General features: G+C 72.2%; 111 protein-coding genes, 2 tRNA genes, 1 pseudogene and 1 riboswitch (2 of these 115 cut by a window edge). Of the genes and pseudogenes, 32 read left to right on the top strand and 82 right to left on the bottom strand.

Annotation, left to right across the window (positions count from 1 at the left end; all coding sequences use genetic code 11):
- Positions 1-345, bottom strand: the 5' portion of a protein-coding gene (locus tag ACUY4T_RS01640; RefSeq protein ID WP_446017148.1) for a DUF8185 domain-containing protein. The gene continues 342 nt to the left of window position 1, outside the view; the window shows 345 of its 687 coding nt (coding positions 1-345); the start codon lies at positions 343-345; its stop codon lies beyond the left edge, outside the window.
- A gap of 89 nt (positions 346-434) precedes the next feature.
- Here ACUY4T_RS01640 and ACUY4T_RS01635 point away from each other — a divergent pair, with 89 nt between their 5' ends.
- From ACUY4T_RS01635 to ACUY4T_RS01625, 3 genes are all read left to right on the top strand, one after another.
- Positions 435-1,316: an acyl-CoA thioesterase gene (locus tag ACUY4T_RS01635; protein WP_446017147.1), complete on the top strand. Its 882-nt coding sequence runs from the start codon at positions 435-437 to the stop codon at positions 1,314-1,316.
- Positions 1,317-1,431: 115 nt separating this feature from the next.
- Positions 1,432-1,902 carry a QcrA and Rieske domain-containing protein gene (locus ACUY4T_RS01630; RefSeq protein WP_446017146.1) on the top strand — a complete coding sequence of 157 codons (471 nt, stop codon included), beginning with the start codon at positions 1,432-1,434 and terminating at the stop codon, positions 1,900-1,902.
- A gap of 3 nt (positions 1,903-1,905) precedes the next feature.
- Positions 1,906-2,454: a hypothetical protein gene (locus ACUY4T_RS01625; RefSeq protein WP_446017145.1), complete on the top strand. Its 549-nt coding sequence runs from the start codon at positions 1,906-1,908 to the stop codon at positions 2,452-2,454.
- On the opposite strand, the gene ACUY4T_RS01620 is transcribed toward ACUY4T_RS01625, so the two are convergent.
- From ACUY4T_RS01620 to msrA, 5 genes are all read right to left on the bottom strand, one after another.
- On the bottom strand, positions 2,455-2,931 hold the full coding sequence (locus ACUY4T_RS01620; protein ID WP_446017144.1) for an acyl-CoA thioesterase: 477 nt from the start codon (positions 2,929-2,931) through the stop codon (positions 2,455-2,457).
- Between the two features lies 1 nt (position 2,932).
- Complete coding sequence (gene ettA / locus ACUY4T_RS01615) at positions 2,933-4,615, bottom strand: energy-dependent translational throttle protein EttA (RefSeq protein ID WP_446017143.1); 1,683 nt, start codon at positions 4,613-4,615, stop codon at positions 2,933-2,935.
- Between the two features lie 5 nt (positions 4,616-4,620).
- The gene (locus ACUY4T_RS01610; RefSeq protein WP_446017142.1) at positions 4,621-5,103 is read right to left on the bottom strand and encodes a DUF6993 domain-containing protein; all 483 of its coding nucleotides are present in this window, start codon (positions 5,101-5,103) and stop codon (positions 4,621-4,623) included.
- Between the two features lie 99 nt (positions 5,104-5,202).
- On the bottom strand, positions 5,203-5,799 hold the full coding sequence (ssb, locus tag ACUY4T_RS01605; protein ID WP_446017141.1) for a single-stranded DNA-binding protein: 597 nt from the start codon (positions 5,797-5,799) through the stop codon (positions 5,203-5,205).
- A 178-nt stretch (positions 5,800-5,977) separates the two neighbouring features.
- A complete protein-coding gene (gene msrA / locus ACUY4T_RS01600) occupies positions 5,978-6,502 on the bottom strand; it encodes a peptide-methionine (S)-S-oxide reductase MsrA (protein WP_446017140.1) in 525 nt (174 codons plus the stop codon).
- Between the two features lie 18 nt (positions 6,503-6,520).
- Between msrA and ACUY4T_RS01595 the strand changes: the two genes are divergently transcribed.
- The 3 genes from ACUY4T_RS01595 to ACUY4T_RS01585 all read left to right on the top strand — a co-directional run bounded on the left by ACUY4T_RS01595 (position 6,521) and on the right by ACUY4T_RS01585 (position 9,801).
- Complete coding sequence (locus ACUY4T_RS01595; protein WP_446017139.1) at positions 6,521-7,528, top strand: aldo/keto reductase; 1,008 nt, start codon at positions 6,521-6,523, stop codon at positions 7,526-7,528.
- A gap of 122 nt (positions 7,529-7,650) precedes the next feature.
- Positions 7,651-9,045: an MFS transporter gene (locus tag ACUY4T_RS01590; RefSeq protein WP_446017138.1), complete on the top strand. Its 1,395-nt coding sequence runs from the start codon at positions 7,651-7,653 to the stop codon at positions 9,043-9,045.
- Between the two features lie 72 nt (positions 9,046-9,117).
- Positions 9,118-9,801, top strand: coding sequence for a hypothetical protein (locus ACUY4T_RS01585; RefSeq protein WP_446017137.1), 684 nt, complete (start codon positions 9,118-9,120; stop codon positions 9,799-9,801).
- Positions 9,802-9,843: 42 nt separating this feature from the next.
- Here ACUY4T_RS01585 and nadE read toward each other — a convergent pair whose 3' ends face one another.
- Positions 9,844-10,671, bottom strand: a complete 828-nt coding sequence (gene nadE / locus ACUY4T_RS01580) for an NAD(+) synthase (protein WP_446017136.1) — start codon at positions 10,669-10,671, stop codon at positions 9,844-9,846.
- Positions 10,672-10,780: 109 nt separating this feature from the next.
- Between nadE and ACUY4T_RS01575 the strand changes: the two genes are divergently transcribed.
- Positions 10,781-11,986, top strand: a complete 1,206-nt coding sequence (locus tag ACUY4T_RS01575) for a cation:proton antiporter (RefSeq protein WP_446017409.1) — start codon at positions 10,781-10,783, stop codon at positions 11,984-11,986.
- Here ACUY4T_RS01575 and ACUY4T_RS01570 read toward each other — a convergent pair.
- Positions 11,948-12,020: transfer RNA gene (locus ACUY4T_RS01570), tRNA-Arg, on the bottom strand. The two genes, ACUY4T_RS01575 and ACUY4T_RS01570, sit on opposite strands and share 39 nt — an antisense overlap.
- A gap of 69 nt (positions 12,021-12,089) precedes the next feature.
- On the opposite strand from ACUY4T_RS01570, the gene orn reads away from it, so the two are divergent.
- The 4 genes from orn to ACUY4T_RS01550 all read left to right on the top strand — a co-directional run bounded on the left by orn (position 12,090) and on the right by ACUY4T_RS01550 (position 14,510).
- Complete coding sequence (gene orn, locus ACUY4T_RS01565; RefSeq protein ID WP_446017135.1) at positions 12,090-12,764, top strand: oligoribonuclease; 675 nt, start codon at positions 12,090-12,092, stop codon at positions 12,762-12,764.
- A 38-nt stretch (positions 12,765-12,802) separates the two neighbouring features.
- Positions 12,803-12,878 (top strand) — tRNA-His (locus tag ACUY4T_RS01560).
- Between the two features lie 92 nt (positions 12,879-12,970).
- Entirely contained in the window at positions 12,971-13,252 is a 282-nt protein-coding gene (locus ACUY4T_RS01555) for a metallopeptidase family protein (protein ID WP_446017408.1), read from the top strand.
- 25 nt (positions 13,253-13,277) lie between these two features.
- A complete protein-coding gene (locus tag ACUY4T_RS01550; RefSeq protein ID WP_446017134.1) occupies positions 13,278-14,510 on the top strand; it encodes a D-alanyl-D-alanine carboxypeptidase family protein in 1,233 nt (410 codons plus the stop codon).
- A 15-nt stretch (positions 14,511-14,525) separates the two neighbouring features.
- Here the strand turns inward: ACUY4T_RS01550 and ACUY4T_RS01545 are convergent, their stop codons facing one another.
- From ACUY4T_RS01545 to ACUY4T_RS01465, 17 genes are all read right to left on the bottom strand, one after another.
- Positions 14,526-14,780, bottom strand: a complete 255-nt coding sequence (locus ACUY4T_RS01545) for a hypothetical protein (protein WP_446017133.1) — start codon at positions 14,778-14,780, stop codon at positions 14,526-14,528.
- Between the two features lie 50 nt (positions 14,781-14,830).
- Positions 14,831-15,391 carry a nucleoside/nucleotide kinase family protein gene (locus tag ACUY4T_RS01540; RefSeq protein ID WP_446017132.1) on the bottom strand — a complete coding sequence of 187 codons (561 nt, stop codon included), beginning with the start codon at positions 15,389-15,391 and terminating at the stop codon, positions 14,831-14,833.
- Positions 15,388-16,182: an energy-coupling factor transporter transmembrane component T family protein gene (locus ACUY4T_RS01535; protein ID WP_446017131.1), complete on the bottom strand. Its 795-nt coding sequence runs from the start codon at positions 16,180-16,182 to the stop codon at positions 15,388-15,390. The genes ACUY4T_RS01540 and ACUY4T_RS01535 overlap by 4 nt, the downstream gene beginning before the upstream one ends.
- Positions 16,179-17,669 carry an ABC transporter ATP-binding protein gene (locus ACUY4T_RS01530; RefSeq protein ID WP_446017130.1) on the bottom strand — a complete coding sequence of 497 codons (1,491 nt, stop codon included), beginning with the start codon at positions 17,667-17,669 and terminating at the stop codon, positions 16,179-16,181. The genes ACUY4T_RS01535 and ACUY4T_RS01530 overlap by 4 nt, the downstream gene beginning before the upstream one ends.
- Before the next feature lie 3 nt (positions 17,670-17,672).
- The gene (locus ACUY4T_RS01525) at positions 17,673-18,287 is read right to left on the bottom strand and encodes an ECF transporter S component (RefSeq protein ID WP_446017407.1); all 615 of its coding nucleotides are present in this window, start codon (positions 18,285-18,287) and stop codon (positions 17,673-17,675) included.
- Positions 18,288-18,384: 97 nt separating this feature from the next.
- Positions 18,385-18,494: riboswitch (TPP riboswitch) on the bottom strand.
- 49 nt (positions 18,495-18,543) lie between these two features.
- Positions 18,544-18,876 carry a hypothetical protein gene (locus ACUY4T_RS01520; RefSeq protein WP_446017129.1) on the bottom strand — a complete coding sequence of 111 codons (333 nt, stop codon included), beginning with the start codon at positions 18,874-18,876 and terminating at the stop codon, positions 18,544-18,546.
- 64 nt (positions 18,877-18,940) lie between these two features.
- A complete protein-coding gene (locus tag ACUY4T_RS01515; RefSeq protein ID WP_446017128.1) occupies positions 18,941-20,239 on the bottom strand; it encodes a DNA polymerase IV in 1,299 nt (432 codons plus the stop codon).
- 34 nt (positions 20,240-20,273) lie between these two features.
- A complete protein-coding gene (locus ACUY4T_RS01510) occupies positions 20,274-20,918 on the bottom strand; it encodes a hypothetical protein (protein ID WP_446017127.1) in 645 nt (214 codons plus the stop codon).
- Positions 20,919-21,039: 121 nt separating this feature from the next.
- Positions 21,040-22,560: an Asp-tRNA(Asn)/Glu-tRNA(Gln) amidotransferase subunit GatB gene (gene gatB, locus ACUY4T_RS01505; RefSeq protein WP_446017126.1), complete on the bottom strand. Its 1,521-nt coding sequence runs from the start codon at positions 22,558-22,560 to the stop codon at positions 21,040-21,042.
- Complete coding sequence (gatA, locus tag ACUY4T_RS01500) at positions 22,560-24,092, bottom strand: Asp-tRNA(Asn)/Glu-tRNA(Gln) amidotransferase subunit GatA (RefSeq protein ID WP_446017125.1); 1,533 nt, start codon at positions 24,090-24,092, stop codon at positions 22,560-22,562. The genes gatB and gatA overlap by 1 nt, the downstream gene beginning before the upstream one ends.
- The gene (gene gatC / locus ACUY4T_RS01495; protein ID WP_446017124.1) at positions 24,089-24,388 is read right to left on the bottom strand and encodes an Asp-tRNA(Asn)/Glu-tRNA(Gln) amidotransferase subunit GatC; all 300 of its coding nucleotides are present in this window, start codon (positions 24,386-24,388) and stop codon (positions 24,089-24,091) included. The genes gatA and gatC overlap by 4 nt, the downstream gene beginning before the upstream one ends.
- A gap of 36 nt (positions 24,389-24,424) precedes the next feature.
- Positions 24,425-26,188, bottom strand: a complete 1,764-nt coding sequence (locus ACUY4T_RS01490) for an alkaline phosphatase family protein (RefSeq protein WP_446017123.1) — start codon at positions 26,186-26,188, stop codon at positions 24,425-24,427.
- 9 nt (positions 26,189-26,197) lie between these two features.
- A complete protein-coding gene (gene ligA / locus ACUY4T_RS01485; protein WP_446017122.1) occupies positions 26,198-28,441 on the bottom strand; it encodes an NAD-dependent DNA ligase LigA in 2,244 nt (747 codons plus the stop codon).
- Between the two features lie 92 nt (positions 28,442-28,533).
- Positions 28,534-29,361 carry a hypothetical protein gene (locus ACUY4T_RS01480; protein WP_446017121.1) on the bottom strand — a complete coding sequence of 276 codons (828 nt, stop codon included), beginning with the start codon at positions 29,359-29,361 and terminating at the stop codon, positions 28,534-28,536.
- A gap of 153 nt (positions 29,362-29,514) precedes the next feature.
- A complete protein-coding gene (locus ACUY4T_RS01475; RefSeq protein WP_446017120.1) occupies positions 29,515-30,228 on the bottom strand; it encodes a hypothetical protein in 714 nt (237 codons plus the stop codon).
- Positions 30,229-30,379: 151 nt separating this feature from the next.
- Positions 30,380-31,501 carry a tRNA 2-thiouridine(34) synthase MnmA gene (gene mnmA / locus ACUY4T_RS01470; protein WP_446017119.1) on the bottom strand — a complete coding sequence of 374 codons (1,122 nt, stop codon included), beginning with the start codon at positions 31,499-31,501 and terminating at the stop codon, positions 30,380-30,382.
- Between the two features lie 162 nt (positions 31,502-31,663).
- Entirely contained in the window at positions 31,664-32,899 is a 1,236-nt protein-coding gene (locus ACUY4T_RS01465; RefSeq protein WP_446017118.1) for a cysteine desulfurase family protein, read from the bottom strand.
- Between the two features lie 50 nt (positions 32,900-32,949).
- Between ACUY4T_RS01465 and glgX the strand changes: the two genes are divergently transcribed.
- From glgX to ACUY4T_RS01450, 3 genes are read left to right on the top strand one after another with little or no spacing between them, the layout of a single operon-like run.
- Positions 32,950-35,097, top strand: coding sequence for a glycogen debranching protein GlgX (gene glgX, locus ACUY4T_RS01460; RefSeq protein ID WP_446017117.1), 2,148 nt, complete (start codon positions 32,950-32,952; stop codon positions 35,095-35,097).
- Positions 35,097-35,594 (top strand): Cys-tRNA(Pro) deacylase, encoded by a 498-nt coding sequence (ybaK, locus tag ACUY4T_RS01455; protein WP_446017116.1) that lies wholly within the window; start codon positions 35,097-35,099, stop codon positions 35,592-35,594. The genes glgX and ybaK overlap by 1 nt, the downstream gene beginning before the upstream one ends.
- Positions 35,595-35,789, top strand: a complete 195-nt coding sequence (locus ACUY4T_RS01450; protein WP_446017115.1) for a hypothetical protein — start codon at positions 35,595-35,597, stop codon at positions 35,787-35,789.
- Between the two features lie 46 nt (positions 35,790-35,835).
- Here the strand turns inward: ACUY4T_RS01450 and glgP are convergent, their stop codons facing one another.
- Positions 35,836-38,400: an alpha-glucan family phosphorylase gene (glgP, locus tag ACUY4T_RS01445; protein WP_446017114.1), complete on the bottom strand. Its 2,565-nt coding sequence runs from the start codon at positions 38,398-38,400 to the stop codon at positions 35,836-35,838.
- A gap of 187 nt (positions 38,401-38,587) precedes the next feature.
- Here glgP and ACUY4T_RS01440 point away from each other — a divergent pair, with 187 nt between their 5' ends.
- Together ACUY4T_RS01440 and glgB are read left to right on the top strand one after the other, a co-directional pair.
- Positions 38,588-40,546, top strand: a complete 1,959-nt coding sequence (locus ACUY4T_RS01440) for an alpha-1,4-glucan--maltose-1-phosphate maltosyltransferase (protein WP_446017406.1) — start codon at positions 38,588-38,590, stop codon at positions 40,544-40,546.
- Positions 40,539-42,743: a 1,4-alpha-glucan branching protein GlgB gene (gene glgB / locus ACUY4T_RS01435; RefSeq protein ID WP_446017113.1), complete on the top strand. Its 2,205-nt coding sequence runs from the start codon at positions 40,539-40,541 to the stop codon at positions 42,741-42,743. The genes ACUY4T_RS01440 and glgB overlap by 8 nt, the downstream gene beginning before the upstream one ends.
- 49 nt (positions 42,744-42,792) lie before the next feature.
- Here glgB and ACUY4T_RS01430 read toward each other — a convergent pair whose 3' ends face one another.
- Positions 42,793-43,752: a tetratricopeptide repeat protein gene (locus ACUY4T_RS01430; RefSeq protein ID WP_446017112.1), complete on the bottom strand. Its 960-nt coding sequence runs from the start codon at positions 43,750-43,752 to the stop codon at positions 42,793-42,795.
- On the bottom strand, positions 43,749-45,629 hold the full coding sequence (locus tag ACUY4T_RS01425; RefSeq protein WP_446017111.1) for a DUF8094 domain-containing protein: 1,881 nt from the start codon (positions 45,627-45,629) through the stop codon (positions 43,749-43,751). Before ACUY4T_RS01425 ends, ACUY4T_RS01430 begins: the two co-directional genes overlap by 4 nt.
- 203 nt (positions 45,630-45,832) lie before the next feature.
- Between ACUY4T_RS01425 and ACUY4T_RS01420 the strand changes: the two genes are divergently transcribed.
- Both ACUY4T_RS01420 and ACUY4T_RS01415 read left to right on the top strand, forming a co-directional pair.
- On the top strand, positions 45,833-47,443 hold the full coding sequence (locus tag ACUY4T_RS01420; protein WP_446017110.1) for a DivIVA domain-containing protein: 1,611 nt from the start codon (positions 45,833-45,835) through the stop codon (positions 47,441-47,443).
- Positions 47,444-47,470: 27 nt separating this feature from the next.
- The gene (locus ACUY4T_RS01415; RefSeq protein ID WP_446017109.1) at positions 47,471-48,535 is read left to right on the top strand and encodes an AI-2E family transporter; all 1,065 of its coding nucleotides are present in this window, start codon (positions 47,471-47,473) and stop codon (positions 48,533-48,535) included.
- Here the strand turns inward: ACUY4T_RS01415 and ACUY4T_RS01410 are convergent.
- The 9 genes from ACUY4T_RS01410 to rpsB all read right to left on the bottom strand — a co-directional run bounded on the left by ACUY4T_RS01410 (position 48,520) and on the right by rpsB (position 55,236).
- A complete protein-coding gene (locus tag ACUY4T_RS01410; protein WP_446017405.1) occupies positions 48,520-49,284 on the bottom strand; it encodes an alpha/beta hydrolase in 765 nt (254 codons plus the stop codon). The genes ACUY4T_RS01415 and ACUY4T_RS01410 overlap by 16 nt on opposite strands.
- An 11-nt stretch (positions 49,285-49,295) precedes the next feature.
- Positions 49,296-49,604 carry an Rv1322 family protein gene (locus ACUY4T_RS01405; protein ID WP_446017108.1) on the bottom strand — a complete coding sequence of 103 codons (309 nt, stop codon included), beginning with the start codon at positions 49,602-49,604 and terminating at the stop codon, positions 49,296-49,298.
- A 35-nt stretch (positions 49,605-49,639) separates the two neighbouring features.
- Positions 49,640-50,371 carry an aggregation-promoting factor C-terminal-like domain-containing protein gene (locus ACUY4T_RS01400; RefSeq protein WP_446017107.1) on the bottom strand — a complete coding sequence of 244 codons (732 nt, stop codon included), beginning with the start codon at positions 50,369-50,371 and terminating at the stop codon, positions 49,640-49,642.
- A 50-nt stretch (positions 50,372-50,421) separates the two neighbouring features.
- A complete protein-coding gene (locus tag ACUY4T_RS01395; RefSeq protein WP_446017106.1) occupies positions 50,422-50,976 on the bottom strand; it encodes a DivIVA domain-containing protein in 555 nt (184 codons plus the stop codon).
- Positions 50,977-50,996: 20 nt separating this feature from the next.
- The gene (locus tag ACUY4T_RS01390; RefSeq protein WP_446017105.1) at positions 50,997-51,980 is read right to left on the bottom strand and encodes a phosphatidate cytidylyltransferase; all 984 of its coding nucleotides are present in this window, start codon (positions 51,978-51,980) and stop codon (positions 50,997-50,999) included.
- A 9-nt stretch (positions 51,981-51,989) separates the two neighbouring features.
- Positions 51,990-52,544: a ribosome recycling factor gene (gene frr / locus ACUY4T_RS01385; RefSeq protein ID WP_446017104.1), complete on the bottom strand. Its 555-nt coding sequence runs from the start codon at positions 52,542-52,544 to the stop codon at positions 51,990-51,992.
- A 30-nt stretch (positions 52,545-52,574) separates the two neighbouring features.
- A complete protein-coding gene (gene pyrH, locus ACUY4T_RS01380) occupies positions 52,575-53,306 on the bottom strand; it encodes a UMP kinase (protein WP_446017103.1) in 732 nt (243 codons plus the stop codon).
- Positions 53,307-53,463: 157 nt separating this feature from the next.
- Positions 53,464-54,294 (bottom strand): translation elongation factor Ts, encoded by an 831-nt coding sequence (gene tsf / locus ACUY4T_RS01375; RefSeq protein ID WP_446017102.1) that lies wholly within the window; start codon positions 54,292-54,294, stop codon positions 53,464-53,466.
- Positions 54,295-54,321: 27 nt separating this feature from the next.
- Positions 54,322-55,236 carry a 30S ribosomal protein S2 gene (rpsB, locus tag ACUY4T_RS01370; protein ID WP_446017101.1) on the bottom strand — a complete coding sequence of 305 codons (915 nt, stop codon included), beginning with the start codon at positions 55,234-55,236 and terminating at the stop codon, positions 54,322-54,324.
- A 268-nt stretch (positions 55,237-55,504) separates the two neighbouring features.
- On the opposite strand from rpsB, the gene ACUY4T_RS01365 reads away from it, so the two are divergent.
- Positions 55,505-56,065, top strand: a complete 561-nt coding sequence (locus ACUY4T_RS01365) for a murein hydrolase activator EnvC family protein (protein WP_446017100.1) — start codon at positions 55,505-55,507, stop codon at positions 56,063-56,065.
- 1 nt (position 56,066) lies between these two features.
- On the opposite strand, the gene ACUY4T_RS01360 is transcribed toward ACUY4T_RS01365, so the two are convergent.
- Genes ACUY4T_RS01360 through ACUY4T_RS01345 form a run of 4 tightly spaced genes read right to left on the bottom strand, consistent with a single transcriptional unit; the run spans position 56,067 to position 60,520 of the window.
- The gene (locus ACUY4T_RS01360; RefSeq protein WP_446017099.1) at positions 56,067-57,008 is read right to left on the bottom strand and encodes a tyrosine recombinase XerC; all 942 of its coding nucleotides are present in this window, start codon (positions 57,006-57,008) and stop codon (positions 56,067-56,069) included.
- Positions 57,001-57,921 (bottom strand): phosphodiesterase, encoded by a 921-nt coding sequence (locus ACUY4T_RS01355; protein WP_446017098.1) that lies wholly within the window; start codon positions 57,919-57,921, stop codon positions 57,001-57,003. The genes ACUY4T_RS01360 and ACUY4T_RS01355 overlap by 8 nt, the downstream gene beginning before the upstream one ends.
- Positions 57,922-57,971: 50 nt before the next feature.
- Positions 57,972-59,207 (bottom strand): DNA-processing protein DprA, encoded by a 1,236-nt coding sequence (gene dprA, locus ACUY4T_RS01350; protein ID WP_446017097.1) that lies wholly within the window; start codon positions 59,205-59,207, stop codon positions 57,972-57,974.
- On the bottom strand, positions 59,204-60,520 hold the full coding sequence (locus ACUY4T_RS01345) for a YifB family Mg chelatase-like AAA ATPase (protein WP_446017404.1): 1,317 nt from the start codon (positions 60,518-60,520) through the stop codon (positions 59,204-59,206). Before ACUY4T_RS01345 ends, dprA begins: the two co-directional genes overlap by 4 nt.
- A 28-nt stretch (positions 60,521-60,548) precedes the next feature.
- On the opposite strand from ACUY4T_RS01345, the gene ACUY4T_RS01340 reads away from it, so the two are divergent.
- Together ACUY4T_RS01340 and ACUY4T_RS01335 are read left to right on the top strand one after the other, a co-directional pair.
- Positions 60,549-60,926, top strand: a complete 378-nt coding sequence (locus tag ACUY4T_RS01340) for a hypothetical protein (protein WP_446017096.1) — start codon at positions 60,549-60,551, stop codon at positions 60,924-60,926.
- Positions 60,923-62,353: a recombinase family protein gene (locus tag ACUY4T_RS01335; protein WP_446017095.1), complete on the top strand. Its 1,431-nt coding sequence runs from the start codon at positions 60,923-60,925 to the stop codon at positions 62,351-62,353. The genes ACUY4T_RS01340 and ACUY4T_RS01335 overlap by 4 nt, the downstream gene beginning before the upstream one ends.
- Position 62,354: 1 nt before the next feature.
- Here the strand turns inward: ACUY4T_RS01335 and ACUY4T_RS01330 are convergent, their stop codons facing one another.
- The 3 genes from ACUY4T_RS01330 to ACUY4T_RS01320 all read right to left on the bottom strand — a co-directional run bounded on the left by ACUY4T_RS01330 (position 62,355) and on the right by ACUY4T_RS01320 (position 64,445).
- Positions 62,355-63,116: a hypothetical protein gene (locus tag ACUY4T_RS01330; protein WP_446017094.1), complete on the bottom strand. Its 762-nt coding sequence runs from the start codon at positions 63,114-63,116 to the stop codon at positions 62,355-62,357.
- 88 nt (positions 63,117-63,204) lie between these two features.
- Positions 63,205-64,272, bottom strand: a complete 1,068-nt coding sequence (locus ACUY4T_RS01325; protein WP_446017093.1) for an LPO_1073/Vpar_1526 family protein — start codon at positions 64,270-64,272, stop codon at positions 63,205-63,207.
- Positions 64,272-64,445: a hypothetical protein gene (locus tag ACUY4T_RS01320; protein WP_446017092.1), complete on the bottom strand. Its 174-nt coding sequence runs from the start codon at positions 64,443-64,445 to the stop codon at positions 64,272-64,274. The genes ACUY4T_RS01325 and ACUY4T_RS01320 overlap by 1 nt, the downstream gene beginning before the upstream one ends.
- A gap of 559 nt (positions 64,446-65,004) precedes the next feature.
- On the opposite strand from ACUY4T_RS01320, the gene ACUY4T_RS01315 reads away from it, so the two are divergent.
- The 3 genes from ACUY4T_RS01315 to ACUY4T_RS01305 all read left to right on the top strand — a co-directional run bounded on the left by ACUY4T_RS01315 (position 65,005) and on the right by ACUY4T_RS01305 (position 66,804).
- Positions 65,005-65,256, top strand: coding sequence for a hypothetical protein (locus tag ACUY4T_RS01315; protein ID WP_446017091.1), 252 nt, complete (start codon positions 65,005-65,007; stop codon positions 65,254-65,256).
- Between the two features lie 109 nt (positions 65,257-65,365).
- On the top strand, positions 65,366-65,626 hold the full coding sequence (locus ACUY4T_RS01310; RefSeq protein ID WP_446017090.1) for a hypothetical protein: 261 nt from the start codon (positions 65,366-65,368) through the stop codon (positions 65,624-65,626).
- A complete protein-coding gene (locus ACUY4T_RS01305) occupies positions 65,623-66,804 on the top strand; it encodes an AAA family ATPase (RefSeq protein ID WP_446017089.1) in 1,182 nt (393 codons plus the stop codon). Before ACUY4T_RS01310 ends, ACUY4T_RS01305 begins: the two co-directional genes overlap by 4 nt.
- Positions 66,805-66,922: 118 nt before the next feature.
- On the opposite strand, the gene ACUY4T_RS01300 is transcribed toward ACUY4T_RS01305, so the two are convergent.
- A complete protein-coding gene (locus tag ACUY4T_RS01300; RefSeq protein ID WP_446017088.1) occupies positions 66,923-67,117 on the bottom strand; it encodes a hypothetical protein in 195 nt (64 codons plus the stop codon).
- Positions 67,118-67,222: 105 nt separating this feature from the next.
- Here ACUY4T_RS01300 and ACUY4T_RS01295 point away from each other — a divergent pair, with 105 nt between their 5' ends.
- The gene (locus tag ACUY4T_RS01295) at positions 67,223-67,675 is read left to right on the top strand and encodes a hypothetical protein (RefSeq protein ID WP_446017087.1); all 453 of its coding nucleotides are present in this window, start codon (positions 67,223-67,225) and stop codon (positions 67,673-67,675) included.
- 333 nt (positions 67,676-68,008) lie between these two features.
- Complete coding sequence (locus ACUY4T_RS01290) at positions 68,009-68,935, top strand: hypothetical protein (protein ID WP_446017086.1); 927 nt, start codon at positions 68,009-68,011, stop codon at positions 68,933-68,935.
- Between the two features lie 17 nt (positions 68,936-68,952).
- Here ACUY4T_RS01290 and ACUY4T_RS01285 read toward each other — a convergent pair whose 3' ends face one another.
- The 8 genes and pseudogenes from ACUY4T_RS01285 to ACUY4T_RS01250 all read right to left on the bottom strand — a co-directional run bounded on the left by ACUY4T_RS01285 (position 68,953) and on the right by ACUY4T_RS01250 (position 72,949).
- Positions 68,953-69,240, bottom strand: a complete 288-nt coding sequence (locus ACUY4T_RS01285) for a hypothetical protein (protein ID WP_446017085.1) — start codon at positions 69,238-69,240, stop codon at positions 68,953-68,955.
- Positions 69,241-69,311: 71 nt separating this feature from the next.
- Positions 69,312-69,563: pseudogene (locus ACUY4T_RS01280) on the bottom strand (magnesium chelatase domain-containing protein); the annotation flags it as partial.
- Positions 69,563-69,919, bottom strand: a complete 357-nt coding sequence (locus ACUY4T_RS01275) for a YraN family protein (protein WP_446017084.1) — start codon at positions 69,917-69,919, stop codon at positions 69,563-69,565. The pseudogene ACUY4T_RS01280 and the gene ACUY4T_RS01275, both read right to left, overlap by 1 nt.
- Before the next feature lie 112 nt (positions 69,920-70,031).
- Positions 70,032-70,355 (bottom strand): DUF2469 family protein, encoded by a 324-nt coding sequence (locus ACUY4T_RS01270; protein ID WP_336571016.1) that lies wholly within the window; start codon positions 70,353-70,355, stop codon positions 70,032-70,034.
- Between the two features lie 6 nt (positions 70,356-70,361).
- Positions 70,362-71,048, bottom strand: a complete 687-nt coding sequence (gene rnhB / locus ACUY4T_RS01265; protein ID WP_446017083.1) for a ribonuclease HII — start codon at positions 71,046-71,048, stop codon at positions 70,362-70,364.
- Between the two features lies 1 nt (position 71,049).
- Positions 71,050-71,799 carry a signal peptidase I gene (lepB, locus tag ACUY4T_RS01260; protein WP_446017082.1) on the bottom strand — a complete coding sequence of 250 codons (750 nt, stop codon included), beginning with the start codon at positions 71,797-71,799 and terminating at the stop codon, positions 71,050-71,052.
- 78 nt (positions 71,800-71,877) lie between these two features.
- Positions 71,878-72,225, bottom strand: coding sequence for a 50S ribosomal protein L19 (rplS, locus tag ACUY4T_RS01255; protein WP_446017081.1), 348 nt, complete (start codon positions 72,223-72,225; stop codon positions 71,878-71,880).
- A 208-nt stretch (positions 72,226-72,433) separates the two neighbouring features.
- The gene (locus tag ACUY4T_RS01250) at positions 72,434-72,949 is read right to left on the bottom strand and encodes a hypothetical protein (RefSeq protein ID WP_446017080.1); all 516 of its coding nucleotides are present in this window, start codon (positions 72,947-72,949) and stop codon (positions 72,434-72,436) included.
- Between the two features lie 74 nt (positions 72,950-73,023).
- Here ACUY4T_RS01250 and map point away from each other — a divergent pair, with 74 nt between their 5' ends.
- Complete coding sequence (map, locus tag ACUY4T_RS01245) at positions 73,024-73,791, top strand: type I methionyl aminopeptidase (protein WP_446017079.1); 768 nt, start codon at positions 73,024-73,026, stop codon at positions 73,789-73,791.
- Positions 73,792-73,842: 51 nt separating this feature from the next.
- Here the strand turns inward: map and ACUY4T_RS01240 are convergent, their stop codons facing one another.
- The 5 genes from ACUY4T_RS01240 to rpsP form a co-directional block, all read right to left on the bottom strand.
- The gene (locus ACUY4T_RS01240; RefSeq protein WP_446017078.1) at positions 73,843-74,601 is read right to left on the bottom strand and encodes a sirohydrochlorin chelatase; all 759 of its coding nucleotides are present in this window, start codon (positions 74,599-74,601) and stop codon (positions 73,843-73,845) included.
- Positions 74,602-74,712: 111 nt separating this feature from the next.
- The gene (trmD, locus tag ACUY4T_RS01235; protein WP_446017077.1) at positions 74,713-75,423 is read right to left on the bottom strand and encodes a tRNA (guanosine(37)-N1)-methyltransferase TrmD; all 711 of its coding nucleotides are present in this window, start codon (positions 75,421-75,423) and stop codon (positions 74,713-74,715) included.
- Positions 75,424-75,432: 9 nt separating this feature from the next.
- Positions 75,433-76,104 carry a ribosome maturation factor RimM gene (gene rimM, locus ACUY4T_RS01230; RefSeq protein ID WP_446017076.1) on the bottom strand — a complete coding sequence of 224 codons (672 nt, stop codon included), beginning with the start codon at positions 76,102-76,104 and terminating at the stop codon, positions 75,433-75,435.
- 1 nt (position 76,105) lies between these two features.
- Positions 76,106-76,342, bottom strand: a complete 237-nt coding sequence (locus tag ACUY4T_RS01225) for an RNA-binding protein (protein WP_446017075.1) — start codon at positions 76,340-76,342, stop codon at positions 76,106-76,108.
- Between the two features lie 3 nt (positions 76,343-76,345).
- Complete coding sequence (gene rpsP / locus ACUY4T_RS01220) at positions 76,346-76,759, bottom strand: 30S ribosomal protein S16 (RefSeq protein WP_446017074.1); 414 nt, start codon at positions 76,757-76,759, stop codon at positions 76,346-76,348.
- Positions 76,760-76,980: 221 nt separating this feature from the next.
- Between rpsP and ACUY4T_RS01215 the strand changes: the two genes are divergently transcribed.
- Positions 76,981-78,126 (top strand): glutamate--cysteine ligase, encoded by a 1,146-nt coding sequence (locus ACUY4T_RS01215; RefSeq protein WP_446017073.1) that lies wholly within the window; start codon positions 76,981-76,983, stop codon positions 78,124-78,126.
- On the opposite strand, the gene ACUY4T_RS01210 is transcribed toward ACUY4T_RS01215, so the two are convergent.
- The 4 genes from ACUY4T_RS01210 to ftsY form a co-directional block, all read right to left on the bottom strand.
- The gene (locus ACUY4T_RS01210) at positions 78,127-79,560 is read right to left on the bottom strand and encodes a GH1 family beta-glucosidase (protein WP_446017072.1); all 1,434 of its coding nucleotides are present in this window, start codon (positions 79,558-79,560) and stop codon (positions 78,127-78,129) included.
- Positions 79,561-79,650: 90 nt separating this feature from the next.
- Positions 79,651-81,228, bottom strand: coding sequence for a signal recognition particle protein (gene ffh / locus ACUY4T_RS01205; RefSeq protein ID WP_446017071.1), 1,578 nt, complete (start codon positions 81,226-81,228; stop codon positions 79,651-79,653).
- Between the two features lie 63 nt (positions 81,229-81,291).
- Positions 81,292-81,780, bottom strand: coding sequence for a hypothetical protein (locus ACUY4T_RS01200; RefSeq protein ID WP_446017070.1), 489 nt, complete (start codon positions 81,778-81,780; stop codon positions 81,292-81,294).
- 11 nt (positions 81,781-81,791) lie between these two features.
- Positions 81,792-82,667, bottom strand: a complete 876-nt coding sequence (gene ftsY, locus ACUY4T_RS01195; protein ID WP_446017069.1) for a signal recognition particle-docking protein FtsY — start codon at positions 82,665-82,667, stop codon at positions 81,792-81,794.
- A gap of 158 nt (positions 82,668-82,825) precedes the next feature.
- On the opposite strand from ftsY, the gene ACUY4T_RS01190 reads away from it, so the two are divergent.
- On the top strand, positions 82,826-83,812 hold the full coding sequence (locus ACUY4T_RS01190) for a TIGR03885 family FMN-dependent LLM class oxidoreductase (RefSeq protein WP_446017068.1): 987 nt from the start codon (positions 82,826-82,828) through the stop codon (positions 83,810-83,812).
- A 2-nt stretch (positions 83,813-83,814) separates the two neighbouring features.
- On the top strand, positions 83,815-85,479 hold the full coding sequence (locus ACUY4T_RS01185; RefSeq protein WP_446017067.1) for an alpha-amylase family protein: 1,665 nt from the start codon (positions 83,815-83,817) through the stop codon (positions 85,477-85,479).
- Positions 85,480-85,525: 46 nt separating this feature from the next.
- On the opposite strand, the gene smc is transcribed toward ACUY4T_RS01185, so the two are convergent.
- From smc to ACUY4T_RS01130, 11 genes are all read right to left on the bottom strand, one after another.
- On the bottom strand, positions 85,526-89,047 hold the full coding sequence (smc, locus tag ACUY4T_RS01180) for a chromosome segregation protein SMC (RefSeq protein WP_446017066.1): 3,522 nt from the start codon (positions 89,045-89,047) through the stop codon (positions 85,526-85,528).
- A gap of 129 nt (positions 89,048-89,176) precedes the next feature.
- Positions 89,177-90,112: a bifunctional DNA-formamidopyrimidine glycosylase/DNA-(apurinic or apyrimidinic site) lyase gene (gene mutM / locus ACUY4T_RS01175; RefSeq protein ID WP_446017065.1), complete on the bottom strand. Its 936-nt coding sequence runs from the start codon at positions 90,110-90,112 to the stop codon at positions 89,177-89,179.
- Position 90,113: 1 nt separating this feature from the next.
- Entirely contained in the window at positions 90,114-90,767 is a 654-nt protein-coding gene (gene rnc / locus ACUY4T_RS01170; RefSeq protein WP_446017403.1) for a ribonuclease III, read from the bottom strand.
- Positions 90,768-90,851: 84 nt separating this feature from the next.
- Positions 90,852-91,055: a 50S ribosomal protein L32 gene (gene rpmF / locus ACUY4T_RS01165; RefSeq protein WP_446017064.1), complete on the bottom strand. Its 204-nt coding sequence runs from the start codon at positions 91,053-91,055 to the stop codon at positions 90,852-90,854.
- 9 nt (positions 91,056-91,064) lie between these two features.
- Complete coding sequence (locus ACUY4T_RS01160) at positions 91,065-91,631, bottom strand: YceD family protein (RefSeq protein WP_446017063.1); 567 nt, start codon at positions 91,629-91,631, stop codon at positions 91,065-91,067.
- A gap of 11 nt (positions 91,632-91,642) precedes the next feature.
- A complete protein-coding gene (locus tag ACUY4T_RS01155; RefSeq protein ID WP_446017062.1) occupies positions 91,643-94,000 on the bottom strand; it encodes a transglutaminase TgpA family protein in 2,358 nt (785 codons plus the stop codon).
- Positions 93,990-95,363 carry a DUF58 domain-containing protein gene (locus tag ACUY4T_RS01150; RefSeq protein WP_446017061.1) on the bottom strand — a complete coding sequence of 458 codons (1,374 nt, stop codon included), beginning with the start codon at positions 95,361-95,363 and terminating at the stop codon, positions 93,990-93,992. The genes ACUY4T_RS01155 and ACUY4T_RS01150 overlap by 11 nt, the downstream gene beginning before the upstream one ends.
- Positions 95,364-95,367: 4 nt before the next feature.
- Positions 95,368-96,387, bottom strand: coding sequence for an AAA family ATPase (locus ACUY4T_RS01145; protein ID WP_446017060.1), 1,020 nt, complete (start codon positions 96,385-96,387; stop codon positions 95,368-95,370).
- The gene (coaD, locus tag ACUY4T_RS01140) at positions 96,384-96,875 is read right to left on the bottom strand and encodes a pantetheine-phosphate adenylyltransferase (RefSeq protein ID WP_446017059.1); all 492 of its coding nucleotides are present in this window, start codon (positions 96,873-96,875) and stop codon (positions 96,384-96,386) included. Before coaD ends, ACUY4T_RS01145 begins: the two co-directional genes overlap by 4 nt.
- A gap of 51 nt (positions 96,876-96,926) precedes the next feature.
- A complete protein-coding gene (locus tag ACUY4T_RS01135; protein ID WP_446017058.1) occupies positions 96,927-99,113 on the bottom strand; it encodes an ATP-dependent DNA helicase RecG in 2,187 nt (728 codons plus the stop codon).
- Positions 99,110-99,928 carry a tetratricopeptide repeat protein gene (locus ACUY4T_RS01130; protein ID WP_446017057.1) on the bottom strand — a complete coding sequence of 273 codons (819 nt, stop codon included), beginning with the start codon at positions 99,926-99,928 and terminating at the stop codon, positions 99,110-99,112. The genes ACUY4T_RS01135 and ACUY4T_RS01130 overlap by 4 nt, the downstream gene beginning before the upstream one ends.
- A 48-nt stretch (positions 99,929-99,976) precedes the next feature.
- Here ACUY4T_RS01130 and ACUY4T_RS01125 point away from each other — a divergent pair, with 48 nt between their 5' ends.
- Complete coding sequence (locus ACUY4T_RS01125; protein WP_446017056.1) at positions 99,977-100,594, top strand: RsmD family RNA methyltransferase; 618 nt, start codon at positions 99,977-99,979, stop codon at positions 100,592-100,594.
- Here the strand turns inward: ACUY4T_RS01125 and thiL are convergent.
- Complete coding sequence (gene thiL / locus ACUY4T_RS01120; protein ID WP_446017055.1) at positions 100,564-101,562, bottom strand: thiamine-phosphate kinase; 999 nt, start codon at positions 101,560-101,562, stop codon at positions 100,564-100,566. The genes ACUY4T_RS01125 and thiL overlap by 31 nt on opposite strands.
- Positions 101,563-101,586: 24 nt before the next feature.
- On the opposite strand from thiL, the gene ACUY4T_RS01115 reads away from it, so the two are divergent.
- Positions 101,587-102,096 carry a DUF3515 family protein gene (locus ACUY4T_RS01115; RefSeq protein ID WP_446017054.1) on the top strand — a complete coding sequence of 170 codons (510 nt, stop codon included), beginning with the start codon at positions 101,587-101,589 and terminating at the stop codon, positions 102,094-102,096.
- Positions 102,097-102,150: 54 nt separating this feature from the next.
- Here ACUY4T_RS01115 and ACUY4T_RS01110 read toward each other — a convergent pair whose 3' ends face one another.
- The 8 genes from ACUY4T_RS01110 to ACUY4T_RS01075 form a co-directional block, all read right to left on the bottom strand.
- Entirely contained in the window at positions 102,151-103,245 is a 1,095-nt protein-coding gene (locus ACUY4T_RS01110; protein WP_446017053.1) for a D-alanine--D-alanine ligase family protein, read from the bottom strand.
- Positions 103,145-104,281 carry an NAD(P)H-dependent glycerol-3-phosphate dehydrogenase gene (locus tag ACUY4T_RS01105; protein ID WP_446017052.1) on the bottom strand — a complete coding sequence of 379 codons (1,137 nt, stop codon included), beginning with the start codon at positions 104,279-104,281 and terminating at the stop codon, positions 103,145-103,147. The genes ACUY4T_RS01110 and ACUY4T_RS01105 overlap by 101 nt, the downstream gene beginning before the upstream one ends.
- Positions 104,271-105,047, bottom strand: coding sequence for a lysophospholipid acyltransferase family protein (locus ACUY4T_RS01100; protein WP_446017051.1), 777 nt, complete (start codon positions 105,045-105,047; stop codon positions 104,271-104,273). The genes ACUY4T_RS01105 and ACUY4T_RS01100 overlap by 11 nt, the downstream gene beginning before the upstream one ends.
- 7 nt (positions 105,048-105,054) lie before the next feature.
- On the bottom strand, positions 105,055-106,425 hold the full coding sequence (murA, locus tag ACUY4T_RS01095) for a UDP-N-acetylglucosamine 1-carboxyvinyltransferase (RefSeq protein ID WP_446017050.1): 1,371 nt from the start codon (positions 106,423-106,425) through the stop codon (positions 105,055-105,057).
- Entirely contained in the window at positions 106,426-107,043 is a 618-nt protein-coding gene (leuD, locus tag ACUY4T_RS01090; protein ID WP_446017049.1) for a 3-isopropylmalate dehydratase small subunit, read from the bottom strand.
- Positions 107,044-107,045: 2 nt separating this feature from the next.
- Positions 107,046-108,524: a 3-isopropylmalate dehydratase large subunit gene (gene leuC, locus ACUY4T_RS01085; RefSeq protein ID WP_446017048.1), complete on the bottom strand. Its 1,479-nt coding sequence runs from the start codon at positions 108,522-108,524 to the stop codon at positions 107,046-107,048.
- A gap of 125 nt (positions 108,525-108,649) precedes the next feature.
- On the bottom strand, positions 108,650-109,174 hold the full coding sequence (locus tag ACUY4T_RS01080; protein ID WP_446017047.1) for an FHA domain-containing protein: 525 nt from the start codon (positions 109,172-109,174) through the stop codon (positions 108,650-108,652).
- 19 nt (positions 109,175-109,193) lie between these two features.
- Positions 109,194-111,104, bottom strand: the 3' portion of a protein-coding gene (locus ACUY4T_RS01075) for a transglutaminase-like domain-containing protein (protein WP_446017046.1). The gene runs 381 nt beyond the window's last position; 1,911 of the gene's 2,292 nt are visible here — the last part of the coding sequence; its start codon lies beyond the right edge, outside the window — the gene reads right to left on this strand; it ends in the stop codon at positions 109,194-109,196.

The raw sequence follows: 111,104 nt of genomic DNA, 5'->3' as shown, positions 1-111,104 counted from the left end.
GACGGTGTTCACCTCGGGCGGTCGGGTCATCGTGACCGGCCGGGGATCGGCCGTCTCGTCGTCGCCGAGCGCGCTGCGGGCCCGGACGATGCGCTCGACGACCGAGCGCATCGGCACGACCACGTCGAAGTCGTCGGTCTCGAAGAGCTGGAAGGTGCGCAGGCCCAGCACCGTGGGACTCTCGTCGAGGATGCCGCGCGGATACAGGATCGCGGTGTAGACCGCGAGGATGTCGTTCCCCGCGATCAGTCGCACGGCTCCGTCCTCGACCCGGGACGCACGCTGCAGGTACGTGTGGAGGTCGCCGAGCGACAGGCTGTCGGCGAGGGTGAATTGCTGGACCATGGCCTGTCTAGACTACCGAGAGAGCGCCGCGGCCCCAGCCGTCGAGCGCCGCCGGCGGGCGGATCGGCGACCGACCAGACGGAGGAACGATGAACGGTCCCATCGACGGCCTGCTGAGCACCCTGCGGCTCACCGACACCGGTGCGCGGACGCACGAGGACATCTTCACAGGGCCCTCGCAGTGGATGCCGCTCGGGCGCGTCTTCGGCGGACAGGTGCTCGCGCAGTCCATCACTGCGGCCACCCACACGGTGCCCGACGATCGTTCGATCCATTCCATGCACGGCTACTTCCTCCGGCCGGGCGACGTGCAGCACCCCATCACCTTCTCGGTCGACCGCATCCACGACGGGCGCTCGTTCTCGACCCGTCGCACGCAGGCGTTCCAGCACGGCGAGCCGATCCTCTCGCTCATCGCCTCGTTCCAGACCCACGACGAGGGCCTCGAGCACCAGATGGAGATGCCCGCCGACCTGCCGGACCCCGATGGGCTGCCGTCGACGGCCGACGTCCTCGGGCACCTCGAGCACGACGTGGCGCGCTACTGGTCGAGCGAACGGGCGTTCGACGTCCGACACATCCCCTCGCCGGTGTACCTCCAGGTCGACGGCGACCGCACGCCGCGCCAGGCGGTGTGGATGCGGGCGTTCGGCCGGCTTCCGGACGACCCTCGCCAGCACCGGGCGGCGCTCGCCTACGCGAGCGACTACTCGATCCTCGAGCCGGTGCTCCGGGCGCACGGCGTCGCGTGGGCGACGCCCGGGCTGAAGGTCGCGAGCCTCGACCACGCGATGTGGTGGCACCGGGATGCCCGCGTCGACGAATGGCTCCTGTACACCATGGAGTCGCCGTCGGCGAGCGGCGGCCGTGGCCTCTCGCTCGGGCGCATCTACACGCGCGACGGGGTCCTCGTGGCGAGCGTGGCCCAGGAGGGAATGGTGCGGGCGCCGCAGTCCGCGCCGCGCGACTGAGGCCGGGCGGGCCGGCGTTTGCTGGGCGAACGCCGCGTGCTTCCCCACGACCTGCCGGGTCTGTCGCAGAATGGCAGCACCGCCGCGCCGGCGGCCGACTCCGGGAGGCTTCGACATGGACGACGCTCGTGAACTCTCACGCCGAACCGCGCTCGCGATCGGCGGCTCCGGCGCCCTCGGCGGGGCGCTGATCCTCGCCGGGTGCGCGCCGGCGGCCGAGGACGACGCTCCCGATGACGGGGCCGCAGGCGACACCTCGACGTCGACGCCGAGCGAGGCCGCCGGCGGCGCGGCCGGCGAGGAGGTCGCGGCGCTCTCCGACATCCCCGTCGGGGGCAGCATCGACGCGGAGATCGCCGGCGAACCGGTCCTCCTCGCGCGGCCGACGGAGGACGAGGTCGTGGCGTTCAGCGCGATCTGCACGCACCAGGGCTGCGTGGTCGGCGCGGAGGGATCGAAGTTCGCGTGCCCGTGCCACGGTTCCATCTTCGACGCGGCGACCGGCGACGTGGAGGTGGGACCCGCGCTGGAGCCCCTGGCGAAGGTCGCGGTCACGGTCGACGGCGACCGTATCGTCGCAGGCTGACCCGTGGACCTCCAGGTCGCGGGCCTGCCCCTCCACGTGCTGCTGGTGCATTTCGTCGTGGTCGGGGTGCCGTTGCTGGCCCTCGCACTCGTCGTGCTCGCCGCGTGGCCGGCGGCCCGTCGTCTGCTCTGGATCCCCGTGCTCGTCGCCGCGGTCGGGCTGCTCGGCGTCACCTGGCTGACGGTCGAGGCCGGCGAATGGCTTCAACAGCGCGTCCCGGAGACGCCGCTCATCGAGGCGCATACGGGCCAGGGCGACGACGTGCTCCCCTGGGTGATCGCGCTGGCCGCGGTGGCGGTGCTCGTCTCGGCCCTCGCGATCGTCGAGTCCCGCGCCCGACGTGCCGCCACCGACCCGGAGGTGGCGGCGAACCGCGGCATCGCCACCTCGCCCGAGCGACGGAGCGCCGGCGGCGTCGTCGTGGCCGTCGTGTTGATCGTCGCGGCGGTCGGGGTGGGCGCCGGAGCCGTCTGGACGCTCATCCAGGTCGGCGAGTCGGGCACGCGCGCGGTCTGGGAGGGGTCGTTCAGCGACGATCCGATCGAACGCTGATCAGCGACGACGGAAGCTGATCGGGTCGCCGACGTACGGCTCCCACGCGGCCCGCTCGCCGTCGGTGATCCGACGCGGTCGCTCGGTGGCGGCGTCGACGAGGACGATCGTCGTGACGGCGCGCGTGTAGAGCGTCCGCGGCTCGACGCCCGCGGGCGAGTTGACCTCGTAGCAGACGTCGAGGCTCGCCCCGCCCATGTGGCCGATCCACAGCTCGATGTCGAGCGGCTGGCGCTGGTACGGGATGGGCGCGAGGTACTCGACCTCCTGCCGCGCGATCAGCGTGACGGTGCCGGCGCCGGGCGTGGCGTCGAGGACGGCCGTGGAGGCGCCGACGGCGTGCTCCGCCGTGTCTTCGGACACCCAGAACGCCTGGATGCGAGCCTCCTCGAGGAGGCTCAGCATCCGGGCGTTGTTCACGTGGCCGTACGCGTCGAGATCGCTCCATCGCAGCGGCGTGGGCACGTGCAGGCGCACGTCAGTCCCTCGTCAGCTTCCGGTACGTGGAGCGGTGCGGCTTGGCCGCCTCGGGGCCGAGGCGGTCGACCTTGTTGGCCTCGTACGCCTCGAAGTTGCCCTCGAACCAGTACCAGTTGGCCGGGTCCTCGTCGGTGCCCTCGTAGGCGAGGATGTGGGTCGCGATCCGGTCGAGGAACCAACGGTCGTGCGTGATGACGACGGCGCAGCCGGGGTACTCGAGGAGCGCGTTCTCGAGGCTCGACAGCGTCTCGACGTCGAGGTCGTTCGTGGGCTCGTCGAGCAGGAGCAGGTTGCCGCCCTGCTTCAACGTGAGCGCGAGGTTCAGTCGGTTGCGCTCACCGCCGGACAGGACCCCGGCGCGCTTCTGCTGGTCGGGGCCCTTGAAGCCGAACGTCGACACGTAGGCCCGGCTCGGCACCTCGGTCTTGCCCACCTGGATGTAGTCGAGTCCGTCGGAGACGACCTCCCACAGGGTCTTGTTGGGGTCGATGCCGCCGCGCGACTGGTCGACGTACGAGATCTGGACCGTCTCGCCGATCTTCAGGTCGCCGCCGTCGAGCGGCTCGAGGCCCACGATCGTCTTGAAGAGCGTGGTCTTGCCGACGCCGTTCGGGCCGATGATGCCCACGATGCCGTTCCGCGGCAGCGAGAAGCTGAGTCCGTCGATCAGCTTGCGGTCGCCGAAGCCCTTCTCGAGCTTCTTGGCCTCGAGCACCACGTCGCCCAGGCGCGGGCCCGGCGGGATCTGGATCTCCTCGAAGTCGAGCTTCCGAGTGCGCTCGGCCTCGGCCGCCATCTCCTCGTAGCGCGCGAGACGCGCCTTCGACTTCGCCTGGCGCCCCTTCGCGTTCGAGCGCACCCACTCCAGCTCCTCCTTGAGGCGCTTCTGGAGCTTCTGGTCCTTCTTGCCCTGCACCTGCAGGCGCTCGGCCTTCTTCTCGAGGTAGGTCGAGTAGTTGCCCTCGTACGGGTACAGCCGGCCGCGGTCGACCTCGCAGATCCACTCCGCGACGTGGTCGAGGAAGTACCGGTCGTGCGTGACGGCGAGGACCGCGCCGGGGTACTTCGCCAGGTGCTGCTCGAGCCAGAGCACGCTCTCGGCGTCGAGGTGGTTCGTCGGCTCGTCGAGCAGCAGCAGGTCGGGCTTGTGCAGCAGCAGCTTGCAGAGCGCGACGCGGCGCTTCTCACCGCCGGACAGCACCGAGACCGGCGTGTCGCTCGGCGGGCAGCGCAGTGCGTCCATCGCCTGGTCGAGCTGGGAGTCGAGGTCCCAGGCGTCGGCCGCGTCGATGTCCTCCTGCAGGGTGCCCATCTCGGCGAGCAGGGTGTCGAAGTCGGCATCGGGGTTCGCCATCTCGGCCGAGATCTCGTTGAACCGGTCGATCTTCGCCTTGATCGGGCCCACGCCCTCCTGGACGTTCTCGAGCACGGTCTTCGACTCGTCGAGTTCGGGTTCCTGCATGAGGATGCCCACGGAGAACCCGGGCGTCAGACGCGCCTCGCCGTTGGAGGGCTGGTCGATCCCCGCCATGATCTTGAGGATCGTGGACTTGCCTGCGCCGTTCGGTCCGACGACGCCGATCTTCGCGCCGGGAAGGAACGCCATCGTGACGTCGTCGAGAATGAGCTTGTCGCCGACCGCCTTGCGGGCGCGCACCATCGAGTAAATGTAATCCGCCATGTCGCCTACCAGTCTATGGGGCGCGTGTCGCCGAGGAGGCAGCCGCCTGTGCCGAGCGCCGGGCGCACCGCACTCTGGTACCCGTCGGACTTCGGGCCGTACTGGCCGACCAGGCAGTCCGGGCCGAACCCGACCGCGAACTGGATCGAGTCGGCGGGGTCCCCGAGCGTGGTCGTGTCCGAGGTGACCTGCATGCCCGACCGGTCGAATCCGGCGGCGATCAGCGCGTCGACGAATGCACGACCGCCGGCCTCGGGGTCGGCCGCGATGACCGCCAGGTTCACGGAGTCGAAGAACGCCAGGTTCTCGGCTGCCGAGAGCTCCGGTCGGAGCACCAGGTCGACATTCTCCGGAGGCGCGACCGTGCTCGGCACGGGTCGCGGCGCCGGAGACGAGACCGAGGTCGAGGCGGGCGCCTCCGAGGACGCGGCGGGCGTGCAGCCGGTGAGGCCGGGAACGGCGACGCATGCGAGTGCCACGAGGATCACCCCCGCATGCCCCGCTCGCATCGCCCCCACCCCTCATCGGCCCCACGGCCGACGACCCGAGTCTATGTCGGCTCGGCGCGCCGGCGCTGGAGCGTCGCCTCAGGCGGCGGCTGACGACCCTGCGGGCGGCGCCGGCACCGCCTCCGTCGACGGATCGGCGGTGACCGCGCGCCCGGATGACGAGGCGTCGGCGGGCCCCTCGGCACCTCCGGGCCAGCCGGGCGTCGCCCCGGGCCGGGCCCAGTCGTCGGCCGGGTCCCCAGCACCGTCGGTTCCGCCGACGGAGTCGCCGGCGGGCTCCGCCGGCGGGGCGTCCGACTGCTCCGCGGTGCGCGCCGACGAGGCCGTGCGCGTCGCCTGGGTGCGCGCCCACGAGAGGTCGTGGCCGATCGCGTCGGCATCGATCTCGACGGCCGTGCCCGACTTCTCCCCCGTCTCCCACGAGCGGACCCGGAGGCGACCGTGGACGACCACCCGGTCACCCCGCGACACGGAGGCCGCGGCGTTGACGGCGAGCTGTCGGAACGCGGCGACCGAGTACCAGTTCGTCTCCCCATCGGCCCATTCGCCCTTCGCGCGGTCGAAGAACCGGCGCGTCGTCGCGAGGCGGAAGTTGGTGATCGCCAGCCCGCTGTCGGTGACGCTGTGCCGCGGGTCGTTGCCCACGAATCCGGTGACGGTGACGAGATCGGTCATGTCGTGCTCCCTGCAGTCGACGCCACCGCGTGCCGGCGGCTCGCGGCATCCGGGGTCCTCGTGCCGGAACGACCCCGGATGCCGCTGACGCCAGATTGCCGGTCACGACGTGGCATCCGTCGACCGCGTGCGCAGCCGGTGGAGGCGGACCGACCAGCCGCGAGTTGGGGAGGAGGAGTCAGGCGACGATGTAGTCCGCGTACGAGCGCCGGATCTTGTTCACCTTCGGCAGGGCCACGGCGAGGCAGTAGCCCTGGCCCGGGTTCTTCGCGAAGAAGTCCTGGTGGTACTCCTCGGCTCGGAAGAACTCGCCGAGCGGCTCGATCGTCGTGACGACCTCCCCGGGCCACCACTCCGCTGCGCGAGCCCGTGCCTGCTCGAACCTCGCACGCTGGGCCTCGCCGTCGAAGAACATCGCCGACCGGTACTGCGTCCCGATGTCGGCGCCCTGCCGGTTCAGCTGGGTGGGATCGTGCAGGGTGAAGAAGACGTCCAGGATCACCTCGGACGGGATGACGTCGGAGTCGAACGAGACGCGCACCGCCTCGGCGTGCCCGGTCGCGCCCGTGCACACGAGCTCGTACGACGGGTTCGGCAGCGACCCCCCGGTGTAGCCGGACACGACGTCGTCCACACCGCGAAGCGTGCGGTAGACGGCATCGAGGCACCAGAAGCAGCCGCCCGCCAGAACGAAGTTCTCCATCGCCATAGGCTATCCGGCATGACCTTCGCCGCCGCGCACGACCGCTACGACCGCATGCCCTATCCGCGTATCGGCCGCAGCGGCCTCAGGCTCCCGGCGCTCTCGCTGGGCCTCTGGCACAACTTCGGCCACGACCGGCCGCTCGACACCCAGCGCGCGATCGTCCGGCGCGCCTTCGACCTCGGCATCACCCACTTCGACCTCGCGAACAACTACGGTCCCCCCGCGGGCAGCGCCGAGGAGAACTTCGGCCGCCTGCTCGCCGCCGACCTGGCGGCGTACCGCGACGAGATCATCGTCTCGTCGAAGGCGGGCTACCACATGTGGGATGGACCGTACGGCGAGTGGGGATCGCGGAAGTACCTGCTCTCCTCCCTCGACCGGAGCCTCGGCCGCCTCGGCCTCGACTACGTGGACGTCTTCTACTCGCACCGGCCCGATCCCGAGACGCCGATCGAGGAGACGATGGGGGCCCTCGCCCACGCCGTCCGGCAGGGCAAGGCGCTGTACGTCGGCATCTCGAACTACTCGCCGGAGCAGACGCGCGCCGCCGCCGCCGCGCTCGCGGCGGAGGGCGTGCCCCTCACCATCCACCAGCCCCGCTACTCGATGTTCGACCGGACGATCGAGGACGGCCTCTTCCCCGTGCTCGACGAGGTCGGAGCCTCGGCCATCGTGTTCTCGCCGCTCGCGCAGGGTCTGCTGACCGACCGGTACCTCTCCGGCGACGTGCCGGAGGGCTCCCGAGCGGCCACCAGCCACTTCCTCCCGGCGGAGCGCATCAGCGAGGACTACCTCGCCCGGGCGCGCGCGCTCCACTCGATCGCGGCGGCGCGCGGGCAGACCCTCGCGCAGCTCGCGCTGTCGTGGGTGCTCCGCGTCCCGCAGGTCGCGAGCGCGCTGATCGGCGCGTCGAGCGTCGCGCAGCTCGAGCAGAACGTGGCCGCGCTGGACGCGTCGGCGCTGAGCGACGACGAGATCGCCGCGATCGAGCCGCACGCGGCTGACGGAACCGTCCTCGGCTGAGCGGATGGCGCCGCGCCGGGATCCCGCCGGTGCGGCGCTCGGCAGCACGGGTTAGGGTGTCGTCCACCGGCGTCGCGGAGGGCTCCGGTCGGCATCGGCGCGGACCGGGGGGGGGCGACGCGATGGACAGCGGCACGGGCACGCGCACGGTCGTGCGGACGTCGCTGCGCTACCTCCCGATCGGCCTCGCCCTGTTCGCCCTGCAACTCGACTTCTTCTCGCTCAGCCTGGCGATGCCGACGATCGCCCACGACCTCGACGTGCCGGTGACCGACCTCCAGTGGCTGCTCGCGGGCTACCTGCTGAGCGTCGGCGCCACGTTCGTCCCGGCCGGCAAGATCGGGGACACCATCGGCCGCAGACGCGCACTCGTGGTGGGCCTGGTGGTGTTCGGAGCGTCCAGCCTCGCGTGCGCGCTGTCCGCGAGCGCTCCGCTGCTGATCCTGTTCCGGGTCGTGCAGGGGGTCGGCGCCGGGCTCGTGATGCCGAACGCCTTCGCCCTCATGGGTGCGACGATCGCCGACGGGCCCAAGGCGAAGGTCATGGGCCTGCTGCTCGGCCTCTCCGGCGTCGGGACCGCCCTCGGACCGGTCGTCGGAGGCGTGCTCGCGGAGACCGCGGGATGGCAGTGGGTCTTCCTGATCAACCTCCCGGTGGCCGTCGTCGCCGTCATCGGCGCCGCCCGGCTCCCCGAGTCGTACGGCGGCGGATCGCGAGGCTCGCTTCGCGACCTCGACTGGCTGGGGGTCGGGCTGGTCATGTCGGGGCTCGCGCTGACGAGCGTCGGCATCGACAACACCTCGAACCTCGGCTTCGCGTCGCCGCTGACCTGGGGGCCGCTCCTGGCCGGTCCCGCGCTCCTGGCGTGGTTCGTGCGGCACAGCGCCGCGGTGGCGACGCCGCTGGTGCGGTTCTCGCTCATGCGGGACCGGGCGTTCGCGCTGCTCCTGCTCGCCGGGACCGTGCTGAACGTCGGGCTCAACGTCTCGGTGTTCGCCGCGACGCTCGAGCTCCAGGAGGTCGACCGGATGTCGGCGGCATCCGCGGGGCTCGTCTTCATGCTCTCGTCGATCGGCCTGGCCAGCTGCGGTCCCGCCGCGGGGTGGCTCACCGCCACGCTCGGATCGCGGCGCGTGCTCGCGGGGTCGCTGCTGCTCGGAGCGGTCTCGGTCGCGGCGCTCGGCCTGGCGCCGAACCTCCCGCTGACCGTGCTGGCGCTCGGCGTGTCCGGGTTCGCGTGCGGCATGGGCTTCTCGGTGTCGCAGATCGGGGCGCAGGCGATCCTGCCGCCCGAGCGCGCAGGCGAGGGCAGCGCACTGCTGCTCACCGCGATCGTCTCGATCGGCGGCATCGGGGTCGTCGTCGCCGGCGCCGTCATCGAGGCGATCTCGGGCACGCCCACGCACGCCTCGATCGCGACGCTGCTGGTGGGACTCGCGGTCCTGCTGGCCGCCGCCGGCGTCGTCACGGGCGTCGGGTCCCGACGACCGGAGGCGGCCACCGCGGCGCGGCGATGAGTCGGCGACCGGGACCGAGGCGCGCCGACCGGGCTGCCGTCGGCGCCGCGCCGGCGGCGCTAGCCTGCGCTCATGCAGTGGTGGAATGAATTCGTCGCCTGGATCCTGTCGGATGGCGCACGGCCGTGGTTGTTCACCGCGGCGGTGCTGTTCGCGGCGGTCGTCGCCGCCGGACTGCTGTCGGCGTGGATCGCCCGTCGAGCCGTCCGCGGCCTGATCCGTCAACGCGACCGCGAACTCCGCGATGCCGCGGTCGCCGCACTCATCGACGCGGCCACCGAGGCCTCCGTCTGGAACTCGCTGACGCCGCAGGAGCAGGTGCTGTCGGACCGGGCCGTGGGCCAGGCGGACCTCCAGGTGCGCCTGCTTCCCGTCCGCGGCGCCGACGTCGCCGCCGATTGGGCCTCCCATCAGCTGCACGAGCTGAAGCGCGCCTCGGCGACCTTCGGCTACCAGCTCGACCCGGCCGTGGTGGAGTTCCGCGATCGCCTGCTCGAGTGGCAGCGGCATCCCTCACGCACGCGCCGCGACTTCAGGAACGACCTCGACCGCTGGCGGGCCCAGCGCAGCGAGCCCGAGCAGGCGGTGATCGCCGAGCAGGACTCCTGGGTGGCCGAGCAGCACCACGAGCGCTACGTCCCTTCCCCGCTGATCGACCAGGCGACGGAGCCGCAGACGACGGCGGACGCGGACACCGGTCCCACCCCGGTCGCCTCGGAGGCTGCGGACGAGACCGCTGCGGAGACCCGGCGCTGATCGGACAGGCCGCCCCCGGACGCCTCGGGGCGGCTCGGCACGTCAGTCGCGCCGCCACCACTCGTCGAACATCGTGACCGGTTCGGCGCGCTTGTGGCGCGTCTGGAGAAAGCGCTGCTCGATCTTCTCCGCGATGGCGGGATCGACCTCCTCCCCCTCGAGGAAGGCGTCGATGTCGGCGTAGCGGAGCCCGAGGTTCGCCTCGTCGGCCTGGCCGGGATCGTGGTCGAGCAGGTCGGCCGTGGGCACCTTGAGGTAGAGGCGCTCGGGGGCGCCGAGGTGCTCGAGGAGCGCGCGACCCTGTCGCTTGCTGAGGCCGGACAGCGGGAGGAGGTCGGCGCCGCCGTCGCCGTACTTGGTGAAGAACCCCGTGACGGCCTCCGCGGCGTGATCCGTCCCGACCACGAGCAGGCGACCCTCGCCGGCCATCGCGTACTGGGCGACCATGCGCATGCGCGCCTTCACGTTGCCCTTGCCGAAGTCGCTGATCGCGGCGCCGACGGCGTCGGCGTACTCCGCCGCGAGCCCGTCGACGGCGTCGCGGATGTTGAAGTCGACCACCTCGGGAGGCCGGATGAACTCGAGGGCGAGCCGGGCGTCGGCCTCGTCGCGCTGCACCCCGTAGGGCAGCCGGACCGCCACGAATCGGGTGGGGCGTCCTGCGGCGGAGAGCTCGTCGACCGCGAGGCTGCACAGCCGCCCGGCGAGGCTCGAGTCCTGTCCGCCGCTGATGCCGAGGACCAGGCCCTCGGCGCCCGACGTCGTGAGGTACTCCTTGAGGAAGTCGATGCGCCGGCGGACCTGGTCGGCGGGATCGATCTCGGGGACGACGTGGAGTTCTTCGATGATCCGGGCCTGGATGTCGCGCATGCCACGACCCTATGGCACGTGTGCGACGAGCGGATGACGCGTCGCTGTGAAGCGGCCGCGAGGGTCCGGTTGCCGATAGCATGCACGCACGCGACGAAGGGGGTTCCGCGTGGAGGTCGACCTGCCCACCCTCGTGCTCATCCCTGCGATCGCGGCGATCGCGCCGTTGGCCGCGCGATCCCTGGGGCGCTGGATCGCGATCCCGATCGTGGTGTTCGAGATCGTGCTGGGCGTGCTGCTCGGACCGGACGTCCTCGGCGTGGTCCAGGACGACGCGTTCATCGCGCTCTTCGCCGACCTCGGCCTGGCGATGCTGTTCTACCTCGCCGGGCGGGAGATCGACTTCGCGGCGATCCGCGGCACCCCCACGGCGCGCGCCTCGGCCGGCTGGCTGATCTCGATGGCGCTCGGGCTGCTCGTGGGCTTCCTCGTCGACCCGGGCGCGGGGGCGGTCTTCGTCGGCATCGCGCTGGCGTCCACCGCGCTCGGCGCGCTCCTGCCCATCCTGCGCGACGCGGGCCTGCTCCGCACCCCGTTCGGCCTGTCGATCCTCGCGGTGGGCGCGGTCGGCGAGTTCGCGCCGTTGCTGGCGATCTCGCTGTTCCTCAGCGGGAGATCGCCCCTGCACGCGGCGGCGGTCCTGATCGCGTTCTGCATCGTGACCGGTGCGCTCATCGTCATCGCCGCCCGCGGCCACGGCGTCCACCTGCACCGGGCGATCGAGGCGAGCCTGCACACGAGCGGCCAGTTCGTGGTCCGGCTCGTGATGTTCGTCCTGCTCGGCCTCGTCGCACTGTCGATCTTCCTCGGCATCGACATGCTGCTCGGGGCATTCGCCGCCGGAGTGCTCGGCGGGCTGCTGCTCCGCGATGCCCCCGCGCCGGCCGCCGCGATGACCGAGGCGAAGATCGAAGCGGTCGGCTTCGGGCTGCTGGTCCCGGTCTTCTTCATCCACACCGGCATCACCTTCGACCTCGCGGGCCTCGTGTCCGAGACCCGGACGCTGCTGCTGCTCCCGCTGTTCACGGTGCTGCTCCTCGTCACGCGCGGGATCCCCGCGGCGGTCTTCGCGCCGAGGGGCTCCACCGTCCGCGAGCGGGCATCCACCGGGTTCTTCGCCGCGACCGGGCTGCCGATCATCGTCGCCGTCACCGCCCTGGGCGTGGACGCGGGCGACCTCGATCCGGGAACGGCCGCCGCGCTCGTCGGCGCAGGCCTGCTGTCGGTCCTCGCCTATCCGCTCGTCGCGCTCTCGATCCGGACGGGGAATCCTCGGCGCCCTCGGCAGGAATCGAACCTGCGACCAAGAGATTAGAAGGCTCCTGCTCTATCCGCTGAGCTACGAGGGCCGATCGCCACAACGATACCGCAGCCGGCACGCCCGCCCTCGTGTCGGGGCGCGCGGCTAGACTCGCCGCATGGCTTCCTCGAGTGACCGACTGGTCTGGATCGACTGCGAGATGACCGGGCTCGACCTCGAGGTCGACGAACTCGTCGAGATCGCGGTGGTCGTCACCGACTACGACCTGAACCCGGTCGATGCCGGCCTCGACATCGTCATCCGGCCCGATGCGAGCGCCCTCGAGGCGATGGGCGACTTCGTCCGCGCCATGCACACCGATTCGGGACTCATCGAGGAGATCCCGAACGGCGTCTCGGTCGCCGAGGCGGAGTACGAGGTGCTCGAGTACGTCCTGAAGCACGTCCCCGACGAACAGCGGGCGCCGCTCGCCGGCAACTCGATCGGCACCGACCGCGCGTTCATCGCGAAGTTCATGCCGCGCCTCGACGCCCACCTGCACTACCGAAACGTCGACGTGTCGTCCATCAAGGAACTGGCCAAGCGCTGGTACCCGCGCGCCTACTTCAACGCGCCGGCGAAGGACGGCGGGCACCGCGCGCTCGCCGACATCCTCGAGTCCATCCGCGAGCTGCAGTACTACCGCCGTGCCGTCTTCGTGGCCGATCCCGGCCCCTCGAGCCAGGAGTTCCAGGCCATCGCGGCCGAGGTGATGTCGACGCCGACGGCACCGTCGGGCGCCGAGGCGCCCGTGGGTGCCGAGGTGTCATCGAACCCCTCCGACGTGGTGTAATCTCGTATGGTTGCCGATCGCGGAAGCGATGGCACATGGTGGGTATAGCTCAGTCGGTAGAGCGCCTGGTTGTGGTCCAGGAGGTCGCGGGTTCAAGCCCCGTTACTCACCCCAAGATCTGACTCCGGAACGGAGCTCCCGTGGAACTCGACGACGAGGCCTTCGAGGCACTCGTCGTCGATGAACTCGATCGGCTGCCCGACGACATGGTCGACGGCCTCGACAACGTGGTGTTCGTCGTCGAGGACCGCCCCGAGGACGGCTCGCTCGACCTGCTCGGTCTCTACGAGGGCACGGCCCTGACGGAGCGGGACCGCTACGGCTTCGGCGAGATGCCCGATCGGATCGTGCTCTACCGGGAGCCGCTGCTCGCGGTCTCCGCGTCTGAGGACGAGCTCCGAGACGAGATCCACGTCACGCTCGTGCACGAGATCGCGCATTTCTACGGCATCGACGACGACCGGCTGCACGAGCTGGGCTGGGCGTGACCGCGGTCGCGTTAGCCTGATTCGCATGAGCCCCTCCCCCGCTCGCGGCGTCGGCATCGCCCTCGGCACGCTCGCGATCCTCACCGTGGGCGTCTACGCCCCGGCCATGCTCCTCGGCCCCCTGCCGCAGGTCGACATCGTCGCCGGCGACGCGGCGGGAGAGAGCCCGGCGGCCGTCGAGGTGCCGCTGCCGGAGTCGGGCGCGGCGGTGGCGATCATCGGCGACGACGGTCGGGCCGAACTCGTGTCGGCGTCGGCGGAGGACCCTGCCGCGCCCATCGGCGGCGCCGCGAAGCTCGTCACGGTGCTCGCGACGCTCGACGCCCTCCCGATCGCCGAGGGCGAGCGAGGCCCGGCGATCAGGATCGGCGCCGAGGACTACACCGACTACCTCCGGTACCAGGCCGAGGGGTCGCGGACGCTGCCGGTGTCTCCGGGCGACGCATGGAGCCAGCTCGACGTCGTGCGCGCCGTCTTCCTGGGGTCGAGCAACAACCACGCCGACACGCTCGCCCGCTGGGCGTTCGGCAACCTCGACAACTACGCCGACGAGGCGAACGCCTGGCTGGAGGCGGAGGGATTCGACACGCTCCGCGTGGTCGACACGACGGGCCTGTCGGGCGAGAACGTCGGCACGGCCGCCGAACTCACGCGACTGGCCGGCCTCGCACTGGCGGAGCCCACGCTCGCGGCGATCCTCGAGGACGGCGGCGCGCTCACGTCGACGGACCGCCGCGTTCCCGACGTCGTCGCACACCTGCAGGGCGACGGCATCCGGGCGATCAGCCGCAGCTACACCGACCAGGCGCTGATCTCGTTCGTGTTCACCAGCGAACTGTCCGGCGAGACGCCGCGACGGATGGTGGGCGCCATGACCGGGGTCGACGACTACGAGACGCTCGACGCCGCGGTCCTCGCGGCCGTCGAGGGCATGCAGGCGGCATCCGCGCCGCTCGAGGTGATCACCGCAGGCGCCGCGTACGCCGAGGCCGTCTCGGCGTGGGGCGACCGCGCGCACCTCGTCGCCGTCGCCGGTCGCACCGACTCCGCGTGGGGCGCCGTGCCCGAGACGGCCTCCGTCGACGTGCCGACGTTCACGACCGCTCCGGCCGGCCGTCCCGTGGGCGACGTCTCGGTGTTCATCGGCGACCGGAGGATCACCTCGGCACTCGAACTCGATCAGCCGATCGCCGATCCGGGACCGCTGTGGCGACTGACCCACCCCGCCGAGATCATCGGCGCATTCCTGGCCGACTGAGTCGCGCCTGACGGATCAGTCGTTCTCGTCGTCGTGCTCGACGGGATCGGAATCGTCGGCGTCGAACCGGAAGCGCACGCGGATCTGCCCGCCCACCTCGCGCTCGTCGACGGCGTCGTACCAGAAGAGGGACTCGAGGCCGTCGACCGCAGCCACCATGCCGACGCGCTTCTCGGTCTCACCGTGCACGAGCGAGCGCTGCTCGAAGTCGCCCTCGAGGGGCCCGTCGATGAACTCCGCCACGTAGGTCGCGGCACCTGGATCTGCCATGACCCAACCGTAGCCCCCGCGACGCGCAGGGTCACCCCGGCGCGCTGCGCTCACCCGACGAGTCGCACCCGCATCCCGGACGCGCGGCGCGCATCCGTCTGCAGCACGTAGCGGCGCCAGTCCGCCTCCCAGGCGTCCCAGTACGGGTCGAACGCGCCACCGTCGCGCTCGAGCGCCCGGTGCCGCCTGGCCGCCGCGGGCGCGTCGAGCCAGACCCGCACGGCGTCGCTCCGGTGCCGGCCCGCGAGGTGGGCGCCGCATCCTTCGACGACGATGCCGCCCGGTCGCACGCGTTCGATCGCGCCGGGGCGATCGCCGAACCAGTCCCACCGGTGGATCGCACCGGGGTCGCTGCGACGATGCGGACGCAGCAGCGACCGCTCAAGACGCTCCGCTCCCGGCCGCAGTCCCGCCCACCCCGGGATGGCTTCGTCGACCCGCACGAGGCGCGGGGCCGCGCCGTGCCAGGCGGCGACGAGCGCGGCCGCGAAGGTGGTCTTGCCGGCGCCGCTCGGCCCGTCGACGAGCACGAGCGGATGCCGCCTCCGCGCGACCCGCCGAAGCACCGCGGCCACCGCAGGCTCGAGGGTCATCGGCGACGTCGTGCTCACGCCCACACCGGATGGAAGGCGCCGGCCCAGATCGAGCCGGCGATCGCGAACACCGCGATCGCGGCGGCGATCGCGACGAGCACCGCGTCCGCGACCCCCACGCGCGACGGGCGCGCCCAGGTGCGTTCGACGTCCGCGCCGAATCCCCTCGCCTCCATCGCGGTCGCGAGCTTGGAGCCCCGACGGATCGCGAGGACCAGCAGCGCGAACGCCATCGTCGCGGCCCGGCGGAGCGCGCCGTGATCGCCGATTCCCCGAGCACGACGGGAGAGGGCCATCGCGCGCCAGTCCTCGACGAACAGCCCGACGAGCCGCGTCGCCGCGAGCGCCCCCAGGACGAACCGGGCCGGCAACCGCCAGACCTGCGCGAGCCCGTCCGCGAGGTCGGTCGGGTCGACGCGGAGGAACAGCAGCGCTGCAGGCAGGCCGATGGCCAGGACCCGGACCGTCACGGCGATCGCGAGCTCGATCGAGCCGTCGGTGATGCGGGCGAGCCAGAACTCGAAGTGCACGCTTCCGGACGGCCTGCCGTAGAGCAGCATGCTGACGCCGGCGAGCGGCGCGGCGACGAGGATCGGCCAGGTGCGTCGGAGGAGGAGCCTCGGCGTCACGCCGGCGATCGCGAAGAGGACGAGCTCGACGGCGAGCGCGATGGCGGCGCTCACCCAGTCGACGGTGAACAGCAGCGGGGTCGTCAGCACCATCGCCGCGGCGAGCCGGCTGACCGGGTTGGTCCGGTCGACGAAGCGCAGGCTCGGCGGCGGAGCCGCGACGGGACGGATGCCGCTCACGGCATGCTCCCGGCGGGACGCCTGGCACCGAGGTCGAGTCGGTGCGTTCCGAGGCTCTCCCGGAACGCTCGATCATGCGTGACCGAGAGCAGCGTGGCGCCCTCGTGGACGAGTTCGTGGAGCAGCTCGACGAGTTCGATCCAGCCGAGGCGGTCCTGGCCGAAGGTCGGCTCGTCGAGGATGACGACGCCGGGTCGCGTCGCGAGGACCGCTCCGACCGAGAGCCGGCGCGCCTCGCCGCCCGACAAGGTGAACGGGTTCGCCGCGGCCAGGCGATCCAGCCGGAGCCGTTGCATCACCTCGTCGGCACGGCGGACGACCTCGTGCTCGGGCAGGCCGAGCGCGCGCGGGCCGATCGCGAGTTCGTCGCTCACGGTCGCGGCGACGAACTGGTGCTCGGGCTCCTGGAACACCGTGCCGATGCGCGTCAGCAGTTCGCGCGAGCGCCATCGGATCGGCCCGCCGGGGACGCCGCGCGACAGGCTCGCCGAGGCGACGACGGATCCCGCTCGTGGCGGGAGCAGGCCGCCCATCGTGAGGGCCAGCGTGGACTTTCCCGCACCGTTCGGGCCGGTGAGCACGGTCGAGGACGCGGCGAGGAGTCCGACGTCGAGTCCGGAGTGGAGCACCGGTGAGCGGGGTCGGCCGATCGCCAGGTCGTGCGCGGCGAGGACCGCCCCGCCGTCGCCGACGGACGCCGCTTGGGCGTGGGGCACCCCGAGCGGGACGCCCGGAACCCACACGCCCGCCGCAGCCAGCTGTTCGCGCCGCTCGGCGAGGACGTCGCCCGGCACGCCGTCCGCCATCAACCGGCCGTCCGGTCCGAGGACGATCACCCGGTCCACGAGATCGAGCCACACCTCGACGCGGTGCTCCACGATGACGAGCGTCGAGCCAGTGCGCTCCGCGACCCGCGCCACCGCCGCGCGCACCTCGTCGACCCCGTCCGGGTCGAGGTTCGCCGTGGGTTCGTCCAGCAGCAGCAGGCCGGGTCGCATCGCGAGCGCGCCCGCGAGGGCGAGCCGCTGCTTCTGCCCGCCCGAGAGCCGCGAGGTCGGATGGTCGAGCGGGAGGTCGAGCCCGACCGCCTCGAGCGCCTCGGCGACCCGGCGCCAGGTCTCGTCGCGGGGCACCCCCAGGTTCTCGCACCCGAACGCAACGTCGTCCCCGACGCGAGCCAGGACGACCTGCGAATCCGGGTCCTGCAGCACCAGTCCGGCCCGGCCCCGAACCTCCGAGGCGTGCCGGCCGTCGATCCGCAGCTCGCCGCGCGGCTCGCCCTCCTCGTCGCCGCCGAGCACGCCCGCGAGGGCGTGCAGCAGCGTCGACTTCCCCGAACCGGACGGGCCGAGCAGCAGCACGCGCTCGCCCGGCCCGATCCGGAGGTCGAGTCCGTCGACGGCGTGCCCGCGACGTCCCGCGTGACGCCAGCCCCACCCGATCGCGTCGACGCGGGCGGGGCCGGCACCGAACTCAGCGCGGGACACGGTTCAGACCCGCTCCGCGAGGTCGCGTCCGGCGCCGAATCGGCTCAGCGCACCCGTCGCCGCGAGTGCGCGCACCACGATCCAGGCGAGCAGGCCGGCAAGCAGCGCGCCCGACACGACGAGCGTGCCGAGGTAGAGGCCCAGGAACTCGAGCGACTTCTGCAGGTTCGCGGAGGTGAACAGCTCGAGCACCCAGGCGGCGACGCCGGCAGCGGCGCCGGCGAGCATGGCCGTGATCACGCCGAACCGGCGGTATCCGGTGGCGAGGAAGACGAGCTCGGCGCCGAGCCCCTGCGCGATGCCCGAGTAGAGCGTCTCGATGCCCCACTGGTTGCCGACGAGCGCGGAGACCATCGCCGCCAGCAGTTCGACGTACAGCGCCGCACCGGGCTTGCGGATGACCAGCCCGCCGAGCACGCCGCCGATGAGCCAGATGCCGACGGCGATCCCCCCGAGCCCGGGGGTGAGCGCGTCGGCGGCGCTGAACCACGCGTAGCCGACGTTGTTCCAGATGAGGAACACCAGGCCGGTCGCGACGCCGATCACGCTCGCGACCACGATGTCGACGACCCGCCATCGCGTGCGCCGCGCGCCGCTCGTCGCGCGGTCGTCCGTCACGCCGTCGGCGCGCTCGTCGCGCGCGTTCCCGGACTCGGTTCCGATGGATGTCTCGTGCACTGTCGTGCCCTTTCGTCTCGTGGAAAGCGGCACGGGAGATGAGAATCTCTGCCCTCCCTGCGCTGGCATGACCCAGATCAGGTTCGACGGTCGAAGGTTGAGAACCTTCCTCTCAGCCCGGCTCACCGGACTCCCGTGTTCGAGCACGAGTATACGCCGCTCCCGGGGAGCGGATCGGAGCGGCGGAGCGGACCGGCTACTTCTTGAGCGCCCGGATCACCAGCCTCAGCGCCTTGCCCGTCACGGCGACGAGCGGGATCGCGACGATAAGCAACCCGAGCACGTTCGGCTCGAAGCGGACGTCGCCGCCGCGGCTCACGTAGGCGCCGAGCGGCACCGACCAGCCGCCGCCTCCGCCGCCCGAGCCCTCGTTCTGCTCGTCGTCGGTGCCGGCACCTCCGCCGAACCCGTACGCGCCGAGCGCCACCGGCACGACCTCGGCACCGCCGATCTGGACCTTGTCGGCGTAGGAGGTGCGGACGCCGACGCCGGCGACCTTGTCTGCGAGTTCGAGCACGAAATCAGCCATGCGGCCACGCTACCTGCGCCCGCGCGGCCTCGGTAGGCCTTGACGGACGGCGTGGCGACGTCGCTCACGGCAGGGATCGGGCGCCCGGCGGACGCGGGTCGTCCGGTCGGTCTCTCCGGTCGACGGAGTCGTCGCGCGGGCCCGCCGTCTTCGGCCCGGGCCGGACCAGCGTCGCCGGCCGCACCGCCCCGCGGCCGAAGCGGCGAATCACCTCGTCGATCGTGCGCTCGGCGTCGCGCCATTCCTCGTCGGGATCCCACAGCGGCGCACCGTCTCCGGCGGGACGCAGGTGCTCGGCGCGCACGCCGATGAGCCGGACGCGCCGCCCGTCGCCGACGAGGCCGCCCAGCGGCACGAGGGCCTCCTCGTAGATCCGCCGCGCGACGTCGGTCGGCTCCGAGAGCGTGCGCGACCTCGTGACCGTCGTGAAGTCGCCGTACCTGAGCTTCAGCGTGACCGTTCGGGCGAGCATGCCCGCGCGACGCAGACGGACTCCGACGTCGGTCGCCAGGCGCAGCAGTTCGCGCGCGATCTCGTCATGCGCGACGAGGTCGTGGTGGAACGTCGTCTCGTGCCCGATGCTCTTCTCGACGCGTCGCGTCTCGACGTCGCGCGCGTCGATGCCGTTCGCGAGTCGGGTCAGGCGGGCCGCGAGCGACGGACCGACCGCCCGGGAGAGCGCCTCCTCCGGCATCTCGGCCACGTCGCCGACGGTACGGAGGCCGAGCTTCAGGAGCGACTCCTCGGTCACGCGGCCGACGCCCCACAGCGCCGAGACGGGCAGCGGGTGCAGGAACGCGGTCGTCTCGGAGGCGGGCACGACGAGCATGCCGTCGGGCTTGGCCCGCGATGAGGCGACCTTCGCGACGTATTTGCTCGCGGCGACGCCGACCGAGCAGGTGAGCCCGGTCTCGTCGCGCACGCGTCGGCGGATCGTCCAGGCGATCTCGGCAGGGCTGCCGTGCAGGCGCCGCGCCCCCGACACGTCGAGGAACGCCTCGTCGATCGACAGCGGCTCGACGAGGGGGGTGAGCTCGCGGAAGATCGTCATCACCCGCTCCGAGTACTCGGAATAGCGACGGTAGTCGCCGCGGAGGACGATCGCGTTCGGGCACCGCTGCAGCGCGACCGACATCGGCATCGCCGAGTTCACGCCGAAGCGCCGGGCCTCGTAGCTCGCGGCCGCGACGACGCCGCGACCGGCGGTGCCGCCGACGAGCACCGGCTTGCCGCGGAGCTCGGGCCGGCTCAGCAACTCGACGGACACGAAGAACGCATCCATGTCGACGTGCAGGATGGGGGTCGCCGAGTCGTCGACCGGCCCGGTCGTCACCTGCCTGGACGAACCGTCCTGCTTGCTCACGCCGCGACCCTAGCGCCCGCCGCCGACACCCGGGTCAGAACCCGAAGTCGCCGAAATCGCCGCCGCCGAAATCGCCTCCGCCGAAACCGCCCCAGTCGCCGCCCGCATCGCCTGCGCCGGCATCCACGCCCGGGTCAGCCCCCGCGTCGGCTCCGGCATCGGTGCCGCCTTCCGTCGCGCCGGACGCGTCGAACGCCGACGGATCGGGCAGGAACGCCTGCGCGATCGCGGAGCCGATCACGACGCCGGCGATCGTGCCGAGCATCGAGCCGCCGACCATCGAACCGAACGACGGGCCCGCCCCGCGGACGCCGGCGCCCGATGCGCTCGCCGGACCGCCCTGGGCACCGGCGAACGCGCGTTCCATCGACCCCGGCCGGCGCAGCTCCTGCCGCGTCGCCGCACGCGCGAGCTCGCTCGGGTCGTCTGAGACGATCCGCTCCCCCTCCGGCGCCTGCTCGGCGAGCGAGCGGAACACCTGCTGCCGCTGCTCGGGCGTGAGCTTCGCGAACGCCTCGGCGTGCACCGCCTCGATCGACTCGGGCGGCGCCGTGCGCAGCAGGTACCGGTAGCGCTCGATCGCGAGCTCGTCCTCGCCGAGATGACGCGCCTGCGGCACGGGCGGGGCGGGTCGTGCGGTGCGGTCGGCGGCGCCGAAGAGTCGGTCCAGGAATCCCATGGTGTCCTCGCAAGTGGTTCGGGGTGGCTCAGGCTACCGACGGGCGCCATGAGCGGGCTGTGAGACGACGGATGCCGCGGCGCGACCACGCGCGCCGCGGCATCCGTCGTCGGGGTCGGCCCTAGCTGCCGGCGGCCGCCCGCTCGAGCACGAGCTCGCGCACGCGCGCGGCGTCGGCCTTGCCCTGCATGGCCTTCATGACCGCGCCGATGACCGCGCCCGCGGCCTGGACCTTGCCGTCGCGGATCTTCGCGAGCACGTCGGGCTGGGCGGCGAGCGCCTGGTCGATCGCGGAGATGAGCGCGCCGTCGTCGGAGACGACCGCGAGTCCGCGGGCGTCGACGATCTCGCGCGGCGAGCCTTCACCGGCGATGACGCCCTCGAGCACCTGGCGGGCGAGGCGGTCGGTGAGGGTGCCCTCGTCGACCAGCGCCGCGAGCTCGGCGACGTCGGCCGGCTCGGCGAGGGCCGCGGCATCCGTGCCCTGCGCGTTCGCGATGCGGGTGAGCTCGCCCGTCCACCACTTGCGGGCCGCCGTGGGGGTCGCCCCCGCCGCGATGGTCGCCGCGACCTCGTTCACGAGACCGCTGTTCACGACGCCCTGGAAGTCGATGTCGGTGAAGCCCCACTCGGCCTTCAGCCGACGACGGCGAGCCGCCGGAGGCTCGGGCAGCGCGGCGCGCAGCTCCTCGATGACGGCCGGGTCGGGCTCGACCGGCAGCAGGTCGGGCTCCGGGAAGTACCGGTAGTCGTCGGCGTCGGACTTCGGGCGGCCCGGGCTCGTGGTCCCGGTGTCCTCGTGCCAGTGGCGCGTCTCCTGGGTGATCGCTCCGCCGTCGGCGAGGATCGCCGCCTGGCGCTGGATCTCGTAGCGGACCGCGCGCTCGACCGAGCGCATCGAGTTGACGTTCTTCGTCTCGGTGCGCGTGCCGAACTTCTCCTGGCCCTTCGGGCGGAGCGAGACGTTCGCATCGCAGCGGAGGTTGCCGCGCTCCATGCGCGCCTCGGAGATGCCGAGCGAGAGCACGATGTCGCGGATCGTCGCGACGTACGCGCGGGCGAGCGCCGGAGCATCCGCCCCCGCCCCCACGATCGGCTTGGTCACGATCTCGACGAGCGGGACGCCCGCGCGGTTGTAGTCGACGAGCGAGTACTCCGCGCCCTGGATGCGGCCGGTGGTGCCGCCGACGTGGGTGAGCTTGCCGGCGTCCTCCTCCATGTGCGCGCGCTCGATCGCGACCTCGAACGTGCGCCCGCTCTCGAGCTCGACCTCGATCGACCCCTCGAAGGCGATCGGCTCGTCGTACTGCGAGATCTGGTAGTTCTTGCCGAGGTCGGGGTAGAAGTAGTTCTTCCGCGCGAACCGGCTCGACGGCGCGATCGAGCAGCCGAGTGCGAGGCCGAGCGAGATCGAGTACCGCACGGCGGTGCCGTTGACGGCCGGGAGCGATCCCGGCAGGCCCATGTCGACGGGGGCGACGAGCGTGTTCGGCTCGGCGCCGTGGAACTCGTCGTTGGCCGGGTTCGGCGCCGACGAGAACATCTTCGTACGGGTGTTGAGCTCGACGTGCACCTCGAGCCCGATGACCGGGTCGAAGCGCTCCAGCGCCTCGTCGAAGTCCATCAGTGCTGCGCGCGCCATCAGACCACGCCCTCCTCGGTCGCCATGAGTTCGTGGGTGGACAGGTCCGGCGCCCGGTCGAGCAGCGGGCCGCCCCACTGGTCGAGCAGCATCGACTCGAGCGCGCCGCCGACGTTGTAGAGGCGGGCGTCCTCGCGCGCCGGCGCGAGGAACTGGATGCCGACGGGCAGGCCGTCCTCGGGCGCGAGACCCGACGGCACCGAGATGCCCGGCACGCCGGCGAGGTTCGCCGGGATCGTCGCGACGTCGTTGAGGTACATCGCCAGCGGATCGTCGAGCTTCTCCCCCAGCTTGAACGCCGTGGTGGGCGCGGTGGGCGTGGCCAGCACGTCGACCTTCGCGAACGCGGCGTCGAAGTCGCGCTGCACGAGCGTCCGGACCTTCTGCGCACTGCCGTAGTAGGCGTCGTAGTAGCCGGCCGACAGCGCGTAGGTGCCGAGGATGATGCGGCGCTTGACCTCGGGGCCGAACCCGGCCTCGCGCGTCGCGGCCATGACCTGCTCGACCGTGCCGCCGCCCTCGGGCACCACTCGGAGGCCGAAGCGCACGGAGTCGAACTTCGCGAGGTTGGACGACGCCTCGGCGGGCAGGATCAGGTAGTACGCCGCGATCGAGTACTCGAAGTGCGGGGCGCTCACCTCGACGATCTCGGCGCCGTTGGCCGCGAGCAGCTCGAGGGCCTCGTGGAAGCGCTGCCGGACGCCGGCCTGGAAGCCGTCGGAGTCGAGCTCCTTCACGACGCCGATGCGCAGGCCCGAGACATCCGCACGGCGGACCGCCTCGGCCATCGACGGCCACGGGTCGGGGATCGACGTCTGGTCGTGCGGGTCGTGCCCGGCGATCGCGTCGTGGAGCAGTGCCGCGTCGAGGACCGTGCGGCTCACCGGGCCGACCTGGTCGAGCGACGAGGCGAGGGCGATCGAGCCGTACCGGCTGACCCCGCCATAGGTGGGCTTCACGCCCACGGTGCCGGTGACGTGCGCGGGCTGGCGGATCGACCCGCCGGTGTCGCTGCCGAGCGCGATGGGGGCCTCGAACGCGGCGACCGATGCCGCGGAGCCGCCGCCCGACCCGCCGGGGATGCGCTCGAGGTCCCACGGGTTGTGGGTCGGGCCGTACGCGGAGTGCTCGGTGGACGAGCCCATCGCGAACTCGTCCATGTTGGTCTTCCCGAGCGGGACCATGCCGGCCTCGCGGACCTTGCGGACCGGCGTGGCGTCGTACGGCGGGATCCAGCCCTCGAGGATGCGGGATCCCGACGTGGTCGGCATGCCCTCGGTGACCAGGACGTCCTTGATCGCGATCGGCACGCCGGCGAGCGGACCGAGGTCGTCCCCGGCATGGCGGCGTCGGTCGATCTCGGCCGCCGTGTCGAGGGCGCGCTCGCCGTCGACGTGGAGGAAGGCGTGAACCGCGCCGTCGACGGCGGCGATGCGATCGAGGTGCGCTCGGGTCGCCTCGACCGAGGTGACCTCGCCCGCGGCGAGGCGGGCTCCGAGCTCGGCCGCGGACAGTCGGATCAGGTCGCTCACTGCTCCTCCCCCAGGATCGCGGAGACGACGAACCGGGCGCCGTCGTGCTCGGGCGCGCCGGCGAGCGCGTCGTCGACGGTGAGCACGTCGCCCACCTCGTCGACGCGCAGCGGGTTGTGCAGCGGGATCGGGTGGCTCGTCGACGGCACGTCGGACGTGGCGACCTCGCTCACCTTCTCGACCGCCTGCATGATCTGGCCGAGCTCGGCGGTGAGGTGCTCGATCTCTTCGTCGGTGAGCGCGATGCGTGCGAGGTTCGCGAGATGCGCGACCTGCTCGGCGCTGATTTCGGACATGCTGCTCCGTCGTGTGGGGAAGGGGTCGCAGCGATTCTATCGAGGCGCGCCGAAGAGGCCGGTGCCGTACTTCTGGAGCAGCTCGTACGCCTCGCCGTAGGTCTGCGGATCGGGTTCGCTGCCGTCGCCGTACTTGGCGAGCAGCATGCCGAGCAGCCCCCGGGCGGGCGGGCTGAGCGGCGCGGTGCGATGCGCGTCGCCCGGGTGCGGCTCGGACTCGGGGTTCGGCGGCGTGTACTGCGGGGTCGTCTCCGGCCAGGTGAGCGGATGCCGCGGGGTGTCGAGGGTCAGCGCGTTGGACAGGTCGGGCGCGCCGTCATCGCGATCGGTGAGCGGCTCGAGCCCGTGCCGGGCGCACAGCGTCGCGATCACCGAACCGTGGTGCATCGCGTCGTGGATGATGCCGCCTGCGGCCGTGTACGCCGAGACCGCGATCGCCGGGACGCGGCATCCCAGCCGATCGAAGGCGAAGCCCATCTCGCCGGGCTTCGCGTCGGCGTGCGGCGGGGTCGCCGCCGGCGGCGGCGCGTGATCGTAGGTGCCGCCGTGCTCGTCGAAGGTGATGAGCAGCATCGTGTTCATGGCGTTCGACCCGCCCTCGGTGTCGCTCGATCGGATGGCGGAGTAGATGCGGTGGACGAGCAGCTCGCCGGCGCGCACGTCGGAGACCGCGCTATCGGTGACCTCGCGCCCCTCGACCTCGGACTCGCGCAGCGGCCCGACCGGCGGGTGGAAGTCGTTGTGGTCGTAGATCATCCGGGGCTCGACGAACGCGTAGGGAGGGAGCGTGCCGCCCTCGACGTCGCTCCAGAACCGGGACATCGGCGCGAAGTGCGCGGTGCGCCAGTACGGTTCGAGCGCGGGTGCGTGGATGAACCCGGTCATCGAGATGAGCTGCAGGTCGTCGAAGTAGATCCGCCAGTCGATCCCGGCGTCCTCCAGGCGGTTGAAGATCGTCGGCGCCGCCTTGGCGTCGAGCCACTTCCGGTAGCCCGACTTGCCGGCGTGGTTCGTGACGAACCCGTGCGACGTGGACGCGTGGAAGAAGGAGCGATTGCAGAACGTCTGCGAGGGCACCGCGCAGTTCCACGCGTCGTAGACGGCGAAGCCCCGCGCCAGGGTCGAGAGCACCGGGAGCATCTCGGGCGAGAACGCCCCCATGATCTGCGTCAGGTCGCGGTGCCCGGCCTCGTGCACGTCGTGCTCGACGTGGTGCGCGTAGTCGGTCACGAAGCCGCTCATCGACGGCGCGGTCCCGGCGTCGGGGGCGTTGTAGGGCGCGGTCATGTCGTCGATGGCGGCGGTCGCGTTGGAGGGCGGCAGCGTGGTGCCGAACAGCTGCGTGTTGACGTGGGGGTACTCCTCGCCCGGATCCGGATGCGGGCGGCTCATGATCTCGTCCGTCGGCCCGGAGTACACGTGGGCGGCGACGACCTCGCCGTCGGGACCGGTGTTCGAGTACCGGCCGAACGCGAGACCGTCGAACGACGCCCCCTGCGGCAGCGTGTCGTCGTCGTAGAGCCATCCGAGGAGGTTGTCGAACGACCGGTTCTCGCCCATGACCACCACGAGGTGGTCGAATCCGGGCTTGCTGCGTGCCGGCGGCGGCGGCGGCAGCGCCGCGATCCCCGCCGCTCCCTCGGCCACCCCCGCGGAGTGCCCCGCCGTGGCGCCCACCGTTCCCGCGGCGCCGCCCGCGACCACGGCGGTGGCACCAGCGACGCCGCCGAGCTTCAGGAACTCACGGCGCGTGGTGCCGGTCTCGGCGTGGTCGCGCTCGTCGTCGTCGCCGGATCCCATCACCGCCCCCTACTGGTCGAGCGCGCCCGGTCCCTCGGTCACGAGGATCGCGAACTGCGCCGCGTCGATGATCCGGATGCCCAGTTCCTCCGCCTTGGCGAGCTTCGAACCGGCCCCCGGCCCCGCCGCGACGAAGTCGGTCTTCTTCGAGACGCTGGACGCCGCCTTGCCTCCTGCGGCGATGATAGCCTCCTGGGCTCCCTCGCGAGTGAATCCGTCGAGCGAGCCGGTGGCGACCACCGTCAGCCCCGACAGCACGCCGCCGCCCTCGGCCGCGCGCCCGGGGCCGGGGTGACCCGGCGTCGCGAACTGCACGCCCGCCGCCGTCCAGCGATCGACGATCTCGCGGTGCCAGTCGACCTCGAACCACTCCATGAGCGAGTCCGCGATGATCGTGCCGACGCCCTCCACCTCGGCGAGCTCGTCGCGGCCGGCGGCGCGGATCGCGTCGAGGGAGCCGAAGTGGTCGGCGAGCGCGCGGGCGGCGACGGGACCGACGTGCCGGATGTTCAACGACACGAGGATGCGCCACAGCGGCTTCGTCCTGGCCTTGCGGATCTCGTCGATGAGCTTGATCGCCGACGCGGACGGCTGCGGTCCCTCGAGCCCGGCCTTGCGTTCCGCACTCGTCGGGTTGCGTCGGAACGGGGCGCGGACTCGTGCGGAGCCGTCGGCGTCGAGCTTCTCGAGCCCCGTCTCGGCATCGCGCACGACCACCTCGATCGGGGTGAGGTCGTCGACGGTGAGGTCGAACAGCCCAGCCTCGGTCGGAAGCGGTGGCTCCGCCGGCACCCGCGGCTGCGTGAGGGCGGCTGCCGAGACCTCGCCCAGCGCCTCGATGTCGAGAGCGCCCCTCGACCCGATGTGCTCGACCCGGCCGCGCACCTGCGCCGGGCAGGCTCGCGCGTTCGGGCAGCGGAGGTCGATGTCGCCCTCCTTCATCGGACGCAGCGCGGTGCCGCATTCGGGGCAGGCCGCGGGCATCACGAACTCGCGTTCGCTGCCGTCGCGCAGTTCGACCACGGGGCCGAGCACCTCGGGGATCACGTCGCCCGCCTTGCGCAGCACCACCGTGTCGCCGATGAGCACGCCCTTCGACTTCACGACCTCCTGGTTGTGGAGGGTGGCCTGCCGGACGACCGATCCCGCGACCCGCACCGGCTCCATGACGGCGTACGGCGTCGCCCGGCCGGTCCGGCCGACGCTCACGACGATGTCGAGCAGCTTCGTGTTCACCTGCTCCGGCGGGTACTTGTACGCGATCGCCCAGCGCGGCGCCCGGCTGGTTGCGCCCAGCTCGGCGTGCAGGGCCAGCTCGTCGACCTTGACGACCACGCCGTCGATCTCGTGCTCGACCGCATGGCGGTGCTCACCGTAGTAGGCGACGAACTCCTGGACGCCGTCGATCGTCTCGACGACCCGGTAGCGGGGCGAGGTGGGAAGGCCCCATTGCGCGAGCAGCGCGTAGACCTCCGACTGGGACGCGACCGGCGGGTCGGGCCATGCGCCGATGCCGTGCACGAGCATCTTCAGCCCGGCCAGGCGCGCCCGCATGAGCTCGAGCTGCGCGGCGTTCTTGCCCTCGGACTTCTGCCTCAGCGACCCGCTCGCGGCATTGCGGGGGTTGGCGAACTCGCGCTCGCCCGACGCGGTCTGGCGGGCGTTCAGCTCGGCGAACGCCTCGGTGGGGAAGAACACCTCGCCGCGGACCTCGACGAGTTCGGGATGGCCGCTCCCGTCGAGCTGCAGCGGGATCCCCGGGATGAACCGGACGTTCTCGGTGACGTCTTCGCCGACGCGCCCGTCGCCGCGCGTGGCCGCCGAGACGAGCCGCCCGCGACGGTACCGGAGACTGAGCGCGAGCCCGTCGATCTTGAGCTCGCAGAGCCAGTGCACCGGCCGCCCCGCCGAGGCCTGCGCGCGCGCGGCCCAGTCGCCGAGTTCGTCGGGCGAGAACACGTTGTCGAGGCTCAGCATGCGCTCGGCGTGCTCGACCGGCGCGAAGAGCGTGGTCTCGCCCCGGCCGCCCACGGTCAGCGTCGGGCTGTCCTGGCTCTGCAGCTCGGGGAACAGCCGCTCGAGCTGCTCGAGGCGCCGCATCGACTCGTCGTACTCGGCATCGCTGATGATGACCGTGTCGCGCTCGTAGTACGCGTCGCGCGCCTCGTTGATGCGGACGGTGAGGGCGGCGACCTCGGCGGTCGCCTCCTCGCGGGTGGGTGCCGCGGGTGCGGTCTCGTCGACGGATGCCACCCGGCCAGCCTAACGAGCACCGCCGACGCCGCCGTGTCCCGGCGGGGTGCGCGGCCCCCACCGCGCACCCCCTCCGGCGCTGCGCCCCCGCGCTAGACGCCGAAGCCGGCGGCGTCCACCTTCCGGTGATACCGCGTGCCGGTCCTGCCGCCGAGGATCGCTCCGCCGAGGCTCGCCGCGATCACGGCGACGAGCGCGATGATGCCGGCGACGGTCAGGTCGCCCTCCGTCACCGGGATCCGCGGGAAGGTGTTGAGGTTCGCGAGCACGTCGTACTGGCTGCCCGCGATCGCGGCGATCACCGCGCCGACCAGGGCGATGACCACGGCCCACAGCCAGACGGCGATCCCCTGCTTCATGCCGTTGAAGCGAGCCATCCGGCCCGCGACGTAGCCGCCGGCGAAGTAGGCCACGAACAGGATCACCACGAGCGCGATGATGCCCACCACGCCGATCGTGGTCGCCTCCTCGGCGACGGCCTCGTCGACCTGCGCGCCGAGCGTGCCGAGCCCGAGCGCGGCGCCCGTGGCGGCCAGCAGGGCGGTCAGCAGCACCGCCACGCCGACGGCCGTGAGCCAGCCGAAGAACGCCGTGCCGAACTTCATGCCGCCGAAGCGCTCGCGCTCGCGGTCCACGACCGCCGCACGCACGGCCGGGTCGGCGACCGGACGGTCGTCGTGCACGACGCGGCGCTCGCGGTCGTCGCGGATGCCGTCGCCGTCGCGATCCACCGCACGGGCGTCGTGCGCCGCGACCTCGCGGTCGTCGCGGATGCCGTCGCCGTCACGATCCACCGCACGGGCGTCGTGCGCCGCGACCTCGCGGTCGTCGCGGATGCCGTCGCCATCGCGGTCGACGTGACGCGGTTCGGCCGGGGCCGTGTACGGATCGCCTCCGGGGCGTTCGGATGAGGTGCTCATGGTGGGTCCCCTCTCGTCGTCGTCGCCGCGCGGCTGGGCGCCACCGGCGCAGGCACGACGTTACGGCGGTCCGGGACGGCCGTCACGGGCCTTGACAGGTGACGCTTCCGTCCGGATCGAGCACGCAGCGAACGCTCGGCCGACGCTCAGGGATCAGTCGTCGAGCCCCGCCCGGTCGACGCGGCGGTGGTAGCGCACCCCGACGACGCCGCCGAGGACGGCGCCGCCCAGGCTCGCGAGCAGCAGGACGACCGCGGCGAGGATGCCCGCGAGGGCGAACGCGTCCGGATCGATCGGCACACGACGCAGGGCCTGGCCCACGATCGCCGCCGCCGCGCCCCGAGCGTCGAGGAGCGCCCCGAGGACGCCGACGATGACCGTGATCACGACGGCCCAGAGCCAGACGACGACGCCCTGCGCGACTCCGCTGAATCGCGCCATCCGGCCGGCGACGTAGCCACCGCAGTAGAACGCGGCGAGGACGATCGCGGCGAGGACGCCGACGACGAGCCACCCGAGGGTTCCGCCGTCGACGGGTCCGACGCCGGACGAGCCCCACGGGTCCGGGATCACGCCGAGGCCCAGCAACGCGTCGACGACGACCAGGACCGCGGTGAGCAGTCCCGCCGTGGCCGCGGCGATGAGCACGCCGAAGAACGCGGAACCCACCTTCGGCCCGCCGAACGCGACGCGCTGCCGCTCGGCGAGGGTCTGTGCGGTCACCGGCGCGGACTCGGGGACGGCGTCCCAGGGGTCGGGGTCCGGCTCGGACGTCGCCACGGCGACCGTCGTGGGCGCGGTGTCGAGCCGGCGGAAGGGCTCGGCGGGATCCCGGGTCGGATCCGCGGGGTACAGGGGGTAGGACACGACAGAACTCCTCGTCATGTGCCGGGCCGGGGGCGCCGCGACGCGAACGCACGAGAATCTACGCGATCGGGAACCCGAAATCGAGGATTCTGTCACCCGTTCGGGGGATATTCACGGCTCTGCCCGACTCGACGGGCTCCCCCTCCGACGGTCACGCGCCGGCCGGGACGGCGCTCACCGTGCGGTCGATCGTGCACTGGCCCAGCACGCGGGTGCCCACGTACACGACGGCCGTCTGGCCCGGCGCGACGCCGCCGAGCGGCTCGTCCGGGGTGATCACGAGCTCCGGCGCTCCGGCGGCATCCGTCGCCACCCGAGCGACCGCGGGAACGGGATCGGCATGCGCCCGGATCTGCACCTCGCATTCGAAGGCGTCGGACGGGTCGACCGGGGGCTGCCCGGCCCAGGTGAAGCGCGCGCCGGCGATCTCGGCGACCGCGAGCGCCTCCTTCGGACCGACCACGACCGTGTTCTCCTTCGGGCGCACCTCGAGCACGAAGCGCGGCCGGCCGTCGGGCGCGGGCGTGCCGATCCGCAGGCCGCGGCGCTGTCCGACCGTGTAGGCGTGGGCGCCCTCGTGCGTGCCGACGACCTCGCCCGACCGGTCGACGATGTCGCCGGTGGCGGTGCCCACCTTGTCGGCGAGCCAGCCGCGGGTGTCGCCGTCGGGGATGAAGCAGATGTCGTGCGAGTCGGGCTTCTGCGCGACGCTCAGACCGCGGCGCGCCGCCTCCTCGCGCACGAGCTGCTTCGACGGCGTCTCGCCCAGCGGGAAGTAGGCGTGCGCGAGCTGCTCGGCCGTGAGGACGCCGAGCACGTAGCTCTGGTCCTTCGCCCAGGCGCTCGCGCGGTGCAGTTCGCGGTTGCCGTCACCATCCGTCACGATCGTCGCGTAGTGGCCCGTGCACACCGCGTCGAAGCCGAGCGCGAGCGCCTTCTCGAGGAGCGCGGCGAACTTGATGCGCTCGTTGCAGCGCATGCAGGGATTCGGGGTGCGGCCGGCGGCGTACTCGGCGATGAAGTCGTCGACGACGTCGGCCTTGAACCGCTCGGAGAAGTCCCACACGTAGTACGGGATGCCCAGCACGTTCGCGGCGCGCTGGGCGTCCATCGAGTCCTCGATCGTGCAGCAGCCGCGGCTGCCGGTGCGCAGCGTGCCCGGCATGCGGCTGAGCGCCAGGTGCACGCCGACCACGTCGTGCCCGGCCTCGACGGCGCGGGCCGCCGCGACGGCGCTGTCGACGCCGCCGCTCATCGCTGCCAGGACTCGCATGGGTCCCAGTCTACGAACCCCTGCCTGCACCCCGGCTGGACTCCCTTTCTCAGGACCCGTGCGGCGCGATCGCACCCTTCTCAGGACGACACGCCGGTCGCGAACGCGACACGCCGCATAACTCCTGAGAAAGGTGGCTGCAGCGGATGGCGCGGGCGGGGGTCAGCGGTCGAAGCTCGTGGCCCGGCCCGCCATGCCCGCGCGGGTCGCGCGCTCGACCGCCGCGGGCAGCGCGCCGAGGAACGCGTCGACGTCGGCCTCCGTCGTCGTCCACCCGAGGGTGATGCGCAGCGCACCGCGCGCCTCCTCCTCGGATCGGCCCATCGCGAGGAGCACGTGCGAGGGTTCGGGCACGCCGGCCTGGCACGCCGACCCGGTCGAGACGGCGACGCCGGCGGCATCCAGCAGGAAGAGCAGCGAGTCGCCCTCGCAGCCGGGGAACGAGAAGTGCGCGTTGCCGGGCAGCCGGCCCTCCGGCGAGGGGTCGCCCGACGGCCTCGCGGCGGGCACGGAGGCCGCCACGCCCGCCACGAGCCGGTCGCGCAGTCGCGCCATCCGCTCGTTCTCGCCCTCGAACCCCTCGAATGCGGCGCGCGCCGCGGCCGCGAACCCGGCCGCCGCGGCGACGTCCTGCGTGCCCGAGCGGATGCGACGCTGCTGCCCGCCCCCGTGCAGCAACGGCTCGATGCGGGTCGTGCGGTCGAGCACGAGCGCGCCGATGCCGACCGGTCCCCCGATCTTGTGCGCCGACAGGCTGATCGCGACCAGCCCGGCCCCCGCCGGCGCCCGCGTGTCGCGCCGCATGCCGTGCAGGTCGATCGGCACGTGCCCGTACGACGAGATCGCGTCGACGTGCAGCGGGACGCCCGCGCGCGCGCAGAGCTCCGCGACCTCGGCGACCGGCGCGATCGTCCCGACCTCGTTGTTGGCCTGCAGCATCGTCACGAGTGCGACGGATGCCGCGTCGCGCGAGAGCTCCGCGGCGAGCGCGTCGACCTGCAGCCGGCCGAGCGCGTCGAGCGGCAGTTCCACGACCTCGGCACCGTCGACGCCCGCGAGCCAGTCGAGTGCGTCGATCGTGGCGTGGTGCTCGCCGCCCGGCACCAGGATCCGCCGCGCGCCGGTCTCGGCGGCTCGCCGCCAGAACAGCCCCTTCACCCCGAGGTTCACCGCCTCGGTGCCGCCGCCGGTGAACACGACCTCGATCGGGTCGGCGCCGACCGTCGCAGCGACCTGCTCGCGCGCCTCCTCGAGCAGGCGCTTCGCCTCCTGCCCCGCCGAGTGGATCGACGCGGGGTTGCCGACCACGCGCAGCGCCCGCGTGACGGCGCCGATCGCCTCGGGCCGCATGGGCGTCGTCGCCGCATGATCGAGGTAGACGGGCTCGCGACGGAGCATCGGGCACCTCCTGGACGGGAACCGGTTCCGCACGAACTACTGTAGTTCGCATGTCTCCGGCCGACCCGCTCCGCGACCTGGGCGTGCGGACCGGTCCGGAGGGTGGCGTGATCCGCGTCTGGTCGGCCCACGCGACCTCGATCGAGCTCGTGGTCTTCGACGCGGAGGACCTGGACTGGGCCGCCGTCAGGGTGTCGCTCGAGCGCGACGAGCACGGCGTGTGGCAGGCCGCGTCCGCGGCCCTCACTCCCGGCGCCCGCTACGGGCTGCGCGTCGACGGTCCCGCCGGCATCGAGCACGCGTTCAATCCGGTGCACACGCTCCTCGATCCCTGGGCGCGAGGGCTGCAGCGCGCCGACGACGGATCGTGGCGCGGCGTCGCGGTCGGTTCGTTGGAGTCGGAGGGCTTCGACTGGGGCGGCGCCCGCAAGCCGCGCGTGCCGCTCGACCACACGGTGGTCTACGAGACGCACCTCAAGGGGTTCAGCCGCCTCAACGAGCGGGTCCCCGCGCACCTTCGCGGCACCTACGCGGGGCTCGCCCACGACGCCTCGCTCGAGTACCTCACCGGCCTCGGCGTCACGACGGTCGAGCTCCTGCCCGTGCAGGCCTTCGTGCCGGAGGAACGCCTCGTCCGGCAGGGGCAGGTCAACTACTGGGGCTACAACACGCTCGGGTTCTTCGCGCCGCACGCGCCCTACGCGAGCCCGGGGGCCCAGGCGGGCGGGCCGTCGGCGGTGCGACGCGAGTTCGCCGGGATGGTGAAGCGGATGCACGAAGCGGGCCTCGAGGTCGTCCTCGACGTCGTGTACAACCACACCGCCGAGGAGGGCCGGCAGGGGCCGACGTACAGCCTCCGGGGCATCGACAACGCGGCCTACTACCGGCACGACGCGCACGGCCGCTACGTCGACACGACCGGGTGCGGCAACACGCTCGACTTCGGCACGGATGCCGCGATGCGGCTGGTGCTCGACTCCATGCGCTACTGGGCCGACGAGTTGCAGGTCGACGGCTTCCGCCTCGACCTGGCCGCGACCCTCGGCCGCGACGCGCTCGGCGCCTACTCCCCCGGGCATCCGCTGCTGCAGGCGATGCTCGCCGACCCGGTGATCGGGTCGGGCAAGCTGATCGCCGAACCGTGGGACGTCGGCCCGTACGGCTGGCAGACCGGCAACTTCGCGCCGGGCTTCACCGAGTGGAACGACCGGTACCGCGATCGCATGCGCGACTTCTGGCTGGGCGACCTGCGCCGCGAGCGCCATGGCGAGGCAGGCAGCGGCATCGGGCGCTTCGCGACGCGGCTCGCGGGCTCGGCGAACACGTTCGCGCACGCGCGCGGCCCGCTCGCCAGCCTGAACTTCATCACCGCGCACGACGGCTTCACGCTCGCCGACCTGACGGCCTACGACGCGAAGCACAACCTCGGCAACGGCGAGCACAATCGCGACGGATCCGACCACAACAACTCGTACAACCACGGGGTCGAGGGGCACGCGGATGACGCGGGCGTCGCGTCGGCTCGGCGGCGCAGCATCCGCAACCTGCTCGGCACCCTGCTGCTCTCGGCGGGCGTGCCGATGCTCACCGCCGGCGACGAGTACGGCCGCAGCCAGCGCGGCAACAACAACGCGTACTGCCACGACTCCGAGCTCACCTGGCTCGCGTGGGACCCGGCCGGACGCGACGACGCGATCGAGGCGACCGCGCGTCACCTCCTGCGCATGCGTCGGGACAACCCCGCGCTGCGCCCGGTCCGCTACGGACGATTCGGCGAGCGCGTGCCCAGCGCGTCGCAGATGGACTGGTACAACGCGCACGGCGAGACCATGACGATCGACCACTGGAACGACCCGTCGCAGCGCACGCTGCAGTTCCTCGCCGCGTCGACCCCCGAGTTCGAGGACTTCAACCGGATCCTCCTCGTCGTGCACGCGTCGGAGTCCGATGCCGAGGTGCTGCTGCCCGAGCATCCGGGGGTCGACGAGTACGAACTGCTCTGGGACTCCTCGCGCGAGCGGCCCGACGGCGAGCTCGGCACCCGGCATCCCCCGGGTCGTCGACTCGGCATGCCGCCGCAGTCGATGCGGCTCTTCCGGGCGCACGGCGATCCCGCGCCCGTGCTCGTCGACGCGGCGTCGGCGGGCACCGCCGACGGCGTGCCGGACACCGCGCCCGAGAGCGAGCGCCCGGGCTGATGGCGAAGCGCTCGGACGGATCGACCGGCACCCCGGCGACGGTCGCGCTCGCCCGCGCCGGCATCGCGTTCAGGGCGCTCGCCTACGAGCACGACCCACGGGCCGCGGCCTTCGGGCTCGAGGCCGCCGAGAAGCTCGGGATCGACCCGGAGCGGGTGTACAAGACCCTCCTCGCGGACGTCGACGGCGGGCTCGTCGTCGGCATCGTCCCGGTCGCCGTCCAACTCGACCTCAAGGCGCTGGCCGCCGCGGTGGGCGGCAAGCGGGCCGGGATGGCGGACCCGTCGCTCGCGGAGCGCCGGACGGGCTACGTGGTCGGGGGCATCAGTCCGATCGGGCAGAAGGTCGCGCTGCCGACCGTGCTCGACGAGTCGGCGATCCTGCACGAGACGATCCTCGTCTCGGGAGGCCGTCGCGGGCTCGACCTCGAGCTCGCACCCGACGACCTGATCGCGGTGACCGGCGGCCGATACGGCGCGATCGCACGGAGGCAGTGAATGGCGTTCGTCGTCGACTTCCTCACCTGGAGCGCCGTCGTCGGCGTCGTGCTCTGCATCCCGCTGCTGGTGCGCGCCTGGCGCGCGGAGGTGCTCCGCGGCGACGACCCGCAGTTCCGCGCGACGGGGGTCTTCCCGCGTCTCGTGCGCGCCCTGCGCCGCGCGGTGTCCCCCCGCGACGCGGACCCGAGCTGACCGGCGTCCCGGCCGCCCCCGGTGCCGGGGACGGCCACCCGGCCGGTCAGCCGGCCGCGGCGACGAGGCCGAGTTCGGCGGGCGAGCGCAGCAGCGGATGCCGCGGCACGACGCGCACCGTGTACCCGAAGGCGCCGGCCCGGTCGAGGGTGATCGTCCCCGTGTAGACGCGCGTGGCGGCATCCGTCGACGAGGTGCCGTCGGGCCGCAGTTCGGCGATGCGGGCGTTCTCGATGCGGTCGTCGCCGTGCGAATGCCCGTAGACCACCTCGACCGACACGTCCTCCGGGGACAGCCAGCCGAGCGCGACGTGCGCACGCAGGTGCAGCTCGTCGCCGACGTGCGGGGTCGACTCGAGCCCGCCGGACTCGACGTGCGAGACCTGCACGCCCTCCCACGCCGCGCGCACCCCCGCGACCCATTCGGCGAGCTCGCGGGCGGGCTTCGCGCCGTCGGCTCCGACCACCGCGGCATGCTCGGCCGCCGGCCGGTAGAGCCGCTCGACGTACTCGCGAACCATGCGGTCGGCGCCGAGTTCGGGCGAGAGGTTCGCGAGGGTCCGGCGCACGCGCGTCATCCACTCGGCGGGCACGCCGTCGTGGTCGCGGTCGTAGAAGAGGCGCGTGATGCGGTGCTCGAGCAGGTCGTACAGCGCGGACGCCTCGAGCCGATCCCGCTCGGCCGGGTCGGGCGAGGCGTCGGCGGTGGGGATGACCCAGCCGTGGTCGTCGGCGGCGTACTCGGCCCACCAGCCGTCGAGGATCGAGAGGTTGAGCGCCCCGTTCATCGCCGCCTTCATGCCCGACGTGCCGCACGCCTCGAGCGGGCGGAGCGGGTTGTTCATCCACACGTCGCAACCCGGGTAGAGCCGCTCGGCCATGCCCATGTCGTAGTCGGGCAGGAAGACGATCCGCTCGCGCAGCTCGGGCTGCTGGGCGAACTGCACGAGGCGCTGGATGAGCCGCTTGCCCTCCTCGTCGGCCGGATGCGCCTTCCCGGCGATCACGAACTGCACCGGGCGGTCGGGGTCGGTGAGGATCGCCGTGAGCCGCTCCGGATCCTGCAGCATGAGCGTCAGCCGCTTGTAGGTGGGCACGCGCCGGGCGAAGCCGATCGTGAGCACGTCCGGGTCGAGCACGCGCCGGACCCAGTCGGGCGCGACGGCCCCGGCGTGCTGGTCGGCCCACGCCGCCGTGAGGCGGCGTCGAGCGTCCTCGACGAGCTGGAGGCGCATGCTGCGCTTGACGCCCCAGAGCTCCGCGTCGCTCACGGCCGGGCTCAGCCAGTCGGCGTGCTCGGTGTCGTCCGTGCCGAGCTGCGCCTCGGCGAGCGCGAGGAGGGCCGGATCCGTCCAGGTGGGCGCGTGGACGCCGTTGGTCACGGACGTGATCGGCACCTCGTCGGCGTCGAATCCCGGCCAGAGGTCGGCGAACATGGTGCGGCTCACCTCGCCGTGCAGCTTCGACACGCCGTTCGCGTGCTGGGCCAGGCGCAACCCCATGAAGGCCATGTTGAACGCCGACTCGTCGGGGTGCACGCCGGGCTCGAGCCCCAGCGGCAGCGCATCGCCCGGGTCGATGCCCGGGAGCAGGCCCGACTCGAGGTACCGCGCGACGAGCGCTCGGTCGAAGCGGTCGATGCCGGCCGGCACCGGGGTGTGCGTGGTGAACACGGTGCCGGCGCGAACGAGCTGGAGCGCCTCGGCGAACGACATCCCGTCGCGGATGCAGGCCGAGATCCGCTCGAGGCCGAGGAAGCCCGCGTGCCCCTCGTTCATGTGGAACACGTCGGGGAAGTGCCGGCCGGAGAGCTCGCTCCACACGCGGAGCGCGCGCACGCCTCCGACGCCGAGGAGGAGCTCCTGCTGCAGCCGGTGCTCGCCGCCGCCGCCGTAGAGGCGGTCGGTGACCTGCCGGAGGTCCTCGTCGTTCGCCGGGATGTCGGTGTCGAGCAGGAGCAGGGGCACGCGCCCCACCGATGCCTGCCAGACGCGCGCGTGGAGGCTGCGATCGCCCGGGACGGCGAGCGTCACCTGCACCGGCGTGCCGTCCGCGTGCCGCAGCACCGACAGCGGGAGCCCGTCGGGGTCGAGGGCGGGATAGCGCTCCTGCTGCCAGCCGTCGGGCGCGATCGCCTGCGAGAAGTACCCGGCCTTGTAGAACAGCCCGACCGCCACCAGCGGCACGCCGAGGTCGGACGCCGCCTTGAGGTGGTCCCCCGCGAGGATGCCGAGGCCGCCGGAGTACTGCGGCAGCGCCGCGGTGATGCCGAACTCGGGCGAGAAGTACGCGATCGTCCGCGGGGTGCTCGCTCCGAGCGACTGGAACCAGCGCGGTTCCCCGAGGTAGCGGCGGAGGCCGTCGCGCTCGCGTTCGGCCCACGCCACGAAACCGCCGTCGTGCGCGAGCTCGTCGAGCCGCCGCGGGTCGACGTCGCCCAGCAGGGCGATCGGGTCGCGCCCGGAGCGCTGCCATCCGGCGGGGTCGATGTGCTCGAACAGGCGCTTCGTGGGCTCGTGCCACGACCATCGGAGGTTCGCGGCCAGCTCCTCGAGCGCGGCCAGCTGCGGCGGCACCACGGCCCGGACGGTGAACTTGCGGATCGGCTTCACGGGGTCAACCATAAGCGCCCGCGTGTGACGGTGACGTGAACGGATGCCGCCCCCGGAGCCACCCGTGCACTGCACGGACCTTCTCGCGCAATCCGTCGTGCGCACGGCGCATCCGCGCTACGGTCGGAACGTGACCAGCCGAACCGTGCTCGCCGGCCGGATCCCCGTGACCCGGCTCACGCCAGCCCTGCCCGATCCGCGTTGGAACCCGAAGGCGTTCGCCGGGGAGGTGGTCCCGTTCGGCGCCACGGTGTTCCGCGAGGGGCACGACCTGGTCGGCGCGATGCTGGTGCTCACGAGTCCGTCCGGTGCGCGCCAGCGTCACCGGATGCGCGCCGGCGCGCCGGGGACCGATCGGTGGGAGGCGAAGGTCCGCCTCGACGAGCCCGGCCTGTGGCGTTGGCGCGTCACGGGCTTCGGCGACGAGATCGGCACCTGGGTGCACGACGCGTCGGTGAAGATCGACGCGGGGGTCGACGTCGACCTCATGTACGAGATCGGCGCGCGCCTGATCGACCGGGCGGCCGCCGAACAGGGGCGGCCGTCGGCGGTGCGGAAGCTGCTGAAGGCCTACGCGACCTCGCTGCGCGACGCCGACGCCGCGCCGTCCGACCGCCGCGCGCTCCTCGAGAGCCCGCTGCTCGCCGAGTTCGACCAGCGTCCGCTGGCGCGCCTCGCCACCGACTCGCCCCGGCACGAGATCCGGGTCGAGCGGCGTCGGGCGGGCGTCGGCTCGTGGTACGAGTTCTTCCCGCGATCGGAGGGTGCGCGGCAGCGGAAGGACGGCTCATGGCAGTCGGGCACGTTCCGCACCGCGCAGAAGCGCCTCGACGGCGTCGCGGCGATGGGCTTCGACGTGGTCTACCTCCCGCCGATCCATCCGATCGGGGTCGCGTTCCGCAAGGGCCCGAACAACACGCTGAACCCGGGTCCGCACGATCCCGGGTCGCCGTGGGCCATCGGCGGCGCCGACGGAGGGCACGACACCGTCCACCCCGACCTCGGCACGCTCGCCGACTTCCGCGCCTTCGTCCGCCGCGCCGGTGCGCTCGGCATCGAGATCGCGCTCGACCTGGCGCTGCAGGCGTCCCCGGACCACCCGTGGGTGGCCGAGCATCCGGAGTGGTTCACGACACTGCCCGACGGCACCATCGCCTACGCGGAGAACCCGCCGAAGAAGTACCAGGACATCTACCCGATCAACTTCGACGAGGACTTCGAGGGCCTCGTGGCCGAGGTGACCCGGATCGTCCGCCACTGGATGAAGCAGGGCGTGCGCATCTTCCGCGTCGACAACCCGCACACCAAGCCGCTGAAGTTCTGGGAGCGGCTCATCGGCGACATCAACGCGACCGACCCCGACGTGGTGTTCCTCGCCGAGGCGTTCACGCGGCCGGCCATGATGCAGGCGCTCGCCATGGTCGGCTTCCAGCAGTCGTACTCGTACTTCACCTGGCGCAACACCAAGCAGGAGCTCGAGGAGTTCCTGACGAGCGTGTCGCAGGAGACGGCCGACTTCATGCGGCCGAACCTGTTCGTGAACACGCCCGACATCCTGACCGAGTACCTGCAGTTCGGCGGGCCCGCGGCCTTCACGGTCCGGGCGACGATCGCCGCCACCGCCGCACCGACCTGGGGCGTGTACACGGGCTTCGAGTTGTTCGAGTCGGTCGCGCGCCCCGGCGCCGAGGAGGCGATCGACAACGAGAAGTACGAGTACAAGCCGCGCGACTTCGCCGCCGCGGAGGCCGAGGGCCGGTCGCTCGCGCTCTACCTCGGCATCCTCAACCGGATCCGCAACGAGCACCCGGCACTCGGCCAGCTCCGCAACATCCGCTTCCACGCCAGCGACGACGACGCGGTCCTCGTCTACTCGAAGCACCTCGAGGGCCGCTTCATCGACGGCCGCGCCGACGACGACCACGACACGCTCATCGTCATCGCGAACGTCGACCCACACTCGGTGCGGGAGACGACCGTGCACCTCGACCTCGCGGCCATCGACGTCGCGCCGGGCGAGGCGATCCGCGTCGAGGACCTCGTCACCGGCGACCGCTGGGACTGGGGCGCGCACAACTACGTGCGCCTCGACGCGTTCACCCAACCCGCCCACATCCTCCGAGTGATTCGAGGCACGGATGACTGAGACCGCCCCTGTCGCACCGCCGGCCGTCGACGACGGGCTGCTGCTCGCCGTCGCCGAAGGGCGCCACCACGATCCGCATTCGGTACTGGGAGCCCATGGATTCGACGTTGCCGGGGAGGGCGGGTCGCACACCGCGATCCGCGTGCGGCGACCGCTCGCCGCCTCCGTCGACGCGCTGCTCGACGACGGCGGCATCGTGCCGCTCTCGCACGTGTCGCACGGCATCTGGGCCGGCGCCGGCACGTTCGGGGCCATGGGCTACCGGGTCCGCGCGCGCTACGACGACGGCAGCGAGTGGGTGGCCGACGACCCCTACCGCTACGCGCCCACGATCGGCGAGCTCGACCTGCACCTCATCGCGGAGGGCCGCCACGAGGAGTTGTGGAAGGTGCTGGGCGCGAACCACCGCGTCTACGACTCCCCCGTCGGCGCGCTCCGCGGGGTGTCGTTCACGGTCTGGGCCCCGCGTGCGCGGGCGGTGCGCGTGGTCGGGGACTTCAACCAGTGGGACGGCACCGGCCACGCGATGCGGAACATGGGCGCCTCGGGCGTCTGGGAGCTGTTCGTCCCGGGCATCGAACCCGGCGAGGCCTACAAGTTCGAGATCCTGACCCAGGCCGGCCACTGGACGATGAAGGCCGACCCGATGGCGCGACGGGCCGAGATCGCCCCGGCGACCGCGTCGGTCGTCGCGACCACGACCCACGAGTGGGACGACGGCGAGTGGATGGCGCAGCGCGCCGAGTCCGACCCGCACCAGCTGCCGATGAGCATCTACGAGCTGCACCTCGGCTCGTGGCGCCCGGGCAAGGGCTACCGCGACGTCGCGGACGAGCTCATCGAGTACCTGCAGTGGCTGGGGTACACCCACGTCGAGTTCATGCCCCTCGCGGAGCATCCGTTCGGCGGCTCGTGGGGCTACCAGGTGACGGGGTACTTCGCGATCACGTCGCGCTTCGGCTCACCCGACGACCTCAAGTACCTGATCGATCGCCTCCACCAGGCGGGCATCGGGGTGATCATGGACTGGGTCCCGGGCCACTTCCCGAAGGACGAGTGGGCGCTCGCCCGGTTCGACGGCGAACCGCTGTACGAGCACCCGGACCCGCGACGCGGCGAGCAGAAGGACTGGGGGACCCTGGTCTTCGACTACGGCAACCCCAGGGTGCGCAACTTCCTCGTCGCCAACGCGCTGTTCTGGCTCGAGGAGATGCACGTCGACGGGCTCCGCGTCGACGCCGTCGCCTCGATGCTCTACCTCGACTACTCGCGCGAGGAGGGCGAATGGCTCCCGAACCAGTACGGCGGGCGCGAGCACCTCGAGGCCATCGGGTTCCTCCAGGAGGCGACCGCGACCGCGTACAAGCGCAACCCCGGCATCGTCATGATCGCCGAGGAGTCGACGTCGTGGCCCGGCGTCACCGCGACCACCTCGTCGGGCGGGCTCGGGTTCGGCTACAAGTGGAACATGGGGTGGATGCACGACACCCTGCAGTACGTCCAGCGCGACCCGATGTACCGGTCGCACCATCACGGCGAGCTCACGTTCTCGTTCCTCTACGCGTTCAGCGAGCACTTCATCCTCCCGATCAGCCACGACGAGGTCGTGCACGGCAAGGGCTCGCTCGTGCGGAAGATGCCGGGCGACCACTGGCAGCAGCTGGCGAACACGCGCGCGTACCTCGCGTACATGTGGGCGCATCCCGGGAAGCAGCTGCTGTTCATGGGCCAGGAGTTCGGGCAGTTGTCCGAGTGGAGCGAGGAGCGCGGCCTCGACTGGTGGATCCTCGACCAGCCGAGCCATCGGCAGCTCGCCGAGCTTGTGGGCCAGTTGAACGGCGTCTACCGCGACACGCCCGCCCTCTGGCAGCTCGACGACGATTCGGCGGGCTTCGAGTGGGTCGAGGGCGGCGCTGCGGAGCTCAACGTGATCGCGTTCCTCCGTTACGACCGCGAGCGACGACCGCTGCTGTGCATCGTCAACTTCGCGGGCCGGCCGCACGAGGGCGTGCGCCTCGGCCTGCCCGGCGCGGGGCGCTGGCACGAGGTGCTGAACACGGATGCCGCCGAGTACGGCGGCTCGGGCGTCGGCAACCTCGGCGGCGTCGAGGCCACCGCGGACCCGTGGGCGGGCCGTCCGGCGTCGGGCGTGTTCACGCTGCCGCCGCTGGCCGCCGTCTGGTTCCGGCCGGAGTGATCGCCGGTCCCGTCGGCTCCCGGAGCCGGGGCCGACGGTCGCCGTGCCGTCAGTAGAGCAGCATCGCCAGCCGGCGGCGGGCGGCCGCCACGCGCGGATCCTCCACGCCGACGACCAGGAAGAGTTCGAGGAGCCGCTCGCGGACCGCGTCCCTGCCCGCCGCGTCCAGCGTCGGGAAGAGGTCGAGCAGGCGCGCGAACGCGTCGTCGACGTGCCCGCCGGAGAGGTCGAGGTCGGCCACGTCGAGCTGCGCGTCGAGGTCGCCGGGAGCCGTCGCGGCCCGGTTGCGGATCTCGTCGAGCGTCCTGCCCTGCAGTCGACCCAGCAGGTTCGCCTGCGCGAGCCCGGCGACGGCGAGGTCGTCGCGGGGATCCTGGGCGATCGCGGTGCGGTACGCCGATGCCGCGGCGTCGTAGTCGCCTCGGGAGATCGCGTCGAAGGCCTCCTGGTGCAGCGGCGGCAGCGGCGGCTCCTCGAGCTCCGGCGACTCGTCGCCGGCCGCCGCTTCGTCGCCCATGGGGACCTGCGCGGTCACGCCGTGCTGGGCGGCGAGCTCGAGGAGCTGGTCGAAGACCTGGTCGATGACCTCCTCGGGCTGGGCACCCTGGAACAGCGGGACCGGCTGGCCGGCGACGAGTGCGACCACGGTCGGCACGGACTGCGCCTGCAGCGCCTGCACGAGCTGCGGGCTGCGGTCCGCGTCGGCGGCGGCCAGCACCAGGCGGCCCTGCCGAGCCGTGACGAGCTGCTCGAGCGACTGCACGAGCTGCGCAGACGGCTCGCTCCAAGACGCCCACAGCACGACGACGACGGGCACGCTGCGCGAGAGCTCGAGCACCTGGCCGAACGACTGGTCGTCCGTCGCGACGACGAGGCGGTTGACGGGGGCGTCGCCGTCGCGGCCGGGAGCCGACTCCGGGCCACGCCGCTCGTCGCGGTGCACGAGCGAGGACAGGTCGACCGCGCCGCGCAGGTTGGCGGGCAGCTGCGGGGGGACGGCGTTCGTCACGGGACCTCCGAGGCTCCGATCAGGCTCTCGGACCAGCCGAGCAGACGGATCTGCTCGTCGGACCCGATCGCGGGCACGTAGAACATGAGCTGGATGCCGATGACGCGCTGGACGCCCTTGGCGCTCTTCTCGTCGAACCCGGAGAGCGCGGCGCCCGGCGCGCCTGACTCGAAGCCGATGGTGCCGCCGTCGTTGGGCGTCACCTTCTCGGTCTGGGTCAGCGAGACGGTGACCAGGGCGCCGGAGTCGTTCGTGGCGAGCGCGACCGTGGGGCTGTCGCCGACCGCGTTCGAGAAGGCGATGTCGGCGGTCTCGGGGAGCGCCGCGGCGATGGCCTGCTGCCCCTCGACGCCGAGCTGCTGCCGGATCACGTCGCCCTCGGGGTCGAAGAACGGCGCGAACTCCGATTCGTCGCCCTTGATCAGCACATCGGCATACGCGGGCGCGATCTGCCCGGTCGGCATCACCAGCCCCTTGAACTCCGGGTTGATCGGCGGCGCGCCGATCGAGGCGGGGGCGACCTCCGGGACGTCGGCGTCGGGGACGAGTGCCGTGGCGTACAGGATCTTGTAGTTGTCGCGCGGCGTCTCCTGCTGCAGCACGAGCGCCGTGGGCGCCACCGTCTCGTCGTCGTTGTTCTGGGCGATCGTCAGGACCGTGCGCGGCCAGCCGGCGGCCTGCTGCGGCAACGTCAGCGTGAGCGGCGACGCGGGGATCGCAGGGAGCTTCGGGTGATCGGGCAGGGAGCCGCGGATCGTGTAGTTCGCCTCGCGCGCCTCGAGCGCCGGACCGGTGAAGCGCTCGGAGAGCCGCGCGGTGTCGCGAGCCTCGTCCACCTCGGTGGTGAACACCGCGATGCGGCGCATGATGCGCTCCATCTGCGGGACCGTCACCGCCGGCGTGACCGCGGGCGCGTCGTCCTCCGCCGCCTCGCCGTCGTCGCCCGTGCCGGTCGTCGCCGGGGGCGTGGTCGCCGCGGTGGTCTCCGGCGCGGCCTCGAGGTCGGGCCAGTAGTCCGGGGAACAGGCGGTCAGCGCGAGTGCGGGCACCAGCAGCACGGGGACGATCGCGATGCGGCGCGCCTGACCGCGCGAGCGGTGCCCGCCCGATCCGGACGGCAGTCCGCGGGACGCGCGGGACGGGCGCGGGGCGCGCATCAGCTTGCCCTTCGGGCCCTTCGGGAGGTTGCGACGCGGGCCGCGCGAGCGGCGGTGGCCGATGACGCCCCACACCACCAGCAGGGCGCCGATCAGGAAGAGCAGTGCGCCTCCGGCGATGAGCGGCCCCGCCCACGGCGTCGAGTTGTCCAGCGGCCACGACACGGTGATCCGGCCCGGGGCCGGCTCGCCCTCGCTCGAGGCCAGCAGGACGGCGATGCCCTCGGGCACGTCGACCGTGGTGCTCACCGTGCGGTCGCCGGTCAGCTCGTCGAGCCACAGGTCGCTCCCGGCCGGGAGCACGACCGGCTCGCCCTCCGGGTCGGGCTCCGCGGTCGCCTCGGGCTCCGCCGTGGCCTCGCCCGGTGCGGCGGGGTTGGAGTCCTCGACGGGCTGGGCCACGACGACCTCGTCGGTGAACTCCCCCGACTCGGCGTCGTAGCCGACGCTGGTGTGGGGCTCATCGCCGATCCACGCGAGCACGTCGGCCGTGCGCCCGTACGAGAGGAACACGGCCTGCCCGCCGGAGACGGTGATCGACTGCTTGCCCTCGTGGGCGGCGAGCGCCTCGGGCTGGAGGACGATGTACTCCGCCTGGTTCTCGACGACCGTCCCCAGAGCCACCTTGTCCGGTTCGAGGAAGACCGTTCGTTGGGCGATGCCGAAGCCGACCATGACGGCGGCGGCGGCGAACGCCAGGATCGCGAGAACGAATCGCACGCAGTTAACCTCCAGGCCGCACGGAAGCGGCATCCGACAAAGACACCCAACCCTAGCGGCGCAGTCTGGGAGTCGCCTAACGGGAGTCTGGACGCGCCGTGGACGAGCCGGGCCACCACGTTCGCACGCCTCGCCGTATGATCGGAGTCGACCCGCGCCCCCCACAATCCCCCACAACGCGGGACACGACCACGGAGGAAGAATTGGCCGTCGAAGAGACCGAGTTCACCCAGGTGTTCCGCGGATACGACAAGGATGAGGTCGATCGCAGCATCAACGCGCTGCGCCGCGAGATCATCTCGGCGAACAACGCGACGGCCGAGGTGCAGAAGGACAACAAGCGCCTGAACGCCCGGATCGAGGAGCTCACCGCGGAGCTCGAGGAAGTCGGCAGCCCGACCTTCTCCGGTCTCGGCACGAAGCTCGAGAACACCCTCCGCGTCGCCGAGGAGCAGTCGACCCGCCTGATCGCCCAGGCCGACATCGACGCCGAGAAGCTCCGCCGGGCCGCAGAGGACGAAGCGCACCTCATGCGCTCCGATGCCCACGAGCTCGCCGAGCGCACCCTCTCCGAGGCACGTGCCCAGGCCAACCGCCTGCTCGAGAACGCCCGGGCCGAAGCCGACGACATGGTCGCGCGCGCGCAGGAGGCGAGCGAGCAGTTCCGCGACGACGCCAACCGCGACTCGGCCGCCATCCGCGGCGCCGCCACGACGGAGGCCGCCGAGGCGCGGGCCATCGCCAAGCGCGAGGCCGCGGCCCTGGTCGCCGACGCCGAGCGCAAGGCGGCCGAGCTGCTGGTGGCCGCGAACACCGAGGCCAACGAGGCCCGCGCCGCTGCCGCCGGCCTCCAGGAGGAGACCGAGCAGACCCGCGCCGAGGTCGCCGTCGAACTCGACCAGAAGCGCGCCGAGCTCGCGAAGGAGACCGAGCAGGCCCGCATCGACCTCGCCCGCGAGACCGAGCAGGCGCGCATCGACCTCGAGCGCGAGTCCGCGGAGTCGCGCGCCGCGATCGAGGCCGAGGTCGAGGAGCGTCGCGCAGCGCTCGAGCACGAGCTCGAGCAGGCCCGCACCGACCTCGCCCGCTCCCTCGACGCCGAGCGCGCGAAGCTCGCGCAGGAGCGCGAGCAGACCGCGGTCGACCTCGAACGCGAGTCGGAGACCGCGCGCCTCAAGCTCGAGCACGAACTCGGCCGCATCCGGGCGAAGCACGCCGCCGAGCTCGAGCAGATGCGTGCGGACCTCGCGCTCGAGCAGGAGCAGGCCCGCGCCGACTTCGAGGCGGAGGCCGAGCAGGCCCGCATCGACCTCGACAACCAGCTCACGTCGATGCGCAAGAAGACCACGCACGAGGTGAACCGGATGCGCCGCGAGATCGAGCGCGCCCGCATGGAACTCGACTCCGAGCTGGCCACGAAGCGCGACGAGGCGGAGCAGGAGCTCCTCGCCGCACAGCAGGAGGCCTCCGAGCAGACCAAGAAGTTCCTCGACGACGCCAATGCCGAACTGGCCGACGCCGTCGCCCGCACCAACGACGCGCGCGCCGAGGCCGACCGACTCGAGAAGGAGGTCCGCGGCGAGATCGCCGGGGCCCGCGAGAAGGCCGACGAGGAGGCGCGCGAGCGGGTCGCGGCCGCGCACGCCCAGGCGCGCAAGCTCATCTCCGACGCCGAGGAGCGCACCCGCGCGCTCGTGTCCGATGCCGAGGACCGCCTGGCGCAGATCAAGATCGAGCGCGATGCGGTGGCCGGCTACTTCGAGAGCCTCCGCGGCGTGCTGACGCAGGCCGAGCAGGTCGCGAACAAGAAGTAAGCGCGAGCGGGCGGACAGGGCGCGACGGTGAGGATCCAGAACGCGTTCCGGCTGGCCCTCGTCGGCACGCTCGGTGTCGGCGCGGGCCTGCTCATCCTGGCGGCCGTCGCGAACCTGTCGACGATCCTCACCTACGTCGGAGCCGCGCTCTTCCTGGCCCTCGGCCTCGAGCCCGCCGTCAGCGGGCTCGAGCGCCGGGGGCTTCCGCGTTGGGCGGCGATCCTGCTCGTCGTGCTCGGGGTGTCCGCACTCGTCGCGGCACTGCTGCTCGCCGTGATCCCGATCATCGTGGAGCAGGTCGGCGAGCTGGTCGCGCTCATCCCGGTGATCATCGCCCAGGTCAACGGCGTGGACTGGATCGAACGCCTGCAGGAGCAGTTCCCGCTGCTCGCGATCGACGAGATCAGCGCACAGGCGGGCGCCGCCCTCACCGACTTCTTCACCAACCCCGACAAGCTGAGCGAGCTGCTGGGCGGGGTGTGGCAGGTCGCCCTGGCGATCGGCAGCGGCGTGTTCGGCGTCCTCATCGTGGCGGTCCTCACCGTCTACTTCACCGCGTCACTCGACGCGATGAAGCGAGCGGTCTACCAGCTCGTCCCGGCTTCGCGCCGCGCCAGGTTCGCCGACCTCACCGAGCAGATCACCCAGTCGGTCGGTCGCTACGTCATCGGCCAGGTCTCGCTCGCCGCGGTCAACGGAGCGCTGAGCTTCGCGTTCCTGTCGATCATCCGCGCCCCGTTCCCGGCGGTGCTGGCGTTCGTGGCCTTCCTGTTCTCGCTCGTGCCGCTGGTCGGCACGCTGACGGGCTCGATCATCATCGTGCTCGTGTGCCTCATCCCCGGGGTCGGCTCGCCGCTCACGGCCCTCGTGGCGGCGGTGTACTACCTCGTCTACATGCAGGTCGAGGCCTACGTGCTGGCGCCGCGCATCATGAGCCGGGCGGTGCGCGTGCCCGGGGCCCTCGTCGTCGTCGCCGCCCTCGCGGGCGGCACGCTCCTCGGCATCCTCGGCGCGCTCGTCGCCATCCCGATCGCCGCGGCCATCCTGCTCATCATCAAGCAGGTGGTCATCCCGCGTCAGAACGAGCGCTGATCCGAGCCCGCCTCGTCGGCCTCCGGCGCGACGGATGCCGCGGGCCACTCGGTCGGCAATGGCGACGCCACCGGGTTCACCGCTCGGACGATCTCGTCGAGCACCCGGCGCGTCTGGGACTCGCCGACCCACAGGTGCTTGCCGCCCGCCACGTCGATCCGCGTGAGGTGGGGCAGGTCGGCGAAGCGCTCGGCGGCCTCCGCCGGCTTCAGGAAGTCGTCGTGCTCGGGGATGAGCGCCACGAGCGGCACGCCCGCACCGCGCCAGCGCGCGAGCTCCTCGTCGCTCGTGCGATGCAGCGGCGGGGAGAGCAGGATCGCACCGGCGATGCCGTGCTCGAGGCCGTACTTCAGGGCGAGCTCGGTGCCGAACGACCAGCCCACGAGCCACGGACTCGGCAGCCCCCGCTCCGCGACGAATCGCATCGCGGCCGCCACGTCGGCGCGTTCGGCGACGCCCTCGCCGAACTCGCCGTCGCTCGTGCCCCGCGGTGACGACGTACCGCGGGTGTTGAAGCGCAGCACCGCGAGGTCGGCGAGCGCGGGCAGGCGGGCGGCGGCCTTGCGCAGGACGTGCGAGTCCATGAAGCCGCCCGCGGTCGGCAACGGGTGCAGGGTCACGAGCGTCGCGACCGGGGGGCGGTCGAGCGGCGTCGCGAGCTCGCCGACGAGCCGCAGCCCGTCGTCGGTGCGGAGCTCGACCTCCTCGCGGCGGGCGGGGAGTTCGACTCCCGCTCGGATCTCGATCATCGCCTGGTCGTTCACGTCGGTCCGATCCTCCAGCAGTGCGTGTGCCAATGCCGCCTCGAGGCGAGGTCGGCCGCGTCGCCGAGCACGCCGTCGGCGCGCCAGGCGACCAGGTGCGCCGTGCCCGGTTCGACGTCGAGGCCGCAGCCCGGGCACCGGTAGGCCTTCACCGCCTGCGCCTCGGACACCGGCTGCACGTTCCACTCCCGTCCGGCCCTGACCTCGGTCCGGCGCCAGCCGGCGGTCAGGGCGGACACGTCGAGTTCGGGGTGGGCCTCACGCGATCGCGCGGCACGGCCACGGGAGCGGTTCGAGCGAGCCATCCGTCCAGTCTACGATCGCGGGGCGGCCGGCCGGATCAGTACCAGCCGACGCTCACCGAGTGCGACCACGCGCCGCACGGGGTGCCGTAGCGGCCAGAGATGTAGCCCAGTCCCCACTCGATCTGGGTGGCGGCGTTCGTCGCCCAGTCGGCGCCGGCGGTGGCCATCTTGTCTCCGGGCAGGGCCTGCGGGATGCCGTACGCGCCGCTCGACGGGTTCATGGCGTTCACCCGCCAGCCGGACTCCTTGTTCCAGAGCGCGACGAGGCAGTCGAACTCGCCGCTCCCCCAGCCCCGAGCCGCGACCGCGCCCGCCGCGTAGGCCTGCGCCGATCCCGGGTCCGGGACCACCGAGGGCGGCGCCCAGCCGGCGGAGGCCGGCTCGGGCTCGGGCTCGACGTACTTCTCGACGAGGTAGCCCTCGGAGGCGACGGACGCGGAGTACTCGCCGCGGACCTCGATCTCCTGCGTGGCCTCCCCGCCGAACCGGTCGACCGGGACGTAGGTCGACGACGCCGTCGCACCCGAGTAGGGGTCGACCACGTTGACGAGGAGGAAGCCGACCGAGGCGACGAACGCGAACACGACCGTCGCGGCCTGCTTCAGCGGGCTCGTCACGCGCCCGTGCGACGCGGCACGTGCCGCGCTCGGGGCCTGTGCCGCGGGCGGGAGGGCCGCGCGCGGCGACGGGATTCCGGACATGCGGGAACGCCGTTCCTCGACGGCGTCCACCCGGATCTCGCCGTACTCCCCTGTATGCCTGCCCACGATTGGATGAGTGTATCCGAGCCGACGAGGTGTGGCGAAACGTTCCGGCGTCATCGAACGGCGAGCATCACGTCGACCACTGCGTCGAGCACGAGGTCGACCTGCGATTCGCGGTATCCGCCGCGCTGCGCGGCGAACACGACCCCGCGGACGTCGTCGATGGAGATGGGCCATCCGTCGCGGAAGTAGCGCGTGAGGCGGTCGGCGAACCGGTCGACCTCGCGGACGTCGTAGCCGACGGCGAGCCGGCTCACGCGGTCGAATCGCTCGCCCTCGGGCCGCGCGAGGCGGTTCGCCACCACCTGGGCGGTCGTGCGCGCCTCGGCCAGCCACGCCTCGTCGCCGTGCAGCCTCGCGGCGATCTGCCGCTCCTGGAACGCGAAGGCGTCCTCGAGCCGCTCCAGGGCGGCGTCGACGTGGGCGGTCGAGTACCCGCCCTTCTGCATCGCGAACGCCGTCAGCCTGATCCGCTCCGCGTCGAGTTCGGCATCGTCGGGGAGCGGCCGTCCGTCGTAGGCCCGTCGGGCACGCTGGAGGAACTGCTCGACCTCGGTCGTCTTGTAGCCCAGCTGGTTCTTGCGGGCGCGCGGGAACGTGGCATCCACCGCACCAGTATCCCGCACCGTCACCCGAACACCCGGAAGGCCACGAACGCCACGGCCGCCGACGGCAGGATGGAGTCGAGCCGGTCGAGGAAGCCGCCGTGGCCGGGCAGCCAGGAGCTCATGTCCTTGATGCCCAGGTCGCGCTTGATCAGGGACTCCGCGAGATCGCCGAGGGTCGCCGTCAGGAAGATCGCGATCCCGAACACCACGCCGAACCACCAGGAGTTGCCGAGCATGAAGATCGACAGGAGCACCCCGGCGAGGATGCTGGCCAGTGCACCGCCCGCGAAGCCCTCCCAGGTCTTCTTCGGGCTGATCACGGGGGCCATCGGGTGCCGTCCGAACGCCAGGCCCGACGCGTACGCCCCCGTGTCGGCGGCCACGGCGATGATGATGAACGCGAGCGTCCACCACTGCCCGCCCTCCGCCGCGGTGAGCACCACCGTGAACGTCGCGAGGAACACGACGTAGGCCTGCACCAGCAGTCCGGCGCCGAGGTCGCGCGCGAGGCCGTGCGACGAGGCGCGCACGCTCGCGGAGGCCTGCTCGGCGAGGCGCCAGGCCACGACGAGCAGCATGCCCCCGAGGACGCCCGCGAGCTGGCCCACCGCGCCGCCGTAGTACGCCACCGGCACCGCCACCACGGCGGCGGCGACCGTCGGCACGCGCGGGACGCGGTAGCCGCCGTTGCGGAGCGCCGCAGCGAGCTCGGAGCTGGAGAACGCGGCCACGACGACCGCGAACACCATGAAGAGCTCCTTCACGACGAGGAGACTCAGCAGCAGGGTGCCGCCGAACGCGACGCCGATGCCGATCGCGAGGAACAGGTTCCGCCCGGTCCGGGCGTTGATCCGCTCCTGGGCCTGGTCGAACTGGGCGCGCGACGCCTCGAGCTGCCGCTCGAGTTCGACGCGACGCTGGTGCATCTGCGCGCGGAACTCCGCCCGCGACGAGTACTCGTGGTCGCCGGCGTCCGGACGCTCGCCCTCAGGGACGCCTTCCATGGTCCGCCCTCAGACCTCGAGGAGCTCGGCTTCCTTGCGCTTCAGGGCCTCGTCGATCTGGTCGACGTGCGACTTGGTGACATGCTCGAGCTCCTTCTCGGCGCGCACCACCTCGTCGTCGCCGACCTCGCCCTTGAGGGCCTCGAGGTCGTCCTTCGCCTTGCGACGGATGTTGCGCACGGACACGCGAGCGTCCTCCGCCTTCGACTTGACGATCTTCACGAACTCCTTGCGGCGCTCCTCGGTGAGCTCGGGCAGCGTCACCCGGATGATGTTGCCGTCGTTGGTCGGGTTCGCGCCCAGGTTCGGGGTGTCGCGGATCGCCTGCTCGATGTCCTTCAGCGCGCCCTTGTCGTAGGGGGTGACGACGAGCGTGCGCGCCTCCGGGTTGTTGAGCGACGCGAGCTGTGCCAACGGCGTGGGCGTGCCGTAGTAGCTCACCATGATCTTCTGGAAGAGCTGCGGGTTGGCACGACCGGTCCGGACCGACGCGAAGTCGTCCTTCGCGACCTCGACGGCCTTCTGCATTCGCGCACTTGCTTCGGACAGTACATCCGCGATCACGGGGACTCCTTCTCTCGGGCTCGGGACAGTCTATCGATCGGTTGCGGGCTCGCCGTTGCTGACGAGCGTGCCCAGCTGCTCGCCGAGGATCGCCTTGGTGACGTTGCCGGCCGGCTCCATGCCGAACACCTGCATCGGCATGCCGTTGTCCATGCACAGGCTGAACGCGGTCGAGTCGACGACCTTCAGGCCGCGCTGCAGCGCCTCCTGGTAGCTGATCCGGTCGATCTTGTGCGCGTCGGGGTTGGTCCGGGGGTCGTCGGAGTAGACGCCGTCGACGCCGTTCTTGGCGACGAGCACGACGTCCGCGCCGATCTCCAGCGCTCGCTGGGCCGCGACCGTGTCGGTCGAGAAGTACGGCAGGCCCGCCCCGGCGCCGAAGATGACGACGCGGCCCTTCTCGAGGTGCCGTTCGGCACGCCGCGGGATGTAGGGCTCGGCGACCTGGGTCATCGAGATCGCGGACTGGACCCGCGTCTCCGCGCCGGCCTGCTCGAGGAAGTCCTGGAGGGCGAGCGAGTTCATCACGGTGCCGAGCATGCCCATGTAGTCCGCGCGGCCGCGGTCCATGCCGCGCTGGCTCAGCTCGGCGCCGCGGAAGAAGTTGCCACCGCCGACCACGATCGCGATTTCCACCGTCCGCGCGGCATCCGCGATCTCGCGCGCGAGCGAGCTGACCACGTCGGGGTTCACTCCGAGCGCTCCGCCGCCGAATGCCTCGCCCGACAGCTTGAGCAGGACCCTCCGCCTGTGTTCCGTCATCCCCGACCGATCCTTCCCCTTGGGAGTCAAAACTAGTGGTTCACCCGGCTGCGGCGCAGTGCCGGGCCGGAGCCCGTCCGGAACTCGCCCTGCGAGCGGCATCCGGACAGGAAAGGAGCCCGGATCGCCGAGGCGATCCGGGCTCCCATGTCACGACCTACGCGCCGACCTTGAAGCGGGCGAAGTCGGAGACGGTGATGCCGGCGTCCGAGAGGACCTTGCCGACGGACAGCTTGTTGTCCTTGGCGTAGTCCTGCTCGAGCAGCGCGACCTGCTTGTAGAAGGCGCCGAGGCGACCCTCGACGATCTTCGGGAGGGCGGCCTCGGGCTTGCCCTCCTCGCGGGTGATCTGCTCGACGAGCGCGCGCTCCTTCTCGACCGCCTCGGCCGGGACGTCCTCGCGGGCGAGGTACTCCGGCGCGGCGAACGAGATGTGCTGCGCGACCGAGCGAGCGGTCTCGGCGTCGGCGCCGGCGTAGCCGAGCACCACGCCGACCTGCGGGGGCAGGTCCTTCGACGTCTTGTGCAGGTAGATCGAGAACGTCTCGCCCTTGACGAGGCGGATGCGACGCAGCTCGACCTTCTCGCCGAGGATCGCGGCCTCCTCGCTGATCACGTCGGCGACGGTCTTGCCGTCCGCCGGCGCGGCCAGCGCGGCCTCGACGGTCTCGGCGCGAGCCGCGGCGACGGCCGCCAGCACGCGGTCGGCCAGCGCCACGAACTTGTCGCCCTTGGCGACGAAGTCGGTCTCGCACGCGAGCTCGATGAGGGTGGCGGTGCCGTCGCCGTTGTCGACGGCGGCGACGAGGCCCTCGGCTGTGGAGCGGTCGGCGCGCTTGGCGTTGCCCTTCGCGCCCTTCAGGCGGAGGATCTCGACGGCCTTCTCGAGGTCGCCGTCGGCTTCCACGAGCGCGTTCTTCGTGTCGACCATGCCGGTGCCGAGGCGCTCGCGCAGGGTCTTGACGTCTTCGAGGGTGAAGTTGGCCATATCAGGCAGTCTCCTGGACTCGTGGTCTTACTTGGACTCGGCGTCGGCCGGTGCGGCCTCGGCCTCGGGCTCGGCCTCGGGCTCGGTGCCCTCGGCGACGACCTCGGCGGCCTCGGTCTTCGCCTCGGCCTCGGTGCCGGCGACCTTCTCGGTCTCGGCCGACGACTGCTCGGGGGTCTCGGCGGCGCCGGCCTGCAGGAGCTCCTGCTCCCACTCGGCGAGCGGCTCGGCCTCCTGGCCCTCCTCCGGCTTCTGGTGGCGCTGGATGAGCCCCTCGGCGGCGGCGTCCGCGATGATGCGGGTCAGCAGGCTCACCGAGCGGATCGCGTCGTCGTTGCCCGGGATCGGGTACTGGACCTCGTCGGGGTCGCAGTTGGTGTCGAGGATGCCGATGACGGGGATGCCGAGCTTCTTGGCCTCGTCGATCGCGAGGTGCTCCTTCTTGGTGTCCACGACCCAGAGCGCCGACGGCGTCTTCGAGAGGTTGCGGATGCCGCCGAGCGACTTGTGGAGCTTGTCGAGCTCGCGCTTCTTGAGCAGCAGCTCCTTCTTGGTGAAGCCCGAGGTGGTGCCCTCGAAGTCGAGCTCCTCGAGCTCCTTCATGCGCGCGAGGCGCTTGGAGACCGTGGTGAAGTTCGTGAGGAGGCCGCCGAGCCAGCGCTGGTTCACGTAGGGCTGGCCGACGCGGGTCGCCTGCTCGGCGATGGACTCCTGCGCCTGCTTCTTGGTGCCGACGAAGAGGATGGTGCCGCCGTGGGCGACCGTCTCCTTGACGAAGTCGTAGGCCTTGTCGATGTAGGCCAGCGACTGCTGCAGGTCGATGATGTAGATGCCGGAGCGCTCGGTGAAGATGAAGCGCTTCATCTTCGGGTTCCAGCGGCGGGTCTGGTGCCCGAAGTGGACGCCGCTGTCGAGCAGCTGGCGGATGGTGACGACGGCCATGGCCGTACTCCTTCTGTTCTCAGTTGTCGCTCCGGCCGGCGGCCGGAAGCCCTGGTGCCCGGCACGGCTCCGCCGGCTCTTGCGAGCGGGACTGAATGGAGTCGGTGGCCGAATGGGCACGCGTAGTCGCCCCGACGCGCGGGACGCTCCGGACATGCTATCACGCAGCCCGGCCCGGCCCCTCCTCCACAGGCCCGCGACGACGGCGCGGAACGCCGTCCTCCGACTCTCCGGACAAGCGGACGGCGCCGACTGCAAGAGTGCTCGCATGGCCCCCGCTCCGTTCCGTTCCCGACGCGTCCGCGCTTCGCTCCTCCTGCTCGCGCTGTCGCTCGGCGCGGCCTCGGCGACCGGCATGGTCGCCGCCGTCGCGAACCCCTCGGCGGCGTCGTCGGGCTCCGCCGCTCCGATGCCCGCCGCCGGCTGGCAGTGGCCGCTCGCGCCGCCGGTCCGCCTCGTGGAACCCTTCCGCGCCCCGCTCACCCCGTACGCCGCGGGACATCGCGGGATCGACCTCGCCGCAGGGCCCGGCACGACGGTCCGTGCGGCGGCAGGCGGCACGATCGCGTTCGCGGGCCCGGTCGCCGGCCGCGGCGTGCTGTCGATCGACCACGGCGACGGTGTCGTGAGCGCGATCGAGCCGGTCGCGGCATCCGTCGCGGTCGGCGACCGGGTCGCGGCGGGCGAGCCCGTGGCGACCGTGGACGAAGGAGGGCACTGCGCCTCCCGATGCGTGCACTTCGGGGTCCGGGTGCACGGCGAGTACGTCTCACCGCTGCTCTTCCTCGGCGGTCTCCCGCGTGCGGTGCTCCTGCCGATTCGCGGCTGAGTCAGGCGCGCGGGTGCGCCGTCGCGTAGGTCTGCTTGAGTCGCTCGGCGGAGACGTGCGTGTAGATCTGGGTCGTGCCGAGGCTCGCGTGCCCGAGGAACTCCTGGACGGCGCGCAGGTCGGCGCCGCCGTCGAGCAGGTGCGTCGCGGCGCTATGCCGGAAGGCGTGCGGTCCGGCCGGACCGGAGCCCGGCAGCTCGGCGAGCAGGCCGGCCACGAGCCGGTGCACGGCGCGCACGCCGAGTCGACCGCCGCGCACGCCGAGGAAGAACGCATGGCCGCGACCGTCGGCGGCCCCCCGGCCGGACGGCGCCGCCGCCGCAAGCGCCGGGCGGGCGTGCTCGAGGTAGCGGTCGAGGGCACGCGCGGCGGGCGCCCCGTAGGGCACGACGCGTTGCTTCGAGCCCTTCCCGGTCACGCGCACAGTGCGGTTGCCCCGATCGAGGTCGTCGACGTCGAGTCCGACCAGCTCCGAGACGCGCAGCCCGCATGCGTAGAGCAGCTCGACGATCGCGAGGTCGCGCACGGCGACGGGCCCGCCCTCGACGGCGTCGAGCTGCAGTCGCTCGAGAAGCGCGGTCACGGCGGGCGCGGCGACCACCCGCGGGAGCGTCCGCTTCGCCCGGGGCGCCCGCAGGCGTGCGGCCGGGTCCACCGCCACGGCCCCCGTGCGCTCGAGCCAGGCGCACAGTCCGCGGGCCGAGGCCGCACGGCGGGCCACCGTCGCTCGCGCCAGCCCGCGCTCGGTGGCGCTCCACAACCAGTCGCGCAGGAGGTCGAGGTCCAGCCCGTCCACGTCGTGGACCGATCGCTCGGCGGCGAAGCGGGCGAGGTCGGCGAGGTCGGACGCATAGGCGTCGATGGTGTGCCCGGAGTACCCGCGCTCGTGCCGGATGTGGCCGAGGTAGTCGTCCACGGCCGCGTCGAGGCGACGGTCAGTCATCGGCGGGCGCACCGCGCTTGCGGGAGAACCGGTCGATCCGCCCGTCGTCGTCGAGTGCCTCGAGCTCGCGGAGGAACTGCTCGCCGAAGCTGGTGACCTCGGTGAACTCGCCGACGGGGACGACCGAGGTGACCACGTCCTCCTCGAAGAGGTGCACGAGCGACACCGACTGGCCGCCGTCGACCCCGACGAGTTCGCGGGGCGGCGCGGAGAGGTCCATCGTGTAGGCGAGCGCGCCTGCGACGGACACCGGGATGCCGGCGAAACTGCCCTGCGTCGGGTAGTGCAGGTGGCCGCCCAGGATCGCGCGCACGTCGGTGCCGCGGATGGCATCGGCGAGCGCGTCCTGCCCGCGGAGCTCGAGCACGTCCATGAGGGCGAGGGGCGTCGCGATCGGCGCGTGGTGCATGGCGAGGATGGTGCCGTGCGGCGCAGGCTCGCTCAGCACGTCGGCCAGCCAGTCGAGGGTGGCCGGCTGCAGCGCGCCGTGGTGGTAGCCCGGGACGCTCGTGTCGAGCGCGACCACCCGGAGCCCGCCGAGGTCGGTGACGCGATCGACCGGCCCGTCGGGCGGGGCGTCCTCGCGCAGGAGGATCTCGGCGAAGGGTGCCCGCTCGTCGTGGTTGCCCATCACCCAGATGAGCCGTGCCCCGGTCTCGTCCCCGAGGGGCTCGAGCAGGTCGCGGACGCGGTGGTAGGCGTCGCGCTCGCCGAGGTCGGTCACGTCGCCCGTGACGAGGATCGCGTCGAGCGAGCCGGCGAGACGGCCGAGCTGCCGAACCGCCCGGTCGAGGTGCGCCACGGTGTCCGCGGTGCCGCCGAGCGGAGCGCCGCCTGCGAGGAAGTGCGTGTCGCTCAGGTGGGCGATCACGTGCCGCGCCGCCGGGTACCTGCCGAATCGGGGATGGTCCATCGCTGCCTCCGCAGCCCAGCCTATGACCACCCCCGCCCGTCGGCCCGTCGTCACGCCGGGCGGCGGCGAACCCACCCGTCGTCGGCCCGGCGGACCAGGCCCGTCGCGTCGAGCGCGCCCAGCGCCCCGAGGACGGCCGTCGCCTCGAGCCCGGCCAGGTGCGCCACCTCGACCACGGTGCGCCCGCCTCGCAGGCGGAGCGCATCCAGCACGCGACGCTCGTCGGACGTGAGCGCGTCGAGCGCCCGGGCGTCCACCGGCGACGCGCTCCCCTCCGGGTCGCCTTCGTGAGGTGCGACGCCGGCGAGTTCGGCCATCTGCGCGGCATCCGTCACGCAGACCGCGTCGTACTCGCGGAGCAACCGGTGGCATCCGGCCGAGGCCGGACTCGTGACCGGCCCCGGTACCGCGCCGAGCGGCCGGCCGAGCGCCGCGGCGTGCCCTGCGGTGTTCAGCGATCCCGATCGCATCCCCGCCTCGAGCACGACCGTGGCACGCGCCGCCGCCGCGATCAGTCGATTGCGCTGGAGGAACCGCCAGCGCGTCGGCGCGGCCCCGCAGGGCAGTTCGGAGGCGACGGCGCCCGTCTCGGCGATCCGGGTCAGCAGCGCGTCGTGGCCGACGGGATAGAAGCGGTCCACCCCGCCCGCGAGGTAGGCGACGGTGGTTCCGTCGTTCGCGAGGGCGGAGCGGTGCGCGGTTCCGTCGATGCCGTACGCACCGCCTGACACGACCGCGAATCCCCGGTCGACGAGTCCGGCCGCGGCCTCGACGGCGACGTGCTCGCCGTACGGGGTGGCGGCCCGTGCACCGACCAGGGCGATCGACGGGGTCGCACCGAGCGCGTCGGCGCGTCCGCGCACCCAGAGGGCCAGCGGCGCGTGCGCGTCCAGGTCGTCGAGCGAGCCCGGCCAGTCGGGGTCGCCGGGCACGAGCAGCCTCGCTCCGAGGCGCGCGGCCTGGCCGAGGCTCCGGGCGAACGCGGCATGGTCGAGACGCGGCCGCCACCGCCGGAGCCCGGCGGCGACCTCCGGCATCGACACGGCCGCACCCGCGTCTCGGGCTTCCCCGGCGAGCGCCGTACCCTCGGCGTCGCCGAGGATCGCCTCCGCAGTGCGCTCCGCACCGAGCGCGGCGACCAGCCGGCCCAGCACGCCGTCCCCGGGTTCCGAGGCGAACCCCATCACCGCGGCGGCGACGACGCGCCGTCCCGAGCCGCCGTCGGGCGGGCGGAGCGCAGCGAGGTCCGGCGCGGATGCGGCCGCGGTGCGGTCGAGCGCGTTCATGCCGTCAGGCCGGAACGCAGGGCGAGGGCACGACCGACGTGCTGCGCGCTCGGTCGAGCCGCACCTTCGAGGTCGGCGACGGTCCAGGCCACCTTGAGCACGCGGTCGTATCCGCGCATGGTGACGCGGCCGTGCTCCAACGCGTGGTCGAGCGCCCGGGTGGCGTCGCCGCCGGGGTGCATCCCGCCCGCCCCGCGGAGCCAGGGCCCGGGCACCTCGGCGTTGGTGCGCCACGGCGTGCCGGCATAGCGCTGCGCGGCGACCGCGCGGGCCCGCATCACCCGGTCGCGCGCATCGGCTGACGTCATGGCGGGTGCGGACGATCCGTGCTGGGCCATCCGCAGCTTCGCCGGCGTGAGGCGATCGACGTTCAGTCGGAGGTCGATGCGGTCGAGCAGCGGACCGGAGATGCGGGCGAAGTAGCGTCGCCTCGTCGCAGGCGGGCAGGCGCACGCGTCGGCCACCGTCTCGCCTCCTCCGCACGGGCACGGGTTCGCCGCGAGCACGAGCTGGAATCGCGCCGGGAAGGTCGCGACGGCGTTCGCCCGGTGGATGGTGATCTCGCCCGATTCGAGCGGTTGGCGCAGGGCGTCGAGGACCGAGGCGGGGAACTCCGGCGCCTCGTCGAGGAACAGCACGCCGTGGGAGGCGCGTGCGGCGGCACCGGGTCGGATGCCGCGGCTGCCGCCGCCGACCATGGCCGCAGCGCTGGCGGTGTGATGCGGCGCCTCGAAGGGCGGGCGGGTGCACAGCGTGCCGCCCACGCGCTCCCCCGCGAGGGACCGCAGCGAGGCCACCTCGAGCGCGGCATCCGGGGTGAGATCGGGCAGGATCCCGGGCAGCCTGGAGGCGAGCATCGTCTTGCCCGCACCCGGTGGGCCCGCCATGAGCAGGTGGTGTCCCCCGGCCGCCGCGATCAGCAGCGCGTCGACCGCGCCGGGGTTGCCGACGACGTCGGCGAGATCGCCTCCCGTCCAGTGGACGGGCTCGCCGCGCCCGTCGGCGGGGTCGTCGAGGACGGGTTCGACGGCCTCTGCGATCGACGGGTCGAACTCGCCGCCGTGCCGGACGGCCGCCTCGAGGAGCGACCCGACCGCGACGACCTCGATCCCGGGCACGAGGCGCGCCTCGTCGGCGTTCGCGACGGGAACCATCACCCGGTCGTGGCCGGCCCGCGCCGCCGCGAGGACGGCGGGGAGGATGCCGTGGGTGGGGCGCAGCCGCCCGTCGAGTCCGAGCTCGCCGAGGTGGACGAAGCGTTCGACGGATTCGCGGCGCACCGTGCCGGCTGCGGCGAGGCAGGCGACGGCGATCGCGAGGTCAAAACCCTACAATTGACATATGAAGAGAACCAGCCTCTTGGGCCTCCCTGTCGCCCATCTCGCGATGGCCGCTGCCGTCACTTTCACGCTTGCTGCTTGCACACCTGCACCCTCCGGGGAAGACGTAGCGGAGCGTTTCCGCATCGAGATAGAGGCCGCGACTGACGGGCTTCTCGCTCAGGACAATCCCGAGGTGGTAGGGCTCTCGGAGGACGTCGCGGACGACCTGCTCGACGGCGGATGCACGATCGATCCGGGCCTTGGGCTCGACGAGGATGAGAACGAGGCATACATCTACGCCGTTAGCGCCACCTGCCTGATGTACTTCGAGCATGAGATGAGCGAGGCGCAGATCGACAGGGCGAAGGTTCGATTGCTTGAGCAGGCGACAGAATGAGCGCCCGGCTACCCGCGGCGATCTACAGCCGCATCTCGGACGACCGAGAGGGCCGCGAGGTCGGCGTCGAGCGTCAAGAGGAGGACTGCCGCGCACTGGCGGAGCGCCACGGCTACGAGGTGGTCGCGGTCTACCGCGAGAACGACGTGAGCGCGTCGACGCGAAGCAAGAAGCCGCGGCCGCGTTACCTCGAGATGCTTACTGCCGCACGCTCAGGTGAGTGCCGCGCGATTCTGGCCTACAGCAACAGCCGCCTGACTCGTCGCCCGCTTGAGGTCGAGGACATCATCACGCTGCACGAGCGGTACGGCACGCGCATCGAGACCGTGGTGTCCGGCAACGACGACCTGAGCACCGCCGACGGCCGGATGGTAGCCCGCATCAAGGGCAACGTCGATGCGGCAGAGGCGGAGCGAACCGCCGAGCGCGTGGCTCGGGCGAAGGCGCAGGCAGCCGCGCAGGGTCGCTATCGTGGCGGTCGTCGTCCGTTCGGTTACGAGAAGGACGGAGTGACCGTCCGCGAAATCGAGGCGAAGGTGATCCGTGAGGCGACCGACGCGATACTGGTGGGTCGGTCGCTGCGCGCGACCGCTCGCGCGCTCAACGAGGCCGGCCGGAAGACGTCGACCGGCAAGCCGTGGACTGGCGAACAGTTGCGTGACGTCCTGCTCCGGCCGCGCAACGCCGGACTGCTCGCTCGCGGGCAGGCCCGTAAGGCGGGCTTCGAGATCGTCGGACCGGCCGAGTGGCCCGCGATCGTGGAGGAAGAGAAGTGGCGGGCGTTGTACGCGCTGTTGACCGACTCCTCGCGCCGCACATCCCCCGGGAATGACGCGCAGTGGCTGGGCTCCTACATCTACCGATGCGGCATCTGCGGCGCTCCCCTGCGCCCGACTGCCACCGGGCAGACGAACGCCCGGCCGAACCACACGCGCACCGCCCATTACCGCTGCACCGCCCAGGCGCACCTTATGATCACCGCTGGCTTCACCGACGACTACGTGCGAGGCGTCGTCGCGGAGATGGTGCGCGACTCGCGCGTGGTTGCGGCAATCCACCCTGCCGACCCGGAACTTGAGTTGTTCCGGGACCGGCGCCGCACGCTTAGCATCCGCCTCGAGTCGTTCGAGCGCGACTATGCGCTCGGGACGATCACCGGCGCCCAGCTTCAGCGCGCGACGGCGACCGTAAGCGCCGAGCTCGCGGAGGTCGACGCACGCCTCGCGAGGTCGATGCAGCGGTCGACGTCCTCCCCGATCCTCGGCGCCGACGACCCCGGACAGGCGTTCCTCGACGCGCCGCTCGACGTGCAGCGCGCCGTCCTCGCGACGGTGCTGCGCGTCGAGGTACTGCCTCGCCCTGAAGGAATGCGCGGGAAGGCGTGGACAGCGGAGCGCCTGCGGCTGACGCCCGCCGGCGAGGGGTGACCTATCCCCTCGCGTCCTTGCCGCGTATCCGCCGCCAGAATCGACGCAGACGAACGCCGAAGCCCACCCTCGGCTCCTTCAATTGCTGATCCTCCGGTACGCCCATCGCCGCTTGCTCCTCTCGGATCCTCGGCCGCGCCTCCCTCGTTGGCCCGACGTTATCGGGGTCGTTATGGACCCACTCGATTGGCTCCGCGCCGTTGCGCCGCCACCACTTTCCGCTTGCGTCGCGGAACAGGATCGTCGGTTGATGCACCACGAATCCGGGATGGTGGCGATTCGGGATGACGAACCGCACCGCGATCTCCTGATCGGGGTGAATGGCATTGAGGTCGATGTACGGGTCACCGATCGGCCTGCCGCCGTCGAGAAGCTGGACCCGTACCGGCGCGATAAGTTCTTTGCTCGCGTTGTGCACCACGACGGTCACATCGACCGCATGCTCGGTAGTTCTCTCAACCCGTTGCACGTTCCCGTGGCTATCCTCCTCGAGACTCACCTCTGATACCGGGAAGACACCCGCTTCTTCGCCTCGCGACAAGCCCGGAGCAATCTCGTCACCGGCGTAGTGATCGCTGAAGTGGCTCACGCTGGCGTAGACCAGGCGGGCCTGCTCCTCGCGCTTGACACGGACGTTGTGACGATAGGTGCCCGCGGCGATTCCCAGTGCCGTCAAGCCACCGAGGGTTGTTACCCATCCGCGGAGCGCTTCCCATTGCGCGGGCGTCAGAAGGCACACGAACCAGTTCCACGCATCGGCCATGAAGTGCACGCTACTGGTCGGACCGCGCGGTTCGGGAGATAGCGATCCGCGGCGCTGTGCGGCCTCCCCTATGCCGACCGTTCGAAACTCAGGGCTCTTCGCGTGGGAGCTGACCGGCTGTGTCCAGGCGGTAGGCATTGGCGCGAGCCAGAGTCCTGCCGACTGCTGTGGTCTGAATCCCTTGCGGAATCGCGTTGTACCAGTCCGCCACACGCCCGAGAGAAGGTCGGTCGCGAACCGATCGTCCGAAAGCCTCGAGGGCAATCGGGTCAACCTCCCCTAGACCAAAGACCGATTTCGCTTCGGAGATATACGCCTCAGCCAAATCAGACGGGATCTCGGGGCGACCGAGGATCTCGCGCATCTTCCCCTCGCTGACAAACGCAGCACGCACGAACCCCGGCTTCAACTCGTGATCAACGATGAGATTGCCCCACTCAGCAGTGCCGAAATCCCCCGTAAGGCGGGCCGGCGCTTCTTCAGCTGCAACGCCAGGCGCGACATACCCGATCGTCTGCTTCGAGTAGTACTCATCGAAGCCCTTGAGAGACCCGATTGGATTCACGCGCAGAGCATCCAGGAGATCAAGATGGTCGATCCACTCGGCGCCGTCGGGCAATGGACCGTCGAGCAACTTCTGCATCAGCCCATCCATCACGTCGAGCCCGGCCATGATCCATCCGGTACTCGGCGTGTATGTCTGAACGGCGACGAGCACGGTGAGCGCTCGAAGGGCGAGGTCATCGATTCGATCTACTACCTCGACGGCGCGTTCGACGGCAGTCCGGATCGGGCGGTTTGACGGATTCTTGGCGCGCTCAACGAGCATCGCCGACAGAAGGTCGTAGTCATCCGGCCGCTCACTCGATGCAGCGCCCTCCTGTGCCTTCCGATACGCACGAACGAACGCTGGATCCGCGAAGGAGCCCAAGAGCGCTTCTTGGCTGAGTGCGTCGATGCTGCGACGGTCGAAATCAACGAGCCGGGCCTCGATGATCGCGGCCGATTCGGCCGCGAATTCGTCAACCACGCTGCGAGCCTGCTCCCAGGCGATCTCACGGGCGCGCTCCTCGGTGATTCCCATCTGGAGGTCACCGTGCACCTGGATCTGGACGGCGTTATCCCCGGCGTTCTGACCTTGGCCGCCGAATTGCACTACTTCGCCCCGTTGATATCGCGCCCGGCCTGGTACTGGCTGGCGTTATCTCCGGCATGCTGACGCTGCGACGTCTTGCGTATGGCCAGCCTCCATCCGATCGCACCACCGCCCGCTCCGCCGATCAGCAGACCGATCAGCAGCGTGCCGAGCCCTTCAAACAGCCACTCCATTTGGTCCCTCCCCTGCACTGCGCTCGACCATACAGCGTGCCACCGACGCGGCGACCGGCCCATGCGGCCAACGCTTAGCCGCTGCAGTACCGTGAGCGGCGGGGTTCCGACGCTCGGACGTCGGAAGCCCGCCGTTGACTCAAACAGCGAAACCTGAGGCGTGGGAAATCCGTGATCTGCGGCTCTGTATGCCATCCGACATTCAGGCGATACAGACGAGTCACGAGAAGCCGCCAGGAGGGCATACAGAGCCGCTGAGCATGGGTTTCCTACTCGCGACGATTTCGTGAGAAAGTGAATCCAACAACAGAACACCTTCGCACCGAGCTGGGGCGCGTCATCCGGATGATGGCGTCGTGCGTTGTCCACCTGGATGCCGCCGCTCCCGGAAGAACGCAAGAAAGAGGCCAGTACCCAAGGCCGTGTGAGACCAAGTCGCCCCGGCGACCTGATGGCATCGGTACAGGCTGGCAATCGCCGGACGGGCCGTTACGAAGAGCCACAACAAGACCGTGGCGAGTAGTGAAGTGCAACCCACCTCTCTCTGAGGAGTTGCATCATGGCCCGCTACGCCCCCAAGGAGCGCGCCGCCGAGGAACTCGGCTGCACCGTGCTCACCATCGAGAACTGGATGAGCCGCGGCTTCATCCATGGTTACCGCGACGCGGCTAAGCCGCGCGTGGTGTTCGTAGATCTGGATGAGATCGAGCGCGCGCTCAAGACCCAGTACCCGAAGATGCGCGACCCGCGGAAGCGCCGCGGCGTCAAGCTGATCCCGGTCGCCGTCCCCATCGAGGGGGCGGACCAATGAGCGCCCCGACGCCTGCCGAGGCGGCACAGGCGCTGCGGCCTCTCACCGACGCTCAGGCGGCGCGCGTAGCCGCGCTACTGAGCCTCGTCCAGAGGACGGAGGCCCGCGGATGATCCGGCCCGCCGTGCACCGTTCGGCGCGGCCGTATCGCTGCCAGTTCTGCGGGAACGAGTTCCATCCCAACTACTCCACCAAGCGCCTCTTCTGCAGTCAGGCATGTGTCACCGCGGCGAACATCGCACGGCAGGAGCGTATGCGCGTACTGCGCGGGGCCGCCCGGTCCGGGACCATGAGCGCCGAGGAGATCGCCGCGGGGCTCGCCTCGTTGAACGTCGAGCCCGAGCCCTTGTACGAGGAGTGGGAGCTGTGAGCGGCACGACCGATCCCTTGGCCTCGATAGACCAGGCGATCATGTCGCGTCAGAGCGAGGAAGCGGAGCGAGTTCGACGCGCGCGGCTGCGGCGACTCCGCACGACACCGGTCTTTGACCCTTCGGGATCGGACGTCGCAACGCGACCCTACGTGCCGGGCCTCTGGAGCCATGGCAGCATCCCCGCCCTCATCGGCCCGAAGGGATGGGGAAAGACCAAGCTGCTGTGCGAGTTGACGGCGGCGCTTGTCCTGCCGGGGCGGCGGCTGCTCGATCACTTCGAGGCGGCCGACCTGACGGACGCCGAGCGGCGCCGCGACGTGTGGCTGATCAACTCGGAGACGCGCCCCGGCGCCGTGCACGAGGAGTTGCAGGCGGCCGGCCTGGCGTTCGGTCACCGCGATGGAGTCCCCTGCTACTTCAGCCCTGAGCTCGGGCCGGACGCGGGAGTGTTGATCGTGGAGCATCTGACCATGAGCGGCGGGGCCACCGCGTTCAACATCACCGAGGAGGAGAAGCGTCGCTACTGGGAAGAGCGTTTCATCGGGTACGCGGATCAGCTCAAACCGCCTCTGACCGTGATCGCGGACGGCGTGACTGCCACTCTCGGGAACGACACCGGACGCACCGGAGCGTTTGCCTCGGGCTTCCGGAGGCTGCTCCGTGAGGCTGGGATTCCCAATGGCCTCGCGGTGCTCCACTCGCCGATGAGCCCGAGCGTGAACACGCCGATGGGCGGCATCGAATCGATGGGCGAGTGGGACGGTATGTGGATCGCGTCGGCTGCGACGTTCCCGGTGCGTCCCGCGACGACCCGCTGGTTCGAGACCCTTCCGAGGATCGGTGATCCGGAGGTGCTTCGCCGCAGGATCGAGCTTCGCGAGGGACGGCTGCGCCTGATCGATGTCGCTTCATCGCCTGACGCCGGATCGCAGACCAACGCCACGGATCATGGAGGACGCCGGGCCGAGTTGCGTGCGAAGCTCCTCGCGGCCGAAGAATGGCTCTGGACGAAGGAGGTCTGCGGCACCGGCGAGGAGTACAAGGCCAACAAGATCGTTCTCGAGCTGATGGAGCGAGAGGGCGAGGTCGAGTCGCGGTCGCAGGGAGGCCGCAACCGGGGCTATCAGTGGCGGATTTCGGGAGCGAACTCCGTCACGAACCCGGACCGTGAGTGACGACCTGCCGGTATCTATGCACACGGCAGGGTGCACGGATCTTCGGGTCTTCTAGGGTGATGGGGAGTTCCGTGAACTCCCATCCCCCAGAAACCCGAAATCCGAAACCCGTCCGTGTTCAGACCGGGCGGACCCGGCCGATCGTCGGCGGGAACTCCGACATGTGCCGAGCGAACGCCGCCCGGCGCTGCTCGGAGTCTGGGATGCGTTCGACGGCTGCCAGCGAGCGCGCGGCGAGCGTCGAGCGCGAGGGCTGATACGGCGCGCCGCTCGCGGTGAGCGAGGGCGCCGTATGCTGCGAGTTGGTCTCCATCGGGTCCTCCTTGTCGACATCCTACAGTCAGAGGCCGTATCCGTAGTACAGTGCCCATATAGCACTGCTGGCAGTAGGGCCGAGTCGAGAGACAGGACCGTCATCATGCCCACTGCCGATATTCGTTCAGCGCTCCGCAGAGGCGTCGAGGAGCAGCGTGGTACTGGCGTACCACCCGACCGGGCAGACCTGTCCACGGCCGCGCAGGGGCGCGCGGGACCTGCCGAGCGGCCGACGCCGCAGCCGCCTGCGCTTGAAGCGCGAGCGGCGCAGCGGCGCACACTGAATGTGGTGCTGCGGGTGGCCTGCCCCGACCCGGCGCACTGGCATGCGCAGATCGGCGTGCCGTGCCGGACGGCGGACGCCGCGCACGAGTGGGGCTGGGTCTGCCTCCCCCGGATCGAGCACGAGGTGACCACCCGCGCCGAGCGCCAGCGGGCGGCGGCCGCTCGTCGCGCGCGCGCTGCCCGACGGCAGTGGCCCGCCCGTCGGGCCGCCCGGCGATCCGCGGAGCGGGCGCGCATCACGGCGCTGATCCACGAGGCGGCACAGCGATGAGGTACGAGCCGAGCCCATGGGATATCGCGCAGGCAGCCAGAGCGCGCGCCCAGAGCCGACGGCGCGAGAGAGAGGCCATGTGGGAGACGACTTCCCCGCCGGAGTCTTCGGCACCGGAACCGATGCCCAAATTGAATCTGAAGCCAAGGCAGAAGCCGGAGCCGCCGCCTCCGCCGCCTCCCCCGCCGCCGACCATTCCCGAAGGCTCGGTGATCTTGTCGCGGGAGGAGTACCAGGCCGTCAAGGCGCTCATGCGCGCCGTGCCCGAACTGAACACCGAGACCCGTGAACGCCGCCACCGCAGCCGCAGCCAGCGATTCTGAAGGAGGAGCCATGACCACCGAAATCATGACGATCACGACGACGGTGCCGCTCGGGTCGGGTGACCTAGCGTGCCTCGCGTGCGGCCAGACCGTGGCGCCGCCGCACCCCGAACGGGTCGACTTCGACGGCTGGCACTGGGCGGTGCTGGACGACCCGCGGCCGCGCACACCGCATACCGTGTCCCTTACCCGGTGCGATCACTGCCGCGAGGTGCATGAGCGCGCCGCGAGCCTGCTCGACGCGTACCCGCGAGTGCAGGCCCAGATGGGCAGCCGCAGCGTGGGCATGCACCGCGTGGAGGCCGCCCTGAACGCGCTTGACGCCATCGGACGCGGCATGCCGATTCACACTGACGGCAGTCTGCGACTCCTGGTCGAGCACATGACGGCTGCCGGGGTCGCGGTCCGGTGGGCTGCCCGATACTCCCCCGTGCGCACGAAGGATGCGCACGAGGGAGAGGCTGCGTCGCAACCCTGGGGACATGTAACCGAGTGGCAGTGGCATGACCTTCGCAAGGCGTTCGCAGGACTGCTGAACGCTCGCGTGGAGCGCCCGCTGCCGTATTCGTCACCGATCGGCGGCGGGTGCATGCTCTGCGGAGTCGAAACCGTCTCAGCCCTGCCGTCACAGGCGGCCGGCCTATGGACTCCGGCGACCGCAAGCCCGACTGCGATCGGTGGGCCACCGAGGCCGGAACGCTTGGGGGGCTACCTCTGCCCGACCTGCCAGCAAGCGCGCGAGGAGATCGGCGCGATCGGCCCCACGACGATGGAGCGCAGCATCATGCTCCACTTTGACGTGCAACGCCGGTCGCTGACCGCCACAGAACTCGTCGGCCTCGTCGGCTGGCTCGCCACAGGCCGAGACGAGCCGAACGAGCGTCCGTGGCAGCACGTGCCGAACATCGAGGCTCTCGCGGACGAACTTCGGGGGTAGTCGTCCGAAGCGTGCGGTCAGTCGCTATGCGAGGCGCAGATTCGTCCGGCTTCGATACCGCGACCGATCTGATAAACCTCCCCCGCCAACAGTCGCAGCGAGTCCGACAGCGCGTTGATGTCCGCCCGCAGACTCTCGATCGTGTCCGGCGACCCCTCGAGGTCATCCGCCGACTTGTACACGCGGTGCACGTTGTCGATGAGGCCGGTGATGGTCGTGAGGGCGACGAAACCAACTCCGCTCGGTGCCTGGGTGGCCCCGGGGAGCTCGTCGTAGTCGACCACGATGAGCGCCTTTTCTGTCATGCTCGAAGCGTATGGGTTTGCAGGCCAAACACAGAAAACCCCTGATCGCAAATACGTCAATTGCTTGGTTTTGACAGGTCGAAGCCCGAGCCGTGCTTCGGCAGCGATGCGGGCGAGAGGTTGACGGTCAGGCGGCGCGGCGGCAGCGGGCATCCGGCGTTCGTCGCGGCGGAGCGGACGCGTTCGCGAGCCTCTCCCAGTGCCGCATCGGGCAGCCCGATGATCACGAGCGAGGGCAGTTGGCTGGAGAGATCGGCCTCGACCTCGACGACCGACCCGACGAGGCCGACGAGGGCGATGGAGCGCGTGCGGGCGACCGGCATCAGCCGATCCGCTCGAGGTGCTCGACGATCGCCGGCGCGGCCGCCGGAGCGAGCACCGCCACGGCGTCGAGGCGGATACGCCCGCGCGGACCGTCGTGGGCGTCGCACCAGGCGAGCGCGAGGCGGCGGAGCCGTGCGAGCTTGCGCGCCGTGATCGCCTCGAACGGGTGACCGTACCCGTCGCCGGCGCGGGTCTTCACCTCGACGAAGACCGTCTCGTCGCCGTCGCGGAGGACGAGGTCGAGTTCGCCGTGCGGGCAACGCCAGTTGCGATCGATGACGCGCATGCCGCGCGCCTGCAGGTGGTCGGCGGCGAGCTGTTCGCCGCGCCGACCGAGTTCGATGTGGTGGGCCATGGGCCCAGCGTGCCGCGCCGGACGTCGAGGTCACGGCCCGTCGCTCGCCGACGAGCGGGATGGCGCGGGCGCCCGACCTGTGCAGGAGCAGTGCCGCCCGTTCCCGCGCGAGCTACTCCTCGAGCGCGAGGTCCTTCGGCAGCTCGAACTCGCGCGTCGCCAGCTCCTCGACGTTGACGTCCTTGAAGGTGAGCACGCGCACGGCCTTGACGAAGCGGTCGGCGCGGTAGACGTCCCACACCCAGACGTCCTTCATCGACAGCTCGAAGTAGAAGTCGTGCTCGGTGTCGCGGCGCACCAGCTCGACCTCGTTCGCGAGGTAGAAGCGGCGCTCGGTCTCGACCACGTACTTGAACTGCGACACGATGTCGCGGTACTCGCGGTAGAGCGCCAGCTCCACTTCCCGGTCGTAGTCTTCGAACTCGTCCTCATCCATCGCTGATCATCCTACTTCGAGGTCGAACAGCGACGGCGCCGCCTCCGTGGTGCGCTCGTGCAGCCAGGTCCGCCGGTGCAGGCGGTCGGGACCGTGCTCGGCGATCGCGGCGAAGTGCGCGGGGCTGGAGTAGCCCTTGTTCTCGTTCCAGAAGTACCGGGGGGTCGTCTCGTGCGCCTGCCGCATGAAGCGGTCGCGGTGCACCTTCGCGATGACGGATGCCGCGGCCACCGACGCGCAGTCGCGATCGGCCTTGATCCGCGTGATGACCTGCGCGCGGTGCTCGATGGACTGGCTCAGCCAGTCGTAGTTCCCGTCGAGCAGCAGCGGCGCGCCCGCCACGATCCCCCGGTCGATACCCAGTCCCGCGAACGCGCGGGCGCCCGCCAGCCCCAGGCACGCCATGATGCCGAGCCGGTCGATCTCCTCCGCGCTCGCCTCGCCGACGGCCGAGGCGATCACCCATGACGCGGCGCGCGGGGCGAGCAGCTCGCGCTTGGGCTCCGGGAGGAGCTTGGAGTCGCGGAGGCCCGCCGGCATCCGCCGGACCCCCGCATCGATCACCACCATGCCGACCGCGACGGGGCCGGCCAGCGCCCCGCGGCCGACCTCGTCGCAGGCGAGGACCACGGGCGCTCCCCCGGCCAGCAGGTCGCGCTCGATCTTGAGGGACGGCACGCCGGCGGGGCTCACCTCACTCGGCTCCCTCGTCGACGCCGGAGAACACCTCGGGATAGTTGTCGAGCCAGGTCCAGTGCGAGATCGGCCAGCTCACCACGACGGCGCGCCCGACGACGTTGTCGATCGGCACGAAGCCCTCGAGCGGCGTCTCGGTGTTGTAGCGCGAGTCCTTCGAGTTGTAGCGGTTGTCGCCCATCACCCAGAGCGAGCCCTCGGGCACGACGACCTCGAAGTCGTCGCGCGAGACCTTGGTCTCGCCGGGCGGCAGCGCCACGTAGGGCTCGTCGAGCGGCACGCCGTTGACGGTCATCTGCCCGAGCGCGTTGCAGCAGGCGACCGAGTCGCCCGGCAGGCCGATCACGCGCTTGACGAGGTGGTCGTTCGAGTCGGGAGCGGACAGTCCGACGAACGCGAGGAACCAGTCCATGGCGGCGACGAGCGGCGGCTGCTCCTCCTCCACCCGTGCGGGAAGCCACCCGCCGGGATCCTTGAAGACGACCACGTCGCCGCGCTCGATCTCGCCGAGCTCGGGGACCAGCTGGTTCACGATGATGCGGTCGTCCTGCACGAGGGTCTGCTCCATCGACTGCGACGGGATGAAGAAGGACCGGATCAGGAACGTCTTGATGAGGAACGAGACGAGCACCGCGACCACGAAGATCACGACGAGGTCGCGCAGGAACAGCAGGACGCTCCGACGGCGCGACGGCGGCGTCTCGGAGTTGGCGCGTGCATCGCGCATGGTGCGTGTGTCTTCTGTCATGAAAATGGCTCGAGCTCCCCGACCCAGTCTAGGGGTGGGGAGCTCGAGCGGATGACGCGTCGGGGCGGCGAGAGCCGATCAGCTGTCGCGCTTCTCCTTGATCTTCGCCTTCTTGCCGCGGAGCTCGCGGAGGTAGTACAGCTTCGCGCGGCGCACGTCGCCTCGGGTGACGACCTCGATGTGGTCGATCACCGGGGAGTGGACCGGGAACTTGCGCTCGACGCCGACCTGGAAGCTGATCTTCCGGACGGTGAAGGTCTCGCGGACGCCCTCGCCCTGACGGCCGATGACGACGCCCTGGAAGACCTGGATTCGCGAGCGGGTGCCTTCGACGATGTTCACGTGCACCTTGACGGTGTCGCCGGGGCGGAAGTCGGGGATGTCCGAGCGGAGGCTCGCGGCGTCGACGTGGTCGAGGATGTGCATGATGGTTCGCTCTCTGCGCCCGCCACCGGTCGAACGCGGATCATGGATGGAAGTGTCTGGTGCCGCGTCGCGCGATCACTCGCGTCATGCGGGCCCCCCGGAGGCAGGGCCATGCGGCGGCACAATCGTCCATTCTGCCAGACGCGGGGCCCGACGGCCAAAATCCGGTGACGGATGCCGCGGGCACGACGCCCGCGGTGCGAACGCCTCAGTCGCGCCGCTGCTCCCAGGACCGCTCCTCGCGGATGACGATGACCTCGCCGGCGTCGGTCGTCCGCCGCGTACCGGTCTCGCCCGCTCCGGGCGCGCCGCCGGACGCGGCGATCCGCTCGTACTCCTCCATCGTGGCGCGCACGCGACGGGCCCCGTCGCTCAGCAGCCGCCACACCGCGTACCAGAACGCGGCGATGGCGCCGATCATCGCGAGGATGGCGAAGGTGATGCCGGTGGGTCCGTACAGCCCCGCGGCGACGATCAGCAGGTGCCAGGCGCCGAGCACCGCGACATCCGCCCAGTCGACCGCCTTCGCGCGGCGCACGTCGGGCCGTGCCGCGACGATGAGGGCCACGACGCCCAGCGAGACGAAGGCGATCGGCGCCGCGAACATCAGGCCGATGACGCCCCAGCCGCTCGACCCGAAGATGGCGTACCCGATCAGCAGCCACACGGGCAGCGCGACGGCGGCGATGAACTGCCACCGGTAGAACGCGCGACGGATGAGCATGTGGCCAGCGTACCCGCGTCGGGAGGGGCCGTCGCCGGGTGTTCACTCAGGGCGGACCGGGCAGAATAGAGGACGTGATCGAACTGAGGACCCCCGCCGAGATCGAGCAGATGCGACCCGCCGGCCGCTTCGTCGCGAGCGTGCTCGAGGCCACGTCGAAGGCCGCGGCCCCCGGCGTGAACCTGCTGGAGCTCGACGCGCTCGCGCACGACATGATCCGCGACGCCGGCGCCACCAGCTGCTACATCGACTACCACCCGTCATTCGGCGGCAGCCCCTTCGGCAAGGTGATCTGCACCTCGGTGAACGACGCCGTGCTGCACGGCCTGCCGCACGACTACGCGCTGAAGGACGGCGACCTGCTGAGCCTGGACTTCGCCGCCTCGGTCGACGGCTGGGTCTCGGACTCCGCGATCTCGGTGGTCGTCGGCACCCCCCGCGACGAGGACCTGCGCCTGATCGACACGACCCGGCGCGCACTCGACGCCGGCATCGCCGCAGCCCGACCGGGCAACCGCATCGGCGACATCTCGCGGGCCATCGCCGACGTGGCGAAGGCGGAGGGGCTCTCGATCAACACGGACTTCGGCGGCCACGGCGTCGGCCGGACCATGCACGGCGAACCGCACGTCCCGAACAACGGCCGGCCGGGCCGCGGGCTCCCGCTCAAGCCCGGACTGGTGATCGCGATCGAGCCGTGGTTCCTGCACACCACCGACCGGATCTTCACCGACCCCGACGGGTGGACCCTCCGCAGCGTCGACGGCTCCCGCGGCGCCCACTCCGAGCACACCGTGGCGATCACCGACGGCGACCCGCTGGTGCTGACGCAGCGCGGCTGACCCGCGTCGCCGAGCGCCCGTCCGGGCGGACGGCGCGCGTCGACGGCCCCGTCAGGCACGCTCGCGCTGCTCCGCCCCCACCGCGGCGTACCGGTCGAGCACGAGTTCGACGAGGGCCGGCGGCGCCGGCTCGTCGGGCAGCATCAGCGGACGGGCGATCGCGTCGGCGCCCGACCCCGCGGCCTGGTCGTAGAACGTGCCGGGGGCGAGCAGGTACGGCACGACCAGCACCCTCGAACCGGGGTGCACCTCGCGGATCATCTCGATCGCGTCGGGCAGCCTCGGGATGGCGGCGGCGATGAACCCCGCGGTCACCGAGCGGCCCAGTCGATGGCCGAGCCTCCGCGCGGTCTCGAAGCACTCGCGCACGGCGCGCGGGTCGTTGGAGCCGGCCGCGGCCAGCAGCACGCTGTCGCCCTCGGTGTCGCCCAGTTCGTGGAGTCGCTGGGCCAGGACCTCGACGAGGCGGTCGTCGGGACCCAGCTCGGGGGCCAGCCGTGCGGAGGCGCCAAGGCGGTCGAGCCCGAGCGAGAGACCGGTCCGGACGTGGAACCCCGCGGACAGCACGAGCGGGACGATGACCGCGTCCGGCTCCGCGGCGGTCGCGAGCGCGGACCCGACGTCGGCGTGCTGCGCGTCGACGAACGTGATCGAGACGCCGAGGTCGGGGCGGGCCGACGCGACGGCGTCGACGAGGCGGATGACCGCTGCGCGGTTCGCCGTGGACGGGGCGCCGTGCGTCACCGCGACGAGGCGGAGGGGCGGGAGGCCGACCCGATCCGACGCCTCGGATCCACTCGGACGATCCATCTGCCGACCCGCGCTTTCCGGCGGGATCCGGTGTCGCCCGCCGTGACCGACGCTATGCAGGACGTGTTTCGCGAAGCGCACCCGCGTGTTTCCGGCGCGTGAAGACTGGCCTCAGTCGGGTGGTGCGGGCGCGTCGTCCGGCAGGAGCTCGGGGCGGACGCGCCGGGTGCGCTCGAGCTGCTGCTCGCGCCGCCACCCGGCCACGCGGCCGTGGTGGCCGGACAGGAGCACGGGCGGCACCTCGAGCCCGCGCCAGACGGCCGGCTTGGTGTAGCTGGGGTACTCGAGCAGCCCGTCCTCGTGCGATTCCTCGACGAGGCTCTCCGGGTTGCCGACGACACCGGGGACCAGACGCCCGGCCGCCTCGATCATGGCCATCACGGCGACCTCGCCGCCGTTCAGGACGTAGTCGCCGAGGCTGATCGGGCGCACGCGCATGCGCGTCGCGTAATGGTCGACGACGCGCTGGTCGATGCCCTCGTAGCGGCCGCACGCGAACACGAGGTGGTCCTCGGCGGCGAGCTCGCGCGCGACCGCCTGGGTGAACGGCTCGCCGGCCGGCGACGGCACCACCAGCAGCGCGTCGGAGGCGTCGTCGCCGACGATCGAGTCGAGCGCCTCGCCCCAGGGCTCGGGCTTCATCACCATCCCGGCGCCGCCGCCGTACGGGGTGTCGTCGACGGTGCGATGCCGATCGTGCGTGAAGTCGCGGAGGTCGTGCGTGCGGACCTCGATCAGGCCGGTCTGGCGCGCCTTGCCGAGCAGCGACAGGTCGAGCACGTCGAAGAACGACGGGAAGATCGTGACGATGTCGATGCGCATCGCCGCCCCCTAGTCGGCGTCGGCGTCGCGGTCGGGCGATGCGGATGCCGCGTCGGGGGCTCCGGCGGCATCGTCCGCCTCGGCGACGTCCGCCGCGGCGTCGCCGGTCCCGGCATCGTCCGCCTCGGCGACGTCGGGCTCGGGCAGGTCCTCGAAGAGCCCGGCGGGGGGCGTGACCGTCAGGGTGCCGGCATCGAGGTCGACCTCGGGCACGATGGCGGAGACGAACGGGACCATCACCTCGCGACCCTCGGCCCGAACCACGAGCAGGTCCTGGGCGGGGAGGTGGTCGACGTGCGCGACCTCGCCGACCCGGACGCCGTCGCGGAGGACGGCGAGTCCGACGAGCTGGTGGTCGTACCAGGCGTCGGGCTCGGGCTCCTCGTCGGCGGGCTGGTCGACCCAGAGGATCGCCTTGACGAGGCCCTCGGCGGCCGTCCGGTCGTCGACGCCGTCGAAGAACCCGACGGGGTGGCCGTTGTACCAGCGCAGCTCGCGCAGCACGATCGTCCGGCCGTGCCACGGCGACGACTCGGGCACCTGCAGCGAGAACTCCGCTCCGGGGACGAACCGGCGCTCGGGGTCGTCGGTGTACAGCTCGAGCTTGATGGCGCCCTTCAGCCCGTGGGCCTTGGTGAGACGCCCGACGCGCAGCTGCTGGGCGCGGGGTGCCGCGGCCACGTCAGTCGTCGACGTCGACGACGTCGACGCGGACTCGGCGGCCGTCGGCGAGGGCGGTCACGACCGTGCGCAGCGCCTTGGCGGTGCGGCCGGCGCGACCGATGACGCGGCCGAGGTCCTCGGGGTGCACGTGCACCTCGAGGACCTCGCCGCGTGCGCTCGACGCGGAGGTGACCTTCACGTCGTCGGGGTGATCGACGATCCCCTTGACGAGGTGTTCGAGCGCGGAAGCGAGCAAGGCCTACGCCTCGTCCGACGCGGTCTCGGCGGACTCCTCGGCGGGCTCCTCGGCCTTGGCCGGCTTCTCGGCCTTCGGCTTCACGACCGACTTCTTCGCGTCGTCGACCTGGTACTCGGCCTTGGGCTCGGCGGTGCGGACGGTGCTCTTGGCGTTCTTGTCGCCCTTGAACTTGCCCCAGTCGCCGGTGAGCTTGAGGATCGCCATGACCTGCTCGGTCGGCTGCGCGCCGACGCCGAGCCAGTACTGGGCGCGGTCGGAGTCGACCTCGATGAACGAGGGCTCCTCGGTGGGGTGGTACTTGCCAATCTCCTCGATCACGCGACCGTCGCGCTTGGTGCGCGAGTCGGCGACGACGATGCGGTAGTACGGGGCACGGATCTTGCCGAGCCGCTTGAGGCGGATCTTGACAGCCACGATTCTCCTGAGATGTTGTGAGGTAGGCGAACTGACAGCCGTGAGCGTGGGGTGCACACCCGGCGGAAGCTCAAAGGTGCCCTGCGCCGCCGGATAGAGGGTCGGGCGGTACAGAACTCGACTGACCATTCTTGCAGATTTCGCCCCGCGGCGATAATCGCCGCGGTGCGTGGCAAGATGAGCGCACGCCGCAGCAGCGGCACGGACGACAGGGGGCTCGCATGTCGATCGAGTTCGCGCGCTCCGCGCGCTCCTCCGTGGGCATCGAGTGGGAGCTCGCGATCGTCGAGCGCGGCAGCGGCGAGCTCGCCTCGGTGGGCGACCGCGTGCTCGCCGAACTCGACGGAGCCGACGGCTCGCCGCATCCGTTCATCACCTCGGAGCTGCTCACGAACACCGTCGAGCTCGTCAGCGGCGTGCACGATCGTGTCGCCGGCGCGGTCGACGACCTCACAGGCCAGGTCGCCGAGGTGCGCGCGGTGCTCGACCGGATCGGCGAGTACGAGCTCATCTGCAGCGGCTCGCACCCGTTCAGCCAGTGGTACGACCAGCGCCTCACCGACAAGCCGCGGTACCACAAGCTCATCGAGCGCACGCGGTGGTGGGGGCGCCTCATGATGATCTGGGGCATCCACGTGCACGTCGGCATCGAGGAGCGCGACAAGGCGCTGCCGATCCTCGACGGCATGCTCGCGTACGTGCCGCACCTGCAGGCGCTGTCGGCGTCGAGCCCGTACTGGGCGGGCGTCGAGACCGGGTACGCGTCGAACCGCGCGCTGATGTTCCAGCAGCTCCCCACGGCGGGCCTGCCGTATCCGCTGCCGGACTGGGGGGCGTACGAGCGCTACGTCGACGACCTCGTCCGCACCGGCGTCATCGAGGACCACACCGAGGTGCGGTGGGACATCCGTCCGTCCCCGCGCTGGGGCACGATCGAGGTGCGCGTCTGCGACGGGGTGTCGTCCGCCGAGGAGATCGGCGCGATCGCGGCGCTCATCCAGTGCCTCGTCGAGTGGATGTCCGAACGCCTCGACCGCGGCGAGACGCTCACGGTGCTCCAGCCCTGGTACGTCCGCGAGAACAAGTGGCGCGCGGCCAGGTACGGCATGGACGCCGAGGTGATCACGGACGCCGCGGGCACCGAGCGCCACGTGGCCGACGACCTGCGCGAGCTGCTGACGACGCTCGCGCCGTACGCCGACCGGCTGGGCTGCGCGGACGAGCTCCAGCGCGTGCGTCGGACGCTCGACGGCGGTGCGAGCTACCAGCGCCAGCTGCGCGTGGCGGAGGCGCACGGCGGCGAGCTCACGGCCGTCGTCGCGCACCTCGCCCGCGAGCTGCGCGAGGGGACCGTTCCCCGGCCCTGACTACGCCGGGATGCGCCGGGTGCGGATCAGCTCGGCGAACCAGCGCGCGCTCGCCTTGGGCAGCCGCTCGAGGGTGTCGTAGTCCACGCGCACGATCCCGAAGCGCTTGGAGTAGCCGTAGCCCCACTCGAAGTTGTCGAGCAGCGACCACACCTGGTATCCGCGGAGGTCGACCCCGCGCGCCATCGCCCGGTGGGCCGCCGTGAAGTGCCGGCGCAGGTAGTCGATGCGGTCGAGGTCGTCCACCTCGGGACCCTCCGGCCCCTCGACGACGACGTCGTCGAACGCGGCGCCGTTCTCCGTCACCATCAACGGCACCTCCGGATAGGCGCCGTGCAGGGCCACGAGGAGGTCCTCGAGGCCCGAGGGATCGATGTTCCACCCCATGGCCGTGTACGGGCCGGGCTGCTGGAGGAACTCGACGTGCTCCGAGCCGGGCCACGCCGTGCCGCCCATGTCCTTGTGGCCGTCGGCGTTCGATCGGGGCGACACGCCGTCCCACAGCCGCACCGTCACGGTCGAGTAGTAGTTGACCCCGAGCAGGTCGATGGGCTGGGCGATCAGGTCGGCGTCGCCCGGCTTCACGAACGACCAGTCGGTGACGGCGGCCGTGTCCTCGACCACGTCCGCCGGGTAGCCGTCGCCGAAGATCGGGCCGAGGAAGACCCGGTTGGCGAGCCCGTCGATGCGCCGGGCGGCCTCGTGTCCGGTCTCGCCGGACGGCCGGATGACGTGCAGGTTCAGCGTGATCGAGAAGTCGGGATCGTTGGTGACGACCTCCCGCAGGGCCCGCACGGCGAGCCCGTGGGCGAGGTTCAGGTGATGCACCGCCGCGAGGGCCTCCGCCCCGTCGAGGTGCCCCGGCGCGTGCGCGCCCGAGCCGTAGCCCAGGTAGGCCGAGCACCACGGTTCGTTGAGCGTGGTCCATACGGCGACGCGCGAGCCGAGCCGCTCCCCCATGATCCGCGCGTAGTCGGCGAACGCCTCGGCGGTCGCGCGGTTCGTCCAGCCGCCCTCGTCCTCGAGCGCCTGCGGAAGGTCCCAGTGGTAGAGCGTCGCGATGGGGCGGATGCCGCGGGCCAGCAGCCCCTCGACGAGCCGCTCGTAGAACGCGAGGCCGGCCTCGTTCGCCGGCCCGCGCCCGGTGGGCTGGATGCGGGGCCACGCGATCGAGAACCGGTACGCCTCCAGCCCGAGCTCGGCCATGAGGTCGAGGTCGGACTCCCAGCGGTGGTAGTGGTCGCAGGCCACGTCGCCGTTGTCGTCGTTCGAGACCTTCCCCGGCGTGTGGCTGAACGTGTCCCAGATCGACGGGCCGCGACCATCCTCCCGGACGGCTCCCTCGATCTGGTAGGACGCGGTCGCGGAACCCAGCAGGAAGTCGCTCGCGAACTCGAGGCCCGAGTCGCGGTAGTCGGCGTTGCCCGTGCTCATGGTCGTCCCCCCGAGGCGATCGGCGCGACGCCGCGTTCGCGGCGCCACGGCTTCACCCTAGTGCGGCCCCGCGGCGAGCGCGCGAACGCGTCAGCGACCGAGGAACTTCTGCAGCGCCGCGAGGTCCTCCTCGCTCGGCGCGCCCTTCGGGCCGCCCGCGCCGAGGCCGAAGCCCGATCCGCTCGCGCCGCCCTGCGTCGCGGGCGTCACTCCCGATGCGAGCGCGGCGTTCTCGGCCGCGCGCTTGGCCGGGTTGCCCGACCGCGAACCCGACTTCTTCTTGTTCTTCGCCGCCTGGCGCTTCCCGCCGCCGTAGCCGCCCGCGCCGGGGATCGGGCCCATGCCCGGCACCTGGGGGACGCCGCCGCGCGCGACGGTCTTCATCATCTTCGCCGCCTGCTCGAAGCGCTGCACGAGCTGGTTCACGTCGGTGACCGTCATGCCGGAACCCCGGGCGATGCGGAGGCGCCGCGAGCCGTTGAGGATCTTCGGATTGCGCCGCTCGGCGGGGGTCATCGACTGGATGATCGCCTCGGTCCGCACGATCTCGCGCTCGTCGAAGTTCTCGAGCTGCTGTTTCATCCCGCCGGCGCCGGGCAGCATGCCGAGCATCTTCTTGATCGAGCCGGCGCCGCGGAGCTGCTGCATCTGCTTGAGGAAGTCCTCGAGCGTGAACTGCTCGGTCGCGAGCTTCTCGGCGACCGCGAGCGCCTCCTCCTCGTCGAAGGCCTGCTGGGCCTGCTCGATGAGGGTGAGGATGTCGCCGAGGTCGAGGATGCGGCTCGCCATGCGGTCGGGGTGGAACGGCTCGAAGTCGTCCAGGGTCTCGCCGGTGGAGGCGAAGATGATCGGGCGCCCGGTGACGGATGCGACCGAGAGGGCGGCACCGCCGCGCGCGTCGCCGTCGAGCTTGGAGAGCACGACGCCGGTGAAGTCGACACCCTCCTGGAACGCCTTCGCGGTCGAGACGGCGTCCTGGCCGATCATCGCGTCGATGACGAACAGGACCTCGTCGGGGTTCGTCGCCTTGCGGATGTTCGCGGCCTGCTTCATCATCTCGGCGTCGACGCCGAGGCGGCCCGCGGTGTCGATGATGACGACGTCGTGCTGCGCGCGCTGCGCATGCGCGACCGCGTCCTTCGCGACGCGCACCGGATCGCCGACGCCGTTGCCGGGCTCGGGCGCGAAGACCTGCACGCCGGCCTGCTCGCCGACGACCTGGAGCTGGTTGACGGCGTTGGGACGCTGGAGGTCGGCGGCGACGAGCATCGGCGTGTGGCCGTCCTTCTTCAGCCACTTCGCGAGCTTGCCGGCGAGGGTCGTCTTGCCCGCGCCCTGGAGGCCGGCGAGCATGATCACGGTCGGCGGGTTCTTGGCGAACTGCAGCCGGCGCTGCTGGCCGCCGAGGATGCCGACGAGCTCCTCGTTCACGATCTGGACGACCTGCTGCGCCGGGTTGAGCGCGCGGTTCACCTCGTCGCCGAGCGCGCGCTCGCGCACGGTCGCGGTGAACGACTTCACCACGTCGAGCGAGACGTCGGCGTCGAGCAGCGCGCGCCGGATCTCGCGGACGGTGCCGTCGACGTCGGCAGCGGAGAGCTTGCCCTTGGTGCGGAGGTTCTTGAACGTCTCGGTGAGACGGTCGGAGAGGGTGCCGAACGTAGCCATGATGCGCCCCAGTCTAGATGGGCGCGCCGAGCGCCCGCGGACCGTCGGCCCGGATCGGGCGGGTCACCCCTCGAAGCGCACGTCGACGATCTCGCGCTGGACGTCGATCGCCGCCACGAGCCGCTGGTCGGTGTCCTCCGCGGCCAGCCCGTACTCGAACTCGGCGAAGGTCTCGCCGGGACCGTCCGCATCGGGCCGCAGGTCGACCCGCGTGAGCGACATCGAGCGCAGGGCGTCGATCTGGCGGTCCCCCGAGTCTCGGCCGATCGCGGCCTCGACCTCGTCGGCCTGTTCGAGCGCGGGGTCGAGCATCGCGGCCAGGAAGCGCATGACGGGCGAGGACGAGGCATCCAGCTGGGTCACGAACGCGCCGCGCAGTTCGTCGTCGACGAGCTCGAGCTCGCCCACGAGCGTCGCCGCGGCATCGAGCGCGGCGGTCGAGACGAGGTCGGCGTCGGCGTCGAGGACGACCTCGACGCGCTGGTCGCCGTACTCGACCTCCTCCGACCAGTAGTCGCCGATCAGTCCGAAGTAGTCGTGCTCCATCGACATGCGTCTCCTCCTCAGCCGACCAGTTGCTGCGCGAACACGTGCGGGGTGAACCCGGTGAGGTCGCCGATGCCCTCGCCCTGCCCGATCAGCTTGATCGGCAGGCCCGTCTTCTCCTGCACCGCGATGACGAAGCCGCCCTTGGCGGACCCGTCGAGCTTGGTGAGCACGAGGCCGGTGACGCCGCCGTGCTGGATGAACGCCTCGGCCTGCGCGAGCCCGTTCTGGCCGGTGGTCGCGTCGAGCACGAGCAGCACCTCGCTGACCGGCGCCTGCTTCTCGACCACGCGGCGGATCTTGCCGAGCTCGTCCATGAGCCCGCCCTTGGTGTGCAGCCGTCCGGCGGTGTCGATGATGACCATCTCGGTGCCGGTGCGCTTGGCGTAGTCGACGGTCTGGAAGGCCACCGACGCCGGGTCCTGCCCCTCCCGCTCCGGTCGCACCACCTCGGCGCCGGCGCGCTGCGCCCAGGTCGCCAGCTGGTCGACCGCGGCCGCCCGGAAGGTGTCGGCCGCGCCGACGACGACGCTGCGCCCGTAGTTGCGGAGGAACTTCGCGAACTTGCCGATCGTGGTGGTCTTCCCGACGCCGTTGACGCCGACCACGAGCACGACCGCGGGGCGCTCGGTGAGCTTCAGCGTCGGGTCGTACTTCGACAGGCGCTCCTCGACGAGCTCGCGCAGCATCCGCTGCACGTCCCTCGGGTCCGTCGTGCGGTAGCGCTCGACCTGCGCCTTGATGCGGTCCACGATCTCCTCGGTCACGGCCGGACCGAAGTCGGCGCGGATCAGCGCCGACTCGAGGTCGTCCCAGGTGTCCTCGTCGATCGTCTTCGCGCCGAACACGTTGCGGAGGGTCGACCCGAGCGACCACGATGCGCGTTCTGCCATGACCACCAGCCTAGGGGCGCGCGGATGCCCCCGCCGCCGCCCGCCGGCCCGCCGCGAGGCGGATCGCGCCCGCGATAGCCCCGGCGCGGGGGGCTCGCAAGGCCTTGTCGCGCCGCAGCGCGTGCGCGAGCATCGAACGCGGACGGAAGGAGACCCCCATGCCCCTCGTCGGATTCCACGCGTCTCACGAGCAGTTGCCCCCGAGTGCGCTCCTCGACGCGGTCGTTCAGGCGGAGCAGGCCGGCTTCGGCGCCGCCATGTGCAGCGACCACCTGGCGCCATGGAGCCTCAGGCAGGGTCACTCCGGGTACGCCTGGTCGTGGCTGGCCGCGGCGCTGCAGGCGACCTCGTTCACGCTCGGCGTGGTGACGGCGCCGGGCCAGCGCTACCACCCGGTGATCGCGGCGCAGAAGATCGCCACGCTCGGCGAGATGTTCCCGGGCCGCTTCTGGGCGGCGATCGGCAGCGGCGAGCGGATGAACGAGCACGTCACCGGCGACGGATGGCCCGAGAAGGACGTGCGCGACGCCAAGCTGGCCGAGACCATCGACGTCATGCGCCGTCTCCTCGCGGGCGAGCAGGTCGACCACGACGGCCTGATCACGGTGCACCAGGCCAGGCTCTGGAGCCTGCCGGAGACGACGCCCGCGCTGCTGGCCGCGGCCGTGAGCACCGAGACGGCGGCGGAGACCGCGGAATGGGCCGACGGGGTCATCACGGTCGACCAGGAGGCGCCCGCGCTGCGCGAATTCATGCAGGCCTACCGGGGCGCGGGCGGCCGCGGGCCGATCTGCGTGCAGGTGCACCTCAGCTGGGCCCCCACCGACGACGAGGCGCGCCGGATCGCGCACGACCAGTGGCGCCAGTCGCTCGTTCCCCCGCACCTGGCCTGGGAGCTCGAGCAGCCGGAGGACTTCGACGAGCGGACGGCCGACGCCGGCGTCGACGACGTCGCCGACACGCTGCTCGCGTCATCCGACACCGCCCGGCACCTCGACGCGCTGCTGGAGCTCGCCGAGCTCGGAGTGGACCGCATCTACCTCCACCACGTCGGCCAGGAGCAGCGCGGGTTCATCGACGCGTTCGGCGAGCACGTGCTGCCGGAGCTGTCGAAGGCCGGCGTCGCGGCGAGCGCGGGGAGCTGAGCATGCGCGCGACCGACCGCGGCGACCTGTGGTGGAAGACCGCCGTCGTCTACTGCCTCGACGTCGAGACCTTCATGGACTGGGACGACGACGGGTGCGGCGACTTCGGCGGGCTCGCCCGACGACTCGACCACCTGGCCGAGCTCGGGGTGACCTGCATCTGGCTCATGCCGTTCCAGCCCTCGCCCGACCTCGACGACGGCTACGACATCGTCGACTTCATGAACGTCGACCCGAGGTACGGGTCGCTCGGCGATGTCGTCGCGTTCATCCGCGCCGCCCGCGACCGCGGCATCCGCGTGATCATGGACCTCGTCATGAACCACACCTCGGACCGCCATCCGTGGTTCCAGGCCGCCAAGCGCAGCCGCTCGTCGAAGTACCGCGACTTCTACGTGTGGCGCGACGAGATCCCGCCGAACCCGGCCGAGAGCGTCTTCCCCGGCGAGGAGGACGGCGTGTGGGAGTGGCACGAGCCCACCGGCCAGTACTACCTGCACTCGTTCTACTCCCACCAGCCCGACCTCAACATCGCCAACCCCGCAGTGCGCGACGAGATCGCGAAGACCGTCGGATTCTGGCTGCAGATGGGCGTGGCCGGGTTCCGCGTCGACGCCGTGCCGTTCCTCATCGAGCCCCCCGAGGGCGAGGACCTCGGCGACCCGCACGAGCTCATGCGCGACCTGCGCCGGTACCTCCAGCGACGCGCGAGCGAGGCGATCCTGCTCGGCGAGGTCAACCTGCCCTACGAGCAGCAGCTCGAGTACTTCGGGCGCGAGGGCGACCCGGAGGAGCTCACGCTCCAGTTCGACTTCGAGGCCATGCAGCGGCTCTACCTCGCCCTCGCCAGGCAGGACGCGACGCCGCTCGTGGAGACCCTCGCCAGGCGGCCGGCCCTCGAGGACGAGAAGCAGTGGGCGAACTTCGTGCGCAACCACGACGAGCTCACGCTCGACAAGCTCTCCGACGACGAACGGCAGGAGGTCTTCGACGCCTTCGCGCCCGAGGACTGGATGCGCGTCTACGGCCGCGGGATCGTGCGGCGGCTTCCCCCGATGCTCGAGGGCGACCCGCGGCGCGTCCGCATGGTCTACAGCCTGATGTTCTCCCTTCCCGGCACGCCCGTGCTGTTCTACGGCGAGGAGATCGGCATGGGCGAGAACGGCGAGCAGGAGAAGCGCCAGGCGGTCCGGACGCCGATGCAGTGGTCGGCGGCGAAGAACGGCGGGTTCTCGCGCGCCGCGCCGAGCCGACTCGTCGCGACCCCGCCCGCCGACGGCTACGCGCCGGAGCACGTGAACGTGCAGGCGCAGATGCACGACCCCGACTCGATGCTGTCCACGATGAAGGGGCTGATCGCCCGCTACCGCAGCTCGCCCGAGATCGGCTGGGGCGCGTTCGAGCTGCTCGACGCCGGCGATCCCGCGGTCATCGCGCACCGCATCACGGAGGACGACCTGCGGTTCGTCGCCCTGCACAACTTCGCCCCGCGCCCCGTCACGGTCCGGCTCGAACTCGGCGACCTGCCGGAGGCGGCGGTGCTGTCCGACCTGTTCGAGACGGGGACCGAGGAGATCGACGAGCACGGGCGCGCGGAGGTCCAGCTCGACGCGTACGGCTACCGCTGGTTCCGCGTGCTGGCGCCGGGCGACCGCCGGCTCACCTGAGGCCGGGGCCCACCGGGCGGATGCCGCGCAGGCGGCATCCGCCCGGTCAGCTGGCCTTCGCCTGGACCTCGTCGCGCACCCGCTGGCCGACGACGGCCGAGACCCCGTCCTGCCGCATCGAGACGCCGTACAGGGCGTCCGCGATCTCCATCGTGCGCTTCTGGTGCGTGATGACGATGAGCTGGCTCGACTCGCGGAGGTCCTCGAACGTCGTGAGCAGTCGTCCGAGGTTCGCGTCGTCGAGCGCCGCCTCGACCTCGTCCATGATGTAGAACGGGCTCGGCCTGGCCTTGAAGATGGCCAGCAGGAGGGCGACCGCGGCGAGCGAGCGCTCGCCGCCGGACAGCAGCGAGAGCCGCTCGATCTTCTTGCCCGCCGGCTTCACGCTCACCTCGATCCCCGTCGTGAGCAGGTCGTCGGGGTTCGTCAGCGCGATGCGCCCCTCCCCGCCCGGGAAGAGGATCGGGAACACCGAGGCGAAGGCCTCGCGCGTGTCCTCGAAGGCGGAGCGGAAGATCGACTCCATCCGGCCGTCGATCTCCTCGATGATCGTGAGCAGGTCCTTGCGGGTGTTGGCGAGGTCGGTGAGCTGTTCGGTGAGGAAGCGGTGCCGCTGCTCGAGGGCGGCGAACTCCTCCAGTGCGAGCGGGTTGACCCGGCCGAGCTGGGCGAGCTTGCGCTCGGCGGCCTGCAGGCGCTTCTGCTGCTCGGCGCGGTCGAACGGGCGCGGCGGCGCCTCGGCGTCGCCGTCGGCCGGGATCGGCTGGTCGGGCCCGTACTCGGCGACGAGCACGTCCTCCGCCAGGCCGAGTTCGCCCTCGGCGCGCTCGACGAGCGACGCGACGTGCAGCTTCTTCTCGTAGATCCGCAGCTCGAGGCCGTGCACGTCCTCGGTCACGGCGTGCAGGCGCTCCCGAACGGCGGTCTCTGCGCGTCGTGCCTCGTGCACCTCCTCGTTGCGGCTCGCCCGCTCGGCCTCGGCCGCGGCGAGCGCGACGCGCGCCTCGGCGACCGAGGCGCCGGCGGACGCCAGCACGGGCGGCAGCACGGCCGCGACCCGGCTCGCCGCCTCGAGCTGCGCCCGACGGATGATCGCGCGGCGGGCGGCCTCGTCGGCCGCGCGGCGCTCGGCGTCGTACTGGCGCTCCATCGCGGCGATGCGGGACTCCTCGGCGCGCACGCGTTCGCGCGCGGTCTCGAGCCGGAGCCTGCCCTCGACCTCCCCCTCGCGGGCGCGCTCGAGCGCGGCGAGGGCGCCGTCGCGTCGTTCCGCCTCGAGGACCGGACGCGGCTCGGCGCGCGCGGCGGCGAGCTCCGCCTTCGCCTCGGCGGCCGCCTGCTCGGCCTCGGCGATGCGCTCCTCCGCGGTGCGCAGCGCCTCGGCCAGGCGATCGGTCTCGGCCTCGGCGGCCTCCACCTGCACCCGCGCACGGTTCAGCGCCTCGGTGCGCTGTGCGAGCTTGGCGTCGAACTCCCGCAGTGCGGCGAGCGTCGCCTTCGACTGCTCCTTGGCGTGCGCGGCGATCCCGCGCTGCTCGTCGAGGTCGAAGCGCGCTCGCTCGATGTCGGCGCGCACCTCCTCCAGCCGGGCCTCCGCCCGGTCGCGCTCGGCCAGCAGCTCGATGCGGCTCTGGGTCCGTCCCGAGCCGCCGCGCACCACGTAGCGTCCGACGACCGTGCCGTCGCGCGTGATCACGGTGACCGGTCGGTCCATGCTCGCGAGCGCCTCCTCCGCGGCGCGCACGGCGTCGAGGTCGTCGGCGACCAGCACCTCGCCGAGCAGGGCGAGCACGCCGGGCGGGGCGGTCACGACGTCGGCCGCGGCGACGAGTCCCGGGACGGCCGCGGCGCGCGGCGGGGTCGCGCCCGGCTCGGCGATCGTGAGCGCGACCCGGCCCAGGTCGCCGTCGGAGGCGGCGGCCACGGCGCGGAGCGCGGCCGCGCGGTCGTCGACCAGCACCGACTCGGCGAGCGAGCCGAGGGCTGCGGCCACCGCCGCCTCGTAGCCCGGCTCGACGCGCAGGTGCTCCGCGAGCAGCCCGCGCACGCCCGCGGTGCCCGATGCGGCCAGCGCCGCCGAGCCGTCCTTCTGGTCGAGGGCGAGGGAGAGCGCGCCGATCCGGGCGCCGAGCGCGTCGCGCTCGCGCTCGCGCTCGTGCAGCGCCTCGCGGAGCTTCTCGATCTCGGCCTCGGCCTCGAACACGGCCGCCTGGGCGAGCTCGTAGGCCTCATCGAGGTCGGTCTCGGCCGTGGGGTCGGCATCGGACTCCGCTTCGACGCGAGCCAGCTCGGCGCCTGCGCTCTCGCGCCGGGCCTGCGCGGCGTCGAGGGCGTTCCGGTGGCGGAGCACCTCGCCGCGCACGGCGGCCAGCTTCGAGGCCGCCGTGTCGGCGCGCCCGGACAGCTGCGAGGCGCGCAGGTCGTAGACGCTCACGCGCGCGGCCTGCGCGGCGATCTCCTCGTCGACCGCGTCGAGGGCGGTCCGCGCCTCGCGGGTCGCGGCCGCCGCCTGCTCGAGCGCGGACGCCGCGTCGCCGACGCCGCTGCGAATGCCGTCGAGCTCGGCGCGGGCGGCGTCGATGTCGGCTCGGGTGAGCGTCGGCGCGGCATCCGTGCCCTCGTCGGCCGCCGAGAGCAGCGCGATGCGCTGGCGGGCGAGCGAGTCGAGCGACCTGAGCCGCGCCTCGGACTGCTCGAGCGCGAAGCTGACGGCGCGGGCACGATCGACCTCGTCGCCGCCCGACGCCTGCTCGAGCCGCTCGATGTGCGCCTGGTGGCGCTCGAGCTCCTGCTGGAGCACCAGCCGCTCGGCGTGGCGCTCGTGCTCGGTCCGTCCCGCCGCCTCGAGCGCGCCGCGCAGCTCGACGACCTCGTCGGCCACGAGTCGCGCCCTCGCGTCGCGGACGACGGCGGCGATGCCGGCCGCCTCGCGCGCGACCTCGGCCTGGCGTCCGAGCGGCTTGAGCTGGCGACGCAGCTCGGCCGCGAGGTCGGTGAGGCGGGTGAGGTTCGCCTGCATGGCGTCGAGCTTGCGGAGGGTCTTCTCCTTGCGCCGGCGGTGCTTCAGGATGCCCGCGGCCTCCTCGATGAACCCGCGGCGGTCCTCCGGGCTCGCGTGCAGCACCTGGTCGAGCTGCCCCTGGCCGACGATGACGTGCATCTCGCGACCCAGTCCCGAGTCGCTGAGCAGCTCCTGCACGTCGAGCAGGCGGCACTGCTCGCCGTTGATCGCGTACTCGCTGCCGCCGTTGCGGAACAGGGTGCGCGAGATCGTGACCTCGCTGTACTCGATCGGCAGCGCGCCATCCGAGTTGTCGATGGTCAGGCTGACCTCGGCGCGCCCCAGCGGGCCGCGCGTCGAGGTCCCCGCGAAGATGACGTCCTCCATCTTGCCGCCGCGGAGGGTCTTCGCGCCCTGCTCCCCCATGACCCAGGCGAGCGCGTCGACGACGTTGGACTTGCCGGAGCCGTTGGGCCCGACGATGCAGGTCACGCCCGGCTCGAAGGCGAAGGTGGTCGGCTGCGCGAAGGACTTGAAGCCCTTGAGGGTGAGGCTCTTGAGGTACACGACCACCCTTCCGACTGCCGAGCGCTGCGGACTACGGTAACCGACGAACGGACCGCGGCCGCGCGCGCTCGCCGTCCGGGCGCGCATCCGCCTGCCGCGCGACGCGCCGGACGTGCGGGCGGATCCCGGTCAGTCGGATGCCATGGGCCGCCGTCGGACGCGCAGCCGCTGGCACCGCGGGCACCGGTGCGACGAGCGGTTCATGAACGCCTCGCGGACGATGGGCGTGCCGCACCGCGGGCAGGGACGCCCCGTCTGCCCGTAGGCGTTCAGCGAGTGCGCGAAGTAGCCCGACGCGCCGTTGACGTTGACGTACTGGGCGTCGAAGCTCGTGCCGCCCTCGGCGAGCGCCTTCTGCAGCACCTCGCGCACGGCGTGCAGCAGCTCGCGGACTCGTGGCGCGCCCAGGCTGGAACCGGGCTGCTCGCCGTGCAGGCGGACCGCCCAGAGCGCCTCGTCGGCGTAGATGTTGCCGATGCCCGAGACCAGCTGCTGGTCCAGCAGGATCCGCTTGATCCCGGAGGATCGTCGCCGCACCGCCCGGACGAACCCGGCGTCGTCGAAGGCCGGGTCGAGCGGATCGCGTGCGATGTGGGCGACCTGCGACGGGATCGATCGCGCCCACGGCCCCGTCACTCCGGCCGAGAATCCCGCGACCTCGCCGTCGGCGGTCGGCACCATCCGGTCGACGGCCATCGAGCCGAAGATGCGCTGGTCGACGAAGTCGACCCGCAGCTCGCCGCGGTCCGGATGCTCGAGGTGCAGCCGGACGCGGGCGTGCCGGTCGTCGCCGGGATGCTCGGGCGTGCGCAGCAGCAGCTGCCCGCTCATGCCGAGGTGGCCGACGAGCGCGTGACCGCCGTGGAGCGGCATCCAAAGGAACTTGCCCCGACGGACGGCCGCGGCGATGCGCTCGCCCGTGAGCAGCGACTCGAAGTCGCCGGCCGACGCCTCGTGTCGCTTCAGCGATCGAGCGTCGAGCACCTCGACGCCGGCGATGCGCGCGCCGGTGACCGCCGGCGCGAGGCCCGCGCGCACGACCTCCACCTCGGGCAGCTCGGGCACGTCAGCGGTCGTTCAGCGCGGTCCACGCCTCGAGGGCGGCGGCCATCTCGGCCTGCTTCTTGCTCGACCCCTCGCCGGAGGCGGTGACGAGGTCGCCGACCGTGACGGTCGCGACGAAGTGCTTGCTGTGGTCCGGCCCGCTCTCGGCGACGGTGTAGGCCGGCGCGGTCGCACCGCGCCGGGCCGCGATCTCCTGGAGGCTCGTCTTGGGGTCCATCGCGGCGCCGAACCGATCGGTGTCGGCCATCAGCGGACCGATGAGGCGCAGGACCAGTTCGGTGGCGACCTCGCCGCCCCGGTCGAGGTAGACCGCGCCGATGATCGCCTCGACCGTGTCGGCGAGGATCGACGGCTTGTCCGCGCCGCCGGTCATGGTCTCGCCGCGACCGAGGCGGATGAACGGCCCGAGGCCGACCGTGCGCGCCACCTCGGCGAGCGCCGCACTCGAGACGAGGCTCGCCCGGCGCTTGGCGAGTTCGCCCTCGTCGAGCTCGGGGTGGTCGGTGAAGAGCCGGACGGTGACGGCCTGCCCCAGGATCGAATCGCCGAGGAACTCGAGGCGTTCGTTGGTGGGGATCCCGCCGTTCTCGTACGCGAACGACCGGTGCGTGAGCGCGAGGAGCAGGAGGTCGGGGTCGAGCTCGACCTGCAGCATCCGCTGCAACTCGGCCAGCTCGGGGGCCCCGGTGTCCGTCTGCTCGACGCGCCTCACGACCGGTCGTTCAGGAGTCTCGGCCGACTAGATGTCGGCGACCTTGCGGCCCTTGTACTCGAGGAAGAGCGGGGTGCCCGCCGAGTCCTCGACCACGCGGGCGCGGTGCGGGAGGCTGTAGGTGACCTTGCCGTTCTCGACGGTCTTGACGAGCGTGGGCACCTCGGCCTTCCACTGCGAACGGCGCGCGTGGGTGTTGGCGCGTGACTTCTTCCGCTTGGGAACAGCCATGACTCTCTCTCAATCTCTCTGCTGGTCGGCACGTGATGCGGCGGCATCCGCGCCCTCGTCTTCGGAAGCCGTGAACCCCGCGAGCGCGGACCAACGCGGGTCGGTCCGCTCAGGGGTGACGAGTTCCGGATGATCGGCCAGACGAAGCCCGGTCACGGGGTCGAGACCCGGGCAATCCGGCCGGCACACCGGCTGGAACGGCAGTGCCAGCACCACCGCATCTCGGATGAGAGGTTCAAGATCCACATGGTCGTCTTGAACCTCATACTCGAAAGCTTCTCCGGAATGATACGCGAAAAGCTCCTGGAACTCGACTTCGAGGGGCAGGGCGATGTCGGTGAGGCACCGCCCGCACTCGCCTTCGGCGGTCGCATCGACCTCGGCGGTGACGAGGATCCCCTCGTGCACCGACTCGAGCCGGAGGTCGACCGCGACCTCGGCGCCCTCGCGCACGGCGACCAGCCCCTCGCCGTACTGCTCGGGCGCCGGGAGGTCGAGTCGCTGCTCGCGCATCTCGCCGGGACGGTTGACGAGATCGCGCACGTTGACGCTGAACGGGGAATGCTGGACGGCCACGGTCCACGATTCTACGCGCCGCGCAGGGGCGTCCGGCCCAGCAGCTCCCGGCTCGCGGCCCGCAGCGAACGCGGAAGCAGCACGGCCTCGGCGCGACCCGCGGCGCCGGAGCCGGCGGCGAGTGCCGCCGACGCGATCGCCAGGTCGGCCGCGAGCGCATCCCGGCGGGGCCGCTCGGCGTCGTCGTCGGGGGTCGGTCCCGTCCGGAGGGTGCGGCCGTACCGCTCGCGCTCGACCGCGTCGCGCAGCCTCCGCAGCGCGGCCGCGGCGTCGTCGTCCTCGGCGAAGGCCGGGCGCGCGAGGAGGCCGTCGGCGATCGCGCGGGGGGTGCGGCGCGCGTCGACGTCGGCACCGTGGTCGAGCGCGGTCGCGGTGAGCTCGCGCCACGCGGCATCCGCCGGCGACGGCCCCGAACGGATGGCGCGACGGCGAACCGCCCGCGTCCCGGCCCGAGCGCCCGCCGGGAGGAGCACCACGAGCAGCGCCAGCAGGACCAGTCCCGCACCGCCGAGCCATCCCACGGCGACCGCCCCGCCGCCGCCCTGCTGGGACAGCAGTCGGTCGGGGTCGCCCTCGGGACGCCCCGTCGCCACCGGCGCCGGGGCGGACGCGGTCGGCTCGGTGCCCGACGCCTCCTCCCCCGCACCCGGGCGGGAGTAGTCGGGCACCGACCCGCGCCCGGGCGTCGGCTCGAACGGCACCCATCCGACGCCCTCGAAGTAGAGTTCGGGCCACGCGTGCAGGTCGTGCGAGTCGACGTCGAAGCGGACCATCCCGTCGACCCGCTCGCCGCTGGGGGTGCCGCTGGTGTAGCCCACCGCGATGCGGGACGGGATGCCGACCTCGCGCGCCATGACCGCCATCGTGGACGAGAAGTGCACGCAGTAGCCGGCGCCGCGCTCGAGGAACTCCGCGATGACGTCGAACCCGCCGCCGTCGTAGCCGTCGTCGACCGGGGCCTCCTCGGAGTACCGGAAGTCGGAGCCGCGGAGGTACTCCTGGATCGCCACGGCCGCGTCGTAGCGGCTCCGTGCGCCCGCGGTGACCGTCGCGGCGGTCTCGCCGATGACGGCGGGCAGGTCGTCCGGGAGTTCGCGGGTCGCATCCGCGACCGCGCCGGCGCGCGGCTCCCCGGCCGAGCGCAGCTGCTCGGCGGTGGGCTGCACCTCCAGGCGGGTGACCGCGTAGCGCTGGCCGAGCGTGGTCGTGTCCACGCTGCGCACGGTCAGCGAGCCCTCGTCCCAGAACCACGAGCCGCGCAGGCCGTCGATCTGCGACGCCGGGTAGGGCACGGGGAGCCAGGCCGTCCGCACCTGACCGATCTGCACGGTGAGGTCGCGGGGTTCGGCGAGCACGTCGCGGGAGAGCCCGTCGGGCCGCGGCAGCGTGTCGAGCGTGTGGTCGCCGTCGACGGGGCGCTCCTCCGCGGTCCACAGGTCGCCCTCGAGCCGCTCCACGCTGAGGAGCGTGAAGTACGGGCGGTCGCCGTCCTCGGAGGTGTAGCTGAACGCCGGCACGGCGTCGGGCCGGCGCAGGTCGCGGCCGAGCTCGACGTACGGGCTGACGCCGCGCGCGAACATGGTCCCCGACCCGCCCGCACCGAGCAGGAGGCTGGACGAGACGCTCGGGGTGGCGACGGTGACGGCGGATGCCGCGACGAGCCCCACGGCGGCGAGCCCCAGGGAGGCCCCGGCCGTCGACACGATCGGCCGCCGCCTCGGCGCCGACACGAGGGCGGAGTCGGGCCGTTCGTCCTCCTGCGCCACCTCGGCGCTGCGCCGCACCCGGACGTCGATGCGCAGCAGCAGCAGGTAGGCGCCGGCCGTCAGCACGAGCGTGAACCCGTCGGTGCCCGTCTCGAGGAACAGTCCCGGCACCAGGACGGGCACGAGCACCGGCACGGCGGCGAGGGCCGGCAGCCGCACGGTCTGCACCACGAGGTCGAGCAGGATCGCGATGAGGCCCGCTCCGACGGCGAGGGCGAACACGAGCGCCGGCACCGGGATGGCGGGAACCGACTGCTGCTCGATCGTGCGCACCGCGCCCTGCGCGAGGCCGACGAACTCGTCGAACGTGTCGACGGTGGGCACCACGAGCGCGAAGCTCGTGGCACCGCCGAAGAGGAGCGTGAGCACGACCGCGAGCGCGACCAGCTCGAGCGGCGGGACGAGCGTCGGCGGGGTGCGCAGCGCCCGCAGCCCCGCCCCTGCGCCGAGCACCGCCGTGCCCGCGAGGGCGGTCGCCCACCACCAGGCCGACCCGCTGATGAGCGGGCTCAGCGCAGCGAGCGACACGAGCAGGAGCAGGAGCGTCCCGCCCGAGAGCGCGAGGCTCTGCGGCGTCGTGAGGGGGATCCGCTCAGGACGCATCCGGCCCCCCGGAACGCGCGGACTCGCGCGCCGAACGCCACGCCTCGGCCCACGCCGCGGGCAGGTCGGCGGCCCGCCGGATCGGCACCACGCGCCAGTCGGCGTGTTCGAGCCGCTCGACGGCCTCGACGGCCACGCCCTCGGCCGCGAACGCGATGGCCGGCTCGAGCAGCGGACGCAGTCCGATCAGCGCGTCGACAGCCCCGGACGAGGGCGCGACGAGCACGGCGACGCCCGGCATGCGGGCGTCGCGTCGGGCTGCGCGCGGGGCCGGCGAGGGACCCTCCGCCGCGGCCGGTTCGCGCGGGGACGTGGTGCGCGCGTCGCGCCGGGGCGGATCGAGCCGGGCGAGGTCCTCCAGCAGGATCGCCTCGCCGCCGCCCGAGGCACGGTACCCTCCCGGCTCGGCCGCGATCGGCGGCATCCGGGCGTCGTGGTCCTCGATCGGGTCGAGCCGCACGCGGAAACCCGTGCCGAGCAGGTGCACCCCGACCGACGCGGCCGCCTCCACCCCGAGCTCGAACGCGGGATCGAGCGTCGAGACCGCGAGCGCGCCGGCGGACGGATGGGCGGCGCGGCCCCCGAGCGCCGTGTCGAGCAGGATCCGCACCTCGGGATCGCCGCGCTGCTCCTCCTCGCGGACCATCAGCTCGCCCCGGCGCGCGGTCGCCGCCCAATGGACGCGGCGCAGCGGATCGCCGTAGCGGTACTCCCTCGCGATGAGCTCGTCGCTGTTCGGATGGGTGCGCCGCTGCAGGGCGTGGACGGCGCCGTCGACGCTCGCGACGACACCGGCCGCGGGTTCGAGCGGGGTCACCCGCGGAGTGACGACGAGCTCGCGAGCGGCTCCGGCGGCTCGGTCGATCCGCGCCAGGCCGAACGGGTCGGTGACCGAGACGCGGAGCGGACCCACCTCGAACACGCCGCGACGAGGCGTCCGCAGCCGGTACTCGAGGCGCACCGTGTCGTCGCCCGAGGGCAGCGCGGTCTCGCGGCGCCCCACGGCCGGCAGGACCGACTCGGGCGGCGGGTGGAGCGCGGGATGCGCCAGGTCGCGCCAGTGCGCGCCGTCGAAGGCACGACGGTCGAGGTTCTGGACCCGGAGCCGCACGGTGGTGGACTCGCCCGCACGCACGACGTGCGGGTCGAACACGCGCGTCACCGCCAGGCGCGGGGACCGGAGGGCGAGGAAGCCGAGCGCGGCGATCGGCATCGCGAGCCCGACCGCGGCGAGCAGCATCACGTCCCGGAGGTCGAACCAGACCGCGACGAGGTAGAGCGCCGCTCCGGCCGCGACGAGCGCCACCCCGCGCCCCGTCAGTCGGGGTCGTGCCGGCACGCGTGCGGCGCGGGTCCGCGGCATCCGCTCATTCCCTCCGGGCGCTGCCGACCGGGACGGGCGTGTCGGCGACGACCCTGCGCACGATGGCGTCGATCAGCGGTCCGCCGTCGCGATCGTGACCGCCCACCGCGCGGCTGGTCGGGACGAGCCGGTGCGCGAGGACCGGCACCGCGAGCGCGTCGACGTCGTCCGGGAGGACGAAGTCGCGGCCGTGCATCGCCGCGTGCGCCTTCGCCGCCCGGATGAGCTGCAGGGTGGCCCGCGGGCTCGCGCCGAGCCGCAGCTGGCGGTCCTCGCGCGTGGCCCGGGCGAGGTCGACCGCGTACTCCTTGACGGCCTGCGACGTGTACACGTGGTGCACCGCGGCGATCATGGCGCGCAGTTCGTCGATCGAGACGACCGGCTCGAGCGAGTCGAGCGGGCTGGCGGTCTCGCGCTGGGCGAGCATCGCGAGCTCGTCGGCGTTCGACGGGTAGCCCATCGAGATCCGGGCCATGAAACGGTCGCGCTGCGCCTCGGGAAGGGGGTACGTGCCCTCCATCTCGACCGGGTTCTGCGTGGCGACGACCGTGAACGGCCGTTCGAGGAGGTAGGTCGTGCCGTCGGCGGTCACCTGCCGCTCCTCCATGCACTCGAGCAGCGCCGACTGGGTCTTGGGGCTCGCGCGGTTGATCTCGTCGCCGATGACGATGTTGGCGAAGACGGGCCCCCGCTTGAACTCGAAGCGGCGTGAGGACTGGTCGAAGACGGAGACGCCCGTCACGTCGCTCGGGAGCAGGTCGGGCGTGAACTGGATGCGGCTGACCGAGCAGTCGACCGACCGCGCGAGCGCCTTGGCGAGCATCGTCTTGCCGACGCCGGGCACGTCCTCGATGAGCAGGTGGCCCTCGGCCAGCAGGACGGTCAGCGCCGCGGTCACCGCGTCGCGCTTGCCGCTGATGACGGCCTCGACGTTGCGCACGATGCGGGCGGCGGAGGCGCCGACCTCGTCGAGCTCCATCGTCGGCTCGTGCACCGGCGCTCCTGCGGCCGCGGCCTCGCTCATGATGTCATCGCCCCCTGGAGGTAGCGGGCGACCGGCTCGGGGACATACGGGGTGACGTCGCCGCCGAGGGCGGAGACCTGGCGGACCAGTGAGCTCGACACGTGCGCGTTCGCCGGGTCGGGCAGGAGGAACACCGTCTCGACGCCGGCGAGGTGCCGGTTCACGATCGCCATGGGCGTCTCGTAGGCGACGTCGACCTGCGACCGGATGCCTTTGACGAGCACGGACGCGCCGACGTCGGTGCAGTAGTCGACGAGCAGTCCCACGCTCCACGAGGCGACGACCACGTCGCCGACGATCCCGGCCTCCTCGATGGACTGCTCGATGAGGGCGACGCGCTGGGCGATCGGCAGCAGCGCGGACTTGTCGGGGTTGTGCACGACGACGACGTGCAGCTGGTCGTACAGCCCCGCCGCGCGCCCGATCACGTCGAGATGCCCCTTCGTGACGGGGTCGAACGATCCGGGAACGACGGCGATCCGCTGCATACGTGCCAGCGTAGTGCGGGATCCGGGGGCGTGGACGCCGTGTGGGGAGTCTCAGCCCCTGCTCAGGTACTCGGTCGATTCGTCGTCGAGCCGACGTCGCACGGCGGCGGCGAGGGCGGGGTGGCCGGCCAGCCCGGGATCGTCGGCGAGCACGGCGGCGGCGGCCTCGCGTGCTTCGGCGATGAGGTCGCCGTCACGGGTGACCCGCAGCAGCTTCAGCGAGGACCGCCGGCCGGACTGGGTCGCCCCGAGCACGTCGCCCTCCTGCCGGAGCTCGAGGTCGACACGCGCGAGCTCGAACCCGTCGAGCGTGCCCGCGACCGCCTCGAGCCGGTCGCGGGCGAGACTGCCCGCCTCGGCGGCGGTCACGAGGAGGCAGAGGCCGGGCACGGATCCGCGCCCCACCCGGCCGCGGAGCTGGTGCAGCTGCGAGACGCCGAACCGATCGGCGTCGACCACGACCATGGTGCTCGCGTTGGGCACGTCGACGCCGACCTCGATGACGGTCGTGGCGACGAGCACGTCGAGGTCCCCGGCGGCGAACGCCCGCATCGCCTCGTCCTTCTCGTCGGCGCCCATCCGGCCGTGGAGCGGGGCGATCCGCGCGCCCGAGAGCCGCGGGTGCGCGCGCAGTTCGGCGAGCACGCCCGCCACGGATGCCGCCGGTCCGGCGACCGCATCCGCCGGGGCGGGCTCCGCGTCGTCCTCCGCGACCTTCGGCTCGATGGCCGGGCAGACCACGAACGCCTGCCGGCCCTGCTCGAGCTCCTCGGCGAGCCGCTCCCACACACGCGCGCGCCAGCCCGGTCGCTCCGCCAGCGGGACGACGTGGGTCTCGATGCCCGCGCGGCCTGCGGGCAGCTGGCGGATGGTCGACACGTCGAGGTCGCCGAACACGGTCATCGCCACGGTCCGCGGGATCGGCGTCGCCGTGAGCACCAGCACGTGCGGGTGTCGTCCCTTCAGCCGGAGGGCCTCGCGCTGCTCGACGCCGAACCGGTGCTGCTCGTCGACGACGACCAGTCCGAGGTCGGCGAAGGACGTCGTGTCGCCGAGCAGGGCGTGCGTGCCGACGACGATCCGCGCCTGGCCGGCCGCGACGCGCAGCGCGGCGCGCCGTCGGTCCGCGGCGGGCATCTGGCCGGTGACGAGCGTCGGCATGACCTCGGCTGCCAGCTCGGGGCCGAGCATGCGCGCGATCGACCGGAGGTGCTGGCCCGCGAGCACCTCGGTGGGTGCCAGCAGCGCCGCCTGCCCGCCCGACTCGGCCACCGCCAGCATGGCCCGCAGCGCGACGACGGTCTTGCCCGAGCCGACCTCGCCCTGGACGAGCCGGTTCATCGGCACCGGTTCGGCCAGGTCGGCGAGGATCTCGCCGCCGACCTCGTGCTGGTCGTCGGTGAGGGCGAACGGCAGGCCGGACTCGAAGCGCTCGAGGAGCCCGCCCGGCTTCGGCACCCGGCGGACGGCCTCCTGGGCCCGAGCCGCAGCGCGCCGCTCCAGCAGCACGGCCTGCAGCACGAAGGCCTCGGTGAACCGGAGCGCGCGGCGGGCGGCCGTCCAGTCCTCTTCGCGCTGCGGACGGTGGATGAGCTCCAGCGCCTCGCGTTGCCCGAGCAGCCCGCGCGCGCGGCGCACCGATTCCGGCAGCGGGTCGTCGACGGCGCCGAGGCCGTCGAGCACGATGGCCATCGCGTTCTGCAGCTGCCAGCTGGAGACCGTGCCGGTCGCCGGGTAGATCGGGATCGGCTCCGTCGCCCAGCGCTCGGCCGCCGCATCCGCTCCCTCACCAGGACGGGCCTCATCGTCGAACAGCTGGTAGTCGGGGTGCGCCAGCTGCCGCGCCCCGCGGTAGTCGGACACCTTGCCCGCGAACATGCCGCGCACGCCGGGCTTCAGCTCGCGCGCGCGCCAGGCCTGGTTGAAGAACGTGAGCGTGAGGATGCCGGTGCCGTCGGAGATCTTCGCCTCGAGGATCGATCCGCGCCGCGAGCGCATGGTCCGCTCGCGCACCTCGAGCACCTCGGCGACGATCGTGATGTTCTCGTCGAGCGGGAGCCGGGCGAGCGCGGTGAGCTCGCCGCGGGCGGCGTAACGACGCGGATAGTGCGCCACCAGGTCGCCGACCGTGACGAGGTCGAAGGCGCGCTGCAGGGCCTGCGCGGTGCGGCCGCCGAGCACGCCCGACAGCTTGGTGTCGAGGGTCGTGGAGCCCGCGACCGCGCGATCGGCCGTCATGACTCGATCGTAGGCTCCGCCTCCGCCGCCTCGGCCGTCAGCGCCTCGATCTCGGCCTGGACGTACGTGTCGTCGGGTCGCGCGAGCGCGAGCTCTCGCTGCAGCTCGAGGGCCTCGTCGGTCCGGCCGAGGGTGCGCAGCGCGCGACCGACGGACCAGCGCGCGACGTGCTGCTGGCCGGCGGTCCCGTAGCGGTCGGCGGCCTCCACGGCGAGTTCGAAGTGATGCAACGCGGCCACCGCGTCGCCGCCGTCGTGCTTGGTCCAGCCGAGGTTGTTGTGCAGGGCCACCCCCCAGCGCTTCAGGCGCGGGTCGCGCACGCCGTCGAGCACGTCGAAGCCCTCGGTGGCCCATTCCTCCTCGTGACCGGCGTCGTTCAGCGCCAGCATGTGGAGGGCGTCGAGGACCAGGAAGGTCGAGCCGGCCATGGCGGCCTCGCGCACCGCCTTCGTGAAGAGGGGCACGGCGTCGCCGAAGCGCTCCGCGGTCGCGGCGATCCGGCCGCGCTCCAGCGCGATGCGCGCGTGCAGCTCCGCGACCTCCTCGTCCGTCTCGTCGGGCCGTTCGGCGGCCTCGAGCTCGTCGAGGAGCGCGAGGGCGTCATCCTCGCGGCGCTGGATGCCGATGGCCCGCGCGACCTGGGTGGTCATCACCGCGCGCTCGTGCGTCGAGAGCGAGTCGTCGGCGGCGACGGCGCGGAAGCGCTCCTCGCTGACCACCGGATCGGCGAAGTCCCAGAGCCGGTCGATGACCTGCTGTTCGTCACCCCGGTGGCGGGACGGATCGGCGTGCAGGGCGTCGGTCGTGTCTTCCACCCCTCCATCATGGCAGTGCCCGGCGGGCGGCCGTTATGCTCCCGAGACATGACCCGCATCATCGCCGGCTTCGCCGGCTCGCTCGCGTTGGCGGTTCCCCGTTCCGGCACGCGCCCGACGAGCGATCGCGTGCGCGAGGCGATCTTCTCGGCGCTGGAGGCGCGCGACGCCGTCGAGGGCGCGGTGGTGCTCGACCTGTACGCGGGTTCGGGCGCGCTGGGCCTCGAGGCCGCCAGTCGCGGCGCGGGCGAGGTGGTCCTCGTCGAGCGGGCGAAGCCGGCCGCCGACGTGTGCCGCCGCAACGCGGCCGCGATCGTGCGGGCCGGTCGCGGAGCCGCGCCCCGCATCCGCGTCGAGGCGCGGAGCGTCGCCGCGTACCTGGAGTCGGCGCCCGCCGGGGTCGACCTCGCGTTCATCGACCCGCCGTACGACCTCGGCGAGCGGGAGCTCGCACGGGACCTCGAACTGCTCGCGCCGCGGCTCTCCCCCGATGCCCGGATCGTCGTCGAGCGCAGTTCCCGGTCCCCGGAGCCCGCCTGGCCCGACGGCATCGAGCCGGAGCGCCGACGGGACTACGGCGAGACGACGCTGTGGTGGGCCACCGCGGCCCCGGCGGCCGACGCCGCGCCCGAGCGTCAGCCCGCGACGCCGTCCCAGCCCGAGTAGGGGTCCCACCCGGTCGTGTCGACGGGGCGGCCGTCGAGCGTGAGGACGCCGGCGTGGGCGGTCGCCACCCCGATGGCCTCGAACGGATGCGGCGGGTCGGTCTCCGCCGGGAACGCCGCGAGCAGCCCGTGGTCCTCGGCGCCGGCGAGGGCCGTCAGCGGGTCGTCGCCGAGGGCGGCGCCGCGGAAGTCGATGCCGACGCCGCTCGCCTCGGCGATGCGGCGCGCGTCGCGCGCCAGCCCGTCGCTGACGTCGAGCATCGCCGTCGCCCCCGCCACCGCGGCGATCACGCCCGCGGCCACGGGCGGTCGCGGCGCCAGCTGCGCCTCGACCAGCCTGGGGTGCTCGCGGCGGAGCGCGGCCGCGGCCTCGGCCTCCGGCTCGCCGTCGGCGTCGCGGCCCCGGGCGAACAGCAGTGCGAGTCCGCGGGCCGCGTCTCCCCGGGTCCCGGCGTGCGCGATGACGTCGCCCGGCCGGGCGCCCGACCGCAGCACGGGCGCCCGCCCCTCGAGGTCGCCGAAGGCGGTGACCGAGATCATCAGCACGGGACCCGCCGACAGGTCGCCGCCGACGACGCCCGCACCGGGTGCGAGGGCGGCCAGGCCCTCGCGCAGGCCGTCGGCGATCCCCTCGAGCACGTCGACCGCGAGCGTCGGCGGCGCGGCGATCGCGACCACCAGCGCCGTCGGCCGGGCGCCCATCGCCGCGACGTCGGTGAGGTTCGTCGCCGCCGCCTTCCAGCCGAGGTCGAAGGGCGTCGACCACGCCATCCGGAAGTCGGGCCCGTGGACCATCAGGTCGGTCGTCACCACGAACCGGCCGTCGGGCGCGGCCACCACGGCGGCGTCGTCGCCCGCGCCGAGCACGGCGGCCTCACCCGGGGCGAGCCGCGGCAGGATCCGCGCGAGCACCGCCGACTCGCCGAGTTCGCCGATCTCGGGCGAGCGCTCACGTGCAGGGGGCTCCATGGCTCCCACGGTAGCCTGAAGGCGATGCCCGCTCCCGCCCGCCGCCGCCCGAGGCGCACCCTGCCCAGGCTCGTCGCCGCGGCATCCGTCGCCGTCGTCGCGCTGCCGATGCTCTCCGCCTGCAGCCGGCCCGTTCCCTTCGAGCCCGCGGCCGACGCCGCCGACGCGGACTGCGCCGCCGTCGTGGTGCGCCTGCCCGAGCAGGTCGCCGGGCAGGACGCCCGCGAGACCGATGCGCAGGGCACCGGCGCGTGGGGCTCCCCCGCCTCCGTCCTGCTGCGGTGCGGCGTCGAGCCGCCCGGGCCGACCACGCTTCGGTGCGTGAGCGTCGACGAGGTCGACTGGATCATCGACGAGTCCGACGCGCCGCGCTACCGGTTCACCACCTACGGGCGAACGCCCGCCGTGGAGGTCGTCGTCGACAACGACGTGGTCTCGGGGACGACCGTCATCGCCGACCTCTCGCCGGCGGTCGCGGCGATCCCCGCCGACGGCGCCTGCACCGACCTCGACGACGGCGCCGACGCCGGCTGAGCGGCGGAGCGCGCACCCCCGAGGCGCGCGCTCCGGCGCGATCGGAACGCGAGGTCAGCGCGCGCCGCGGGCGACCCCCAGCTCGATGAGCTCGGCGATCAGCTCGGGATAGGCCAGCCCGGAGTTCATCCAGCAGGTCGGGAACATCGAGATCGGCGTGAAGCCCGGCAGCGTGTTCACCTCGTTCACGACGAACTCGTCCCCCGTGTGGAAGACGTCGACGCGGGCCAGTCCCTCGCCACCGATCGCGGCGAACGCGCGCTGCGCGACGCGCTGCAGCTCCGCCGTCTCGCCGTCGCCGAGGTCGGCCGGGCAGACGAGGCGCACGCCGTCGCCACCGAGGTACTTGCCCTCGAAGTCGTAGAAGTCGCGGCCGTCGAGCACGATCTCGCCGGCGACGCTCACCCGCGCGGGGCCCCCGTCGCGCGCCTCGAGCACGCCGCACTCGATCTCGCGCCCGGCGACCGCCGCCTCGACGAGCACCGTCCGGTCCTCGGCGAACGCCACGTCGAGGGCGGCGTCGAGCTCGCTCCAGTCGGCCACCCGGCTCACGCCGACCGACGACCCGCCGCGCGCGGGCTTGACGAAGGCCGGCAGGCCGAGGCTGCGCACCCGGCGCTGCCAGAGCTCGCGGTCCGCGTCCCACGCCGGGCGGGTCAGCGTGACCCACGGCGCGACGGGGATGCCGGCGCCCTCGAGCACGGTCTTCGTGACGTGCTTGTCCATGCCGATCGCGGACGCGAGCACGCCGTTGCCGACGTACGGCAGGCCGATCAGCTCGAGCAGCCCCTGGACCGTGCCGTCCTCGCCGAACCGGCCGTGCAGGATCGGGAACACCACGTCGACCTCGCCCAGCGAGGACGCCTGTCCGTCTGCCGTCACCACGCGCAGCTCACGGCTCGCCGTGGAGTCCGGCCACTGCACGCGGGTGCCGTTGTCCACGACCTCGGGCAGGTGCTCCGGGTCGAGCGCGAACCGCGAGGGGTCGTCGGCCTCGAGCACGAACGCGCCCTCGCGCGTGATGCCGACCGGGATCAGCTCGAAGCGCTCACGGTCGATCGCCGAGAGCACCCCGCCCGCCGTGGCGCAGCTGATCGAATGCTCGCTGGAGCGCCCTCCGAAGAGCAGAACCACCCTGAGCTTGTCCATCCATCGTCCTTTCGCCCTGAGGCTCGTCATCGGTCGTGAGGTGCGGCGCGATGTCCTTCGGCGCGAGCGTGCCGGCGAGCACCTGCCGGACCTGCTCGACGATGGGCATCTCCACGCCCTTCGCCCGCGCGAGCTCGAGGATCGGTCCGACCGATGCCAGGCCCTCGGTGGTCTGCTGCATCTGGTTCACGACCTCGGGCAGCTTGTACCCCTGGCCGAGCAGGCGCCCGGCCGTGTTGTTGCGCGACAGCGGGGACTGGCACGTGGCGATGAGGTCGCCGAGTCCGGCCAGGCCCGACAGCGTGTCGGGATGCGCGCCGTACGCGACGGCGAAGTCGGTCATCTCGACCAGCCCGCGGGTGATGATCGACGCCTTCGTGTTCTCGCCGTACCCCGCGCCGTCGACGATGCCGATCGCGACGGCGATGAGGTTCTTCAGCACGCCGCCGAACTCGGTCCCGATCACGTCGGTGTTCACGAACGAATGGAAGTACTCGTTGCGGGCGACGGATGCCACGGCCTGCGCCGTCTCGAGGCTCGTCGACGACACCACGGCCGCCGTCGGCTGCTCCTTCGCGATCTCGAGCGCGAGGTTCGGCCCGGAGATGACCGCGATCTTCGACTCGGCGATCGGCAGCACCTCGGCGATCACCTCGCTCATGCGGTGCCCGGTCGACTTCTCGACGCCCTTCATGAGCGACACGACGATCGCCTGGGCGTGCAGGTGCGGCTCGGCCGCGATGAGGTTCTGGCGCAGCGTCTGGCTCGGCACGCACACGTACACCTGCTCGGCTCCCGCTAGCGCGAGGTCGAGCCGGCTGGTGGCGCGCAGCCCGATCGGGAGGTTCACGCCGGGCAGGTAGTCGCTGTTGCGCTTGCCCTCCTGGATCTCGCGTGCGAGCTCGGGCCGACGGGCCCACAGCACCACGTCGGCCCCGCCGTCGGCGAGGATCTTGGCGAACGTGGTGCCCCAGCTTCCGGCGCCGAGCACGGCCACGCGCTTGCCCGGGCCGCGGCGCGGCGTCCTAGCCTTCAAGGCGTCCCGTCTCCTTCTGGCCGTGCTTGGCCGGGTCCCAGCGCTCGGCGGGCGGCGTCTCGCCGCGGAGCTCGCCGAGCAACGCCGCGATGGCGTCCATCAGCTCGTTCGTGGCCGCCAGCAGCGTGGCCTGGTCGAGCGGCTTGTCGCGGTACGCGGACAGGTCGAGCGGCTCCCCGATGATCACGTCGACGGTCTTGCGCGGGAAGAGGCTGAGTTTCTTCCCGTACCGCGGCAGGATCGCCTGGGTGCCCCAGTGGGCGGCCGGCACGAGCGGGATGCCGCGCTCGAGCGCGATGCGCACCGCGCCCGTCTTCCCGCGCATCGGCCACAGGTCCGGGTCGCGCGTGAGCGAGCCCTCGGGGTACACGATCACCATGCGCCCCTTCTCGACGAGCTCCTCGGCAGCCCGGATCGCCGCATGGCTCTGGCTCCCCGCACGCTCGACCGGGATCTGGCCGGACGTGCGCAGGAACCACCCCAGCACGGGGTTCTTGAACAGCGACGCCTTCGCGAGGAATCGCGGCAGGCGCCCGAGGTGCCAGGACGCGACGCCCATCACCAGCGGGTCGACCTCGCTGTAGTGGTTCGGCGAGAGCACGAGCGCCCCGCTCTGCGGCATCCGCTCGCCGTGGTGGAAGCGGTACTTCACCCCGAGGCTCCACAGCGGGAGGATCAGGACGGCGAGGACCCAGAAGAACGAGGGTCGGCGCTTCTCGGAGCCGGGCTTCACGGCCGGCGCGGATGACGGGTCTTGATGAGGCACTGACCCATTATCCTTCGAGCGCGAAGTCCGCCCCGAGCAGCTCGAGCTTGGTGATGAAGTTCTCGTAGCCGCGGGCGATGATGCCGACGTTCGAGACGGTCGAGCGCCCCTCGGCCGTGAGCGCGGCGATGAGGTGGCTGAAGCCGCCGCGCAGGTCGGGGACCTCGATGTCGGCGCCGTGCAGCTGCGCCGGGCCCGAGATCACGGCGGAGTGCTTGAAGTTCCGCTGGCCGAACCGGCACGGGCGACCGCCGAGGCACTCCTTGTGCACCTCGATCGACGCGCCCATCTCGACGAGGGCGTCGACGAAGCCGAAGCGCTGCTCGTAGACGGTCTCGTGCACGATCGAGACGCCCTTGGCCTTCGTGAGCGCGACCACCAGCGGCTGCTGCCAGTCGGTCATGAAGCCGGGGTGCACGTCGGTCTCGATGATGACCGGCTTGAGGTCGCCGCCCGGGTGGTAGAAGCGGATGCCGTCCTCGGCGATGTCGAAGGCCCCGCCGACCTTGCGGAAGACGTTGAGGAACATGAGCATCTCGGCCTGGCGCGCCCCGCCGACGAAGATGTCGCCCTCGGTCGCGAGCGCCGCCGCGGCCCAGCTCGCGGCCTCGTTGCGGTCGAAGAGCGCACGGTGCGTGTAGCCCTGGAGCTTCTCGACGCCCTCGATGCGGATGACGCGGTCGGTGTCGACCGAGATGATGGCGCCCATCTTCTGCAGGATGTTGATGAGGTCCATGATCTCGGGCTCGATCGCGGCACCCGAGAGTTCGGTGATGCCGTCCGCGAGCACCGCCGTCAGGAGCACCTGCTCGGTCGCGCCCACGCTCGGGTACGGCAGCGAGACCTTGGCGCCGTGCAGGCCGTTGGGGGCCGACATCCGGATGCCGCTCGGGAGCTTCTCGATGATCGCGCCGAAGTTGCGCAGCACCTCGAGGTGGTAGTCGATCGGGCGGTCGCCGATGCGGCAGCCGCCCAGGTCGGGGATGAACGCCTCGCCCAGGCGGTGCAGGAGCGGTCCGCAGAAGAGAATGGGGATGCGGCTGGAGCCCGCGTGGGCGTCGACCTCGGCCATGTGCGCGGTCTCGACCGCCGCCGGGTCGAGCACGAGGTCGCCCTCGTCCTCGCCCTCGCTCACGGTCACGCCGTGCACCTCGAGCAGGCCTCGCACGATGCGCACGTCGCTGATGTTGGGCACGTCCTTGAGGACGCTGGGCGTGTCGCCCAGGATCGCCGCGACCATCGCCTTGGTCACGAGGTTCTTCGCGCCCTTCAGCTCGATCCGACCGCGGAGCGGCTTACCGCCGTTGATCGTGATGCGGTCGACCGGAAGGCCCACCGCGGTTCCGTGCTGCTTCGCGTCATCCACGAGTGTGTTCACTCAGTTCCCTGTCTCTGCCGGCTCCCGGATCGGGAGCGTGGTCGGCCGCCACGCCGCTCGAGTCGTCTCGAACCCTGCGATGGCCTGCTCGTCCCGAAGGGTGAGCCCGATGTCATCGAGTCCCTCGAGAAGCCTCCACCGAGTGTAGTCATCGATGTCGAACGGAACTGTGAGCGACCCGATGCTCACCGTACGCTCAACCAGATCGACGGTCGCGGCTATTCCCGGCTGCCCCTCGATCGCCTCCCACAACCGTTCGATGTCCTCGTACGCGACGAGCGCGGTGACCAGGCCCTGCTTGCCCGCGTTCCCGTGGAAGATGTCGCCGAACCGGCTCGAGATCACGACCTTGAACCCGTAGTCGCGCAGTGCCCACACCGCGTGCTCGCGACTGGAGCCCGTGCCGAAGTCGGGGCCGGCGACGAGGACCGACGCCCCCTGGTGCGCAGGGTGGTTGAGCACGAACTCCGGGTCCTGGCGCCACGCGTGGAAGAGCGCGTCGTCGAATCCGGTCTTGGTCACGCGCTTGAGGAACACCGCCGGGATGATCTGGTCGGTGTCGACGTTGGAGCGGCGCAGCGGGACCGCGACGCCCTCGTGGGTGCTGAACTTCTCCATGCTCACTCGCCGCCCTTCGCGCCCGCGCCGACCGGTTCGGTCGCGTCATCCCGATCGAGGTCCCACGGGCTCGAGAGGGTCCCGCGCACCGCGGTCGCCGCCGCGACGAGCGGTGAGACGAGGTGCGTGCGCCCGCCCTTGCCCTGCCGGCCCTCGAAGTTGCGGTTCGACGTCGAGGCGCAGCGCTCGCCCGGCGCGAGCTGGTCGGGGTTCATCCCGAGGCACATCGAGCAGCCCGCGAAGCGCCACTCGGCGCCGAACTCCTCGAAGACCTTGTCGAGCCCCTCTGCCTCGGCCTCGAGCCGCACGCGCGCCGAACCGGGCACGACCATGACGCGCACACCCTCGGCCTTGCGACGGCCCTTGATGATCGACGCGAACGCGCGGAGGTCCTCGATGCGGCTGTTCGTGCACGAGCCCATGAACACGGCGTCGACCGGGATCCGCTTCAGCGGCGTGCCGGGCTCGAGGTCCATGTACTCGAGCGCCCGCTCGGCGGCGGCGCGCTCGTGCTGGTCGTCGATCGCCGCGGGGTCGGGCACGACGTCGCTCAGCGACGCGCCCTGGCCGGGGTTCGTGCCCCAGGTGACGAAGGGTTCGAGGGCGTCGGCGTCGATGGACACCTCGGCGTCGAACGTCGCGCCCTCGTCGGTCGGGAGCGTCCGCCAGTAGGCGACGGCCTCGTCCCAGTCGGCACCGCGCGGCGCATGCGGGCGGCCCTCGAGGTAGGCGAAGGTGGTCTCGTCGGGCGCGACCATGCCGGCGCGCGCGCCGGCCTCGATCGACATGTTGCAGATGGTCATGCGCCCGTCCATCGACAGCGAGCGGATGGCGCTTCCGCGGTACTCGAGCACGTAGCCCTGCCCGCCGCCGGTGCCGATCTTCGCGATCACGGCGAGGATGATGTCCTTCGCGGTCACGCCCGGGCGCAGGGTGCCCTCGACGTTGATCGCCATGGTCTTGAACGGCTTGAGCGGCAGGGTCTGGGTGGCGAGCACGTGCTCGACCTCGCTCGTGCCGATGCCGAAGGCCATCGCGCCGAACGCGCCGTGCGTCGACGTGTGGCTGTCGCCGCACACGACTGTGATGCCCGGCATCGTGAGCCCGAGCTGCGGGCCGACGACGTGCACGATGCCCTGCTCGACATCGCCGAGCGAGTGCAGGCGGATGCCGAACTCCTGCGCGTTGCGGCGCAGCGTCTCGATCTGGGTCCGGCTCGTCGGGTCGGCGATCGGCCGGTCGATGTTCAGCGTCGGGGTGTTGTGGTCCTCGGTCGCGATGGTGAGGTCGGGACGGCGGACCGGTCGCCCGGCCATGCGCAGGCCGTCGAAGGCCTGCGGGCTCGTGACCTCGTGCACGAGGTGCAGGTCGATGTAGATGAGGTCCGGCGTGCCGTCCTCGCCCTTCCTGACGAGGTGCGCGTCCCAGACCTTCTCGGCCAGGGTGCGCGGGCGGGGGTGCGTCTCAACGGGCGAATTCATCGATGAACGTCTCTTTCGGATCGTGGGGGTCAGCCGACGACGGACTCCGCGACGGGGGCGGCCGGACGAACTAGGCCCCGTCGCGGCACCGAAGGAGAAGGAACGGCACGCGCACGATCCTCAGGTTACACCGTCGCGTCGGAGGCCCGGCCCACGAGGAAGGCGACGTCGCCGAGCAGCAGCACGGCCCCCTCGGGTACCGAGGTCGGCCGTCCCGGCTCGAGCTCGACGGGCTGCTCGCCCTCGGCCCAGATGCGCACGCCGTTCGTGGAGGCGAGATCGGTCGCCAGGAGTCGGTCCTCGACGACGTCGAGGAGCGCGTGCGTCTTCGACACCGATCGAGCGGGATCCTCGAGCGCCACCGGCCGCGCCCCCGAAGCGGCCTCCGTCGCCTGCGGGTCGCGTCCGAGGACGACCCGGCCGGAGACGAGGACGTCGGTGCCGTCGTCGGAGCGGAGTCGCCACGCGGTGCGCGGCCCGGGTCGCGGCACCGCGGCGGCGCCGGCGGACTCGGGAGCCGCCGGTGCGGGCGGGGCCGGCGCAGGGTGGAACGCGGGACGGCGATCGGGCACCCGGATCGTCCGCTCCGGCTCGGCCGGCTGCGGCGCGTCGGGCACGAGGCCCGGCGGGGGCACGATGAAGTCGCTCACGAGCCCACCCTAACGACCGTCAGGTCCGGCGACGCAGCCGGTACCGGGCGACGATCCGGCGGAGGCGGCCGGCGGCGAGCCCGACGGCCGCGACCGCGGCCTCAGCCTCGGACCACCGTCGGTCGGCCGTCGCCGCCTCGATCCCGCGGCCGCCGAAGACGTCCCGGTCGACGGTCGCCGCGAGCGACGGCAGCCGCACGCCGCCGTCGGCGAGGCGCACGGCGCGCAGTCCCTGCTCGTCGAGCTGGCGTTCCAGCTCTCGCGCGGTCTGCAGCCTCGACGCTCGCTCCGGCGGCTCGAAGCCGAGCTCGGCGTACCGGTCGACGAGCTCCTCCCACGCCCCCGCGGCCTGCCGGTCGGCGGCGCCGCGACGACGACGGCGACGACGACGGCGCTTGGCCAGGGCCACGGCCAGCAGGGGCAGCAGCAGCACCGCGGCCGGGATCGCGACGCTCGCGATCACGATCCAGGCCCAGCCGGGCAGCTGGAAGGGCCGGTCGCGGTCCTCGTCGTCGGTGTCGTCGATCTCGACGGTCGTGAGCAGTTCGTCCTCGCCCTGCTCGGCGCGCGGAGGCTGGCGCACCTGCGGCTGCGGTTCCGACTTCGGCTTCGGCGTCTGCTCCTGCGGCACGTCGACGTCATCGGGCGTGGGCCGGAAGGACACCCAGCCGACGCCCTCGAACGGCACCTCGACCCACGCGGTCACATCGGCGCCGACGACCTCGACTTCGTCGGCGCCCTCCGTCACCTCGGGCGCGTACCCCATGACGACGCGCGCCGGATAGCCGAGGTGGCGGACCATGAGCGCCATCGCGGCGGCGTACTGCTCCTCGTCGCCGACCATCTGCGTCCTCGTGAAGAGCTCGATGAGGCGATCGGCCCCGTGCCCGGCGCGGGAGGGCACCGCGTCGCTCGCCAGGCCATGGCTGAGGAACCCGTTCGTCTTGAGGCCTCGTTCGATCGCGCGGAGCTGCTCGACGGGGCTCGTCGCGTCGCCCGCGTACTCCTCGGCCTTGGCGGCCACGACGTCGGGCAGGTTCTCGACCACGGGCAGGTCGAGCTGCGCGATGGGGACATCGGCGAGCGCGGCGTCGTCGGGCTCGCGCTGGATGCGCGCCTCGAGGCGGTATTCGGCGCCCGCTCCGACGCCGCTCGTGACGACGGCGGTACCGGCCTCGGCGTTGTACCGCAGGTCTCCCCGCGAGTCGGTCCCGTCGCCGATGAGCTCGATCTCGGACCCGTACCCGACGGTGGGGAGCCAGACGTCGTCGTAGCCGAGCACCTCGACCTCGACGCTCCGGGCGCTGCCCAAGTCGGCGAGCGCGGGAGCGGGGAGGGTGGTGCCGACGATCGAGTATCCGCCGTCGGCCGCGGCCTCGTCGGGGCCGGCGACGTTCCAGAGCCGGCCCGAGTACGAGTCCATGGCCGCGAGGCGCAGCGTGTCGCCCGGCTCGAGGCCCGCGACGCGGAAGAGCGGCTCCTCGGCGAGGTCCTTCGTGTACGTGCGGTACCCCGCGAGCGGGCTCGGGAACTCCAGCGGATCGAACGGGGGGACGACCCGGTCGCGCAGCACGAACCGGTCTGGTGAGATCGGCGCCACCGCGAGTCCGGCGACGGCGCCGAGCGCGACCGCGCCGGCGACGACCGCGGCCGAGCCGGTGAGGCGCCGGCGGCGGAGGCGCGCGGCGCCCTCGCCGGACGCCTCGATCGTCGAACCACGGCGCCAGGCGATCCAGGTGAGCGCGATCGCGGCGAACGCGACGCCGCGGACCGCCGCGAGGAACGCCTCCTCGGTGCCGAGCAGGATGCCGGAGAGCAGCAGCAGTGCCGGGCCGATGAGCACGACCGCGGCCCGCAGCGGCGTGCGCTCCACCGACAGCCAGCGGAGCACGAGCAGGCCGCCGACCAGTGACACGACGGTCGCCGCCGC

Source organism: Agromyces arachidis (assembly GCF_052805135.1).
The sequence above is the reverse complement of the archived record's forward strand: the minus strand, read 5'-3'. Positions and strand labels throughout refer to the sequence as shown.

What these genes read in the sequence shown, in the direction of transcription:
- ACUY4T_RS01635 (WP_446017147.1), top strand. Translation starts at nt 435, where the DNA reads ATGAACGGTCCCATCGACGGCCTGCTGAGCACCCTGCGGCTCACCGAC.
- ACUY4T_RS01630 (WP_446017146.1), top strand. Translation starts at nt 1,432, where the DNA reads ATGGACGACGCTCGTGAACTCTCACGCCGAACCGCGCTCGCGATCGGC.
- ettA (WP_446017143.1), bottom strand. Translation starts at nt 4,615, where the DNA reads ATGGCGGATTACATTTACTCGATGGTGCGCGCCCGCAAGGCGGTCGGC.
- ssb (WP_446017141.1), bottom strand. Translation starts at nt 5,799, where the DNA reads ATGACCGATCTCGTCACCGTCACCGGATTCGTGGGCAACGACCCGCGG.
- msrA (WP_446017140.1), bottom strand. Translation starts at nt 6,502, where the DNA reads ATGGAGAACTTCGTTCTGGCGGGCGGCTGCTTCTGGTGCCTCGATGCC.
- ACUY4T_RS01595 (WP_446017139.1), top strand. Translation starts at nt 6,521, where the DNA reads ATGACCTTCGCCGCCGCGCACGACCGCTACGACCGCATGCCCTATCCG.
- ACUY4T_RS01590 (WP_446017138.1), top strand. Translation starts at nt 7,651, where the DNA reads ATGGACAGCGGCACGGGCACGCGCACGGTCGTGCGGACGTCGCTGCGC.
- ACUY4T_RS01585 (WP_446017137.1), top strand. Translation starts at nt 9,118, where the DNA reads ATGCAGTGGTGGAATGAATTCGTCGCCTGGATCCTGTCGGATGGCGCA.
- nadE (WP_446017136.1), bottom strand. Translation starts at nt 10,671, where the DNA reads ATGCGCGACATCCAGGCCCGGATCATCGAAGAACTCCACGTCGTCCCC.
- orn (WP_446017135.1), top strand. Translation starts at nt 12,090, where the DNA reads ATGGCTTCCTCGAGTGACCGACTGGTCTGGATCGACTGCGAGATGACC.
- ACUY4T_RS01555 (WP_446017408.1), top strand. Translation starts at nt 12,971, where the DNA reads ATGGTCGACGGCCTCGACAACGTGGTGTTCGTCGTCGAGGACCGCCCC.
- ACUY4T_RS01550 (WP_446017134.1), top strand. Translation starts at nt 13,278, where the DNA reads ATGAGCCCCTCCCCCGCTCGCGGCGTCGGCATCGCCCTCGGCACGCTC.
- ACUY4T_RS01545 (WP_446017133.1), bottom strand. Translation starts at nt 14,780, where the DNA reads ATGGCAGATCCAGGTGCCGCGACCTACGTGGCGGAGTTCATCGACGGG.
- ACUY4T_RS01520 (WP_446017129.1), bottom strand. Translation starts at nt 18,876, where the DNA reads ATGGCTGATTTCGTGCTCGAACTCGCAGACAAGGTCGCCGGCGTCGGC.
- ACUY4T_RS01510 (WP_446017127.1), bottom strand. Translation starts at nt 20,918, where the DNA reads ATGGGATTCCTGGACCGACTCTTCGGCGCCGCCGACCGCACCGCACGA.
- gatB (WP_446017126.1), bottom strand. Translation starts at nt 22,560, where the DNA reads ATGGCGCGCGCAGCACTGATGGACTTCGACGAGGCGCTGGAGCGCTTC.
- gatC (WP_446017124.1), bottom strand. Translation starts at nt 24,388, where the DNA reads ATGTCCGAAATCAGCGCCGAGCAGGTCGCGCATCTCGCGAACCTCGCA.
- ACUY4T_RS01490 (WP_446017123.1), bottom strand. Translation starts at nt 26,188, where the DNA reads ATGGGATCCGGCGACGACGACGAGCGCGACCACGCCGAGACCGGCACC.
- ACUY4T_RS01480 (WP_446017121.1), bottom strand. Translation starts at nt 29,361, where the DNA reads ATGAGCACCTCATCCGAACGCCCCGGAGGCGATCCGTACACGGCCCCG.
- mnmA (WP_446017119.1), bottom strand. Translation starts at nt 31,501, where the DNA reads ATGCGAGTCCTGGCAGCGATGAGCGGCGGCGTCGACAGCGCCGTCGCG.
- ACUY4T_RS01465 (WP_446017118.1), bottom strand. Translation starts at nt 32,899, where the DNA reads ATGCTCCGTCGCGAGCCCGTCTACCTCGATCATGCGGCGACGACGCCC.
- glgX (WP_446017117.1), top strand. Translation starts at nt 32,950, where the DNA reads ATGTCTCCGGCCGACCCGCTCCGCGACCTGGGCGTGCGGACCGGTCCG.
- ybaK (WP_446017116.1), top strand. Translation starts at nt 35,097, where the DNA reads ATGGCGAAGCGCTCGGACGGATCGACCGGCACCCCGGCGACGGTCGCG.
- ACUY4T_RS01450 (WP_446017115.1), top strand. Translation starts at nt 35,595, where the DNA reads ATGGCGTTCGTCGTCGACTTCCTCACCTGGAGCGCCGTCGTCGGCGTC.
- glgB (WP_446017113.1), top strand. Translation starts at nt 40,539, where the DNA reads ATGACTGAGACCGCCCCTGTCGCACCGCCGGCCGTCGACGACGGGCTG.
- ACUY4T_RS01410 (WP_446017405.1), bottom strand. Translation starts at nt 49,284, where the DNA reads ATGATCGAGATCCGAGCGGGAGTCGAACTCCCCGCCCGCCGCGAGGAG.
- ACUY4T_RS01405 (WP_446017108.1), bottom strand. Translation starts at nt 49,604, where the DNA reads ATGGCTCGCTCGAACCGCTCCCGTGGCCGTGCCGCGCGATCGCGTGAG.
- ACUY4T_RS01390 (WP_446017105.1), bottom strand. Translation starts at nt 51,980, where the DNA reads ATGGAAGGCGTCCCTGAGGGCGAGCGTCCGGACGCCGGCGACCACGAG.
- pyrH (WP_446017103.1), bottom strand. Translation starts at nt 53,306, where the DNA reads ATGACGGAACACAGGCGGAGGGTCCTGCTCAAGCTGTCGGGCGAGGCA.
- tsf (WP_446017102.1), bottom strand. Translation starts at nt 54,294, where the DNA reads ATGGCCAACTTCACCCTCGAAGACGTCAAGACCCTGCGCGAGCGCCTC.
- rpsB (WP_446017101.1), bottom strand. Translation starts at nt 55,236, where the DNA reads ATGGCCGTCGTCACCATCCGCCAGCTGCTCGACAGCGGCGTCCACTTC.
- ACUY4T_RS01365 (WP_446017100.1), top strand. Translation starts at nt 55,505, where the DNA reads ATGGCCCCCGCTCCGTTCCGTTCCCGACGCGTCCGCGCTTCGCTCCTC.
- ACUY4T_RS01360 (WP_446017099.1), bottom strand. Translation starts at nt 57,008, where the DNA reads ATGACTGACCGTCGCCTCGACGCGGCCGTGGACGACTACCTCGGCCAC.
- ACUY4T_RS01355 (WP_446017098.1), bottom strand. Translation starts at nt 57,921, where the DNA reads ATGGACCATCCCCGATTCGGCAGGTACCCGGCGGCGCGGCACGTGATC.
- dprA (WP_446017097.1), bottom strand. Translation starts at nt 59,207, where the DNA reads ATGAACGCGCTCGACCGCACCGCGGCCGCATCCGCGCCGGACCTCGCT.
- ACUY4T_RS01340 (WP_446017096.1), top strand. Translation starts at nt 60,549, where the DNA reads ATGAAGAGAACCAGCCTCTTGGGCCTCCCTGTCGCCCATCTCGCGATG.
- ACUY4T_RS01335 (WP_446017095.1), top strand. Translation starts at nt 60,923, where the DNA reads ATGAGCGCCCGGCTACCCGCGGCGATCTACAGCCGCATCTCGGACGAC.
- ACUY4T_RS01330 (WP_446017094.1), bottom strand. Translation starts at nt 63,116, where the DNA reads ATGGCCGATGCGTGGAACTGGTTCGTGTGCCTTCTGACGCCCGCGCAA.
- ACUY4T_RS01320 (WP_446017092.1), bottom strand. Translation starts at nt 64,445, where the DNA reads ATGGAGTGGCTGTTTGAAGGGCTCGGCACGCTGCTGATCGGTCTGCTG.
- ACUY4T_RS01315 (WP_446017091.1), top strand. Translation starts at nt 65,005, where the DNA reads ATGGCCCGCTACGCCCCCAAGGAGCGCGCCGCCGAGGAACTCGGCTGC.
- ACUY4T_RS01310 (WP_446017090.1), top strand. Translation starts at nt 65,366, where the DNA reads ATGATCCGGCCCGCCGTGCACCGTTCGGCGCGGCCGTATCGCTGCCAG.
- ACUY4T_RS01300 (WP_446017088.1), bottom strand. Translation starts at nt 67,117, where the DNA reads ATGGAGACCAACTCGCAGCATACGGCGCCCTCGCTCACCGCGAGCGGC.
- ACUY4T_RS01295 (WP_446017087.1), top strand. Translation starts at nt 67,223, where the DNA reads ATGCCCACTGCCGATATTCGTTCAGCGCTCCGCAGAGGCGTCGAGGAG.
- ACUY4T_RS01290 (WP_446017086.1), top strand. Translation starts at nt 68,009, where the DNA reads ATGACCACCGAAATCATGACGATCACGACGACGGTGCCGCTCGGGTCG.
- ACUY4T_RS01285 (WP_446017085.1), bottom strand. Translation starts at nt 69,240, where the DNA reads ATGACAGAAAAGGCGCTCATCGTGGTCGACTACGACGAGCTCCCCGGG.
- ACUY4T_RS01275 (WP_446017084.1), bottom strand. Translation starts at nt 69,919, where the DNA reads ATGGCCCACCACATCGAACTCGGTCGGCGCGGCGAACAGCTCGCCGCC.
- ACUY4T_RS01270 (WP_336571016.1), bottom strand. Translation starts at nt 70,355, where the DNA reads ATGGATGAGGACGAGTTCGAAGACTACGACCGGGAAGTGGAGCTGGCG.
- lepB (WP_446017082.1), bottom strand. Translation starts at nt 71,799, where the DNA reads ATGACAGAAGACACACGCACCATGCGCGATGCACGCGCCAACTCCGAG.
- rplS (WP_446017081.1), bottom strand. Translation starts at nt 72,225, where the DNA reads ATGCACATCCTCGACCACGTCGACGCCGCGAGCCTCCGCTCGGACATC.
- ACUY4T_RS01250 (WP_446017080.1), bottom strand. Translation starts at nt 72,949, where the DNA reads ATGCTCATCCGTCGCGCGTTCTACCGGTGGCAGTTCATCGCCGCCGTC.
- ACUY4T_RS01240 (WP_446017078.1), bottom strand. Translation starts at nt 74,601, where the DNA reads ATGGATCGTCCGAGTGGATCCGAGGCGTCGGATCGGGTCGGCCTCCCG.
- trmD (WP_446017077.1), bottom strand. Translation starts at nt 75,423, where the DNA reads ATGCGCATCGACATCGTCACGATCTTCCCGTCGTTCTTCGACGTGCTC.
- ACUY4T_RS01215 (WP_446017073.1), top strand. Translation starts at nt 76,981, where the DNA reads ATGTCGATCGAGTTCGCGCGCTCCGCGCGCTCCTCCGTGGGCATCGAG.
- ACUY4T_RS01210 (WP_446017072.1), bottom strand. Translation starts at nt 79,560, where the DNA reads ATGAGCACGGGCAACGCCGACTACCGCGACTCGGGCCTCGAGTTCGCG.
- ffh (WP_446017071.1), bottom strand. Translation starts at nt 81,228, where the DNA reads ATGGCTACGTTCGGCACCCTCTCCGACCGTCTCACCGAGACGTTCAAG.
- ACUY4T_RS01200 (WP_446017070.1), bottom strand. Translation starts at nt 81,780, where the DNA reads ATGTCGATGGAGCACGACTACTTCGGACTGATCGGCGACTACTGGTCG.
- ftsY (WP_446017069.1), bottom strand. Translation starts at nt 82,667, where the DNA reads ATGGCAGAACGCGCATCGTGGTCGCTCGGGTCGACCCTCCGCAACGTG.
- ACUY4T_RS01190 (WP_446017068.1), top strand. Translation starts at nt 82,826, where the DNA reads ATGCCCCTCGTCGGATTCCACGCGTCTCACGAGCAGTTGCCCCCGAGT.
- ACUY4T_RS01185 (WP_446017067.1), top strand. Translation starts at nt 83,815, where the DNA reads ATGCGCGCGACCGACCGCGGCGACCTGTGGTGGAAGACCGCCGTCGTC.
- rnc (WP_446017403.1), bottom strand. Translation starts at nt 90,767, where the DNA reads ATGCTGCAGGTCGAGCTCGACCCCGACCTCCTGCTCCTCGCGCTCACG.
- rpmF (WP_446017064.1), bottom strand. Translation starts at nt 91,055, where the DNA reads ATGGCTGTTCCCAAGCGGAAGAAGTCACGCGCCAACACCCACGCGCGC.
- ACUY4T_RS01155 (WP_446017062.1), bottom strand. Translation starts at nt 94,000, where the DNA reads ATGCGTCCTGAGCGGATCCCCCTCACGACGCCGCAGAGCCTCGCGCTC.
- ACUY4T_RS01150 (WP_446017061.1), bottom strand. Translation starts at nt 95,363, where the DNA reads ATGCCGCGGACCCGCGCCGCACGCGTGCCGGCACGACCCCGACTGACG.
- ACUY4T_RS01145 (WP_446017060.1), bottom strand. Translation starts at nt 96,387, where the DNA reads ATGAGCGAGGCCGCGGCCGCAGGAGCGCCGGTGCACGAGCCGACGATG.
- coaD (WP_446017059.1), bottom strand. Translation starts at nt 96,875, where the DNA reads ATGCAGCGGATCGCCGTCGTTCCCGGATCGTTCGACCCCGTCACGAAG.
- ACUY4T_RS01135 (WP_446017058.1), bottom strand. Translation starts at nt 99,113, where the DNA reads ATGACGGCCGATCGCGCGGTCGCGGGCTCCACGACCCTCGACACCAAG.
- ACUY4T_RS01125 (WP_446017056.1), top strand. Translation starts at nt 99,977, where the DNA reads ATGACCCGCATCATCGCCGGCTTCGCCGGCTCGCTCGCGTTGGCGGTT.
- thiL (WP_446017055.1), bottom strand. Translation starts at nt 101,562, where the DNA reads ATGGAGCCCCCTGCACGTGAGCGCTCGCCCGAGATCGGCGAACTCGGC.
- ACUY4T_RS01115 (WP_446017054.1), top strand. Translation starts at nt 101,587, where the DNA reads ATGCCCGCTCCCGCCCGCCGCCGCCCGAGGCGCACCCTGCCCAGGCTC.
- ACUY4T_RS01110 (WP_446017053.1), bottom strand. Translation starts at nt 103,245, where the DNA reads ATGGACAAGCTCAGGGTGGTTCTGCTCTTCGGAGGGCGCTCCAGCGAG.
- leuD (WP_446017049.1), bottom strand. Translation starts at nt 107,043, where the DNA reads ATGGAGAAGTTCAGCACCCACGAGGGCGTCGCGGTCCCGCTGCGCCGC.
- leuC (WP_446017048.1), bottom strand. Translation starts at nt 108,524, where the DNA reads ATGAATTCGCCCGTTGAGACGCACCCCCGCCCGCGCACCCTGGCCGAG.